The organism is Streptomyces manipurensis, from assembly GCF_049570255.1.
GTDB classification, from domain to species: Bacteria; Actinomycetota; Actinomycetes; order Streptomycetales; family Streptomycetaceae; genus Streptomyces; species Streptomyces manipurensis.
On the sequence record NZ_CP186950.1, the window covers coordinates 4,163,463 to 4,275,287 of the forward strand.

Annotated in this window: 106 protein-coding genes, 3 rRNA genes and 1 pseudogene (1 of these 110 cut by a window edge); 67 read left to right on the forward strand and 43 right to left on the reverse strand. The window is 71.7% G+C overall.

Translation table 11 applies throughout. The annotated features are described in order from the left end of the window. Positions 1-125, forward strand: the end of a protein-coding gene (locus ACPU2J_RS19295) for a M23 family metallopeptidase (RefSeq protein ID WP_420080003.1). 460 nt of this gene lie to the left of the window's left edge; the window shows 125 of its 585 coding nt (coding positions 461-585); its start codon lies off the left edge, out of view; the stop codon is at positions 123-125. 70 nt (positions 126-195) lie between these two features. Here ACPU2J_RS19295 and ACPU2J_RS19300 read toward each other — a convergent pair whose 3' ends face one another. The 7 genes from ACPU2J_RS19300 to ACPU2J_RS19330 form a co-directional block, all read right to left on the reverse strand. Further along, on the reverse strand, positions 196-1,398 hold the full coding sequence (locus tag ACPU2J_RS19300; RefSeq protein WP_420080002.1) for a LamG-like jellyroll fold domain-containing protein: 1,203 nt from the start codon (positions 1,396-1,398) through the stop codon (positions 196-198). A gap of 71 nt (positions 1,399-1,469) precedes the next feature. Beyond that, positions 1,470-2,807, reverse strand: coding sequence for a two-component system sensor histidine kinase CseC (cseC, locus tag ACPU2J_RS19305; protein ID WP_420080001.1), 1,338 nt, complete (start codon positions 2,805-2,807; stop codon positions 1,470-1,472). Beyond that, complete coding sequence (cseB, locus tag ACPU2J_RS19310) at positions 2,804-3,517, reverse strand: two-component system response regulator CseB (protein WP_361592404.1); 714 nt, start codon at positions 3,515-3,517, stop codon at positions 2,804-2,806. The genes cseC and cseB overlap by 4 nt, the downstream gene beginning before the upstream one ends. Before the next feature lie 29 nt (positions 3,518-3,546). Continuing rightward, positions 3,547-4,185: a hypothetical protein gene (locus ACPU2J_RS19315; RefSeq protein ID WP_361592402.1), complete on the reverse strand. Its 639-nt coding sequence runs from the start codon at positions 4,183-4,185 to the stop codon at positions 3,547-3,549. Between the two features lie 65 nt (positions 4,186-4,250). After that, a complete protein-coding gene (locus tag ACPU2J_RS19320) occupies positions 4,251-4,817 on the reverse strand; it encodes a SigE family RNA polymerase sigma factor (protein WP_361592400.1) in 567 nt (188 codons plus the stop codon). A gap of 263 nt (positions 4,818-5,080) precedes the next feature. Continuing rightward, positions 5,081-6,004 carry an A/G-specific adenine glycosylase gene (locus ACPU2J_RS19325; protein ID WP_420079999.1) on the reverse strand — a complete coding sequence of 308 codons (924 nt, stop codon included), beginning with the start codon at positions 6,002-6,004 and terminating at the stop codon, positions 5,081-5,083. Then, entirely contained in the window at positions 6,001-6,654 is a 654-nt protein-coding gene (locus tag ACPU2J_RS19330; protein ID WP_423833710.1) for a phosphatase PAP2 family protein, read from the reverse strand. The genes ACPU2J_RS19325 and ACPU2J_RS19330 overlap by 4 nt, the downstream gene beginning before the upstream one ends. Positions 6,655-6,825: 171 nt before the next feature. On the opposite strand from ACPU2J_RS19330, the gene ACPU2J_RS19335 reads away from it, so the two are divergent. After that, positions 6,826-7,629 (forward strand): hypothetical protein, encoded by an 804-nt coding sequence (locus ACPU2J_RS19335; protein ID WP_420079997.1) that lies wholly within the window; start codon positions 6,826-6,828, stop codon positions 7,627-7,629. A gap of 63 nt (positions 7,630-7,692) precedes the next feature. On the opposite strand, the gene disA is transcribed toward ACPU2J_RS19335, so the two are convergent. Together disA and radA are read right to left on the reverse strand one after the other, a co-directional pair. Then, positions 7,693-8,817 (reverse strand): DNA integrity scanning diadenylate cyclase DisA, encoded by a 1,125-nt coding sequence (gene disA, locus ACPU2J_RS19340; protein WP_030817598.1) that lies wholly within the window; start codon positions 8,815-8,817, stop codon positions 7,693-7,695. Between the two features lie 279 nt (positions 8,818-9,096). Then, complete coding sequence (gene radA / locus ACPU2J_RS19345; protein WP_361592392.1) at positions 9,097-10,509, reverse strand: DNA repair protein RadA; 1,413 nt, start codon at positions 10,507-10,509, stop codon at positions 9,097-9,099. A 155-nt stretch (positions 10,510-10,664) separates the two neighbouring features. Here radA and ACPU2J_RS19350 point away from each other — a divergent pair, with 155 nt between their 5' ends. Then, a complete protein-coding gene (locus tag ACPU2J_RS19350; protein WP_423833711.1) occupies positions 10,665-12,440 on the forward strand; it encodes a BACON domain-containing protein in 1,776 nt (591 codons plus the stop codon). Between the two features lie 50 nt (positions 12,441-12,490). On the opposite strand, the gene ACPU2J_RS19355 is transcribed toward ACPU2J_RS19350, so the two are convergent. Further along, the gene (locus tag ACPU2J_RS19355) at positions 12,491-13,240 is read right to left on the reverse strand and encodes a hypothetical protein (protein WP_389076966.1); all 750 of its coding nucleotides are present in this window, start codon (positions 13,238-13,240) and stop codon (positions 12,491-12,493) included. 180 nt (positions 13,241-13,420) lie between these two features. Here ACPU2J_RS19355 and ACPU2J_RS19360 point away from each other — a divergent pair, with 180 nt between their 5' ends. The 4 genes from ACPU2J_RS19360 to ilvD all read left to right on the forward strand — a co-directional run bounded on the left by ACPU2J_RS19360 (position 13,421) and on the right by ilvD (position 18,252). Beyond that, positions 13,421-14,368 carry a Ppx/GppA family phosphatase gene (locus ACPU2J_RS19360; RefSeq protein WP_423833712.1) on the forward strand — a complete coding sequence of 316 codons (948 nt, stop codon included), beginning with the start codon at positions 13,421-13,423 and terminating at the stop codon, positions 14,366-14,368. Positions 14,369-14,832: 464 nt separating this feature from the next. Next, complete coding sequence (locus ACPU2J_RS19365) at positions 14,833-15,666, forward strand: sugar phosphate isomerase/epimerase family protein (RefSeq protein ID WP_361592384.1); 834 nt, start codon at positions 14,833-14,835, stop codon at positions 15,664-15,666. After that, on the forward strand, positions 15,663-16,283 hold the full coding sequence (locus tag ACPU2J_RS19370; RefSeq protein ID WP_420079993.1) for a TetR/AcrR family transcriptional regulator: 621 nt from the start codon (positions 15,663-15,665) through the stop codon (positions 16,281-16,283). Before ACPU2J_RS19365 ends, ACPU2J_RS19370 begins: the two co-directional genes overlap by 4 nt. Before the next feature lie 118 nt (positions 16,284-16,401). Next, the gene (ilvD, locus tag ACPU2J_RS19375; RefSeq protein WP_420079992.1) at positions 16,402-18,252 is read left to right on the forward strand and encodes a dihydroxy-acid dehydratase; all 1,851 of its coding nucleotides are present in this window, start codon (positions 16,402-16,404) and stop codon (positions 18,250-18,252) included. A 93-nt stretch (positions 18,253-18,345) separates the two neighbouring features. Here ilvD and ACPU2J_RS19380 read toward each other — a convergent pair whose 3' ends face one another. After that, positions 18,346-20,487 carry a serine/threonine-protein kinase gene (locus tag ACPU2J_RS19380; protein WP_423833713.1) on the reverse strand — a complete coding sequence of 714 codons (2,142 nt, stop codon included), beginning with the start codon at positions 20,485-20,487 and terminating at the stop codon, positions 18,346-18,348. Positions 20,488-20,627: 140 nt separating this feature from the next. On the opposite strand from ACPU2J_RS19380, the gene ACPU2J_RS19385 reads away from it, so the two are divergent. The 5 genes from ACPU2J_RS19385 to proC all read left to right on the forward strand — a co-directional run bounded on the left by ACPU2J_RS19385 (position 20,628) and on the right by proC (position 24,084). Continuing rightward, a complete protein-coding gene (locus tag ACPU2J_RS19385) occupies positions 20,628-20,894 on the forward strand; it encodes an SH3 domain-containing protein (protein WP_365141848.1) in 267 nt (88 codons plus the stop codon). Between the two features lie 86 nt (positions 20,895-20,980). Beyond that, entirely contained in the window at positions 20,981-21,520 is a 540-nt protein-coding gene (locus ACPU2J_RS19390; RefSeq protein WP_423833714.1) for a hypothetical protein, read from the forward strand. Positions 21,521-21,625: 105 nt separating this feature from the next. Next, entirely contained in the window at positions 21,626-22,423 is a 798-nt protein-coding gene (locus tag ACPU2J_RS19395) for an ABC transporter ATP-binding protein (RefSeq protein ID WP_361592374.1), read from the forward strand. After that, a complete protein-coding gene (locus ACPU2J_RS19400) occupies positions 22,420-23,157 on the forward strand; it encodes an ABC transporter permease (RefSeq protein ID WP_420079988.1) in 738 nt (245 codons plus the stop codon). The genes ACPU2J_RS19395 and ACPU2J_RS19400 overlap by 4 nt, the downstream gene beginning before the upstream one ends. 117 nt (positions 23,158-23,274) lie before the next feature. Then, positions 23,275-24,084, forward strand: coding sequence for a pyrroline-5-carboxylate reductase (proC, locus tag ACPU2J_RS19405; protein WP_361592371.1), 810 nt, complete (start codon positions 23,275-23,277; stop codon positions 24,082-24,084). Between the two features lie 66 nt (positions 24,085-24,150). Here proC and trpS read toward each other — a convergent pair whose 3' ends face one another. Continuing rightward, positions 24,151-25,149: a tryptophan--tRNA ligase gene (trpS, locus tag ACPU2J_RS19410; protein ID WP_420079987.1), complete on the reverse strand. Its 999-nt coding sequence runs from the start codon at positions 25,147-25,149 to the stop codon at positions 24,151-24,153. A gap of 967 nt (positions 25,150-26,116) precedes the next feature. On the opposite strand from trpS, the gene ACPU2J_RS19415 reads away from it, so the two are divergent. The 11 genes from ACPU2J_RS19415 (at position 26,117) to ACPU2J_RS19465 (ending at position 38,087) form a co-directional block, all read left to right on the forward strand. Further along, positions 26,117-27,640: ribosomal RNA gene (locus ACPU2J_RS19415) — 16S ribosomal RNA — on the forward strand. Between the two features lie 283 nt (positions 27,641-27,923). Further along, a 23S ribosomal RNA gene (locus ACPU2J_RS19420) occupies positions 27,924-31,042 on the forward strand. Positions 31,043-31,118: 76 nt separating this feature from the next. Next, positions 31,119-31,235 (forward strand): 5S ribosomal RNA (gene rrf / locus ACPU2J_RS19425). Together the 16S, 23S and 5S rRNA genes form the textbook arrangement of a ribosomal RNA operon. A gap of 169 nt (positions 31,236-31,404) precedes the next feature. Then, a complete protein-coding gene (locus ACPU2J_RS19430; RefSeq protein WP_361605276.1) occupies positions 31,405-32,058 on the forward strand; it encodes an HAD family hydrolase in 654 nt (217 codons plus the stop codon). A 43-nt stretch (positions 32,059-32,101) separates the two neighbouring features. Then, positions 32,102-33,334 carry an MFS transporter gene (locus ACPU2J_RS19435; RefSeq protein ID WP_423833715.1) on the forward strand — a complete coding sequence of 411 codons (1,233 nt, stop codon included), beginning with the start codon at positions 32,102-32,104 and terminating at the stop codon, positions 33,332-33,334. Further along, on the forward strand, positions 33,306-34,454 hold the full coding sequence (locus ACPU2J_RS19440) for an acetoin utilization protein AcuC (RefSeq protein WP_423834984.1): 1,149 nt from the start codon (positions 33,306-33,308) through the stop codon (positions 34,452-34,454). Before ACPU2J_RS19435 ends, ACPU2J_RS19440 begins: the two co-directional genes overlap by 29 nt. A gap of 76 nt (positions 34,455-34,530) precedes the next feature. Continuing rightward, positions 34,531-35,361, forward strand: coding sequence for a phosphatase (locus tag ACPU2J_RS19445; RefSeq protein WP_423833716.1), 831 nt, complete (start codon positions 34,531-34,533; stop codon positions 35,359-35,361). 114 nt (positions 35,362-35,475) lie between these two features. Continuing rightward, on the forward strand, positions 35,476-35,685 hold the full coding sequence (locus ACPU2J_RS19450; protein WP_008738568.1) for a helix-turn-helix domain-containing protein: 210 nt from the start codon (positions 35,476-35,478) through the stop codon (positions 35,683-35,685). 142 nt (positions 35,686-35,827) lie between these two features. Next, entirely contained in the window at positions 35,828-35,926 is a 99-nt protein-coding gene (locus ACPU2J_RS19455; RefSeq protein ID WP_003948845.1) for a 30S ribosomal protein bS22, read from the forward strand. A gap of 95 nt (positions 35,927-36,021) precedes the next feature. After that, positions 36,022-37,098 carry an NAD-dependent epimerase/dehydratase family protein gene (locus ACPU2J_RS19460; protein WP_361605267.1) on the forward strand — a complete coding sequence of 359 codons (1,077 nt, stop codon included), beginning with the start codon at positions 36,022-36,024 and terminating at the stop codon, positions 37,096-37,098. Continuing rightward, positions 37,098-38,087, forward strand: coding sequence for a lysophospholipid acyltransferase family protein (locus tag ACPU2J_RS19465; RefSeq protein WP_423833717.1), 990 nt, complete (start codon positions 37,098-37,100; stop codon positions 38,085-38,087). The genes ACPU2J_RS19460 and ACPU2J_RS19465 overlap by 1 nt, the downstream gene beginning before the upstream one ends. A 79-nt stretch (positions 38,088-38,166) precedes the next feature. On the opposite strand, the gene ACPU2J_RS19470 is transcribed toward ACPU2J_RS19465, so the two are convergent. The 3 genes from ACPU2J_RS19470 to ACPU2J_RS19480 form a co-directional block, all read right to left on the reverse strand. Then, positions 38,167-39,372 (reverse strand): DUF5667 domain-containing protein, encoded by a 1,206-nt coding sequence (locus tag ACPU2J_RS19470; RefSeq protein WP_423833718.1) that lies wholly within the window; start codon positions 39,370-39,372, stop codon positions 38,167-38,169. Between the two features lie 228 nt (positions 39,373-39,600). After that, positions 39,601-40,404, reverse strand: coding sequence for an ECF subfamily RNA polymerase sigma factor, BldN family (locus ACPU2J_RS19475; RefSeq protein WP_361605258.1), 804 nt, complete (start codon positions 40,402-40,404; stop codon positions 39,601-39,603). A 370-nt stretch (positions 40,405-40,774) separates the two neighbouring features. Next, entirely contained in the window at positions 40,775-41,749 is a 975-nt protein-coding gene (locus ACPU2J_RS19480) for an HAD family hydrolase (protein ID WP_420079982.1), read from the reverse strand. 110 nt (positions 41,750-41,859) lie between these two features. Between ACPU2J_RS19480 and ACPU2J_RS19485 the strand changes: the two genes are divergently transcribed. The 5 genes from ACPU2J_RS19485 (at position 41,860) to ACPU2J_RS19505 (ending at position 47,539) form a co-directional block, all read left to right on the forward strand. Further along, entirely contained in the window at positions 41,860-42,147 is a 288-nt protein-coding gene (locus ACPU2J_RS19485; protein ID WP_423833719.1) for a glutaredoxin family protein, read from the forward strand. A gap of 271 nt (positions 42,148-42,418) precedes the next feature. Beyond that, entirely contained in the window at positions 42,419-43,228 is an 810-nt protein-coding gene (locus ACPU2J_RS19490; protein ID WP_420079981.1) for a redox-sensing transcriptional repressor Rex, read from the forward strand. After that, positions 43,225-44,910, forward strand: a complete 1,686-nt coding sequence (locus tag ACPU2J_RS19495; protein WP_420079980.1) for a glutamyl-tRNA reductase — start codon at positions 43,225-43,227, stop codon at positions 44,908-44,910. The genes ACPU2J_RS19490 and ACPU2J_RS19495 overlap by 4 nt, the downstream gene beginning before the upstream one ends. Beyond that, positions 44,907-45,875: a hydroxymethylbilane synthase gene (hemC, locus tag ACPU2J_RS19500; protein WP_420079979.1), complete on the forward strand. Its 969-nt coding sequence runs from the start codon at positions 44,907-44,909 to the stop codon at positions 45,873-45,875. The genes ACPU2J_RS19495 and hemC overlap by 4 nt, the downstream gene beginning before the upstream one ends. Then, a complete protein-coding gene (locus tag ACPU2J_RS19505; RefSeq protein WP_365495481.1) occupies positions 45,872-47,539 on the forward strand; it encodes a bifunctional uroporphyrinogen-III C-methyltransferase/uroporphyrinogen-III synthase in 1,668 nt (555 codons plus the stop codon). Before hemC ends, ACPU2J_RS19505 begins: the two co-directional genes overlap by 4 nt. Before the next feature lie 107 nt (positions 47,540-47,646). Here ACPU2J_RS19505 and ACPU2J_RS19510 read toward each other — a convergent pair whose 3' ends face one another. Both ACPU2J_RS19510 and ACPU2J_RS19515 read right to left on the reverse strand, forming a co-directional pair. Next, complete coding sequence (locus ACPU2J_RS19510) at positions 47,647-47,841, reverse strand: DUF397 domain-containing protein (RefSeq protein WP_423833720.1); 195 nt, start codon at positions 47,839-47,841, stop codon at positions 47,647-47,649. Beyond that, complete coding sequence (locus tag ACPU2J_RS19515; protein ID WP_420079978.1) at positions 47,838-48,662, reverse strand: helix-turn-helix domain-containing protein; 825 nt, start codon at positions 48,660-48,662, stop codon at positions 47,838-47,840. Before ACPU2J_RS19515 ends, ACPU2J_RS19510 begins: the two co-directional genes overlap by 4 nt. Positions 48,663-48,773: 111 nt before the next feature. Between ACPU2J_RS19515 and ACPU2J_RS19520 the strand changes: the two genes are divergently transcribed. Both ACPU2J_RS19520 and hemB read left to right on the forward strand, forming a co-directional pair. Then, positions 48,774-49,184, forward strand: coding sequence for an ATP-binding protein (locus tag ACPU2J_RS19520; protein ID WP_423833721.1), 411 nt, complete (start codon positions 48,774-48,776; stop codon positions 49,182-49,184). A gap of 66 nt (positions 49,185-49,250) precedes the next feature. Next, positions 49,251-50,252, forward strand: a complete 1,002-nt coding sequence (hemB, locus tag ACPU2J_RS19525; RefSeq protein WP_365495493.1) for a porphobilinogen synthase — start codon at positions 49,251-49,253, stop codon at positions 50,250-50,252. Positions 50,253-50,291: 39 nt separating this feature from the next. Here the strand turns inward: hemB and ACPU2J_RS19530 are convergent, their stop codons facing one another. Then, positions 50,292-50,654, reverse strand: coding sequence for a hypothetical protein (locus ACPU2J_RS19530; RefSeq protein ID WP_401399587.1), 363 nt, complete (start codon positions 50,652-50,654; stop codon positions 50,292-50,294). Between the two features lie 610 nt (positions 50,655-51,264). Between ACPU2J_RS19530 and ACPU2J_RS19535 the strand changes: the two genes are divergently transcribed. The 3 genes from ACPU2J_RS19535 to ACPU2J_RS19545 all read left to right on the forward strand — a co-directional run bounded on the left by ACPU2J_RS19535 (position 51,265) and on the right by ACPU2J_RS19545 (position 53,149). Further along, positions 51,265-52,014: a hypothetical protein gene (locus tag ACPU2J_RS19535; protein ID WP_389070738.1), complete on the forward strand. Its 750-nt coding sequence runs from the start codon at positions 51,265-51,267 to the stop codon at positions 52,012-52,014. 137 nt (positions 52,015-52,151) lie between these two features. Further along, positions 52,152-52,748, forward strand: coding sequence for a hypothetical protein (locus ACPU2J_RS19540; protein ID WP_423833722.1), 597 nt, complete (start codon positions 52,152-52,154; stop codon positions 52,746-52,748). 128 nt (positions 52,749-52,876) lie between these two features. Further along, complete coding sequence (locus ACPU2J_RS19545; RefSeq protein ID WP_361605216.1) at positions 52,877-53,149, forward strand: DUF1876 domain-containing protein; 273 nt, start codon at positions 52,877-52,879, stop codon at positions 53,147-53,149. 78 nt (positions 53,150-53,227) lie between these two features. Here ACPU2J_RS19545 and ACPU2J_RS19550 read toward each other — a convergent pair whose 3' ends face one another. After that, positions 53,228-54,025: a VOC family protein gene (locus tag ACPU2J_RS19550; protein WP_399315365.1), complete on the reverse strand. Its 798-nt coding sequence runs from the start codon at positions 54,023-54,025 to the stop codon at positions 53,228-53,230. A 214-nt stretch (positions 54,026-54,239) separates the two neighbouring features. After that, positions 54,240-56,000, reverse strand: coding sequence for an arginine--tRNA ligase (argS, locus tag ACPU2J_RS19555; protein WP_420079975.1), 1,761 nt, complete (start codon positions 55,998-56,000; stop codon positions 54,240-54,242). A gap of 144 nt (positions 56,001-56,144) precedes the next feature. Here argS and lysS point away from each other — a divergent pair, with 144 nt between their 5' ends. Further along, positions 56,145-57,920 carry a lysine--tRNA ligase gene (lysS, locus tag ACPU2J_RS19560; protein WP_391348958.1) on the forward strand — a complete coding sequence of 592 codons (1,776 nt, stop codon included), beginning with the start codon at positions 56,145-56,147 and terminating at the stop codon, positions 57,918-57,920. 90 nt (positions 57,921-58,010) lie between these two features. Here the strand turns inward: lysS and ACPU2J_RS19565 are convergent, their stop codons facing one another. The 3 genes from ACPU2J_RS19565 to ACPU2J_RS19575 form a co-directional block, all read right to left on the reverse strand. Further along, the gene (locus ACPU2J_RS19565; protein ID WP_423833723.1) at positions 58,011-59,408 is read right to left on the reverse strand and encodes a DUF2637 domain-containing protein; all 1,398 of its coding nucleotides are present in this window, start codon (positions 59,406-59,408) and stop codon (positions 58,011-58,013) included. A gap of 133 nt (positions 59,409-59,541) precedes the next feature. Then, positions 59,542-60,324, reverse strand: coding sequence for a DUF3558 domain-containing protein (locus tag ACPU2J_RS19570; protein WP_420079973.1), 783 nt, complete (start codon positions 60,322-60,324; stop codon positions 59,542-59,544). Between the two features lie 113 nt (positions 60,325-60,437). After that, the gene (locus ACPU2J_RS19575) at positions 60,438-61,349 is read right to left on the reverse strand and encodes a DUF3558 domain-containing protein (protein ID WP_423833724.1); all 912 of its coding nucleotides are present in this window, start codon (positions 61,347-61,349) and stop codon (positions 60,438-60,440) included. 190 nt (positions 61,350-61,539) lie between these two features. On the opposite strand from ACPU2J_RS19575, the gene ACPU2J_RS19580 reads away from it, so the two are divergent. Then, positions 61,540-62,733 carry an RtcB family protein gene (locus tag ACPU2J_RS19580; protein WP_389070760.1) on the forward strand — a complete coding sequence of 398 codons (1,194 nt, stop codon included), beginning with the start codon at positions 61,540-61,542 and terminating at the stop codon, positions 62,731-62,733. 63 nt (positions 62,734-62,796) lie between these two features. Here ACPU2J_RS19580 and ACPU2J_RS19585 read toward each other — a convergent pair whose 3' ends face one another. The 4 genes from ACPU2J_RS19585 to ACPU2J_RS19600 all read right to left on the reverse strand — a co-directional run bounded on the left by ACPU2J_RS19585 (position 62,797) and on the right by ACPU2J_RS19600 (position 65,786). Beyond that, the gene (locus tag ACPU2J_RS19585; RefSeq protein WP_423833725.1) at positions 62,797-63,630 is read right to left on the reverse strand and encodes an LAGLIDADG family homing endonuclease; all 834 of its coding nucleotides are present in this window, start codon (positions 63,628-63,630) and stop codon (positions 62,797-62,799) included. Between the two features lie 309 nt (positions 63,631-63,939). Further along, on the reverse strand, positions 63,940-64,524 hold the full coding sequence (locus ACPU2J_RS19590; protein ID WP_420079969.1) for a Uma2 family endonuclease: 585 nt from the start codon (positions 64,522-64,524) through the stop codon (positions 63,940-63,942). Positions 64,525-64,623: 99 nt separating this feature from the next. Next, positions 64,624-65,388, reverse strand: coding sequence for an SDR family oxidoreductase (locus ACPU2J_RS19595; protein WP_365495545.1), 765 nt, complete (start codon positions 65,386-65,388; stop codon positions 64,624-64,626). 62 nt (positions 65,389-65,450) lie between these two features. Beyond that, positions 65,451-65,786 (reverse strand): YnfA family protein, encoded by a 336-nt coding sequence (locus ACPU2J_RS19600; protein ID WP_420079968.1) that lies wholly within the window; start codon positions 65,784-65,786, stop codon positions 65,451-65,453. A gap of 148 nt (positions 65,787-65,934) precedes the next feature. Between ACPU2J_RS19600 and ACPU2J_RS19605 the strand changes: the two genes are divergently transcribed. Next, positions 65,935-66,390, forward strand: coding sequence for a hypothetical protein (locus ACPU2J_RS19605; RefSeq protein WP_423833726.1), 456 nt, complete (start codon positions 65,935-65,937; stop codon positions 66,388-66,390). A gap of 101 nt (positions 66,391-66,491) precedes the next feature. Here ACPU2J_RS19605 and ACPU2J_RS19610 read toward each other — a convergent pair whose 3' ends face one another. Together ACPU2J_RS19610 and ACPU2J_RS19615 are read right to left on the reverse strand one after the other, a co-directional pair. Then, on the reverse strand, positions 66,492-67,220 hold the full coding sequence (locus ACPU2J_RS19610) for a Mut7-C RNAse domain-containing protein (RefSeq protein ID WP_423833727.1): 729 nt from the start codon (positions 67,218-67,220) through the stop codon (positions 66,492-66,494). A 42-nt stretch (positions 67,221-67,262) separates the two neighbouring features. Beyond that, positions 67,263-67,679 carry a winged helix-turn-helix transcriptional regulator gene (locus tag ACPU2J_RS19615; RefSeq protein ID WP_361591306.1) on the reverse strand — a complete coding sequence of 139 codons (417 nt, stop codon included), beginning with the start codon at positions 67,677-67,679 and terminating at the stop codon, positions 67,263-67,265. A 149-nt stretch (positions 67,680-67,828) separates the two neighbouring features. On the opposite strand from ACPU2J_RS19615, the gene ACPU2J_RS19620 reads away from it, so the two are divergent. After that, a complete protein-coding gene (locus tag ACPU2J_RS19620) occupies positions 67,829-68,725 on the forward strand; it encodes an NADP-dependent oxidoreductase (protein WP_423834985.1) in 897 nt (298 codons plus the stop codon). Here the strand turns inward: ACPU2J_RS19620 and ACPU2J_RS19625 are convergent. Both ACPU2J_RS19625 and ACPU2J_RS19630 read right to left on the reverse strand, forming a co-directional pair. Next, positions 68,709-69,311 (reverse strand): GNAT family N-acetyltransferase, encoded by a 603-nt coding sequence (locus ACPU2J_RS19625; protein WP_423833728.1) that lies wholly within the window; start codon positions 69,309-69,311, stop codon positions 68,709-68,711. The two genes, ACPU2J_RS19620 and ACPU2J_RS19625, sit on opposite strands and share 17 nt — an antisense overlap. Positions 69,312-69,369: 58 nt before the next feature. Continuing rightward, complete coding sequence (locus ACPU2J_RS19630) at positions 69,370-69,969, reverse strand: hypothetical protein (protein WP_361591303.1); 600 nt, start codon at positions 69,967-69,969, stop codon at positions 69,370-69,372. Positions 69,970-70,102: 133 nt separating this feature from the next. Here ACPU2J_RS19630 and hemL point away from each other — a divergent pair, with 133 nt between their 5' ends. The 9 genes from hemL to ACPU2J_RS19675 all read left to right on the forward strand — a co-directional run bounded on the left by hemL (position 70,103) and on the right by ACPU2J_RS19675 (position 78,430). Next, positions 70,103-71,425, forward strand: a complete 1,323-nt coding sequence (hemL, locus tag ACPU2J_RS19635) for a glutamate-1-semialdehyde 2,1-aminomutase (RefSeq protein ID WP_361591301.1) — start codon at positions 70,103-70,105, stop codon at positions 71,423-71,425. Then, positions 71,422-72,120: a histidine phosphatase family protein gene (locus tag ACPU2J_RS19640; protein WP_420079965.1), complete on the forward strand. Its 699-nt coding sequence runs from the start codon at positions 71,422-71,424 to the stop codon at positions 72,118-72,120. Before hemL ends, ACPU2J_RS19640 begins: the two co-directional genes overlap by 4 nt. Positions 72,121-72,279: 159 nt before the next feature. Continuing rightward, positions 72,280-73,500, forward strand: coding sequence for a hypothetical protein (locus ACPU2J_RS19645; RefSeq protein WP_423834986.1), 1,221 nt, complete (start codon positions 72,280-72,282; stop codon positions 73,498-73,500). 86 nt (positions 73,501-73,586) lie between these two features. Continuing rightward, positions 73,587-74,213 (forward strand): TlpA family protein disulfide reductase, encoded by a 627-nt coding sequence (locus tag ACPU2J_RS19650; protein ID WP_423833729.1) that lies wholly within the window; start codon positions 73,587-73,589, stop codon positions 74,211-74,213. Positions 74,214-74,217: 4 nt separating this feature from the next. Further along, a complete protein-coding gene (locus ACPU2J_RS19655) occupies positions 74,218-74,991 on the forward strand; it encodes a cytochrome c biogenesis CcdA family protein (RefSeq protein WP_361591297.1) in 774 nt (257 codons plus the stop codon). A gap of 12 nt (positions 74,992-75,003) precedes the next feature. Next, positions 75,004-76,728, forward strand: a complete 1,725-nt coding sequence (gene resB / locus ACPU2J_RS19660) for a cytochrome c biogenesis protein ResB (RefSeq protein ID WP_361591295.1) — start codon at positions 75,004-75,006, stop codon at positions 76,726-76,728. Continuing rightward, a complete protein-coding gene (ccsB, locus tag ACPU2J_RS19665; protein WP_361591293.1) occupies positions 76,725-77,807 on the forward strand; it encodes a c-type cytochrome biogenesis protein CcsB in 1,083 nt (360 codons plus the stop codon). Before resB ends, ccsB begins: the two co-directional genes overlap by 4 nt. An 87-nt stretch (positions 77,808-77,894) precedes the next feature. Next, a complete protein-coding gene (locus ACPU2J_RS19670; RefSeq protein ID WP_423833730.1) occupies positions 77,895-78,068 on the forward strand; it encodes a hypothetical protein in 174 nt (57 codons plus the stop codon). Further along, positions 78,059-78,430, forward strand: a complete 372-nt coding sequence (locus tag ACPU2J_RS19675) for a cupin domain-containing protein (RefSeq protein WP_361591290.1) — start codon at positions 78,059-78,061, stop codon at positions 78,428-78,430. The genes ACPU2J_RS19670 and ACPU2J_RS19675 overlap by 10 nt, the downstream gene beginning before the upstream one ends. Before the next feature lie 13 nt (positions 78,431-78,443). Here the strand turns inward: ACPU2J_RS19675 and ACPU2J_RS19680 are convergent, their stop codons facing one another. Continuing rightward, positions 78,444-78,773 (reverse strand): PLD nuclease N-terminal domain-containing protein, encoded by a 330-nt coding sequence (locus ACPU2J_RS19680; protein ID WP_423833731.1) that lies wholly within the window; start codon positions 78,771-78,773, stop codon positions 78,444-78,446. An 89-nt stretch (positions 78,774-78,862) separates the two neighbouring features. Between ACPU2J_RS19680 and ACPU2J_RS19685 the strand changes: the two genes are divergently transcribed. From ACPU2J_RS19685 to mqnP, 3 genes are read left to right on the forward strand one after another with little or no spacing between them, the layout of a single operon-like run. Continuing rightward, on the forward strand, positions 78,863-80,320 hold the full coding sequence (locus ACPU2J_RS19685) for a menaquinone biosynthesis decarboxylase (protein ID WP_361591287.1): 1,458 nt from the start codon (positions 78,863-78,865) through the stop codon (positions 80,318-80,320). Continuing rightward, positions 80,317-80,802: a hypothetical protein gene (locus ACPU2J_RS19690; protein WP_365495574.1), complete on the forward strand. Its 486-nt coding sequence runs from the start codon at positions 80,317-80,319 to the stop codon at positions 80,800-80,802. Before ACPU2J_RS19685 ends, ACPU2J_RS19690 begins: the two co-directional genes overlap by 4 nt. Next, complete coding sequence (gene mqnP, locus ACPU2J_RS19695; protein WP_361591284.1) at positions 80,799-81,722, forward strand: menaquinone biosynthesis prenyltransferase MqnP; 924 nt, start codon at positions 80,799-80,801, stop codon at positions 81,720-81,722. The genes ACPU2J_RS19690 and mqnP overlap by 4 nt, the downstream gene beginning before the upstream one ends. 39 nt (positions 81,723-81,761) lie before the next feature. Here mqnP and ACPU2J_RS19700 read toward each other — a convergent pair whose 3' ends face one another. Next, positions 81,762-82,373 carry a rhomboid family intramembrane serine protease gene (locus ACPU2J_RS19700; protein WP_423833732.1) on the reverse strand — a complete coding sequence of 204 codons (612 nt, stop codon included), beginning with the start codon at positions 82,371-82,373 and terminating at the stop codon, positions 81,762-81,764. Between the two features lie 96 nt (positions 82,374-82,469). Here ACPU2J_RS19700 and ACPU2J_RS19705 point away from each other — a divergent pair, with 96 nt between their 5' ends. Further along, positions 82,470-83,162: a UbiX family flavin prenyltransferase gene (locus tag ACPU2J_RS19705; protein ID WP_423833733.1), complete on the forward strand. Its 693-nt coding sequence runs from the start codon at positions 82,470-82,472 to the stop codon at positions 83,160-83,162. On the opposite strand, the gene ACPU2J_RS19710 is transcribed toward ACPU2J_RS19705, so the two are convergent. Further along, entirely contained in the window at positions 83,159-83,293 is a 135-nt protein-coding gene (locus ACPU2J_RS19710; RefSeq protein ID WP_263973269.1) for a hypothetical protein, read from the reverse strand. The two genes, ACPU2J_RS19705 and ACPU2J_RS19710, sit on opposite strands and share 4 nt — an antisense overlap. A gap of 123 nt (positions 83,294-83,416) precedes the next feature. Between ACPU2J_RS19710 and ACPU2J_RS19715 the strand changes: the two genes are divergently transcribed. The 5 genes and pseudogenes from ACPU2J_RS19715 (at position 83,417) to ACPU2J_RS19735 (ending at position 87,862) form a co-directional block, all read left to right on the forward strand. Next, positions 83,417-83,872, forward strand: coding sequence for an Lrp/AsnC family transcriptional regulator (locus ACPU2J_RS19715; RefSeq protein WP_361591278.1), 456 nt, complete (start codon positions 83,417-83,419; stop codon positions 83,870-83,872). Between the two features lie 58 nt (positions 83,873-83,930). Next, positions 83,931-85,094, forward strand: coding sequence for an aminofutalosine synthase MqnE (gene mqnE / locus ACPU2J_RS19720; RefSeq protein WP_423833734.1), 1,164 nt, complete (start codon positions 83,931-83,933; stop codon positions 85,092-85,094). Between the two features lie 109 nt (positions 85,095-85,203). After that, positions 85,204-85,727 (forward strand): annotated as a pseudogene (locus ACPU2J_RS19725) (N-acetyltransferase family protein). A gap of 56 nt (positions 85,728-85,783) precedes the next feature. Beyond that, positions 85,784-86,170, forward strand: a complete 387-nt coding sequence (locus ACPU2J_RS19730) for a DUF4229 domain-containing protein (protein ID WP_420079957.1) — start codon at positions 85,784-85,786, stop codon at positions 86,168-86,170. Positions 86,171-86,548: 378 nt separating this feature from the next. Then, positions 86,549-87,862, forward strand: coding sequence for a dicarboxylate/amino acid:cation symporter (locus tag ACPU2J_RS19735; protein WP_389070792.1), 1,314 nt, complete (start codon positions 86,549-86,551; stop codon positions 87,860-87,862). A gap of 90 nt (positions 87,863-87,952) precedes the next feature. Here the strand turns inward: ACPU2J_RS19735 and ACPU2J_RS19740 are convergent, their stop codons facing one another. Genes ACPU2J_RS19740 through ACPU2J_RS19750 form a run of 3 tightly spaced genes read right to left on the reverse strand, consistent with a single transcriptional unit; the run spans position 87,953 to position 90,197 of the window. Then, on the reverse strand, positions 87,953-88,300 hold the full coding sequence (locus ACPU2J_RS19740) for a hypothetical protein (protein WP_423833735.1): 348 nt from the start codon (positions 88,298-88,300) through the stop codon (positions 87,953-87,955). After that, the gene (locus ACPU2J_RS19745) at positions 88,297-89,697 is read right to left on the reverse strand and encodes a hypothetical protein (protein WP_423833736.1); all 1,401 of its coding nucleotides are present in this window, start codon (positions 89,695-89,697) and stop codon (positions 88,297-88,299) included. The genes ACPU2J_RS19740 and ACPU2J_RS19745 overlap by 4 nt, the downstream gene beginning before the upstream one ends. Then, positions 89,694-90,197, reverse strand: a complete 504-nt coding sequence (locus ACPU2J_RS19750; RefSeq protein ID WP_423833737.1) for a hypothetical protein — start codon at positions 90,195-90,197, stop codon at positions 89,694-89,696. The genes ACPU2J_RS19745 and ACPU2J_RS19750 overlap by 4 nt, the downstream gene beginning before the upstream one ends. 403 nt (positions 90,198-90,600) lie before the next feature. Between ACPU2J_RS19750 and ACPU2J_RS19755 the strand changes: the two genes are divergently transcribed. The 5 genes from ACPU2J_RS19755 (at position 90,601) to ACPU2J_RS19775 (ending at position 99,208) form a co-directional block, all read left to right on the forward strand. After that, positions 90,601-91,620, forward strand: coding sequence for a helix-turn-helix domain-containing protein (locus ACPU2J_RS19755; protein WP_423833738.1), 1,020 nt, complete (start codon positions 90,601-90,603; stop codon positions 91,618-91,620). Between the two features lie 133 nt (positions 91,621-91,753). Then, complete coding sequence (locus ACPU2J_RS19760; protein WP_423833739.1) at positions 91,754-93,619, forward strand: AMP-dependent synthetase/ligase; 1,866 nt, start codon at positions 91,754-91,756, stop codon at positions 93,617-93,619. A 108-nt stretch (positions 93,620-93,727) separates the two neighbouring features. Then, positions 93,728-94,276 carry a hypothetical protein gene (locus ACPU2J_RS19765; protein WP_399821112.1) on the forward strand — a complete coding sequence of 183 codons (549 nt, stop codon included), beginning with the start codon at positions 93,728-93,730 and terminating at the stop codon, positions 94,274-94,276. Between the two features lie 213 nt (positions 94,277-94,489). Then, on the forward strand, positions 94,490-97,210 hold the full coding sequence (locus ACPU2J_RS19770; protein ID WP_423833740.1) for a PKD domain-containing protein: 2,721 nt from the start codon (positions 94,490-94,492) through the stop codon (positions 97,208-97,210). 303 nt (positions 97,211-97,513) lie between these two features. Further along, on the forward strand, positions 97,514-99,208 hold the full coding sequence (locus tag ACPU2J_RS19775; RefSeq protein ID WP_423833741.1) for a lytic transglycosylase domain-containing protein: 1,695 nt from the start codon (positions 97,514-97,516) through the stop codon (positions 99,206-99,208). Between the two features lie 181 nt (positions 99,209-99,389). Here the strand turns inward: ACPU2J_RS19775 and ACPU2J_RS19780 are convergent, their stop codons facing one another. After that, positions 99,390-99,593, reverse strand: coding sequence for a cold-shock protein (locus ACPU2J_RS19780; protein WP_030012116.1), 204 nt, complete (start codon positions 99,591-99,593; stop codon positions 99,390-99,392). Between the two features lie 237 nt (positions 99,594-99,830). Between ACPU2J_RS19780 and ACPU2J_RS19785 the strand changes: the two genes are divergently transcribed. The 4 genes from ACPU2J_RS19785 (at position 99,831) to ACPU2J_RS19800 (ending at position 104,589) form a co-directional block, all read left to right on the forward strand. Next, positions 99,831-100,694, forward strand: coding sequence for a menaquinone biosynthetic enzyme MqnA/MqnD family protein (locus ACPU2J_RS19785; protein ID WP_361591255.1), 864 nt, complete (start codon positions 99,831-99,833; stop codon positions 100,692-100,694). 203 nt (positions 100,695-100,897) lie between these two features. Next, positions 100,898-102,655 carry a serine/threonine-protein kinase gene (locus ACPU2J_RS19790; protein WP_423833742.1) on the forward strand — a complete coding sequence of 586 codons (1,758 nt, stop codon included), beginning with the start codon at positions 100,898-100,900 and terminating at the stop codon, positions 102,653-102,655. A gap of 77 nt (positions 102,656-102,732) precedes the next feature. Then, positions 102,733-103,932: a cyclic dehypoxanthinyl futalosine synthase gene (gene mqnC, locus ACPU2J_RS19795; RefSeq protein WP_361591251.1), complete on the forward strand. Its 1,200-nt coding sequence runs from the start codon at positions 102,733-102,735 to the stop codon at positions 103,930-103,932. A gap of 12 nt (positions 103,933-103,944) precedes the next feature. Next, positions 103,945-104,589, forward strand: a complete 645-nt coding sequence (locus ACPU2J_RS19800) for an imidazolonepropionase-like domain-containing protein (protein WP_420079948.1) — start codon at positions 103,945-103,947, stop codon at positions 104,587-104,589. On the opposite strand, the gene ACPU2J_RS19805 is transcribed toward ACPU2J_RS19800, so the two are convergent. Both ACPU2J_RS19805 and ACPU2J_RS19810 read right to left on the reverse strand, forming a co-directional pair. Then, positions 104,555-104,995 carry a response regulator transcription factor gene (locus ACPU2J_RS19805; RefSeq protein ID WP_420079947.1) on the reverse strand — a complete coding sequence of 147 codons (441 nt, stop codon included), beginning with the start codon at positions 104,993-104,995 and terminating at the stop codon, positions 104,555-104,557. The two genes, ACPU2J_RS19800 and ACPU2J_RS19805, sit on opposite strands and share 35 nt — an antisense overlap. A 53-nt stretch (positions 104,996-105,048) precedes the next feature. Beyond that, positions 105,049-105,954 carry a DUF3152 domain-containing protein gene (locus ACPU2J_RS19810; RefSeq protein ID WP_420079946.1) on the reverse strand — a complete coding sequence of 302 codons (906 nt, stop codon included), beginning with the start codon at positions 105,952-105,954 and terminating at the stop codon, positions 105,049-105,051. 263 nt (positions 105,955-106,217) lie between these two features. On the opposite strand from ACPU2J_RS19810, the gene ACPU2J_RS19815 reads away from it, so the two are divergent. Beyond that, positions 106,218-106,910 (forward strand): demethylmenaquinone methyltransferase, encoded by a 693-nt coding sequence (locus tag ACPU2J_RS19815; protein ID WP_361591245.1) that lies wholly within the window; start codon positions 106,218-106,220, stop codon positions 106,908-106,910. Between the two features lie 5 nt (positions 106,911-106,915). Further along, positions 106,916-107,845, forward strand: a complete 930-nt coding sequence (locus ACPU2J_RS19820) for a glutaminase (RefSeq protein ID WP_361591243.1) — start codon at positions 106,916-106,918, stop codon at positions 107,843-107,845. A gap of 74 nt (positions 107,846-107,919) precedes the next feature. Here the strand turns inward: ACPU2J_RS19820 and ACPU2J_RS19825 are convergent, their stop codons facing one another. After that, entirely contained in the window at positions 107,920-108,444 is a 525-nt protein-coding gene (locus tag ACPU2J_RS19825) for a GNAT family N-acetyltransferase (RefSeq protein WP_361591241.1), read from the reverse strand. Between the two features lie 97 nt (positions 108,445-108,541). Between ACPU2J_RS19825 and ACPU2J_RS19830 the strand changes: the two genes are divergently transcribed. Further along, a complete protein-coding gene (locus tag ACPU2J_RS19830; RefSeq protein ID WP_420079944.1) occupies positions 108,542-109,825 on the forward strand; it encodes a geranylgeranyl reductase family protein in 1,284 nt (427 codons plus the stop codon). A 46-nt stretch (positions 109,826-109,871) separates the two neighbouring features. Here ACPU2J_RS19830 and ACPU2J_RS19835 read toward each other — a convergent pair whose 3' ends face one another. Next, positions 109,872-110,120: a hypothetical protein gene (locus tag ACPU2J_RS19835; RefSeq protein WP_365140227.1), complete on the reverse strand. Its 249-nt coding sequence runs from the start codon at positions 110,118-110,120 to the stop codon at positions 109,872-109,874. A gap of 267 nt (positions 110,121-110,387) precedes the next feature. Beyond that, the gene (locus ACPU2J_RS19840) at positions 110,388-111,230 is read right to left on the reverse strand and encodes a C40 family peptidase (protein ID WP_399821087.1); all 843 of its coding nucleotides are present in this window, start codon (positions 111,228-111,230) and stop codon (positions 110,388-110,390) included. Positions 111,231-111,825: the final 595 nt, after the last annotated feature.

The window sequence follows — 111,825 nt, forward strand, 5'->3', positions numbered from 1 at the left end:
CCCTGTCCGGCAACACCGGCAACTCCAGCGGTCCGCACCTGCACTTCGAGATCCGCACCACCCCGAACTACGGTTCCGCCGTCAACCCGATGGCCTTCCTGCGCACCAACGGCGTCTCCCTCTGACCCGCAGCGCAACCCGCAGTACCCGTACCACCCGCAGTACCGGCGGCGCCCGCGGTTCCGGCGCCGCTCGTCAGGTGAGCAGCCAGGCGTGGGCCGGCTTCGGCGCCGGGTCGAGCTTGCCCTCCTTGTAGCCGGCCGCCTGCTCCTGCGTGAAGGCCATGTCGTAGATCTTGATGTTGTGCAGCGCGCCCTGCCACGGGCCGGTCCAGATGTTGTGGTGCTTGGACCGGCCGAGCTGGAGGGGACCGGGGGCCTGCCAGATGGGCGGCACCACGGTCTCGCCGGCCTTCTTGCCGTCGACGTAGAGGGCGATCGCCTTCTTCTCGGCGTCGTACGTGGCCATGAGCAGCGTCGGCGTCTTGAGGATGTTCATCCCCTCGGCCGTGACGGTCCGCGTGGTCGCGGCCGCGCCCTTGTCGCCCGTCTGCACGCGGAAGATCCAGGCCTGCTTGTCCTTGACCTCGTTCACACCGAGCTCGAAGGAGAAGGACTCCCCGTCCCCCTGGCTCATCACGATCCGCGAGCCCTTGGTCGCCGAGCTGTAGACGCGGGCCGTGACCGTGAAGCTCTTGGTGACGTCCACGACCGGCTCGGCGGACTGGGCCCAGGAGTTCCCGGTGCCCCTGCCGACGACCTGGAAGCGCTTGCCCAGCGGGCCCACCTTCAGGTCGGGGCCCAGCCGGATGCCGGTCTGCCCGTAGCTGTCGCGCAGCAGGGTGTCGTCACCCGCCACGGTGGCGGTGTAGGCCGCCGGGGACTTGGAGTCCTCCGGCTCGGGGGAGGCCGAGGTCGAGGGCTGGGCGTTCGGCCCGTCCGCACCGTCGTCGCCCAGCAGGAAGAACGTTCCCCCGCCGGCCAGCAGCGCCAGGACGGTCACCCCGCCGCCCAGCATCCACAGCTTCTTCTTGCGCCGTGCCGCCTCGGACCGGTCGGCCATCGCCTCCCAGTCGGGCTGCTCCGACGCGCCGAATATCCGGCCCTCGGGCTGACCGGGCCGGCCGGGAGGCCCGTACGGGTCGGTTCCGTGCTGGTCGGGTCCGTACTGCTCCGGTCCGTACTGGCCGGGCAGTCCCGACGGCGGCCACTGCTGACCGGGCGCGTCCTGCTGGTACGGGTTCGGCTGCTGCCCGGCCGGCGGGAAGCCGTAGCCACCGCTCGCGGACGGGTAGCCGTAGCCGCCCTGGGCGGGCGGTCCCGGCGGGAACCCGTATCCGCCGCTCCCGGGGGCGGGCTCGGGCTGCGGGCTGCTCGGAGGATTCGTGCCGTCGGTCATGCCACGGATGCTAAGTCACGCACCCGTGGGCGGGTACGGCCCGGTCCCCGTCCCGTCCTCCTGAAGCCCCGTCAGCCCGGCGGCAGCTGCAGCACCGGGAAGCTCCCCGTCGCCGTGGGCGCGTGCTCGGGAAGCCACAGCACCGCCACCGCGCCGGCCGCCGCCCCGGGCCCGCCCGCCGACGGGGCCGTGCGGTCCAGGCCGCCGGGCGCCGCCACGTTGCGGAAGGTCAGCCGGGCGCCCAGCACCCGGGCCTGGCCCTCGGCGATGGTCAGCCCCAGCCCGTGCCCGACGCCCGCGCGGTCCGTCGAACCGGTACGGAACCGGCTCGGCCCCTCGCGCAGCAGCGCCTCGGGGAAGCCCGGCCCGTGGTCGCGGACCCGTACGACCCGCCCCTCTACGTCGACCTGCACGGGCGGCTGCCCGTACCGCGCGGCGTTGGCCAGCAGATTGCCGAGGATCCGCTCCAGGCGCCGCGGGTCGGTGCTGACGATCTCGTCCGCGACGACCCGTACGGTCGCCTCCGGCATCAGCGACCGCACCCTCCGGCTGACGAACTCGCCCAGCGCCACGTCCTGGAGCTCCGCCCGCTCCGAGGCGCTGTCCAGCCGTGCCACCTCCAGCACGTCCTCGACCAGGGCCCGCAGCGCCTGCGCCCGGTCCCGGACCAGCTCGGTCGGGCGTCCCGGGGGCAGGAGTTCCGCGGCGGTCAGCAGACCGGTCACCGGCGTACGGAGCTCGTGCGCGATGTCCGCGGTCACCCGCCGCTCGGCCTCCAGGCGCTGCTGGAGGGCGTCGGCCATGGCGTCCACGGCCCGCGCGAGGTCGTCGGTCTCGTCCCGGACGACCCCGCCGACCGCGTCCCGGACCCGGACGTCGGGATCGCCGTGCGCCACCCGCTGGGCGGCCGCGGCGGCCTTGCGCAGCCTGCGGGAGATCTGCCCGCCGATCAGCACGCCGAGCGCCGAACCGGCGATCACGGCGGCCAGGCCGCCGATGACCAGCGCCCGGTCCAGGTCGGGGAGCAGGTTGTCGCTCTCCCGGAACTGCGTGTGCAGCGAGAGCACCTGCCCGTTCCCGAGCGGTACGGCCGCCCAGACCTCGGGCAGCCCGCCCGGCCGCTCCTGGATGTAGGTGCCGCGCCGCCCGGACTGCGCCTTCTGCCGCAGCTCGGAGGGGAGTTCGGGGTCGTTGAGCTTGGCGCCCATGGGCGGCTTGCGACCGGCGTCGGCGTTGCGGGAGATGAACTGCACGCGTTCCAGCTGGACTTCGCGGGCGCTCTCCAGCATCGACACGCGGGCAGCACTGTGCACCACGAGGCTCAGCGCGATCGTGACGAGGGCGCCCACCGCCGCGATGGCGAGTGCGATCTTCCAGCGGATCCCCGTACGGAGGGTGAACCGTCTCATGCTTTCAGCTTGTATCCGAAGCCCCGGACCGTCTCGATCCGGTCCTGGCCGATCTTCGTCCGCAGGCGCTGCACGTGGACGTCGACGACGCGGGTGTCGCCGCCCCAGTCGTAGTCCCAGACCCGCTCCAGCAGCCGGTCGCGCGAGAGCACGGTGCCGGGCGCGGAGGAGAACTCCAGCAGCAGCCGCATCTCGGTCGGCGTCAGCGCCACGGGGTTGCCCGCCCGGTGCACCTCCATGCCCTCGGTGTCCACCTCCAGGTCACCGAAGGAGAGCACCCCGCGCTCCCCGTCGGCGCCGTCGTCGGAGGCGCCGTTGCCGCCGTTCTGCGCCCCGCCCGAGTGGTCGAAGCGGCGCAGCACCGCGCGGATCCGGGCGACGAGCACGGAGCCGTCGAAGGGCTTGGTGACGTAGTCGTCGGCGCCGGCCTCCAGGCCCAGCACCACGTCGATGGAGTCGGCGCGCGCCGACAGCATGATCACCGGAACGGTGGACTCGTCACGGATGCGCCGGCACAGGCTCACGCCGTCCATGCCCGGGACCATCACGTCCAGCAGGGCGATGTCGGGGCGCCGGGCGCGGAAGGACTCCAGGCCGGACAGGCCGTCGGGCATGGCCGTGACCACGAACCCGTCGCGCTCCAGCGCCAGGGTGGTGGCCTCACGGATGACGTCGTCGTCCTCCACGAACAGGACATGGGTCTCGGCCATGCGCAAGCCTCGCCTCGGTTCCTTCTTGCTCAGTTCTTCTGACTCGTGGCCGGCGCGGGCTGGTCGGCGCCGTCCACCACGTTGCTGTACTCCGAGTGCACCCGGTCCTGCTCGGTGAACTTCTCCCCGTTCCACCGGTACGTGATCACGTCCTCGCCCGACGGATAGGCGAGCGCGTCGCTCTTCCCGTAGACCTGCTTGGTGACCACCAGGTCGCCCCGGTCGATCTCCGCGTAGACGGGCGGCTGCTCGTCGGCGAACACATTCTCGTACGAGCCCCCCTCGGCCCGGTACACGTACGAGCCGCGGCCCAGGGCGTCCGCGCAGGACAGGACGTTCACGACGATGTCCACGACCGTGTTGCCGGTGACCTTCCCGTAGCTCACGTCGATCGGGTACTCCTTGCCCGTGCAGGGCTTGAGCTCCCGCTTGATCTCCTTGCTGACCTTGGGGTCGTTGATCAGCAGGGCGACCGGGTCCACCTTCTTCAGGGGTCGTCCGGACGACGGGGCCGAGGCCAGGGCCGGGTCGGTGGACGAACCCGACGGCGCGGGCCGGGTCGCCGTCTCGGTGCGGGCGGGGCCCCCGTCGCGCAGGCCGGTGCCGCCCGTGGCGCACCCGACGGCGAACACGGCGATGCCGACGAGGACGACCGTCCCCGCCGACATCAGCACCAGATTGGTTCTCCCCGCCGAGGCGGGGGAAGAGCTCTTGCCGTTCAGATCTGGGCCTTTCAGGCCGCGCACCGCTCACGCCCCTCGTACCGCGTCGTGTGGTCGCCGCGCTCCAGCGCGCGCATGTCCAGGTCCCGGCTCTCCAGCTCCTGGCGGAGCCGGGCCAGTGCGCGGTGCAGGGTGCTCTTCACGGTTCCCGCCGACATCCCGAGCGCCGCGGCCGTCTCCTCGGTGCTCATCTGTTCCCAGTGTCGCAGCACGACCACACTGCGCTGCTTGGGCGCGAGCACCTTGAGGATGTCCATCAGCAGGGCGCGGTCGGCGCGCTGGTCGGAGCCGTCCTCGACGGAGGCGTCGGGGAGCTGCTCGGTGGGGACCTCTTCGAGCTTGCGGGCGCGCCACCACTCGGTACGGGTGTTGATCATCACCCGGCGGAGGTAGGCGTCGGCCAGCGACTTGTCGGCGATGCCGTCCCAGCGGCCGTACGTGCGCACGAGCGCGGTCTGCAGCAGGTCCTGGGCGTCCGTCGGGTCCGGGACCAGGCGCCGGGCACTGCGCAGGAGCGCGTCCTGCCGGGTGCGCACGTACTCCTCGAACCCGAGCACCTCGCCATGCGCCTGCGCCATCTCAGACCGCCTCCGTTCCGTCCAACCGCTCCACCGCCGTCTTACGGGTTTGAAGGTACGGAGGGGTTGTCACGGGCCTGTGCGGGCCAGCCTTCGGTGGGAGCACGGACACCCATAGGTTGTGTAACAGCGGTCGTGAGCTGGGGTTTACGGGCCGCAAGCGGAATCGGTGACTCAGTTTCAGCCACGGTCACCCGGCTGCCGACGGGCTGCCGGGCCGGTCGAGGACCGGCCGCGGGGATGGCCGCCGGGCCGGCCGCCGCTCAGGTCTGCGGAAGCCGGTACAGGCCGCCGTCGAGGGGCTCCACCAGCCCGTCCGACACCAGCCCGTCGAGCGCCCGGGCCCGCTGCACCGGCTCGTTCCACACCGTGTCCAGCACCGCCTGCGGCACGGGCCCCACCGCCTCCCGCAGCACCGCGAGCAGCTTCCCGCGCACCTGCCGGTCCGTGCCCGCGTACGTCTGGCCGCGCCGCGGCGGACCCTCGTACGGCGGCTTCCCGGCGAGCCGCCACGCGCACAGACCCGCCACCGGGCAGCGCACGCAGTCCGGGCTCTTGGCGGTGCACACCAGCGCACCCAGCTCCATGGAGGCCGCCGCCCACCGCGCCGCGGTGTCCTCGTCCTGCGGCAGCAGCTCGCGGGCCAGGCGCCGCTCGGCCGCCGTCGTCGCGTTCGGCGGGTACTCCACGCCCGTGGTCGTCCGGGCGAACACGCGCCGGACGTTCGTGTCGAGGACGGCGTGCCGCTGCCCGTACGCGAAGGAGGCCACCGCGGCGGCGGTGTACTCGCCCACTCCCGGCAGCGCGAGGAGCTGCGCGTGCTCCCGCGGTACGTCGCCCCCGTGCCGCTCCGTTATCGCGGCGGCCGCGCCGTGCAGCCGCAGCGCCCGCCGCGGGTAGCCGAGCCGCCCCCAGGCCCGGACGGCCTCGCCGGGGGCCTCGGCGGCCAGGTCGGCGGGGCGCGGCCAGCGGGCGATCCACTGCTCGTAGACCGGCCGGACCCGGCTGACGGGGGTCTGCTGGAGCATGAACTCGCTGATCATGACCCCCCAGGCGCCCGCCTCGGGGCGGCGCCAGGGGAGATCGCGGGCATGCTCCTCGAACCACGCGATGACGGGGGAGTGCAGCGGGTGGCAGGAGCCGGCGGGCACGTCGGCGGCGGCGGAGGGCGCGGAGGATGCAGTCATGGCAGACGGCATCCTGGCACGTTTCGGGCCGCCCCGGAGGCCGCGCCCGGCGCGCCGGGGCCGGTCAGGCGCAGCGCCGGACGGATCCCGCCGGCCCGCGCGGCCCGTACGGCCGCGGTCGCCGGCCGGGCGGCGGCGATGACGGCGAGCGCCGCGACCGAGCCGCCCAGCAGCAGCCCCAGCGCCACGTCGTGCGGGTAGTGCACCCCGGCGAACACCCGGGAGAAGGCCATCAGCAGCGCCGCCGGCACGACCACCGGGGCGAGCCGCGGCGCCGCCGCGACCAGCGCCACGGCGGCGGCGCCCGCGAGGGCGGAGTGGTTGCTCGGGAACGACCAGTCACCGGGCGGCGGGCACGCCACCAGCGGGACCGCCGCCCCGGCGACGCCCCGGCAGGGCCGCTCCTCGGACACGGCGTACTTCACCCCCGTGGAGACGACGTGGGCGAGGGCGGTGGCGGCCGGCGCGAGCAGGGCGAGCGCCACCGGACGGTCGGCGTCGCGCCGGCGGGCCCGCCACCAGACCACGGCGAAGAGCACTCCGAAGAGCCACAGCCCGTACACCGTCCAGACCTCGAACGCCGCCCGCACCCATGCGGGGGAGGACTGGGCGAGGCCGGTGACGTCGCGGTACAGGTCGGAGGTGTCCATGGTGTTCAAACGTACCGAAACCGGATCAATCGCCGATTCAGGGCTCCGGTCCCGTCCTGGCCGGTTCTCGCCGCCCCGCACTGCGCCCGCAGGATGATCATCGGCAAATCGATTCCACCGCGCGGCATGTGGGGCACGGATCGGGCTCCGAGTTCTCGTACAGTTCCCTCCGTGGGATCTCTGCGCAATCCGGTCGGGCCGCTCCCCTCCTCCATCTACTGGCGACGGAGGGCTGTGCTGGCGTCCGTCGTCGCGCTCCTCGCGCTCCTCGCCGTATGGACCGTCAGTTCCGGCGGAGGAAAGACGAGTACGAACGGAAAGGGCGAGAACGGCCCCGATCCCGTCACCTCGATCACCCCGGGCCCGGCCGGCACGGGCCCGGCCATCAGCGCGGCCCCCGGCGGCCGGCCCGAGTCGGGCGGCGGCGCCGCATCCGGCTCCGGCGGTGCCTCCGGAGGCGGCGGCAAGAACGGTGAACCGGGCAACGGCGCGGGCACGGGCGGCGGTTCGGCGTCCGGCGGCGCGGGCGGCGCGGGCGGCGCCGCGGTGCTCCCCGCCGACTCCCCGCTCCCCACCTGCGCGCCGACCGCCCTGCAGTGGGAGGTCAAGAGCGCGAAGAACGAGTACGAGGCGAACGAGAAGCCCCGCCTCGAACTGGTCGCGCGCAACACCTCCGGGACCACCTGCAAGGTCGACCTCGGCCCCAAGCAGGCCGTCCTGACCATCCTTCAGGCGAGCGTCAGCAAGGCCGTGTGGTCCTCGGCGGACTGCCCGACCGGCGCGGGCAACGCCTTCTACCGGGTCCCCGCACAGAGCGAGACCCGGCAAGCGCTGGAGTGGGACCGCAAGTTCAGCGCGGCCGGGCAGTGCCAGACACCCCCGGCCGGTGCGGCCGCCCCGGACACCTACGTGGTCGAGGTCAAGGCACCCGGCATGCCGGTGGCCCGCACCTCGTTCGTCCTCAAGCCCGAATAGCGGGCGCGTCCGGCCCGAGCGCTCCGGGCGGCCGGAGCGCTCGGCTCGGATGGAGCGCTCGGCTCAGACGTAGCGCTCCAGGATCGAGGACTCGGCCAGGCGCGACAGGCCCTCGCGGACGCTGCGCGCACGGGCCTCCCCGACGCCGTCCACCGTCTGCAGGTCGTCGACGCTCGCCGCCAGCAGCTTCTGCAGGCCGCCGAAGTGCTCCACGAGCCGCTCGATGATCGCCCCCGGCAGCCGCGGAACCTTCGCCAGCAGCCGGTAGCCGCGCGGCGACACCGCCGAGTCCAGGGTCTCCGGCGAACCCGTGTAGCCCAGCGCCCGCGCCACGATCGGCAGTTCCAGCAGCTCCGGGTGGGTCAGCGCGTCCAGCTCCGCCAGCGCCTCGTCCACCGTGCGGGAACGCTTCGCCGTCGGCTCCGGCACGTAGTCGCGGATGACCAGCTCCCGCTCCTGCTCGATGCCCACCGTCAGCTCGTCCAGCTGCAGCGACAGCAGTCGCCCGTCCGTGCCCAGTTCGACGACGTACTCGGCGATCTCCGTCGCGATGCGGCGCACCATTTCCAGCCGCTGCGCCACCGCCGTCACGTCGCGGACCGTCACCAGGTCCTCGATCTCCAGCGCGGACAGCGTGCCCGCCACCTCGTCGAGGCGCAGCTTGTACCGCTCCAGCGTGGCCAGCGCCTGGTTCGCCCGCGACAGGATCGCCCCGGACTCCTCCAGAACCCGGCGCTCCCCGTCCACGTACAGCGCGATCAGCCGCATCGACTGCGAAACCGACACCACCGGGAAGCCGCACTGCTTCGAGACGCGGTCGGCGGTGCGGTGGCGGGTGCCCGTCTCCTCCGTGGGGATCGACGCGTCCGGCACCAGCTGCACACCCGCACGGAGGATCTTGGTGAGGTCCTTGTCGAGGATGAGCGCGCCGTCGAGCTTGCACAGCTCGCGCAGCCGGGTCGCGGTGAACTCCACGTCCAGGACGAAACCGCCCGTGCACATCGCCTCGACGGCCTTGTCCATGCCGAGGACGATGAGGCCGCCGGTGTTGCCGCGGACGATCCGCTCCAGGCCGTCGCGCAGGGGCTGACCGGGTGCGACGGCGCTCAGCGAGGCCCGCATCAGTGCGTCGTGCTTGGAGCTCGCGCCGGACTTTCCGGGGGCGGATGCCCCGTCCTTGGCTGCCACTGCACTCCTCCGGTCGCGGGTTGCGCCGCCCCGCGCCGCGGGCACGTGGACGTGGCGGCGGCCGGGCGGACCAGCACAAAGTCTACCGGCGCGCGCTGCGGCCCCGCCGTGGCTTGGCCAGGTAGGGAGCGGCCGGGCCCCGTACCGACCCGCTGACCAGCGGCGCGACCGGCCGCCCCGACCCGGTCGATCATGGTCCGCGCGGTGCGGTCCGGCCGTGGAGGAGAGGAAGAAGAGGAGAAGGAGAGAGGGGGGAGAGAGGGGGACGGGCGCCGCCAGCTACTCCGCGGCCCGCTCCTTCGCCGGCGTACGGGACCGGCCGCGCGGCAGCACCCGCAGCGCGTCCCCCATGTCGGCGACCTCGGTGACCTTCATCCCCGGCGGCACCTTGCCCGGGTCCGCCGGCACCAGCGCGTGCGTGAAGCCCAGCCGGTGCGCCTCGGCCAGCCGCCGCTGGACACCCGTCACCCGCCGCACCTCCCCGGCCAGCCCGACCTCGCCGATGGCCACCAGGTTCTTCGGGAGCGGCACGTCGCTCGCGGCGGAGGCCAGCGCCAGCGCGATCGCCAGGTCCGCGGCCGGCTCGGTGAGCTTCACACCGCCCACCGTGGCGCTGTAGATGTCGCGCTTGCCGAGCGCGGTGATCCGGCCGCGCTGCTCCAGCACCGCCAGCATCATCGACACGCGCGAGGTCTCCAGACCGGAGGTGGTCCGGCGGGGGGAGGGGATCTGCGAGTCCACCGTCAGCGCCTGCACCTCGGCGACCAGCGGACGCTTCCCCTCCAGGGTCACCGTCAGACAGGTCCCCGGGACCGCCTCGGCCCGCCGGGTCAGGAAGAGCCCGCTCGGATCCGCGAGGCCGGTGATCCCCTCGTCGTGCAGCTCGAAACAGCCGACCTCGTCCGTCGCGCCGTAGCGGTTCTTCACACCGCGCACCAGCCGCAGCCGCGCGTGCCGGTCGCCCTCGAAGCTCAGCACCACGTCCACCAGGTGCTCCAGCAGACGCGGACCGGCGATCGCCCCATCCTTGGTCACGTGACCGACGAGCAGGGTCGACATCCCCCGCTCCTTCGAGGCCCGGATCAGCGCCCCGGCCACCTCGCGCACCTGGGCCATGCCGCCGGGCGCACCGTCGATCTCGGGGGAGGCGACGGTCTGTACGGAGTCCAGGATCAGCAGGGAGGGCTTCACGGCGTCGAGGTGCCCGAGCACGGCGGACAGGTCGGTCTCGGCGGCGAGGTAGAGGTGGTCGCTCAGGGCGTTGATGCGGTCGGCCCGCAGCCGGACCTGGCTCGCCGACTCCTCCCCCGTCACGTACAGCGTGCGGTGCTCGTCACTGGCCGCCTTCGCCGCGACGTCCAGCAGCAGCGTCGACTTGCCCACACCGGGCTCGCCGGCCAGCAGCACCACGGCGCCGGGCACCAGGCCGCCGCCGAGCACCCGGTCCAGCTCGTCCACGCCCGTGCTGCGCGCGGTCGCCGTGCGCCCGTCGACCTGGGCGATCGGCAGCGCGGCCGTCGACACCCGGCCGGCGGCCGTGGTCCGCACGGCGGGCGCGCCCATCTCCTCGACCGTGCCCCAGGCCTGGCACTCGGGGCAGCGGCCGAGCCACTTCGCGGTCGTCCAGCCGCATTCGGAGCAGCGGAAGGACGGTCGGTCCTTGGCGGATGAACGAGAGGTACGGGCAGCCATGCCGTTCACGGTATCCGGCCCCACCGACAACCCGGCACGTGAGTGGCGGCCCGCGTCAGGGCCCGCGTCAGGGTGCCACCGATCTGTTCACCCGTAAGGGCTAAAACCGGGGAAGGCTTCCAAGGCGGCCCCGGCGTGCCGCCTACGGTCACCAGGTGAACAGCAGCCACCAGGCGCATCCCTCACCGCGCACCGGCGCACACCGGGCGCACGGGCGAACCCCCCGTGACGAGGAACAGCCGCCCCCCTTCCGCCACGAGCCCTACCTGGACGGCCTGTTCACGTACTGCTTGTCGGTCCTGTGCGACCACGACAGCGCCACCGACGTGCTGGGAGAGGTCCTGGCCGTGGCCGAGCGGCACCCCGGCCGCTGCCCCGACGAGGGCGACCGGCGGGCCTGGCTGTACGCGCTCGCCCGCTGGGGCTGCCTGCGCAGGCTCGCGGACCGGCGGCGCACACGGCAGGGCGCGCATTCCGCCCGGCGCGCGCCGGAGCACGGTACGCACGAGGGTGCGCCGGGGGACAGAACGGACACCGCATCCGCTCCGCCCGCCCACCGGACCCTCGACGTCTACGCCTACCGCCGCACCGAACTCGCCCGGCTCGCCTGGCCGGAGGCCGCCGGTACCACTCCCGCCCAGCGCGAGGCCCTCGAACTCGCCGTCCGCCACCGCCTCGGCCTCCCCGAACTCGCCGCCGTGCTCGGCACCCCGCCCGCCGCCGCCCGCGAGCTCCTCACCGGAGCCGCCTGCGAGGTGGAACGCACCCGCGCCGCACTCGCCGTCGTCGAGACCGGCAACTGCCCCTCCGTGTCCCAGCTCACCGGCGGCGACGAGGACGGCAACGGCGACGGCAACGTCCTGCTGTCCAGCACCCTGCGCGCCGAACTCGTCCGCCACGTCGACGACTGCCCCCGCTGCCGGCGCGTCGCCGAACGCGTCGGCGCCGCGGCCCCCTGGCCCGGATCCGGCGGAGTCGACACCGCCGCCCTCCCGCTCGTCCCGGCCCCCCGCACCGCCGTCCACGCCGCCATGCTCCGCTCCGGCCGGGGCCGCGGCCGGGGACCCGGCCCGCGCTTCGACCGCACCGGCTTCCCCATGGACCCCAAGGACCGCGCCGCCCGCCGCGACCGGCTGCGGGCCCGCGCCGTCACCACCACCGTCGTCGCCACCGTCGTCGCGGCGCCCGTGCTCGCCCTGTGGGCCTCGTACCGCGGCGAGTCCGGCACCGGCGAACCGGCGGGCAACGGCTCCACCCGGATCTCCGCGAGCGGGACCGAACTGCCCGACCTCCGCGCCGACGGCCGCCCGCTGACCGCCTACGAGAACACCGGCAACACCGCCACCACCACCGGCGAACCGGGCTTCGGCGACAGCGCCGGCTCCTCCGACGTGTCCGTGGAGGTGATCAGCAGCGGGCCCCCGGCCACCCCCGACCACGCCGGCACCGGCCACCTCGCCGTGGCCGCCTCCTCCCGCGGCGCCCTCACCCTGCTCACCCTCACCGCCTCCGGCGGCGCCCCGGTCGACTGGCGGCTCTGGTCCGACGCGCCCTGGCTCCGCGCCAGCCGGACCGCCGGCACGCTCGCACCCGGAGAATCGGTCACCCTGCACATCGCGGTCGACCCCGACGCCCAGCCCGTGGGCGCCTGGAGCGCCCGGGTCGGCGTGGACCCGAGCGGCGCGGTGGTCTCCATCCGGGGCCGCGGCCGTACCGCGCCGACCCCGGCACCGTCCGCCCCGGACCCCACCCGGCCCCCGAGCCCCACGCCCAGCCCGGACCAGACCCACGGGCCCACCCCGACCCCCACCCCCACGGACCCGACGATCCCGCCCCCGGACCCGACCCCCGCACCGACCCAATCGGACGGTACGGGCGCCACGTCCACCCCGGCCCCCGACCCGGCCCCGACCGGGCCGGACGGCGGCTGACGGTACGGGCGGGCGCCGGCAGGGCCGCGCCCGCTGCGGGGCCGGACCTGCTACGGAGTCGGGTCGGCGGGATGCGGGGCCATCGGCAGCAGCGAGGCGAGCCGCGCCTCACAGAGCCGCACCAGCTCCTCGTACCCCTCCTTGCCCATCAGCTCCGTCAGCTCGGCGCGGTACGACACGTACACCGGGTCGCCGGCACCGTGCGCGGACGTCGCCGACGTGCACCACCAGTGCAGGTCGTGGCCGCCCGGGCCCCAGCCCCGCCGGTCGTACTCGCCGATGGACACCTGCAGCACCCGGGTGTCGTCGGGCCGGTCGATCCAGTCGTACGTCCTGCGGATCGGCAGCTGCCAGCACACGTCGGGCTTGGTCTCCAGCGGCTCGCGGCCCTCCTTCAGCGCGAGGATGTGCAGCGAACACCCCGACCCGGCGGGGAAACCCGGCCGGTTCAGGAAGATGCACGCGCCGTCCCAGCGGCGGGTCTGCTTCTCCCCGTCGTCGTCGTGCTGCGTCCACCCGCTCTCGCTGCCCACGTCGTGGAACTGCCACAGCTCCGGCGTCAGCCGGGCCACGTGCTCCGCCACGCGCTGCTCGTCGTCCTCGTCGGAGAAGTGCGCGCCGAGCGTGCAGCAGCCGTCCGACGCCCGGCCCGCCTGGATCCCCTGGCAGCCGCTGCCGAAGATGCAGGTCCAGCGGGAGGTCAGCCAGGTCAGGTCGCAGCGGAAGACCTGCTCGTCGTCCGCGGGGTCCGGGAACTCCACCCAGGCCCGGGGGAAGTCCAGACCCTTCTCGTCGGCCACCGCCGCCTTTCCCTTCCCGGCCTTTCCGGCCTTTCCGCCGCGGGCTCCGTCTTTCGCCGTGCTCTTGCCCGCGTCCTTCTGCGACCGGGTCTTGTTGGCCTTCTTCGTATTTGGCACAAACACAAGCGTAAGCGCCCCTTACACAACCCCCGAGCGTTCCTCGCAGTAGCGTTTCCCCCTATGAGACTCGGTGTCCTGGATGTGGGTTCGAATACCGTCCATCTGCTGGTGGTGGACGCGCACCCCGGTGCGCGCCCGCAGCCGGCGCACTCGCACAAGGTGGAGATAAGGCTGGCGGAGCTCCTCGACGACGCCGGCGCCGTCACCCCCCAGGGCGTCGAACGGCTCGTTTCGGTCATCGGCGACGCCGTCCAGGCAGCCGAGGACAAGGGCTGCGAGGACGTCCTCCCCTTCGCGACCAGCGCGGTCCGCGAAGCCACCAACGCCGACGAGGTCCTGGCCAGGGTCAGGGCCGAGACGGGCGTCGACCTGCCCGTGCTGAGCGGCGAGGACGAGGCCCGGCTCACGTTCCTGGCAGCGCGCCGCTGGTTCGGCTGGTCGGCCGGCAAACTGCTGGTGCTGGACATCGGCGGCGGCTCCCTGGAGATCGCCTACGGCATCGACGAGGACCCCGACGCCGCCGTCTCCCTGCCGCTGGGCGCGGGCCGGCTGACCTCGGGATGGCTGCCCGGGGACCCGCCGGACGCCCTCGACGTACGGGCGCTGCGCCGGCACGTGCGGGCGGAGATCGCCCGCACCGTCGGCGAGTTCCGCCGCTTCGGAGCACCGGACCACGTGGTGGCCACCTCCAAGACCTTCAAGCAGCTGGCCCGCATCGCGGGCGCGGCCCGCTCGGCCGACGGCCTCTACGTACAGCGCGACCTCAGCCGCAAGGCGCTGGAGGAGTGGGTCCCGCGGCTGGCCGCGATGACCACGGCCCAGCGCTCGGCGCTGCCGGGCGTGTCGGAGGGCCGCGCGAACCAGCTGCTGGCGGGCGCGCTCGTCGCGGAGGGCGCGATGGACCTCTTCGGGGTGGAGGAGCTGGAGATCTGCCCGTGGGCCCTGCGCGAAGGCGTGATCCTCCGCAGACTGGACCACCTCCCGACCCCGGGCCCGATGCCGGTGTAGGGCGTACGGGGCGCACGGGCTTCGTCTTCACCCTGCGGCTCCGCCGCCGCTCTGCGTCGGGGTGGTGGGGGTGAGCGCTGTCCGCGCAGCCGGTGGTCGGTGAGGTTCCGGGGTTTTCCCGTCCGTCCGATGGTCTTCCGGGGCGCTGCCCTGTCCGGGCCGAGTACGGAGCGCCCCATATCGCCACGCGCTCCTGTCCGGTGGCGTCAGCAGGCCTCGTGGGCGGGGCAGAGCCGTCATCGGGCGCTGGCGCTCCTCGGTCACGCGTCCGCGGACCGCCGGCGGCTGTTCACGGGGCGCAGACGGAGCTTGTCCGGGAACGTACCCGGGCCGTCGCGTGCGGAGCCCTCCAACTCCTCGCGCCGGAGCCCGCACGTCTTCTCCGGCCTCGTGCGACGGCCGGAACCCGGCCTGCGTGGTGCCCGTCACGTACCGGGCGGGCGCGGGCCCCGTACCCTGTCCCCGTGGCAGAACCCGTCCGTGTCCCGACCGCGAAAGTCGCCCTTTCCACCGCCTCCGTCTATCCGGAGTCCACGGCGACCGCCTTCGAGATCGCCGCGCGCCTCGGTTACGACGGCGTCGAGGTGATGGTCTGGACGGACCCGGTGAGCCAGGACATCGACGCGCTGCGCCGGCTGTCGGACCACCACCAGGTGCCCATCCTCGCCGTGCACGCCCCCTGTCTCCTGATCACCCAGCGGGTCTGGTCGACCGACCCGTGGGTCAAGCTCCAGCGGGCGCGTTCGGCGGCGGAGCGGCTCGGGGCGTCGACGGTCGTCGTGCACCCGCCGTTCCGGTGGCAGCGCCAGTACGCGCGGGAGTTCGTCAGCGGCATCTGGCGGATGGGCGAGGAGACCGACGTCCGCTTCGCCGTCGAGAACATGTACCCGTGGCGCTACCGCGACCGCGAGATGCTGGCGTACGCCCCCGAGTGGGACGTCACCAAGGACGACTACCGGCACTTCACCGTCGACCTCTCGCACACCGCGACCGCCCGCGCGGACGCGACCGCGATGATCGACCGGATGGGCGACCGGCTGGCGCACGTCCACCTCGCCGACGGCAACGGATCGGCGAAGGACGAGCATCTCGTCCCGGGGCGCGGTACGCAGCCCTGCGCCGAGCTGCTGGAACGGCTCGCCCGCAGCTCCTTCGACGGCCACGTGGTGATCGAGGTGAACACGCGCCGGGCGATGTCCTCGGCCGAGCGCGAGGCCGATCTCGCCGAGGCGCTGGCCTTCACCCGCCTGCACCTCGCCACCACGGGCCTCGGCGACGACCGGGTGCGGCGCCCGTGACCGGCGAGGGGAAGCCGCGCCGCAGGGGTCCCGGCCGTCCGCGCCAGGACGAGGCCGAGGACGGTCCGGGCACCCAGGAGCGGATCCGGCTCGCGGCCCGCGAGGTGTTCGCGGAGCGCGGGTACGACAAGACGTCCGTGCGCGGAATCGCGAAGGTCGCCGGTGTGGACCCGGCACTGGTGCACCACTACTTCGGCAGCAAGGACGACCTGTTCGCCGCGGCCATCGAGATCAGCATGGAGCCGGCCCTGGTGGTCCCCGCCGTCATCGGTGCGGGGCCGGACGGCATCGGGGAGCGGCTGGCGCGCTATTTCCTCGGCGTCTGGGAGAACCCGGTGACCCGGGCGCCGCTGCTGGCGGTGATCCGGTCGGCGCTGACGCACGAGGCGGCCGCGAAGGTGCTGCGCGGGTTGGTGCTGCGGCGGGTCCTGGAGAAGGTCGCCGCGGACCTGGACGTGCCCGATCCGACGTTCCGGGCCGAGCTGGCCGCCTCGCACATGGTCGGCATCGCGATCCTGCGCTACGTGCTCCAGGTGGAGCCGCTGGCGTCCGCGGACCCGGAGCGGATCGTGGAGCTGGTGGCCCCCACCCTGCAGCGGTACCTGACCGAGGGCTGAGCCGCCCGTCCCGACATACGGACATCCCGTCCGGATCGCGGTCAGTGGGCGTAGCCTCGTACTGAGCCATATCCGCAGTCGCGGCTGACCGTACAGCCGCACGCATGGGGAGTGAATGATGCCCGAGCTGAGGTCCCGCACCGTCACCCACGGCCGCAACATGGCGGGCGCCCGCGCCCTGATGCGCGCGTCGGGCGTAGCGAGCGAGGACATCGGCAAGCCGATCGTCGCGGTGGCCAACTCCTTCACCGAGTTCGTCCCCGGCCACACCCACCTGGCCCCCGTCGGCCGGATCGTCTCCGACGCCATCCGGGCCGCGGGCGCGATCCCGCGCGAGTTCAACACGATCGCCGTCGACGACGGCATCGCGATGGGCCACGCCGGCATGCTGTACTCCCTGCCCTCCCGCGACCTGATCGCGGACAGCGTCGAGTACATGGTCGAGGCGCACTGCGCCGACGCGCTGATCTGCATCTCCAACTGCGACAAGATCACCCCGGGCATGCTGATGGCCGCGATGCGCCTCAACATCCCCGTCGTGTTCGTGTCCGGCGGCCCGATGGAGGCCGGCCAGGCCACGCTGGTGGACGGCACGGTCCGGAAGCTGGACCTGATCGACGCCATGGTCGACGCCTCCAACGAGAACGTCTCCGACGAGGACGTCCTCCGCATCGAGGAGAACGCCTGTCCGACCTGTGGTTCCTGTTCCGGCATGTTCACCGCCAACTCCATGAACTGCCTCGCCGAGGCCATCGGCCTGGCCCTCCCCGGCAACGGCTCGGTCCTCGCCACCCACACCGCCCGCCGCGCCCTCTACGAGAACGCCGGCCGCACGGTCGTGGAGATCACCAAGCGGTACTACGAGGGCGGCGACGAGTCCGTCCTGCCGCGCAACATCGCCACCCGCGAGGCCTTCGAGAACGCCATGGCCCTCGACATCGCCATGGGCGGCTCGACCAACACGATCCTGCACCTGCTGGCGGCGGCGCAGGAGGCCGGCCTGGACTACGACCTCAAGGACATCGACGCGGTCTCGCGCCGCGTCCCCTGCCTGGCCAAGGTCGCGCCGAACGTCGCCCCCGGCGGTACGTACTACATGGAGGACGTCCACCGGGCCGGCGGCATCCCCGCGATCCTCGGCGAGCTGCACCGCGGCGGCCTCCTCAACAAGGACGTCACCACGGTCCACTCCGACGGCCTGGAGGACTGGCTCGCCGCCTGGGACGCCCGCTCCGGCACCGCCTCGGAGGAGGCCATGGAGCTGTGGCACGCGGCCCCCGGCTGCAAGCGCTCCGCGACGGCCTTCTCGCAGTCGGAGCGCTGGGAGACCCTCGACCTGGACGCCGAGGGCGGCTGCATCCGCTCCGTGCAGCACGCGTACTCCAAGGACGGCGGTCTCGCCGTGCTCCGCGGCAACATCGCCGTCGACGGCTGCGTGGTGAAGACCGCCGGCGTCGACGAGTCGATCTGGACCTTCGAGGGCCCGGCCGTCGTCTGCGAGTCCCAGGACGAGGCCGTCGACAAGATCCTCCGCAAGCAGGTCAAGGCCGGCGACGTGGTCGTGATCCGCTACGAGGGCCCCCGCGGCGGCCCCGGCATGCAGGAGATGCTCTACCCGACGTCCTTCCTCAAGGGCCGCGGCCTCGGCAAGGTCTGCGCCCTGGTGACGGACGGCCGCTTCTCCGGCGGCACCTCGGGCCTGTCCATCGGCCACGCCTCCCCCGAGGCGGCCTCCGGCGGCGACATCGCGGTGGTCGAGGACGGCGACCTGATCCGCATCGACATCCCGAACCGGTCCATCGAGCTCCTCGTCGACGGGGCCACGCTGGCTGCCCGCCACGAGGCCCTCGGCGGCGTCTACGCCCCCAAGGACCGCGAGCGCAAGGTCTCGGCGGCCCTGCGCGCCTACGCCGCGATGGCCACCAGTGCCGACAAGGGCGCGGTCCGCGACGTCTCGCGCCTGGGCTGACGGCCCGGCGGGCCGCCGCCCGGCCCGCTCCCGCTCCGGCCCCGTCACACGGGGAGGCGCCCCCGCACCGGACGGTGCGGGGGCGCCGTACGTTCACCACCCGGCCGGGGCCGCCGCGTCCACCGCGAACACCGATCCGTCGGGCGCTACCCCGAACACCCGCCCGTCGCCGACGGCCGGCGCGGGCAGGGTCGCGGCGTAGGTGTTCCTGCCGTCGGCCATCCGCGGCCCGGTCTGTCCGGCCTGGCGGCCGGTCGCCGCGTCGACGGCGAGGAGCCGTCCGTCCGCGGCCGTCAGCAGGACGCGGCCGTCGGCGAACACCGGCCGGGAGGCGACGCTGAGGCCCGTCTCCAGCCGCCATTCCTCCTTGGCGGCGCCCACCGCGGCCAGCGCCCCGGACGTGCCGAACAGGTACGTGACCCCGGCCGGGTCCACGGCCGCCTCCGCGTCGAAGAGCGGCGCCGTCAGCCGCACCCGGTGCACGGCACGGCCGACCGGTTCGGCGCGTACGACGGCGGTGGTCCGGCCGGAGGTGTCGACGTCCATCAGGTACAGGAAGCCCTGTGCCGTGCCGACGGGCCGCAGCCGGCCGGCCGCCTTGAACTGCGTGCGCTGCGTCCCGTCCGCCGGGTCCACCACGGCGAGCTGCGTGGACGCGCCGTCGCTCTCGGGCGTCACCGCGTACAGCTCGGCGGCGGCCCCGTCCGAGGCGGGCGCGCCCCACCACACGGTGCCGGTCCCGCCGATCTGCCGGGTCCAGCGCGGGGCGCCGCTCGACGCGTCCAGTGCCGTGACGCTGCCGCCGGTCCCCACCAGGAGGGCGTGCCCGCCGGCGACGACGGCCTGGGCGCCGCCGGGGAGCCTGCGCTGCCAGCGTTCGGCGCCGGTGGCGGGGTCGAGCGCCCGGAGGGTCTCGCTGCCCGGAGCGACGACGAGCACCACCCCGCCCGCGTGCAGCGGTGCGCCGACGCCCGTGGTGCCCTTCGCTGGCGCGGCCGTGTCCACCGACCACACGGTGGAGCCGTCCGCGGGGTCGAGCCGGGCCGCCGCGACGCCCGGCCCGGCGCAGTAGAGGGCCGGGGCCTGCCAGGAGCAGGCTCCGATCCGGCTGCCGCTGCCGGGCGCGCCCAGGGGGACGGCCCACGGGGCGAAGGTCTTGCGGGCGGCCGGGTCGGCGGTGGCGGCGATCCGCGCGGGTGCGCCGGATGCCTGCCCGAACTGCAGGTATCCGCCGACGGCCCCGCCGGCCAGCAGCAGTCCGGCCCCGGCCGCGACGGCCGTCCGCAGCCACCGGCCGCGCGGGGCCCGCTCCGCCGCGGGTTCGGACCCGGTCGCGATCCGGTCCCTGCGGTGGGTGATCTGCTCGGCCGGGGCGGGCTCCCGCGGCCGGGGGATGAAGGACTGGGTGTCCTCGGCGGTGGGGTAGGCCAGCGCCCGCATCTCGGCGATCAACGACTCGGCGGTGGGCCGCTCCTGCGGGTCCTTCGCCAGGCAGCGGGCGACGAGCGGGACGAGCTGCCGGGGCAGCCCGGTCAGGTCGGGCTCGCTGTGCACGACCTGGTACGCCACGAGGTAGTGGCTGTCGGAGTCGAAGGGGCCGCGTCCGGTCGCCGCGTGCACGAGCACCGCGCCGAGCGCGAAGACGTCGGCGGCCGTGCCGACCTCGCGCGGGCGCTGGAACTGCTCGGGAGCCATGAAGGGCGGTGTCCCGATGAGCTTCCCCGTCTCGGTCCGCAGGTCGCTGTCCGCGGGCCGGGAGATCCCGAAGTCGATGACGCGCACGCCGTCGGGGGCCATCAGCACGTTGCCGGGCTTGAGGTCGCGGTGCACCACTCCGGCGCGGTGGATGTCGCGCAGCGCCTCGGCGAGCCCGGCGGCGAGCCGGGTCAGCTCCGCCCGGTCCAGGACCCGCTCCTTGACCCGCGCCGCGAGCGTGGGCGCGTCGATGAACAGGGTGGCCATCCACGGCCGTTCGGCTTCGGGGTCGGCGTCGACGACGGGTGCGGTGAACGCTCCGCTGACCCGGCGGGCGGCGGCCACCTCCTGGCGGAACCGGGCCCGGAACTCCGGGTCCACCGCGTGCTCGGCGTGCACGATCTTCACGGCGAGTTTCAGCCCCGAGCCGGACGTGGCCAGATGGACGACGCCCATCCCTCCGGAGCCGAGCACCGATTCGAGCCGGTACTGCCCGGCGTACTCCGGAAAGCCCGCGTAGTCCGCGCGCAGCGAATGCACCGCTCACCACCCCCGCCGGAGCCTAGTCGATGACCCGGAGCAGTCTCCAAGGTCCTGCTACCCTGCGCGAGTTGCGCCCGGCAACGCCCATGGGGGGATTTCGCATGTCGGTGGAGAACGATTCGAGCCAAGTGCAGAGCATGGCCGCAGGCTCCGGCTACCCGTCGTATCCGGTCGCGCCCGGCTACCGGGTGAACGTCCGCAGCGGGCCCGGCACCAACTACTCCGTCGTCGACGTCCTGCCGTACGGCGCGACGGTCACGCTGCGCTGCCAGTGCGACGGCACCACGGTCTCGGGGCCCTACGGCACGACCGACATCTGGGACTGCATCGGGAACGGCCGCTTCGTCTCGGACGCGTACGTGCGGACCGGCAGCGACGGCTACGTGGTCACCCGCTGCGGCTGACGTCCCCCGGGGGTCTCCGCCCGCCGACCCATCTGCCACGTGAGACACACCCGGCCGGGCGGGTCCGGCGGGGGATAATCGCCGGTGTGAGCGACGACCAGCGAGACCAGACCCCCGCCGAGCACGCCGCCCGGACGGCCGGGGACGCGGTCCCCACCGGCCCGCAGCCCGAGCCGATCCGGTACTTCGGCACCACATGGGTGCACCACGAGAACGGCTACGGTCTGCGGCGCGCCGCGGTCGGCATCGGTTCGATGGTCACCGCGGTCTCCGCCGCCCTCCTGCTGCGCCTCTCCTACGAGGGCCTGCAGATCGGGGACGTCGGTCCCTTCCTCAGCATCTCGGTGGTCGTCCTCTTCGCGGTCGCCAGCGCGATCGCGTTCTTCAAGACGTGGGAGTCCTACGTCCGGCGCCCGGCGCCCTCCTCCGACGAGGCCGCGCTCAAGGGACTGAAGACCATCGGGTTCGTCGGTTCGCTGATCGCCTACTCCCTGCGCTGCCTGACCGAGGCCCCGGGGGAGCAGCTGCGCCGCGCCGAGTACGAGCGCGCGCAGGCCGAGTTCGCCCGCCGCCGCAGCGCCCGTACGGGGAACCCGGCGGCCCGCCGCCCCAAGCGCAAGAAGTAGCGGGCCCCCGCGGCGCCGTCCCACTGAGCGTTCCACGGGGCCGGAGCCCTGGTCCGAAAGCCCGGCGATTGACGTCCGGGCACAGCCGGGAGCATTATTCATCACATGATGAATAAGCAGCCCGGGGAAGCCCCGGCCGCCGTCCACGCCCGCGGACTCACCGTCCGCCGCGGCACCGGCCGCACCCCCCGCACCGTCATCGACGCCATCGCCTTCGACGTCCCCCGCGGCCGCATCACCGGCCTCCTCGGCCCCTCCGGCTGCGGCAAATCCACCCTCATGCGCGCCGTCGTCGGCACCCAGGCCCACGTCACCGGCACCCTCGACGTCCTCGGCCGCCCCGCCGGACACCCCGAGCTCCGCTCCCGCATCGGCTACGTCACCCAGGCCCCCTCCGTCTACGACGACCTCACCGTCCGGCAGAACCTCGACTACTTCGCCGCGATCCTCGACCCCGGCCGGGCCGCCGCCGACCGCCGCGCCGCCGCCGTGGACCGCGCCATCACCGACGTCGACCTCACCACCCGCGCCGGCGCCCTCGCCGGCAACCTCTCCGGAGGCCAGCGCAGCCGCGTCTCCCTCGCCGTAGCCCTCCTCGGCACCCCCGAGCTCCTCGTCCTGGACGAACCCACCGTCGGCCTCGACCCCGTCCTGCGCCGCGACCTGTGGAACCTCTTCCACGACCTCACCGCCACCCGCGGCACGACGATCCTCGTCTCCTCCCACGTCATGGACGAGGCCGAGCGCTGCCACGACCTCCTCCTCATGCGCGAAGGCCGCATCCTCGCCCAGGACACCCCCGACGCCCTGCGCACCCGCACCCACTCCACCACCGTCGAAGAGGGCTTCCTCCGCCTCGTCGACGAGGCCAACACCCTCGCCGCCCAGGAGCCGACCCGATGAACGCCGCCCGCACCGCCGCCACCGCCGCCCGCGTCCTGCGCCAGCTCCGCCACGACCCGCGCTCCATCGCCCTGATGGTCCTGGTCCCCGTCCTGATGCTCACCCTGCTGCGCTTCGTCTTCGACGGCAGCCCGCGCACCTTCGACACCATCGGCGCATCGCTCCTCGGGATCTTCCCCCTCATCACGATGTTCCTGGTGACCTCCATCGCGACCCTGCGCGAACGCACCTCCGGCACCCTCGAACGCCTCCTCGCCATGCCGCTCGGCAAGGGCGACCTCATCGCCGGCTACGCCCTCGCCTTCGGCGCCGTCGCCGTCGTCCAGTCCCTCCTCGCCACCGGCCTCGCGCTCTGGGCCCTCGGCCTCGACGCCGTCGGCTCCCCCTGGCTGCTCCTGCTCGTCGCCCTCCTCGACGCCCTCCTCGGCACGGCGCTCGGCCTGTTCGTCTCCGCCTTCGCCGCCTCCGAGTTCCAGGCCGTCCAGTTCATGCCGGCGGTGATCTTCCCCCAGCTGCTGCTCTGCGGCCTCTTCGCCGCCCGCGACACCATGCACCCGGTCCTCGAAGGCCTCTCCGACGTCCTGCCCATGTCCTACGCCGTCGACGGCATGACCCAGGTCCTCACCCACACCGACATGACCGCCGACTTCGTCCGCGACGCCGTCATCGTGGCCGCCTGCGCCCTCCTCGTCCTCGGCCTCGGCGCAGCCACCCTCCGCCGCCGCACCCCCTGACCGCACTCCGGACACCACGGTCCCGCCCGCCGCCCGGGTGCAAGGATGAAGGCGCACGCCCTGTGCAGACGCATGCGCAGCAACGGCGCAAGAACAGTTCGGCGAGGTGAATCGGGCATGACCCAGACAGTCGCAGTCCTCGGTACCGGAAAGATCGGCGAGGCCCTGCTCAGCGGAATGATCCGCGGCGGCCGGCCCGCCTCCAAGCTCCTCGTCACCGCCCGCCGCCCCGAGCGGGCCGAGGAGCTCCGCACCCGCTACGGCGTCGAGGCGGTCTCCAACGCCGAGGCCGCCAAGCGAGCCGACACCCTGATCCTCACCGTGAAGCCCCAGGACATGGCCAAGCTCCTCGACGAGCTCGCCCCCCACGTCCCGGCCGACCGCCTGGTCATCAGCGGAGCCGCCGGCGTCCCCACCGCCTTCTTCGAGGAACGCCTCGCCCCCGGCACCCCCGTCGTCCGCGTCATGACGAACACCCCGGCCCTCGTGGACGAGGCCATGTCCGTCATCTCCGCCGGCAGCCACGCCACCGCCGGGCACCTCGCCCACACCGAGGAGATCTTCGGCGGCGTCGGCAAGACCCTGCGCGTCCCGGAGTCCCAGCAGGACGCGGCCACCGCCCTCTCCGGCTCCGGCCCCGCCTACTTCTACTTCCTCGTCGAGGCCATGACCGACGCCGGCATCCTCCTCGGCCTGCCCCGCGCCCAGGCCCACGACCTGATCGTCCAGGCCGCCATCGGCGCGGCCGTCATGCTCCGCGACAGCGGCGAACACCCGGTCAAGCTCCGCGAGGCCGTCACCTCCCCGGCCGGCACGACGATCAACGCCATCGTCGAGCTGGAACGGCACGGCGTACGCGCCGCCCTGATCGCCGCTCTGGAAGCAGCCCGCGACCGCAGCCGCGAACTCGCCTCCGGCAACAGCTGACCCCCCGGTGCGGTGTGGGCCCCGCCGGGACGGGGCCCACACCGCACCTGCCCGTGCGCCGCCGCCCTACGGAGCCAGCAGCCCGATCGCCTCGTACGCCCGGTCCACCACCGGCCGCGCCAGCCCCCGGGCCCGCTCGGCACCCTCGCGCAGCGCCTTGTCCACCCCCGCCGGATCGGCCGCCAGCTCGGCGTGCCGCTCCTGCAACGGGCGCAGCAGCTCGACCACGGCATCGGCGACGTCCCGCTTCAGGGCCCCGTACCCGCTGTACCCCTCGGCGAGGACGGCCGGGTCGCCCCCGGTACAGGCCGCCAGGATGTCCAGCAGGTTCGCCACCCCCGGCCGGGTCTCCCGGTCGTGGACGACACCGCCGTCCCCGCTGTCGGTGACCGCCCGCATCACCTTCTTCCGCACCACGTGCGGCTCGTCCAGCAGATAGACGATCCCAGCCCCGTTCTCATGGGACTTCCCCATCTTCGACGTCGGGTCCTGGAGGTCCATGACCCGCGCCGCCACCACCGGGTGCGTGGCCTTCGGGACGGTGAAGGTGTGCCCGTACCGCTGGTTGAAGCGCACCGCCAGGTCCCGGGTCAGCTCCACGTGCTGGCGCTGGTCCTCCCCGACCGGCACCTCGTGGGTCCCGTACGCCAGGATGTCCGCGGCCATCAGCACCGGATAGGTGAGCAGCGACAACCGGACCCCCTCCCCGGAGGCCTGCGCCTTCGCCGCCTTCTCCCGGTACTGGATCATCCGCCGCAGCTCCCCGTCACTCGCCGTGCACTCCAGCAGGTAGGCCAGGCGCGTGTGCTCGTCGACATGGCTCTGGACGAAGAGGGTGCAGCGCGCCGGGTCCAGGCCGGCGGCGAGCAGCAGGGTCGCGGCCTGCCGGCTCAGCCGGCGGACGCGCGCGGGTTCGTGCTCGACGGTCAGCGCGTGCAGGTCGACGACGCAGAACAGCGCCGCGTCCGGTTCCTGCTCGGAGGCGACCCACTGCCGTACGGCGCCGAGGTAGTTCCCCAGCGTCATGTGGCCGCTGGGCTTGATCCCGCTGAAGATCCGCTTCATGTCTGCTCTCCCTGGAGGTGCGGTGAGTGGTGTCGGGGCCGCGGTGCCGGCGGCCGGGCCACTCCCGGGAGGGAGGGGAAACAGAAACGGCCGCCGAAGCGGCGGCCGTGAACGCGTGCGTGCTCGCGTGGGGGGGCGGCCGCCGTCAGGCGGCCCACCAGCGAAGGTCGGGTGTGAGCACGTGCGTGGTCATGGCCCCAGCGTAGAGGGCGGGGAGCCGGTGCGGAGGGGGTTTCCGGCAGCGACGCGGCCGGCCCGGTCGCATCGTCCGGATCACGGCCGGTGGGGGTTGACACGGGTGTGCCCGGTCCGTAAGGTTCTTCGAGTTGTCCGACGTGAGCGCCGACCCCGGTCGGTCCCCGGACAGCCATTCCGCACTACTCAAATCGAACGAACGACGCGCTGTGTCGTCTCGTTTTCATGCGTATTTGCGAATGAGGAATCCGCGTCCGAGGGCGCCGCCGCCGATTAGGTTCGGAGGCGAGGAATCCGCTACTGTCTCACTCGCCGAAGGGCCGAAAGCCCGGAAGCACCAAGCCGCTGACTGGCAGTCAGGACCGCGAGGACCTGATAGAGTCGGAATCGCCGGAAAGGGAAACGCGAAAGCGGAAACCTTGAAAGCATCGAGGAAGTCGGACACGAAAGAGTCTGATAGAGTCGGAAACGCAAGAACACAGCAGGACAACAGAACGAAAGCCCGGAGGAAAGCCCCAGCCAGTGTTGCTGAGGGTGAGTACGAAGGAAGCGTCCGTTCCTTGAGAACTCAACAGCGTGCCAAAAATCAACGCCAGAAGTTGATACCCCGTCCACTTCGGTGGATGAGGTTCCTTTGAAAAAGACCTGTGAGGTCGCCTTCGGGTGATGCTTGCAGGCAACCAAACACAGCGAGGACGCAGTGGTACGTCGGTCATATTCCGACATGACGTGCCCGCTCAACGTGATGTGTGGACCCGATTACGGGTAAACATTCATGGAGAGTTTGATCCTGGCTCAGGACGAACGCTGGCGGCGTGCTTAACACATGCAAGTCGAACGATGAAGCCCTTCGGGGTGGATTAGTGGCGAACGGGTGAGTAACACGTGGGCAATCTGCCCTTCACTCTGGGACAAGCCCTGGAAACGGGGTCTAATACCGGATACCACTCCTGTCCGCATGGGCAGGGGTTGAAAGCTCCGGCGGTGAAGGATGAGCCCGCGGCCTATCAGCTTGTTGGTGGGGTAACGGCCCACCAAGGCGACGACGGGTAGCCGGCCTGAGAGGGCGACCGGCCACACTGGGACTGAGACACGGCCCAGACTCCTACGGGAGGCAGCAGTGGGGAATATTGCACAATGGGCGAAAGCCTGATGCAGCGACGCCGCGTGAGGGATGACGGCCTTCGGGTTGTAAACCTCTTTCAGCAGGGAAGAAGCGAAAGTGACGGTACCTGCAGAAGAAGCGCCGGCTAACTACGTGCCAGCAGCCGCGGTAATACGTAGGGCGCAAGCGTTGTCCGGAATTATTGGGCGTAAAGAGCTCGTAGGCGGCTTGTCACGTCGGATGTGAAAGCCCGAGGCTTAACCTCGGGTCTGCATTCGATACGGGCTAGCTAGAGTGTGGTAGGGGAGATCGGAATTCCTGGTGTAGCGGTGAAATGCGCAGATATCAGGAGGAACACCGGTGGCGAAGGCGGATCTCTGGGCCATTACTGACGCTGAGGAGCGAAAGCGTGGGGAGCGAACAGGATTAGATACCCTGGTAGTCCACGCCGTAAACGTTGGGAACTAGGTGTTGGCGACATTCCACGTCGTCGGTGCCGCAGCTAACGCATTAAGTTCCCCGCCTGGGGAGTACGGCCGCAAGGCTAAAACTCAAAGGAATTGACGGGGGCCCGCACAAGCGGCGGAGCATGTGGCTTAATTCGACGCAACGCGAAGAACCTTACCAAGGCTTGACATATACCGGAAAGCATTAGAGATAGTGCCCCCCTTGTGGTCGGTATACAGGTGGTGCATGGCTGTCGTCAGCTCGTGTCGTGAGATGTTGGGTTAAGTCCCGCAACGAGCGCAACCCTTGTCCTGTGTTGCCAGCATGCCCTTCGGGGTGATGGGGACTCACAGGAGACCGCCGGGGTCAACTCGGAGGAAGGTGGGGACGACGTCAAGTCATCATGCCCCTTATGTCTTGGGCTGCACACGTGCTACAATGGCCGGTACAATGAGCTGCGATACCGTGAGGTGGAGCGAATCTCAAAAAGCCGGTCTCAGTTCGGATTGGGGTCTGCAACTCGACCCCATGAAGTCGGAGTCGCTAGTAATCGCAGATCAGCATTGCTGCGGTGAATACGTTCCCGGGCCTTGTACACACCGCCCGTCACGTCACGAAAGTCGGTAACACCCGAAGCCGGTGGCCCAACCCTTGTGGAGGGAGCTGTCGAAGGTGGGACTGGCGATTGGGACGAAGTCGTAACAAGGTAGCCGTACCGGAAGGTGCGGCTGGATCACCTCCTTTCTAAGGAGCACAGTACCGATTGCAGACAAACGTTCTGCACGGTCAGCTCATGGGTGGAACGTTGATTAGTTGGCACGGTTTCTGACACTTCCTGCAAGTACTGCTTCGGCGTGGAACGCAGCGAAAGTCGACGGAATCGTGCTTGGCACGTTGTTGGGTCCTGAAGGTACGGCCGTATGGCTGTTCTTCAGTGCCGGCCCCAGTGAACTTGGGCTCTTCGGAGCGCAGGGTGATGGGTGGTTGGTCGTTGTTTGAGAACTACACAGTGGACGCGAGCATCTGTGGCCAAGTTTTTAAGGGCGCACGGTGGATGCCTTGGCACCAGGAACCGATGAAGGACGTGAGAGGCCGCGATAGGCCCCGGGGAGCTGCCAACTGAGCTTTGATCCGGGGGTGTCCGAATGGGGAAACCCGGCAGTCGTCATGGGCTGTCACCCACTGCTGAACACATAGGCAGTGTGGAGGGAACGAGGGGAAGTGAAACATCTCAGTACCCTCAGGAAGAGAAAACAACCGTGATTCCGGGAGTAGTGGCGAGCGAAACCGGATGAGGCCAAACCGTATGCGTGTGATACCCGGCAGGGGTTGCGCATGCGGGGTTGTGGGAATGAGCTTCAGTCGTCTGCCGGCGGCTGGGCGAGTCAGAAACCGTTGATGTAGTCGAAGGACATGCGAAAGGTCCGGCGTAGAGGGTAAGACCCCCGTAGACGAAACATCAGCGGCTTGCTTGCTCATCTCCCAAGTAGCACGGGGCCCGAGAAATCCCGTGTGAATCTGGCGGGACCACCCGCTAAGCCTAAATATTCCCTGGTGACCGATAGCGGATAGTACCGTGAGGGAATGGTGAAAAGTACCGCGGGAGCGGAGTGAAATAGTACCTGAAACCGTGTGCCTACAAGCCGTGGGAGCGTCGGATACAGCTTGCTGTATCTCGTGACTGCGTGCCTTTTGAAGAATGAGCCTGCGAGTTAGCGGTGTGTAGCGAGGTTAACCCGTGTGGGGAAGCCGTAGCGAAAGCGAGTCCGAACAGGGCGATTGAGTTGCACGCTCTAGACCCGAAGCGGAGTGATCTAGCCATGGGCAGGTTGAAGCGGAGGTAAGACTTCGTGGAGGACCGAACCCACCAGGGTTGAAAACCTGGGGGATGACCTGTGGTTAGGGGTGAAAGGCCAATCAAACTCCGTGATAGCTGGTTCTCCCCGAAATGCATTTAGGTGCAGCGTCGTGTGTTTCTTGCCGGAGGTAGAGCACTGGATAGGCGATGGGCCCTACCGGGTTACTGACCTTAGCCAAACTCCGAATGCCGGTAAGTGAGAGCACGGCAGTGAGACTGTGGGGGATAAGCTCCATGGTCGAGAGGGAAACAGCCCAGAGCATCGACTAAGGCCCCTAAGCGTACGCTAAGTGGGAAAGGATGTGGAGTCGCAGAGACAACCAGGAGGTTGGCTTAGAAGCAGCCACCCTTGAAAGAGTGCGTAATAGCTCACTGGTCAAGTGATTCCGCGCCGACAATGTAGCGGGGCTCAAGCGTACCGCCGAAGTCGTGTCATTGCAGCAATACTCCCAACGGAGGCTGTGATGGGTAGGGGAGCGTCGTGTGCCGGGTGAAGCAGCAGCGGAAGCTAGTTGTGGACGGTTCACGAGTGAGAATGCAGGCATGAGTAGCGATACACACGTGAGAAACGTGTGCGCCGATTGACTAAGGGTTCCTGGGTCAAGCTGATCTGCCCAGGGTAAGTCGGGACCTAAGGCGAGGCCGACAGGCGTAGTCGATGGACAACCGGTTGATATTCCGGTACCCGCTTTGAAACGCCCAATATCGAATCAGGCGATGCTAAGTCCGTGAAGCCGTTCCGGACCCTTCGGGGAAAGGAAAGTGGTGGAGCCGACGAACCAGACTTGTAGTAGGTAAGCGATGGGGTGACGCAGGAAGGTAGTCCAGCCCGGGCGGTGGTTGTCCCGGGGTAAGGGTGTAGGCCGAGGGGTAGGCAAATCCGTCCCTCATTAAGGCTGAGACCTGATGCCGAGCCGATTGTGGTGAAGTGGATGATCCTATGCTGTCGAGAAAAGCCTCTAGCGAGTTTCATGGCGGCCCGTACCCTAAACCGACTCAGGTGGTCAGGTAGAGAATACCGAGGCGTTCGGGTGAACTATGGTTAAGGAACTCGGCAAAATGCCCCCGTAACTTCGGGAGAAGGGGGGCCATCACTGGTGATCGGACTTGCTCCGTGAGCTGGGGGTGGCCGCAGAGACCAGCGAGAAGCGACTGTTTACTAAAAACACAGGTCCGTGCGAAGCCGTAAGGCGATGTATACGGACTGACGCCTGCCCGGTGCTGGAACGTTAAGGGGACCGGTTAGTGACCTTTCGGGGTTGCGAAGCTGAGAACTTAAGCGCCAGTAAACGGCGGTGGTAACTATAACCATCCTAAGGTAGCGAAATTCCTTGTCGGGTAAGTTCCGACCTGCACGAATGGCGTAACGACTTCTCGACTGTCTCAACCATAGGCCCGGTGAAATTGCACTACGAGTAAAGATGCTCGTTTCGCGCAGCAGGACGGAAAGACCCCGGGACCTTTACTACAGTTTGATATTGGTGTTCGGTTCGGCTTGTGTAGGATAGGTGGGAGACTTTGAAGCAGCCACGCCAGTGGTTGTGGAGTCGCCGTTGAAATACCACTCTGGTCGTGCTGGATGTCTAACCTCGGTCCGTGATCCGGATCAGGGACAGTGTCTGATGGGTAGTTTAACTGGGGCGGTTGCCTCCCAAAGGGTAACGGAGGCGCCCAAAGGTTCCCTCAGCCTGGTTGGCAATCAGGTGTTGAGTGTAAGTGCACAAGGGAGCTTGACTGTGAGACCGACGGGTCGAGCAGGGACGAAAGTCGGGACTAGTGATCCGGCGGTGGCTTGTGGAAGCGCCGTCGCTCAACGGATAAAAGGTACCCCGGGGATAACAGGCTGATCTTCCCCAAGAGTCCATATCGACGGGATGGTTTGGCACCTCGATGTCGGCTCGTCGCATCCTGGGGCTGGAGTCGGTCCCAAGGGTTGGGCTGTTCGCCCATTAAAGCGGTACGCGAGCTGGGTTTAGAACGTCGTGAGACAGTTCGGTCCCTATCCGCTGTGCGCGTAGGAATATTGAGAAGGGCTGTCCCTAGTACGAGAGGACCGGGACGGACGAACCTCTGGTGTGCCAGTTGTCCTGCCAAGGGCATGGCTGGTTGGCTACGTTCGGGAGGGATAACCGCTGAAAGCATCTAAGCGGGAAGCCTGCTTCAAGATGAGTATTCCCACCTCCTTGAGAGGGTAAGGCTCCCAGTAGACGACTGGGTTGATAGGCCAGATGTGGAAGCCCGGTAACGGGTGAAGCTGACTGGTACTAATAGGCCGAGGGCTTGTCCTCAGTTGCTCGCGTCCACTGTGTTAGTTCTGAAATAACGAACGGCTGTGAAAACACCAGCGTTCAAATTTCATAGTGTTTCGGTGGTCATAGCGTTAGGGAAACGCCCGGTTACATTCCGAACCCGGAAGCTAAGCCTTTCAGCGCCGATGGTACTGCAGGGGGGACCCTGTGGGAGAGTAGGACGCCGCCGAACAATCATTGTGGGAAAGCCCCGCACCAACCCTTTCAAGGGTTCGGTGCGGGGCTTTTCTGCGTTCCGGGGGCGTTTCCGTGTTCCGCGTTCACGGGCCGGTCGGGTGACCCGGCACCGGGGCGGGCACGGCGGAACCGTCGGGCCTCCCTTTGCTCCGTAATGTGGGGGTATGGGCTACGACCTCGTCATCTTCGACAACGACGGCGTGCTGGTGGACAGCGAGCCGATCGCCAACAGCGTCCTCGCCGGCTACCTGACCGAGCTGGGGCACCCGACCACCTACGAGGAATCGGTCCGCGACTACATGGGAGCCGCCGTCCACCACGTGCACGACCTCGTCCGGGAGCGGACGGGGCAGCAGCTCCCCGCGGACTTCGACGAGACGCTCCACACCCGGACCGTCGCCGCCTTCGAGCAGGAGCTGAAGCCCGTCCCCGGCGTCGAGGACGTCCTCGGTGCACTGACCGCCCACGGGATGGGCTACTGCCTGGCCTCCTCCGGCAGTCACGAGCGCATCCGGGTCGGGCACCGGGTGGCCGGCCTCGACGGATGGTTCGAGGAGGAGTGGATCTTCAGCGCGGACGACGTCGGCCAGGGCAAGCCCGCCCCCGACCTCTACCTGCACGCGGCACGGCAGATGGGCGTCGAGCCCTCCCGCTGCGTCGTCATCGAGGACAGCCCCCGGGGGGTCGAGGCGGCCGTCGCCGCGGGCATGGACGTCTACGGGTTCACCGCCGTGATGCCGGCCGAACAGCTCCCCAGGGCCACCGGGTACTTCGGGGACATGCTGCAGCTCCCGCTGCTCCTCCAACTGCCCGTGTGATCTCTCTACCCACGGGTAGCCCGTGGGCCTACGCTGACCCGCCATGACCGATGATGTGCGGCTGCGGCGCGGCCGTGGCGCGCTGGGGTTCAGCTTCTTCGTGCAGGGCGTCACGTTCGCCCTGCTCGTCACCCGGATCCCGGCGATCCAGGACCGCTACGGGATATCCGACGGGCTGCTGCCCGTCTTCCTCGCCGCCGTCCCGGTCCTCGCCGGTGTGGCGAGCGTCGCCACCGAGCACCTCGTGAAGCGGGTCGCGCCCAGCGCCGTACTGCGGTGGGCGCAGCCCCTGGTGCTCCTGTCCCTGCTGGGCGTCGGGGCCGGTGACCGGCTCTGGCAGGTCGCCCTGGCCCTGGGGGCTTTCGGGCTGTCGGTGGGCGCGCTGGACGCCTCGATGAACATGCTCGGCGTCAGCCTCCAGCAGGCGTACGGGCGCAGCATCATGCTCGGCTTCCACGCCGCCTACAGCCTGGGCGGGATCCTCGGCGCGTCGGCCGCGTGGGCCGGCGCCCACTGGCGCCTGGACCTCTTCGTCGGCTATCTGCCGGCCGTCGCCGTGCTGCTGCCGCTCGCGCTGCTGGGCAGCCGGCACTACGTCGACCGGCGCGGCCGGGCGGCCGGGCCCGGCGGGGAAGGCGGGGGGCTGGGCAGCGGCGGGTTCGGGCTGCTGCTCCCGCTGTGCCTGGTGATGGCGTGCGCGTACATCGGGGACTCGACCGTCGCGAACTGGAGTGCCAAGTACCTCCAGGACGTGCTGGGGAGCTCCGAGCAGACGGCGACCGTCCCCTACAACGTGTACATGGTGACGACGCTCGCCGGGCGGGCCGTCGGGGACCTGGGCGTGCGCCGCTTCGGGGCCGTCGCCGTGGTGCGCTGCGGGGCGCTGGTCGCCGCCGGCGGGTTCGCCGTCGTCGCGGCCGCTCCCGGGCCCGGAGCGGGGATGCTCGGCTTCACGCTGCTCGGGATCGGGCTGTGCGTGATCGTGCCGCAGACCTTCGCGGCGGCCGGGCGGCTGTTCCCCGGGGCGTCGGACACGGCCGTCGCGCGGCTGAACATCTTCAACTACGTGGGATTCCTGGTCGGGTCGCCGCTCGTCGGGGCGCTGGGGGACGCGTGGAGCTACCGGGGCGCGATGCTGGTGCCGATGCTGCTGGTCCTGGTGACGCTGTTCCACGCCCGTTCGTTCGGCCCGGAAGGCGCCCGATACGGTGTCGGGCATGAGCGGCGAGTCGGTGACCGGGTTGTTGATGTGGGACGAGGCGGTCACGAGGTATGACTTCGGGCCGGGCCATCCGATGGACCCGGTGCGCCTGGCGCTGACCATGGGGCTGGTGCGCGCCTTCGGGCTGGACCGGGCCGTGGAGGTACGGGCGGCCCGTACAGCCGGGGACTCGACGCTGAGGCTCGTGCACCGGGAGGAGTACGTCGCCGCGGTGCGCGAGGTGTCCGCCGACCCGGGGTCCGCGGACGGCTCGTACGGGCTGGGCACCGTCGACGACCCGGCCTTCCACGGGATGCACGAGGCGTCCGCGCTGATCGCCGGCCAGTCCGTGGCGGGTGCCGAGGCGGTGTGGCGCGGGGAGGCCGAGCACGCGGTGAACTTCGCCGGCGGGCTGCACCACGCCATGCCGGGCGGGGCCGCGGGCTTCTGCGTGTACAACGACGCGGCGCTGGCGATCGCCAGGCTGCTGGAGCTAGGGGCCGAGCGGGTGGCGTACGTGGACGTGGACGTCCACCACGGGGACGGTGTGCAGGCGGCCTTCTGGGACGACCCGCGGGTGCTCACGGTCTCCCTGCACGAGCATCCGAGGACGCTGTTCCCGCAGACGGGCTGGCCCGAGGAGACCGGGGGGCCGGCGGCCGAGGGATCGGCGGTGAACGTGGCACTGCCCGCGGGCACCGGGGACGAGGGGTGGCTGAGGGCCTTCCACGCGACCGTGCCGGAGCTGTTGGCGGACTTCCGGCCACAGGTGCTGGTGACCCAGCACGGGGCCGACACGCACTTCGAGGACCCCCTCGCGCACCTGGCGGTGTCCCTGGACGCCCAGCGGGCCGTCCAGGAGGCCTGCCACGAGCTGGCGCACGAGTTCGCGGACGGGCGCTGGCTGGCGCTCGGCGGGGGCGGCTACGCGATCGTGGACGTCGTCCCCCGGTCGTGGACGCACCTCGTGGGGATCGCGGCACACCGGCCGGTGGACCCGGAGGCGGCCGTCCCGGCCTCCTGGCGGGACGAGGTGTACGCGCGGACCCGGCAGTGGGCGCCGGGGCGGATGACGGACGGCCGGACGCCGTCGTGGCGGGGCTGGGACGAGGGGTACGACCCGGCGGACCGGACGGATCAGGCCGTACTCGCCACCCGGCGGGCGGTGTTCCCGCTGCGCGGGATGCTGACCTGAAGCATCGTTACGCCAACTGTGGTGCTGTTCGCCGGAATTGATGCCCCGGCAGATGTGTTGGGGCAGCATCGGACAGGTGTTGAGCACCGGCGCGTTGCGTGCGCATCTGCTGGCCGCCCGGTTGGCCGGGCCCGTCGCGACCTCCCGGGAGGAGAGCCTGCGCAGCTACCGGCTGTTCGCGGCGCGCGATCCGCGGGTGATGCTGGGGCTGGATCCGGAACGGGGCTGGGGCGAGCGGGACCTGCTGGGGCTGATGGCGCGGAAGTGCGGTGTCTCCTCGGATCCGGCGCACGTCACAGGGCCGGACGTGATCGATCCGGAGCGGACGGTGGCCGCGCTGGACGCCTTCGCCGGGAGGCTGGGGGAGGCGGTGCGGGCGGGGTCGCCGGTGCTGTTCGGGACGGGGCACCCGCATCGGCTCCTGGGTTTCTACGCCGGTTTGGCCGAGGCGGTGTCGGCGGCGGGATGTGTTGTCCTCACCCCGGCGCAGGGGGCGCGTGTCGACATGGCGACCCGGTTCGGCGTACGTACGCACAGCATCGAATACGTACGGGGGGTCGCACTGGTGCGGGAACCCGGCGTGCGGGTGCCGGGAAGTGCGACCGGCGTGCACAGCCATTCACCCCTGCCGGTTCGGACGGTCCTGGGGGCCCTCGCGGAGGCCGGCGGGCCGCTTCCGGACCTGGTGGTCGGGGACCACGGGTGGGTCTGCGGCGCAGGTCAGCTGGGTGTGGAGGCGATCGGGCTGGCGGACACGGACGATCCCGCGCTGTTCGTCGGCGAGGCGGAGGGGCGGGTCTCGGTGGCCGTTCCGCTTGATGACGCGGTGCGATCGGACTACTACCATCCGCTTGCCCGGTACGTGTTGGGCCGGGCGAGTCTGACGGGGCGACAGGAGTGGCCGTAGCTCCTCTTCCCCACTCGTATCACGCGCCCCTACTCTGGGGAGTGAGCGTGCGACGACGAGGAGTAACCGGAGGGGAAGCCGGTGCCCGTCATGCGCGGAAGGTCAAGGTGTGTCATGGCTGCTGGCGAGAGGCCTCTCAGTGAGGTTCAGTTCCTGACCGTGGCGGAGGTCGCCTCGGTGATGCGAGTGTCGAAGATGACCGTGTACCGCCTGGTGCACAACGGTCATCTGCCCGCGATCCGGGTGGGCCGGTCCTTCCGGGTCCCCGAGAACGCGGTCCACGAGTACCTCCGAGAGTCCTATGTGGGGGTGGAGTCGGCCTGAGAATGACGGTTCCCGGCCCCCTCGTGACCCCCGGGAAGCACTCGGATTACGGGCTCGGAGCTCGGGCGGGTAGGCTAGGCCGACGTAGGTCGTGTGGGCCCAGACGCCCCGCACCAGTGAAGAGAAGTGAGCGAGGGTAGTCGTGGGCTCTGTTATCAAGAAGCGGCGCAAGCGGATGGCCAAGAAGAAGCACCGCAAGCTGCTCAAGCGCACCCGCGTCCAGCGCCGTAACAAGAAGTAAACGGCAGCTGTACGTGTTCTCCGCAGCCCCTCCACCATCCTTGGTGGAGGGGCTGCGGTGCAGCCGGGGACTTTTTCTAGGGAGGCGCTGAACTCGTGGGGAAGGTCGTACTCGTCACCGGGGCGGCCCGGCAGCTGGGCGGCCGCTTCGTGCGCCGGATCCAGCGTGACCCGGACGTCGAGCGGGTGATCGCGGTGGACGCCGTGCCGCCACCGCACCGGCTGGGATCGGCGCAGTTCGTCCGTACGGACATCAGGCAGTCGTCCATCGTCCGCGTCCTGGCCGAGCACGCCGTGGACACGGTGGTCCATCTGGCGGTCACCGGGGGCCGGGCGGGGCCGGGCGGCGCGCACAGCGCCGTCAAGGAGACGAACGTGATCGGGACGATGCAGCTCCTCGGGGCCTGTCAGAAGTCCCCGACGGTCCGGCGGCTCGTGGTGAAGTCCAGTACGAGCGTGTACGGGGGCACCCCGCGGGATCCGGCCGTCTTCACCGAGACCACGCCGCCCAAGTCGCTGCCGGCGGGCGGTTTCGCCAAGGACGCCGCCGAGGTCGAGGGGTACGTACGGGGCTTCGCGCGCCGGCGGCCGGACGTGGCGGTGTGCGTCCTGCGCTTCGCGAACATCCTGGGACCCTTCGCGGACTCGGCGCTGGCCGAGTACTTCTCGATGCCGGTGATGCCGACCGTGCTCGGCTACGACCCGCGCCTGCAGTTCGTCCACGAGGACGACGTGCTCGAAGTGCTCAGACTGGCGTCCCTGGAGCCGCGGCGCGGCACCCTGAACAGCGGGACCTTCAACATCGCGGGGGACGGGGTGCTGCTGCTGTCGCAGTGCTCGCGGCGGCTGGGGCGGCCCACGCTGCCGCTGCTGCTGCCCGCGCTCACCTGGGTGGGGTCCGCGCTGCGGGCGGTGGGGGTCACCGACTTCTCGCCGGAGCAGATGAGGCTGCTCACCCACGGGCGGGTCGTGGAGACCACGCAGATGCGCGAGGTCCTCGGCTTCGACCCGCTGTACACGACCGCCGAGACCTTCGCGGACTTCGCCCGGAGCCGCGGGAACGGCCTGCTGCCTCCCGAGCGGGTCGGGCGGGCCGTGGACCGGGTGGCGGCCATGCTGGACGCTGACGGCACACGGGACGACGCCGACACGGCTGAAGGAGCGAAGCGATAGTGGCGGACGCCAAGGTCATTCCGTTCGACGAGGACCGGCCGCGCCGGCGGGCCCCCCGCCGGGTACGGGCCGTTCCCGCGCCCGCGGAGGCGCCCGAGCCGTCGCAGGCCCCCGAGGCCGCGCCCGGGCCCGAGAAGGCGGGGCAGGCAGGCGGCTGGGACCGCAGGATCGCGGGCGGGCTGGCGTTCCTGCGCCGGCGGATCACGGGTGAGTACGAGGTCGACGAGTTCGGCTACGACAAGGAGCTGACGGACCAGGTCCTGATGTCCCTGCTGCGGCCGGTGTACGACACGTACTTCCGGGTCGAGGTGAAGGGCATCGAGAACATCCCGGCGGAGGGCGGCGCGCTGATCGTCGCGAACCACTCCGGGACGCTCCCGCTGGACGGGCTGATGCTGCAGGTGGCCGTCCACGACCGGCACCCCGCGGAGCGGCACGTGCGGCTGCTGGCGGCGGACCTGGTGTTCATGTTGCCGGTGGTGAACGAGATCGCCCGGAAGGCGGGGCACACCCTGGCGTGTGCGGAGGACGCCCAGCGGCTCCTGGAGGCCGGGGAGCTGGTCGGGGTCATGCCGGAGGGCTTCAAGGGGATAGGGAAGCCGTTCGGGGACCGGTACCGGCTCCAGCGGTTCGGGCGCGGCGGGTTCGTGTCGACTGCGCTCCGGGCGGGCACGCCGATCGTGCCCTGCTCGATCGTGGGGGCCGAGGAGATCTACCCCATGGTCGGCAACGCGAAGACCCTGGCACGCCTGCTGGGGGTGCCGTACTTCCCGATCACGCCCACCTTCCCGTGGCTGGGGCCGCTCGGGGCGGTGCCGCTGCCGACGAAGTGGACGATCCAGTTCGGCGAGCCGATTCCGACGGACGGGTACGCGCCGGAGGCGGCGGAGGACCCGATGCTGATGTTCAACCTGACGGACCAGGTGCGGGAGCAGATCCAGCACACGCTCTACAAGCTGCTGGTGCAGCGCAGGTCGGTCTTCTTCTGACGTTGACGGTCCCGGGGGCGGGCCGGGTGATGGGCCGGGCCCACCGGCCCGGCCCACCACCCTCGGTCCGTCCGTGCTCCTACTCCGCGTCCTCCGCGCCGAGGCCGAGGCCGGGCAGGAGCCCCGGGAGCAGGGGCGGGATGGTGATGTCCGGCTTGGCGTCCTCGGTGGTGCCCGAGGAGGGCGGCGCGGACTGCCCCGCGGGCGGGTTGAGCAGGTCGCCCGTACCGCCCAGGAGGCCGCCGGCCGGCGGCCGGGCGCTGCCCGAGGGCGTCGGCGCCGGGCTGCTGCCCGAGGGCGTGCCCGCGGCGGGCGCGGACTGCTTCGCACCACCGGTGGGTGCGTCCGGCTTGGCGGGCGAACCGGACGCTCCGGAACCGCGGGTCTGCTCCGGGGGCTTGGGGAGCAGGCTCTGCAGCGGCGCCACGTCATCGTCTATGGCCTGGAAGACCGACTCCACCTCGCCGCCGACGTCCGTGAGCTGCACGGGGAGCTTCTCGCGCAGCTTGCCCCAGGCGTCGCGGTGGGAGCGGGAGAACGAGGACAGCGTCTGGATCGGGCCGAGCGAGCCGTCCCGGTCGAACGCGGCCTGGAGCAGCCGGTGACCCTCCTCGGCGTCGTGCTTCACCCCGGAGAGGGCGCGGCGGATCGCACCGAGGGACTCGTGGTCCAGGGTGCCGGTGCGGCCCCGTTCCATCAGCCGGCGGGCCTCCGACAGACGGTTGGAGGCGCGGTCGAGATAGAGCTCTCCGCGCTCCGCGTCGTCGTCGGCCATGCCCAGCTTCAGGTCCTCCATGCCCCGCTTGACGGGGTAGAGGTGGTCACCGGGCAGGGCGTCGGAACTGGCAGCGGCCACTCCGCTGAAGGCCCCCGCGGCCACACCCACGGTGAGGCCGCCCGCCGCGATGCCCTTGGACCAGCGGGAGCGGGGCCGCAATTTCCGGAGCGGGGTCGCCCGGTGGGCGCCGCGGCCGGTCCGCTGCTCGGGCACCTGAGGGTCCGAGGCGGCACCGCCCCCGGCCCTCTCCTCCAGCACCATGGCCTCCATGGCGGCAACGAGCCGGGCTCGTTGCACCACTTTGACCTCGGGGTCCAGCACTGGGCGCGGCATTCGTTCGCCGAGCACGCTCGCCAGGGCCAGCAACCGGTCGTGGTCGGCAGGTTCGGCAGGTGCCTCGGACTGCTCGGCCGCCGGGTCCGGTTCCGAAAGGTCGGATGGGTTCCGATCCTCCAGGGCCTGGGCGAAGGCGTTCGCCCGCCGGTGCGGGGTCACGTTCGCGATCACTGGCGGCACCTCCTCTCGTCATGACGATCGACTCCCCAAGGTGTCCGGAAGGTTGCCTGCCTTGAGCGCATCCACACTTTCGAGTGAGCGGCTTCGGGCAGGGCGTGTCCACAGGGAGCCTGCATTCCGCACAACGAGCGTCGCGGCACTTGGGTTACGGACGAAGGATGATCGGACCACAGCGTCATCGAGGGGTCACCGAATGTGTTGTGTCGTCGGGTCGGACCGTCAGCGGGCGTCTTCGGGGAGGAGGCGGGCCAGGGTGCGGACCGCCCGGTACTGGAGCGTCTTGATGGCGCCCTCGTTCTTCCCCATGACCCGGGCCGTCTCGGCGACCGAGAGGCCCTGCAGGAAGCGCAGAGTCACGCACTCCTGCTGCTGCGGGTTGAGTTTGCGCACGGCCTCCAGCAGGGCCGCGTTGGAGAGGGACTCCAGGACGGAGTCCTCGGGGCTGCGCTCGACCTCGTTCGCGTCGAGCATCTCGCCGGTGGTGACCTCCAGCCGGAAGCGGCTGGACTTGAAGTGGTCCGCCACCAGGTTCCGGGCGATCGTCACGAGCCAGGCGCCGAAGTCGCGGCCCTGCCAGGTGAAGGTGGAGATGCGGCGCAGGGCGCGCAGGAAGGTCTCGCTGGTGAGGTCCTCCGCCGTCGCCTTGCCGCCCACGCGGTAGTAGATGTACCGGTACACCGTGTCGCTGTACTGGTCGTACAGGCGGCCGAAGGCCTCGGCCTCGCCGGCCTGGGCGCGCTCGACCAGGTCCATCATGCGGGCCTGGTCGCTGTCCGCCAGGGGGCGGCGGGGGGTGGTTTGGGTGCTCGTGCCCCCGGAGCCGGTCGCGCGGCCTCGTCTGCCCACCGTCGCGCCGCCGTCGGTCAGGGCATAGCAGGGACCGGCCGGGCCGAGGCCGGCAGGAACCGCGGTGGCGAAGGCGGGGGCGGTGTACGCGGTGGGGACGAAGCCGCGCAGGTGGTCGAGGACCGTTGCGCGCAGCTGAGCCAGGCCCGAGGCGTCAACCCCGACAGGTGGGTACACGGGACTCCCAGAGGCAGAGCTTCCATCACGTGCAGTGCGGGACCGTTCACCCGTCGTGGCGACAGATGACCGGTGGCATGCGTCTGAGGAGAATAACGCTTCGTACAGGCAGCGCTACACCCAGTTGCTCAAATCACCGGTTCCGACACTTCTGTTGCCTGACGAGGGCATATTCAGTCGCAGTTGGTGATCGATTCTTGATCGCTTCGAGGCGCGGAATGGAAGCTTCCACGGAGCCCGCGACCGAGTGCGGACGTGCCGGAGTGCCGCGCCCCGGGCGCGGGTAGAGGTGAGCGAATGTCCGTGGCCGGCCTCGGGGTCGGTGCTGGTGGGCGCGGGTGCCCGTGGCCTGGGACGGGACCCGGGAGGGCTACTTGCGGCGCCGGTGCAGGGCGATCGCCGCGGCGGCGCCGCCCGCGATCGCGCCGACCCCGGCCGCCGCCGGGACGCCGACCTTCACGGCCTTCCGGCCGGTCCGATAGTCGCGCAGCCGCCAGTCGTTGATCCGGGCATGCTTGCGCAGTTTTGTGTCCGGATTGATCGCGTACGGATGTCCGACCAGTGACAGCATCGGGATGTCGTTGTGCGAATCGCTGTACGCGGCGCAGCGTTCGAGGTCGAGGCCCTCGGCGGCGGCCAGGGCGCGGACCGCCTCGGCCTTGGCGGGGCCGTGCAGGGGCTCGCCGACCAGGCGGCCGGTGTAGATCCCGTCGACCGATTCCGCGACGGTGCCCAGGGCGCCGGTGAGGCCGAGCCGGCGGGCGATGATCGTGGCCGTCTCCACCGGGGCGGCGGTGACCAGCCAGACCTTCTGGCCCGCGTCGAGGTGGGCCTGGGCCAGGGCGCGGGTGCCCGGCCAGATCCGCTCGGCCATGTACTCGTCGTAGATCTCCTCGCCGATGGTCATCAGCTCGGAGACCTTGTGGCCCTTGACGATGGACAGGGCGCTGTCGCGGGCGTCCTGCATGTGCTCGGGGTCCTCGACGCCGGCGAGCCGGAACCAGGCCTGCTGCCAGGCGAAGCGGGCGAGTTCGCGGCGGCGGAAGAATTCGCGCTTGTAGAGGCCGCGGCCGAAGTGGAAGATCGCGGCGCCCTGCATGACGGTGTTGTCGAGGTCGAAGAACGCGGCGGCGAGGTCGTCGCCGGCGACCGGGAAGGCGGGCTCCGCGGGCTCTTCGGCCCGCTCCTGCACCGCGAGGATCTCGTCCTCGTCCTCGGGTTCGGTGGCTACGGGAGCCCCGGCCAGCGCGGTCTTGCGGGCTGCTTCGGCCGAGGCCTCTCCCGCCAGCACGCTGCGTGCTGTGGCGGAGCGCCTGCGAGGGGTGAGCCATCCGGGAGCGGCCATGACGCGAGCATAGCCACTGTGTTCGGGAGTTCCCGAACCGGAGGGAAACGGAGGCGTTAACTCTTCGCTACGTGGCCGGGGCGGCCGTGGCCCGGGGCGGGCGCGGGAGAATGGGGCGCATGAGCCCTTTGTTGCGCCGTAAAGAGAAGAAGAGCCCCGGTGAGCGGATGGTGACGCTCATCGGCAAGCCCGGCTGCCACCTGTGCGACGCGGCCGAGGAGGTCGTGGCGGCGGTGTGCGCGGAGACCGGCGCGCGGTGGGAGAAGAAGGACATCTCCCAGGACGAGGAGCTCTACCGGCGGCACTGGGAGCAGATCCCGGTGGTCCTGGTCGACGGCGAGCAGCACACCTTCTGGAGGGTGAACCCCGACCGGCTGCGGCGGGCGTTGGGCGGCTGAGTGCCTTCCCGGTAGCATCATGGGCGATTTGTGGGGTCTGGGGGTGTATCTGTGAGGAGTGTGCACGGTTTTGCCCCCTTTGGTATTTGAACGGGTTCGGCGTGTCACCGGTTCCGGGTTTGTCTGCCGAAGTTGCGTGACCCCGGTCACTTTGGTCGGACAAACCGGACACAATCTTTGTGCACGCGTTCACAAAGGCATAGCCTGCTGTCGACGGGGCGGTCCTGGGACACGAGGCCGCCTGCAGCCCCGCTCATCCCGCAGGAGCATCGTGGCAACTGGCCGAACTCACCGACCGGCGACCCGCAGCCGAGGTATTCCCGAGGCCACTGTCGCCCGGCTTCCGCTGTACTTGCGCGCCCTGACCGCGCTCTCCGAGCGATCGGTCCCCACGGTGTCCTCCGAGGAACTCGCGGCCGCCGCCGGAGTCAATTCCGCCAAGCTGCGCAAGGACTTCTCCTACCTCGGCTCCTACGGCACCCGCGGTGTGGGCTACGACGTCGAGTACCTCGTCTACCAGATCTCCCGCGAGCTCGGCCTGACCCAGGACTGGCCGGTCGTCATCGTCGGCATCGGCAACCTCGGCGCCGCCCTCGCGAACTACGGCGGCTTCTCCGCGCGAGGCTTCCGCGTCGCGGCCCTCATCGACGCCGACCCGGCGATGGCCGGCAAGCCCGTCGCCGGCATGGCCGTCCAGCACACCGACGACCTCGAGAAGATCATCGAGGAGAACGGTGTCTCGATCGGCGTCATCGCGACGCCCGCCGGCGCCGCCCAGCAGGTCAGCGAGAGGCTGATCGCCGCCGGGGTCACCTCCATTCTGAACTTCGCGCCGACCGTGCTGTCCGTCCCCGACGGCGTCGACGTGCGCAAGGTCGACCTCTCCATCGAGCTGCAGATCCTCGCCTTCCACGAGCAGCGCAAGGCCGGCGAGGAGGCCGCCGCGGCCTCCGTCGAGCCCGGCTCCGCCGTGGGCGGCGCCGCCCCCGCGGCCGCCGTCGTGCCGCCCGCCGGACGCACGGCCGCCGAAGCGCGCAAGAACGGCCCCGACGGAGACGTCCCGGCGGTGATGCCGGCATGAGTCTGCTCGTCGTAGGCCTGAGTCACCGCAGCGCCCCCGTGAGCGTGCTGGAGCGCGCCTCGCTGTCCACCGACGCCAAGGCCAAGCTGCTGCACGACACCCTCGCCGCCGAGCCGGCGGCGGAGGCCGCCGTCCTGGCCACGTGCAACCGCATCGAGCTGTACGCCGACGTGGACAAGTTCCACGCCGGTGTCGCCGAGCTGTCCACGCTGCTCGCCCAGCACAGCGGCGTCGCCCTGGAGGAGCTCACCCCCTACCTGTACGTCCACTACGAGGACCGGGCGGTGCACCACCTGTTCTCCGTGGCGTGCGGCCTGGACTCGATGGTCGTCGGCGAGGGCCAGATCCTCGGCCAGATCAAGGACGCGCTCGCGCTCGGGCAGGACCTGCACACCGCGGGACGGCTGATCAACGACCTGTTCCAGCAGGCCCTGCGCGTCGGCAAGCGGGCCCACTCGGAGACCGGGATCGACCGCGCCGGCCAGTCCCTGGTCACCTTCGGCCTGGAGCAGCTCGCCGTCCGCACGACCGTCACCGAATGGGCCGCCGGCAAGCGCGCCCTCGTGATCGGCGCCGGCTCGATGTCCTCCCTGGCCGCCGCCACCCTGGCGCGCGTCGGCGTCGCCGAGATCGTCGTGGCCAACCGGACCGCGGAGCGCGCCGAACGCCTCGCGGAGATTCTGGTTGCCTCGGGCACCGGGGTGCGGGCCTCGGCCCTGCCCATGGCCGAGGTCGCGGACGAGCTGGCCCGGGTCGACGTCGTGGTGTCCTGTACCGGGGCCACCGGGCTGGTCCTGACCGCGGACGACGTGCTCGCCGCCGTGGCCGGCGGCGAACTCGAAGCCCTCCCGGTGCCGCGCCCGAAGATCCCCGCCCCCCACACCCCGGCGCGGTCCGCCGCGGCCGCACCCGACGCCGAAGTGGTGGCCCGCCTCGCCGCCGCCGCGCAGACGCACGGCCGGCTGGCCGACGCCGGCGCCGCCCGGACCATCACCTCCCCCGCGGAGGCCGACGGCTGCCCCGTCGGACCCGACGGCCGCTCCGCCCTCACCGGGGTCGACGCCAACTCCCTCGAACTGCACGGGACCTGGGCCGACCAGGGCGAGGCCGCCGCACAGCGCCAGCCCCGCCGGACCGCCCGTATGCAGGCCCAGGCGACCGCCGTACGGCTCGCGCTGCTCGACCTCGCCATGCCCCGCGACATCGACGGGGCCGTCCACCGGATCCCCGGTGTACGCCTCGTGGACATCGAGTCCCTCGCCGAAGCCTCCGCCGACGCCCCCATGGCGGCCGACGTGGACGCCGTACGCACGATCGTCGCCCAGGAGGTCGCCGCCTTCGGCGCGGCCCAGCGGGCCGCGCACATCACGCCCACCGTCGTCGCCCTGCGCGCCATGGCGGCCGAGGTCGTGGCCATGGAAGTGGCACGCCTCGACGGACGGGTCCCCGACCTCGACGAGCGTCAGCGCGCCGAGGTCACCCAGACCGTGCGCCGCGTCGTGGACAAGCTCCTCCACGCGCCGACCGTGCGCGTCAAGCAGCTCGCCAGCGAGCCCGGCGGCGCCGGGTACGCGGAAGCGCTGCGCGAACTCTTCGACCTCGACCCTCAGACGGTTGCCTCCGTCAGCCGGGCGGACGCGGCCGATCCGATGAACGACGACGACCCAGGACGGGCATCATGAACACACGTCCCGACCAGCCGCTGCGGCTCGGTACGCGGCGGAGCAAGCTGGCCATGTCCCAGTCGGGGCACGTCGCCGACGCCGTCCGGGAGCTCACCGGCCGGCCCGTCGAGCTCGTGGAGATCACGACCTACGGCGACGTCTCGCGCGAGCACCTCTCGCAGATCGGCGGGACCGGCGTGTTCGTCACCGCCCTGCGCGACGCGCTGCTGCGCGGCGAGGTCGACTTCGCCGTGCACTCGCTCAAGGACCTGCCGACCGCCCAGCCCGACGACCTCGTGATCGCGGCCATGCCGCGCCGCGAGGACGCCCGCGACGCGCTCGTCGCCCGCGACGGCCTGACCTTCGAGCAGCTGCCCGACGGCGCCCGCATCGGCACCGGATCCCCCCGGCGCACCGCCCAGCTCAACCACCTGGCGCGCTCGCTCGGCAAGCGGATCGAGACCGTCCCGATCCGCGGCAACGTCGACACCCGCATCGGCTTCGTCCGCGACGGCGAACTCGACGCCGTCGTCCTCGCCGCCGCCGGACTCAACCGGATCGGCCGCGGCGGCGAAGCCACCGACCTGCTGGCCGTCGACAGCGTCCTGCCCGCTCCCGGCCAGGGAGCCCTGGCCGTGGAGTGCCCTGCGTCCTCCACGGACCTCATCGCCGCGCTCGGCCGGCTCGACGACCCGCACACCCGGGCCGCCGTGACCGCGGAGCGTTCCCTGCTCGCCGCACTGGAAGCCGGCTGCAGCGCTCCCGTGGGCGCGTTCGCCGACCTTCTGGGCGACGGACGGATTGTCAATGAAATGCGCCTGCGCGGCGTCGTCGGCACCCTCGACGGCTCGACGCTGGTGCAGCTGTCCACCACCGGTCCCGTGCCCCAGTCGTACGACGAGGCCATGGCGCTCGGCCGCGAACTCGCGGACGAGATGCTGGCCAAGGGCGCGGCCGGTCTGATGGGGGAGCGATCGCTTTGAACCCCTCAAGTCCGACCACCTCCGCTTTTCCGGCCGTCGCCGCCCACGGACGCGTCACCTTCCTCGGTGCCGGCCCCGGCGACCCGGGTCTGCTGACGCTGCGCGCCGTCGAGGCGCTCGCCGCCGCGGACGTACTGATCGCGGAGCCCGAGGTGCTCGAGGTCGTACGGACGCATGCGCGCGCGGGTGTCGACACGCCGCAGCTGACGGTGGCTGACGAAGCGTCAGCAGCCGCCGGTGTCCCGGTGATCCGGGACGCGGCCAATCTTGTCATGGAGGCCGCACGCTCCGGCAGGCGGGTCGTGCGTGCCGTCACCGGTGACCCCGGACTCGACGGCAACGCCGCCGAGGAGATGCTCGCATGCGCCAACGAGGGCATCCCCTTCGAGGTGGTGCCCGGCGTCGCGACCGCCGTCGGCGTGCCCGCGTACGCCGGTGTCCCGCTCCGCGACAAGCAGGGCGCGGACGTCCGCTTCGTCGACGCCCGGACCGCCTCCGCCCGCTGCTGGAGCGAGGTCGGCACCAGCGACGGCACCCTCGTCGTCTCCGCCACCCTGGAGACCGTCTCGGCGGCCGCCGCCGAACTGGTCGGCGCCGGGCGCAAGCCCGACACCCCGCTGACCGTCACGGTCTCCGGCACGACGACCCGGCAGCGGACCTGGAGCGCGACCCTGGGCACGATCGCCCAGGTCTTCAAGCAGGGCAAGGTGCTGCCCTCGCCCGAGGGCGGCCGGCCGGTCATATGCGTGGTCGGCGAGCACGGTGCCACCGCGCGCCGCGAGGACCTGTCCTGGTTCGAGTCCAAGCCGCTGTTCGGCTGGCGGGTCCTCGTACCCCGCACCAAGGAGCAGGCCGCATCGCTCTCCGACCAGCTGCGCTCCTACGGCGCGGTGCCCCACGAGGTGCCCACCATCGCCGTCGAGCCGCCGCGCACCCCGCAGCAGATGGAGCGCGCGGTCAAGGGCCTGGTGACGGGCCGCTACGAGTGGATCGCCTTCACCTCCGTCAACGCCGTCAAGGCGGTGCGGGAGAAGTTCGAGGAGTACGGACTCGACGCGCGCGCCTTCGCCGGCATCAAGGTCGCCGCGGTGGGCGAGCAGACCGCCGCCTCCCTGGTGGAGTTCGGCGTGAAGCCGGACCTGGTGCCGAGCGGCGAGCAGTCCGCGGCGGGCCTCCTGGAGGACTGGCCGCCGTACGACCCGGTCTTCGACCCGATCGACCGCGTCTTCCTGCCGCGGGCCGACATCGCCACGGAGACGCTGGTCGCCGGGCTGATCGAGCTCGGGTGGGAGGTCGACGACGTCACCGCCTACCGCACCGTGCGCGCGTCGCCGCCGCCGGCGGACACGCGTGAGGCGATCAAGGGCGGCGGCTTCGACGCCGTTCTCTTCACGTCCTCCTCCACCGTGCGCAACCTCGTCGGCATCGCCGGCAAGCCGCACAACGTCACCGTCATCGCCTGCATCGGCCCGGCGACGGCCAAGACCGCGGAGGAACACGGCCTGCGCGTCGACGTCCTCTCCCCGGAGCCGTCGGTGTCCAAGCTGGCCGAGGCCCTCGCCGAGTACGGCGCGGCCCGCCGCGAGGCGGCCAAGGAGGCCGGCGAGACGGTCTTCCGCCCGAGCGAGCGCCGGCCGGGCGCGCGTCGTCGCCGTACGACGTGAGTGGCTTAGGCGGCCGGACACGGCCCGACGGAACCGGCGAGGGGCCCGGGTGCACACGCACCCGGGCCCCTCGCGCTCGCGCGGGCCCGCCCCGTGACGCCGGAAGCTCAGGAACGCACCCAGCGGGTGAGCGCGTCCCAGGCGGCGGGAGCGAGGGTGAGGACGGGTCCGTCGGCGACCTTGGAGTCCCGGACGTGCACCTGCGCGGTGGCGCGGGGGGCGATCTCGACGCAGGCTTCCAGGCAGTTGCCGCCGTCGCTCCCGCTGTAGCTGGACTTGAACCACGCGAGTTCGGTGCTCATGGGTCTCCTAGCAGCTGCTTCAACAGGTCCCTGGTTTCATCGGGGTTGAGGGCCTGGGTCCGCAGCATCGCATACCTCTGGGCGAGGATGCTGACCTCGTCGAGGTGGGAGACGACCAGGCTGCCGCGTTGACTCTCGACGTACGCGATGTGCTGGTGGTCCGGGGTTTCCAGCAGGACGAACGGCCCGTCCAGGGCCGGGTGGGCCCGGCGGCCCAGGGGGAGTACCTGGATGGAGACGCCAGGAAGCCGGGTACAGGTCAGCAGGTGCCGCAGCTGTTCGTCGAGAACCTCCGGTCCGCCGATCGGGCAGCGGAGCACGGGCTCCCAGACGACGAAGCTGGCCAGCATGGGCTGCTCACGCCGCAGGGCGGGTTGTCGGTCGATACGTGCTCCGGTCTGGGCCGCTACCTCGGAGTCCGTGTACAGCGGTATCCGGCTGCGGAACACTGCTTCCGCGTACGCCGGAGTCTGGAGCAGGCCGGGCACGACCTGGTTCTCGTAGGACGACAGGGCCTGCGCGTGCTGTTCCAGGTTGATCAGTGGTTCCGCCCACTGCGGGATCACGTCGACCTGCGGCATCCTCTGCGCCGCGACCGCGAGGACGCCCGGGAGTTCCAGCACCCGGTCCATCGCCTCCGCGACGTCCGGCATCAGGGGGCGTCGCCCCTGCTCTATGGAGGCGATGCTCTCCTCCGTGAGACCGACCAGCCTGCCGAGTTCCCTCTGGGTCAATCCCTTGGCGATCCGGCAGACGGCTACCTGCTCGCCGACCATCCGCATCGCCGTCGCGTTGGGCCGAGCCCTCTTCCTTGGTGGCATGAACGTGAACTCCCCGGCCTCGTACACGAACTACCCGTACCAACCCGTACTGAAAGCGTGTACGGGTTCGCGCACTGCACCACGCTAGTGACGGACCGCGACGATCGACGGGTGAGCGTCGACATTCAACCCGCCCTGGTGCGGGACCGGTTCTTTCTCAGGTCACGGCAGACCGTGCGGGCCGCACGTGCGTTCGCCGCAGAAACACTGCACGCGTGGGGTGTCACCTGCCGCCAGGACGACGTGTCGCTCTGCGTGAGCGAGCTGGCGACCAACGCCCTGCTGCACGGCGTACCGCCCGGCCGCCACTACCGCCTGCGGATGCTGCTCTTCGACGGCACGGTCCGCGTCGAGGTGGCCGACAGCGGCGGCGGCTGGCCCCGCGTCGCGGACCGGGACCCCGGGGCGGACGGCGGGCGCGGACTGCTGCTGGTGGCGGCGGTCGCCGACCGGTGGGGAACCGCGGAGCGCCGGCCCGGCAAGGCGGTGTGGTGCGAGTTCGCGCTCGGACCGGGCGCGTAGGGCGGGCCCCGGCACGGGCTCTACGCTTGTTGCGACTGCTGTCGAAGCTCGAAGAGGCGACTGAAGATGAGCGCGTACGGATCCTTCCCCGGTTCGCGGCCCCGCCGGCTGCGCACCACCCCGGCGATGCGGCGGATGGTCGCGGAGAACCGGCTGCACCCCTCGGACCTGATCCTCCCGGCCTTCGTGCGCGAGGGCATCAGCGCCCCGCTCCCCATCTCGGCCATGCCCGGCGTGGTCCAGCACACCCGGGACACCCTGCGGAAGGCCGCGGTCGAGGCGGTCGAGGCCGGGGTCGCGGGCATCATGCTCTTCGGCGTCCCCGCGGACGAGAACAAGGACGCGCTCGGCACCGCCGGCACCGAGCCCGACGGCATCCTCCAGGTCGCGATCCGCGACGTGAAGGCCGAGGTCGGGGACGACCTGGTGATCATGTCGGACCTCTGTCTGGACGAGTACACCGACCACGGCCACTGCGGCGTCCTCGACGAGCACGGCCGGGTCGACAACGACGCGACGCTGGAGCGCTACGCCGAGATGGCGCAGGTCCAGGCCGACGCGGGCGTCCACGTCGTCGGCCCCAGCGGCATGATGGACGGCCAGGTCGGCGTCATCCGTGACGCCCTCGACGAGACCGGGCACGAGGACGTGTCGATCCTCGCCTACACGGCGAAGTACACCTCCGCCTTCTACGGCCCCTTCCGCGAGGCCGTCGCCTCCTCCCTCCAGGGCGACCGCAAGACGTACCAGCAGGACCCGGCGAACGCCCGCGAGTCCCTGCGCGAGCTGGCCCTCGACCTGGAGGAGGGCGCGGACATGGTGATGGTCAAGCCCGCCGGGCCCTACCTCGACATCCTCCACCGGGTCGCGCAGGCAGTGGACGTACCGGTCGCGGCGTACCAGATCAGCGGCGAGTTCGCGATGGTCGAGGCGGCCGCCGAGAAGGGCTGGATCGAGCGGGACCGGGCCATCATGGAGACCCTGCTCGGCATCAAGCGGGCGGGCGCGGACACGATCCTCACCTACTGGGCGACCGAGGTCGCCGGCTGGATCCGCGAGACCCGCTGACCCGGCCTCCGGCCCGGTCCTCGTCCGCCGGCCACGGCCCTACGGCCAGTCGACGAGCCCGTGGAAGACCACGGAGGCGAGGACCACGACGGCCGGGGCGGCCACGGCCAGCCACACCCTGGCAGCGGCGTTGCGCCGCTGCCAGGGGAGCGCCCAGGAGGCGAGCAGCAACACCAGCACCACCAGCAGACCGAACCCGAACACGGGGAAGGCGACCTCGTACGAGGCGTCGAACCGGTCGCTCGCGGCACCGTTGCAGGAGTCGCACGCCATCGGCGACAGCCCGACGAAGAAGAACGCGACGGCCGCCATGGGCAGCGTCAGCAACGTCGAGACGAGCGGGGCGACGAAAGCACGCGCGTGCCGGGCGGGTTCGGGGGCGACGGGCTGAGACGTGTTCATGGGACCCAGTCAACGGGCCTGCGGAAGCCGGGACATGAGTGCGCGTACTCAGTTGCGCGGGGGCTGGTGCGGGAGTAGCGGGGCTTCGGCGGGGCGGTGTCGGAGGGGGCTTGGGGGTTTCCCGTCAGTCCCCTCGTCTCTCCGGGGCGGGACAATCCATCAAGAGACGAGGGAGCGTCCTGTCCGGGCGGAGCCCGGCCCAGGGAACGCCCCAGAGCGCTACGCGCTGCCCTCGTTGCGCGGCTGCGAGCCCCGGTGGCCGGGCATAAGCCGCCCACAATCGCTACGCGCTCCTCAGGGACGGCGACTGCGGGCTGTTAATTGCTGGACATAGGCCGCCCACGAGGGCGATGCGCCTTTCCCCCGATGCACTGTCCGCTTGTGCGGCTGTGAGCTCCGATGGGCGGGGGTGAAATGCCATGACGTGCTCTGAGCTGGGGAAATGTGCTTTTCTCCGGGCTTTTACCCGATGTCGGAAGCCCTGACAAGTCCCGAGCTTTCGGAACCTGTCAGGGGGTGGCTCGTGGGGCCTACTGGAAGTGCGGCAAGGCCCGCACCACTCGGCCGGAGAACCGGACGGGAAAGAGATTTCCAGCATAGGAGAAACATCATGAGCAGCATCGTTCCGACCAACGACAACGCCCGTTCGAAGCGCCGGGGCTACCGTCTCGCGACGGTCGTCGCCGCAGCCGCCGTGATAGCCGGCGGTGTCGCTCTCCCGGCCTCCGCCGCGACGGCGACCACCGGCTCCGTCTCGCACGTGGAGCTTGTCAACAAGCACAAGCACAAGTTCTGCAAGAAGCACCCGAACCACCCCAAGTGCCAGAAGCACGGCCACAACACCGGCGGCAACGGTACGGGCGGCAACGCCTCCGGCAGCGGTACGAACACCGGCGGCAACGGTACGGGCGGTAACGCATCCGGCTCTGGCACCAACACGGGTGGTAACGGCACGGGCGGCGACGCCACCGGTACCGGCACCAACACGGGCGGCAATGGCACGGGTGGTGACGCGACCGGTCCCGGTAACAACACCGGCGGTGACGGCACGGGTGGAAACGCGTCCGGTGGCGGTAACAACACCGGCGGTGACGGCCAGGGCGGTAACGCCTCCGGTGGCGGTAACAACACCGGCGGTAACGGCACCGGCGGCGACGCCACGGGTCCCGGCAACAACACCGGCGGTAACGGCACGGGTGGTGACGCGACCGGTCCCGGCAACAACACGGGCGGCGATGGCCAGGGCGGTAACGCGTCCGGTGGCGGTAACAACACCGGCGGCAATGGCACCGGCGGCAACGCGTCCGGTGGCGGTAACAACACCGGCGGTAACGGCACCGGCGGCAACGCCGGCGACTGACAGCTGACGCAATCCGTCACCACGCAATACGGCCGGGCGGCCACCAGGCCGCCCGGCCGGGCGAAACCACCCCCTCACACATCAAGACCTTTCGTTCTCGCAGGCCGGGAGCGGGCAGAAAAGGAATGGGAATTGTCATGGCGAGCAGTCCGCGGAAGAGCCGTCTCTTCGTAGCCGCAGCCTCTGTACTCCTCAGCGCAGGCGTGCTGATCCCGGCAGGGACGGCGATGGCGGCCCCGACGCTCCAGGTGGTCGGCGGAGACCACCGGAAGCACGACGGCGACCGTGGCCACAAGAAGCACGACGGTCACAAGAAGCGTGACAGCCACAAGAAGCACGGTGGTCACAAGAAGCACCACGACGACTACTGCGCTCCCGGCAACGGCGGCAACGGCACCGGTGGCAACGGCACGGGCGGAGACGCCCCCGTCTGTACGGCCCCGGGTGGCACGGGCACCGGCGGCACCGGCCGCGGCGGCAACGGCCGCTGTGGTGGCCGCAACGGCAACGGCACGAACGGCACCGGCACCAACGGCAACGACGGTCCCCCCTGCCCCGACAAGCCGAGCACCCCGGAAACCCCCAAGGACGACGGCGGCTACCCGACCACCCCGGAGACCCCCGCCCCCAAGGACGACGTCCCCTCCGTTCCCGAGCAGCCGCCCGCCCCCGAGCAGCCGGCCCCGCCCGCTCCCGAATCCCCGGCCCCGCCGCCGGACATCGTCGTCCGCTGACCGCGGACCCTCAGTGCCCCACCGCATGCGGTGGGGCACCGCTCGTTCCCGCCCCCGCCCCCCGCTCGCGCCTCGCTCCCCGTAGGCGCACCCTGGAGGGAAAGGTGACCCCCTGGAGGTGATGCACCGTGTCCACGCTCGTCGGGTGGCATGTGGAGCTCGAATTCACCGAGGACGGCCACCGCACCAGTGCGGCGGCCCTGGTCAGGCTCGGGGACGGCTCCGAGATGAAGGCGCGAGGGTATGCCTTGCGTCACCCCTCCGACCCCGAGCAGTTGAGGGTCGGGGAAGAGATCGCGGGCGCTCGCGCGCTCATGGATCTGGCGTCACAGATGTTGCAGAAGGCCCACTCGGAGATCGACGAGGCGACGGGCCGCCATTCCTACCCGCTCCACCAGTGAGCAGGCGCTGAGCAGGAGCAGCTGGTTTCGCCGATCCGCCGAGAGGGCCCCGGCCCCCTCGGCGGGTCCGGTGTGGGGTCAGGCCGGCTGTTCCGGGGTGGTTGCGGTGATCACCGAGAAGGCGCCGCCCTGCGGGTCGGCGAGTACGGCCATGCGGCCGGCGACCATGTCGAAGGCGGGCGCCAGGACCGTGCCGCCGGCGCGGACGACCGCCGCCTGGATCTCGTCGACGTCGTCCACCTGGAAGTACGCCTGCCAGTGCGGGGGCACCCCCGGCGGCATCTTGCTCATGTCCATCATTCCGCCCACGGCCCGGTCGCCGACCTTGAACTCGATGTACTCCTCGGCCCCCGGCATCTCCGAGCGGGCCGTGGTGACGGGCAGGACGGCCGAGTAGAACGCGGCCGCGGCCGGCAGGTCGGGGGTGGTCAGCTCGCTCCAGATGAGCGCGCCGTGCTCGTTGACGATGCCCGCGCCGTCGAAGGTGCCCGGCTGCCACAGGCCGACGACCGCACCCGTGGGGTCGGAGATCACCGCCATCCGGCCGAGGTCCATGACGTCCGACGCCCCCACGATCACCGAGCCGCCGGCGTCGGTCACCGACTTGACGGCGGAGTCGATGGAGTCGGTGGACAGGTACGTCGTCCAAGCGGTCGGCGGCAGCGGGTCCGGGACGGTGCCGTCCGGGTTCATCGCCTTCATGATGCCGGCGACCGGCCGGCCCTTGAGCGTGCAGACGGAGTAGCCGCCCTGCTCGGCCGGGCCGACCTCGCCCTGCCAGCCGAAGAGGTCACAGTAGAAGTCGAGGGCGGCCTGCTGGTCGGGAACCATCAGGTCGATCCAGCACGGGGTGCCGGGCTTGTAGGGGCCGTTCATGTCGGGCACGGATGCCTCCGGTTGGCGTCGCTCGTTGCGGGGGAAGGACGCGCCGTCCCCTACCCGGCCCACCCGCCCGGAATCGGGCCGTACGGGTGAACGAACGCCCGCGCACCACCGTCCGCCGGCACCCCCGGGAACGCCGTACGGCCCCGGCGGTCACCGCCGGGGCCGTACGTGTCGTGCCGGTCGCGTGCCGTGCCGTGTCGCGGCGTCAGAGCTTCTCGGGGGTGCGGATCCCGAGGAGGGACATGCCCTTGCTCAGGGTCCGGGCCGTCAGCTCGGACAGGAACAGGCGGTTCTCCACCTGCTCCGCCGTGTCCGCCTTGAGGACCGGGCACTCCGAGTAGAACGACGTGAACAGCGACGCCAGCTGGTACAGGTACGCCGCCAGCTTGTGCGGGGCGTGCTCCGCGGCGGCCTCCGCGATCAGCTCGCCGAAGCCGTCCAGGTGCAGGCCCAGCGCGCGCTCGGTCGGGGCCAGCGCCACCTCCGGGTGCGCGACCGGCCTGGCGTCGCCCGCCTTGCGCAGGATCGACTGGATACGGGCGTACGCGTACTGCAGGTACACGGACGTGTCGCCGTTCAGCGAGACCATCTGGTCCAGGTCGAACTTGTAGTCCCGGGCGGCGGACGTCGACAGGTCGGCGTACTTCACCGCGCCGATGCCGACCTGGGCACCGCGCTCGGCGATCTCGGCCTCCGTCAGGTCCTGGGCCTTCTCCCGCACCACGGCCGAGGCACGGTCGATCGCCTCGTCCAGCAGGTCCACCAGCCGGACCGTCTCGCCCTCACGGGTCTTGAACGGCTTGCCGTCCTTGCCCAGCACCGTGCCGAAGGCCAGCTGCACGGCCTTGACCTCGTCGTTCAGCCAGCCCGCCCGGCGCGCCGTCTCGAAGACCATCTTGAAGTGCAGCGACTGCCGCGCGTCGACCACGTAGATCAGCTCGGTCGCGCCGAGGTTGGTCACGCGGTCGCGGATCGCCGACAGGTCGGTGGCCGCGTAGCCGAAGCCGCCGTCCGACTTCTGCACGATCAGCGGGGTCGGGTTGCCGTCCGGACCCTTGACGTCCTCGAAGAACACGCACAGCGCACCGTTGGAGCGGACGGCGACGCCCGACTCCTCCAGCAGCTTGCACGTCTCCACGAGCATGTCGTTGTAGCCGGACTCGCCGACCACGTCCGGGTCCTGGATGTCCATGTCCAGCTTGTTGAAGACGGAGTAGAAGTAGATCTTCGACTCGTCCACGAACCGCTGCCACAGGGCCAGCGTCTCCGGCTCGCCCGCCTGGAGGTCCACCACCCGCGCCCGGGCCCGCGTCTTGAACTCCTCGTCCGAGTCGAACAGCGCGCGCGAGGCCTTGTAGAGGCGGTTGAGGTTGGACATGGCCTCCTCGCCGGAGACCTCCGAGTCCGACTTGTGGTCCAGCTCGTGCGGGTGCTCCAGCAGGTACTGGATGAGCATGCCGAACTGGGTGCCCCAGTCGCCGATGTGGTGGCGACGGACCACCTTCTCGCCCGTGAACTCCAGGATCTCCACCATGGCCGCACCGATCACGGCGGACCGCAGGTGGCCGACGTGCATCTCCTTGGCGACGTTCGGCTGCGCGTAGTCGATCACCGTCGTGCCGGCGGACGCGTTCAGCGGCACGCCGAGCCGGTCGTCCGCGGCACGCGCCGCCAGCGTCGAGACGATCGCCGCGTCGCTGACGGTGATGTTCAGGAAGCCCGGGCCCGAGACCTCGATCTCCTCGATCAGGTCACCGGTCGGGATGCCCTCGACCACGGTCGCCGCCAGCTCGCGCGGATTGGCCTTGGCCTTCTTCGCGAGCGCCAGGATGCCGTTGGCCTGGAAGTCGGCCCGGTCGCTTCGTCGCAGCAGCGGGTCGGCGCCACCGGCCTCCGGCAGCGCGGAGGCGAGGGCGTCGGCGACGCGCTGGTTGACGGACGAAGCGAGCGAAGGGACCGAGGCCATGAGCTGCCGTTCCTGTGAGGTTCTGTTCTTGGGTCTTCCGACAAGTGCCGAGTATCCCACGCGACGGGCACCCGGTTCCCGGGATATCCACCGCGAGATCCACCGCCCCGAGCAACCGCGGACCGGCCTGTTCCGTCTGGGAGAATGGCCGAAGCCAGCATTCGAGTAGAAGGACGTGTCGTGGCTCAGAGCGCGCAGAGCAGCACCGAGACCGACTGGGTCTCCCGTTTCGCGGACGAGGTCATCGCCGAGGCGGAGCGCCGAGCCCCGGGCAAAACCGTCGTCGTCGCGTCCGGACTCTCCCCCTCGGGCCCGGTCCACCTGGGCAACCTCCGCGAGGTCATGACCCCGCACCTGGTCGCCGACGAGATCCGCCGCCGCGGCCACGAGGTCCGCCACCTGATCTCCTGGGACGACTTCGACCGCTTCCGCAAGGTCCCCAAGGGCATCCCCGGCGTCACCGAGGAGTCGCACGCCCAGCACATCGGGCGCCCGCTGACCGCCGTCCCCGCCCCCGAGGGCTCCGCGTACCCGAACTGGGCCGAGCACTTCAAGGCCGCGATGGCCGAGTCGCTGGCCGAGCTCGGCGTCGAGTACGACCCGATCAGCCAGACCGAGCAGTACACCACCGGTGTCTACCGCGAGCAGATCCTGCACGCGATGAAGCACCGCGGCGACATCGACGCCGTCCTCGCCCAGTACCGCACCAAGGCCAAGCCGGGCGGCAAGAAGCCCCAGCAGAAGCCCGTCGACGAGGCCGAGCTGGAAGCCGCCGAGGGCTCCGGCGCGGCCGCCGAGGACGACGGCAGCGCCGGCGAGGCGGGCTACTTCCCGTACAAGCCGTACTGCGGCCGGTGCGGCAAGGACTTCACCAAGGTCACCTCGTACGACGACACGACCACCGAGATGACCTACGTCTGCACCGAGGACGAGTTCACCGAGACGGTCAAGCTCAGCGAGTTCAACCGCGGCAAGCTCGTCTGGAAGGTCGACTGGCCGATGCGCTGGGCCTTCGAGGGCGTCATCTTCGAGCCCTCCGGCGTCGACCACTCCTCGCCCGGCTCCTCCTTCCAGGTCGGCGGCCAGATCGTCCACATCTTCGGCGGCGAACAGCCGATCGGCCCGATGTACGCCTTCGTCGGCATCAGCGGCATGGCCAAGATGTCCTCCAGCAAGGGCGGCGTCTTCACCCCCGGCGACGCCCTGAAGATCATGGAGCCGCAGCTCCTGCGCTGGCTCTACGCCCGCCGCCGCCCGAACCAGTCCTTCAAGATCGCCTTCGACCAGGAGATCCAGCGGCTCTACGACGAGTGGGACAAGCTGGAGGGCAAGGTCGCCGACGGCACCGTGCTGCCCGCCGACGCCGCCGCCCACGCCCGCGCCGTCCGCGTCGCCTCCCACGAGCTGCCGCGCACCCCGCGCCCGCTCCCGTACCGCACCCTCGCCTCCGTCGTCGACATCACCGCCGGCCACGACGAGCAGACCCTGCGCATCCTGGCCGACCTCGACCCGTCGCAGCCGCTCACCTCCCTCGACGAGGTACGGCCGCGCCTGGACCGCGCCGAGAACTGGATCACCACCCAGGTCCCGGCCGACCAGCGCACCCTCGTACGCGAGGACGCCGACACCGAGCTGCTGTCCTCCCTCGACGACGAAGGCCGCGAGTCCCTGCGCCTCCTCCTCGAAGGCCTCGACTCGCACTGGTCGCTCGACGGACTGACCACCCTCGTCTACGGCGTCCCCAAGGTCATGGCCGGCCTGGAGCCCGACGCCAAGCCCACCCCCGAGCTCAAGGTCGCGCAGCGCACCTTCTTCGCCCTGCTCTACCGCCTCCTCGTGACCCGCGAGACCGGGCCGCGCCTGCCCACGCTGCTCCTCGCCGTGGGCGCCGACCGGGTGCGCAAGCTCCTGGCCGCCTGAGGCACCGCACCACCGGCACGGGCCCGCACACCCCCGGGGTGTGCGGGCCCTTCACGTCGCGCGCGGCTCTGATCCGCCGGACGACGGGCACTAGGCGATGTGCTCGTTCTCCAGCTCGCTGTGGTAGCGCTGCTTGAGCTGCGGGTAGATCTTGCGGATCAGCGAGGCACTGCGCGGATGCACCACCCCGTAGCGGTCCGCCAGCAGTATGTCGAGCTGCTCCGCGGTCAGGAGCTCGCCGCTCTCCGCCAGGTGGGTGCGGAACACCTCGTACGCCGCCTCGGCGAACTTCTCCGCGTCCCCGTCGGCCTCGGCCTCCACCGCCGGCGCCGCCTCCTGGCGGGGCTGCGGTACGGGCGCCTGCTGCGAGTGCTCCTCCTCCGGGCCCATCGGCGGCAGCACCGGGGTCGGCTCCAGGCCCTCCACGTACTGCGGGTTGTAGCCGCCCTCGTACGCGGCCTGCGGCGCCTTCGGCGCGGCGAACCAGGCGCTGTTGTGGGCCGCGGGCATGGCCGTCGGGTCCACGGCGAACGCCGGCGGGACGTGCCCCGCACCGGCCTGCATCTGCTGCATCGCCTGCAGCTGCTGCAACTGCAGCTCCTGCTGCGCCCGCAGCTCCTGCTGCATCCGCGGATCGTGCTGCGCCTGCTGCGCGGGCCCGGCCTGTTCCCCGGCCTGTTCCCCGGCCTGCGCCGCCACGGTGACCTGCTGCGGGGACGACGCCTCCCGCACCGGCCCGCCCGCCTCCAGCGCCGGGGCGGCCGCCGCGAGCGAGTCCTCCAACGGCGGCAGCACCGCCGGGTCGATGCCCGTCATCGCCAGCGCCTCCGGCGCCGTCTCCGACAGCGGCACACCGATCCGCGCCAGCTTCAACGGCATCAGCGCCTCCACCGGCGCCTTCCGCCGCCAGAACCGCCCGTACCGCGCCTGCAGCCGCGCCTGGTAGATCAACCGGTCCTGCTCCATCGTCACGGCCTGCTCGTAGGAGCGCAGCTCCCACAGCTTCATCCGCCGCCACAGCTTGAAGGTGGGGATCGGTGAAAGCAGCCAGCGCGTGATCCGCACGCCCTCCATGTGCCGGTCCGCGGTGATGTCCGCGATCCGGCCCACCGCGTGCCGGGCCGCCTCCACCGTCACCACGAACAGGATCGGGATCACCGCGTGCATGCCCACACCGAGCGGATCCGGCCACGACGCCGCACCGTTGAAGGCGATCGTCGCCGCGGTGAGCAGCCACGCCGTCTGCCGCAGCAGCGGGAACGGGATCCGCATCCAGGTCAGCAGCAGGTCCAGCGCCAGCAGCACGCAGATACCCGCGTCGATGCCGATGGGGAACACCAGGGAGAAGCTGCCGAAGCCCTTCTTCTCCGCGAGCTCGCGCACCGCGGCGTACGAGCCCGCGAAGCCGATGCCCGCGATAACGACGGCTCCGGCGACGACGACACCGATGAGTATTCGGTGCGTACGAGTCAGCTGCATCGCGGCCACCCGCGATCCCCTCCCCTTGTCGAGCACAAACCGAGCGCTGTGTCCTTACCGAGCCTTTACCGAGCTGCGGCAGGCACAGCGTACGGGTGACCGGATGTCAGCGCCCCAGGAGGCCCCGCCCGGCCCCCGCCGCCTACTGGGGCTGGGGCGACTGCGACTGCGGCTGCTGCTCCGGCTGCTGGGCCGGCTGCTTGTTCGCGGTCTCCACCGACGCGACGGCCTCCTTGGCGGCCGCGATCGCGTCCTGGAGCAGCTTCGCCTGGTCCGGGGCGCCCGCACCCTCGTAGGCCGCACCGTTGTAGTCGAGCGTGACCACCACGTTCTGCGTGCGCGCCACGATCGTCGTGTTGAAGAAGTCGACGTCCTTCTTCACCGTGTAGACGACCGAGGTGCCCTGGTCGCCGATGCCGCCGACCTCCTCCGCCTTGACGTTCTGCGCGCCCTCGGAGGTCTTCGCCGTCTCGACCTGCTTCTTGTACTGCTCCTCGGCCCGCTTGTTGGCGCTGCCGAGCGAGGCGTGCGAGTCGTTGCGGAAGTAGGAGAGGGACAGCCAGCGGTACTGCGATCCCTTCAGACCGTCCTCGTCCAGGCCGTTCCAGGAGCAGCTGGCACGGCTGGCCAGGTCGTTCGACTTCGTCGCCGTGCCGTTCTTGTCCTTCGCCTCCGGGACGAGGGTGCCTATCGTCGCCGTCTGGATCGCCTTGCAGGGATCCGGCAGGGTGGCGAAGGCGGCCTTCTCCAGCTCCGGCTTGGACTTCTCGCCGGGCTTCGAAGACGCGGACGAACCGGACTTCTTGTCGCCGTCCTTCCCGGCCGAGTCCTTGCCCGAGTCGGAGGAACACCCGGCCACGGTGAGGATCACCGGGACGGCTGCGCAGGCGAGAACGCGGGTGAGGCGCGAGGCTGATCGGTGCATGTTTCCTTCAGTGCGTTGGGGGTCTTCTTCGGACACGGGACCCGTGCAACCGTAGCCCGACCGGGTGCCCGCCTGCTGTGCGCGCCGTCACGCCGGGGTGCGGCACGCACCGCTCATTCGTTGAAGCGCTCGACGAGCGCCTGGGCCAACTGCCTTGTCCTGTCCTGGGTTTCGGCGCTCGGCGGGATCGTGCCGGGCGCCGCCGGCTGCACGCTGTACTCGACGGTGACGAGGACGTTCGAGGTACGGAACACAATCCGCACGGTCCGCGACTGCGCCGCCGTGGCCCCCGCGGGGCTCAGCTTGTCCTCCAGGAACGCCTCGGTGCCCAGGCCCTCCAGCACGCGCGAGCCGAGCTCGGGCTGCGGGGACGGGCTGGTGCCGGGAGCCGGGGTGCCGGTGGCCGGGGTGCCCGCGGAGGGCGCCCCGGAGGAGGGCGTGCCCGAGGAGGGCGCCCCGGCGGGGGGAGGGGTCGCGGCCGACTGCCCGGCGGGCGGCGGCGTGGAGGCCGTGGCGCCGGGAGCCCCCGGGCTCGGGGTGGTGGCGGGGCCGGGGAAGGGCAGGCGCGCGTCGGTGAGCCGGCGCACGTACACCTGCTTGGCCTTGTCGTCGTCGCTGGCCACGGCCCGGTCGTAGGAGACCACGCGCTCGAAGCCGACCGACAGCAGCCGCGTCTCCTCGGGCGTCTGCGAGGTCCAGCGGCAGCCGACGTGCCGGTCGCCGTCGTAGGAGGAGTCGGCGACGCCCGCGTAGAGCTGGTCGCGCTGCTCGGGGGTGAAGGACTCCGGCACCGGGAGCATCGCCTTGAGCTTCTTGCTGTCGAGACCGGCCTTGCAGGGCGCCGGCAGGCTGCGGTACTTGCCGGGCTGGGCGGGCGCGGCGGAGCTGCCGCCGGCCTTGGAGTCGCTGGGGCCCCCCTCGTCGCCGCCGTCGGTGCACCCGGTCAGGCCGACCGCACCGGCCGCGAGCGCGGTGAGCATCGCGATGCCGGGCAGGACTCGCCGTACCGCTGCCTTGCGCTGCACGTCCACTGGCTCCCTTCGACCCGCGGCCCTCCGCCGGTCCGGAAATTGCGTTGCCGCGACTTGGGCGCGGATGGACACAATGTCTATCGCACACGCTGGTGCTGGCGCCGGTCCCCTGTCGTATTTGGGATCAAGAGCGAGGCTTTTGCGCATTCTGACTTTTCTGATGTTTTCGGGGGATTGATTCCTTATGTCGTATGTAGAGGTACCGGGGGCGCAGGTCCCGATCCGGATGTGGACCGACCCGGCGTCGGTCGAGGACAGCGCGATGCGGCAGCTGCACAACACCGCCGCGCTTCCGTGGATCAAGGGGCTGGCCGTGATGCCGGACGTCCACTACGGCAAGGGGGCCACCGTCGGCTCGGTGATCGCGATGAAGGACGCGGTCTGCCCGGCGGCGGTGGGCGTGGACATCGGCTGCGGAATGTCGGCGGTGAAGACCTCCCTGACGGCGAACGACCTGCCGGGGGACCTGTCCGGACTCCGCTCGAAGATCGAGCGGGCGATCCCGGTGGGCGCGGGGATGCATCGGGAGGCGGTGGACCCGGAGCGGCTGTACGGGTTCTCGGTCGAGGGGTACGCGGACCTGTGGAAGCGGTTCGACTACATCACCGATGCGGTCAAGTTCCGTCAGGAACGTGCCACGAAGCAGATCGGAACGCTCGGATCCGGGAATCACTTCATCGAGTTCTGTCTCGATGAGTCAGGTTCGGTCTGGCTGATGCTGCACTCCGGCTCCCGGGGCATCGGCAACGAGCTCGCCGCGCACCACATCGACGTGGCCCGGGGCCTCGCGCACAACCAGAACCTGGTCGACCGGGACCTGGCGGTCTTCCTCGCGGCGACGCCCGAGATGGAGGCGTACCGCAACGACCTCTTCTGGGCCCAGGAGTACGCGAAGTACAACCGCGCGGCGATGATGAGCCTCTTCAAGGAGGTCGTCCGTAGGGAGTTCCGCAAGGCCAAGGTGTCCTTCGACCGCGAGATCAGCTGCCACCACAACTACGTGGCGGAGGAGCGGTACGACGGCATGGACCTGCTGGTCACGCGTAAGGGCGCGATCCGGGCCGGCAGCGGCGACTACGGGATCATCCCCGGCTCGATGGGGACGGGTTCGTACATCGTGAAGGGCCTCGGCAACGAGAAGTCCTTCAACTCGGCCTCGCACGGCGCGGGCCGGAAGATGAGCCGGACCGCCGCGAAGAAGCGCTTCTCGGCCCGGGACCTGGCGGAGCAGACCAAGGGCGTCGAGTGCCGCAAGGACTCGGGCGTCGTGGACGAGATCCCGGGTGCGTACAAGTCCATCGAGCAGGTCATCGACCAGCAGACCGACCTGGTGCAGGTCGTGGCCAAGCTCAAGCAGATCATCTGCGTCAAGGGCTGACCTGTCTCCGGGCGGGCAGCGAAAGGCCCGGAACCCTGAGGGTCCCGGGCCTTCGTGTGTCGCTCAGTGCTGGAGCCAGGGGCCGCGGCCGGTGCGAAGGCGTGTGAGGCGCTGCCTGCATGCGGACTCCGTGCGGCCCAAGGGGGCGGCCGCGGCGACGGGGTCGCCGAGCTCGAGGAGTCTGAGGTCCTCCGCCGTGGTCCAGCGCCGGCGGGGCGCCGCCCTGGGCATGTCCGCAGGCCGGACCCACGTGCTCAGGGACGCCGCCGAGAACATCTTGCGCTCCAGGGCCAGACAGCCGTCGTAGTACAGGTGTGAGGCCAGCTGGACGGCGGTTTCGTTGGTGTAGAGGATGTTGTAGACGCCGTCTCGGGCGTTGCGCTTGATGGTGCGTTCCGCTCCGGTGACCTTCCTGGCGAAGTCGCACAGGTAGGCCCCGATCGCGGTGCTCGCGGTGGTCAGGGAGACGAAGGGATGGCCCTTCCCGGTGTACCCGACCGATCCGTCCGCATCGATCAGGCCGCGTACATAGTCCCGGCGTGAGAATTCGGTGCGGGGCGGCGCGATGATTCTGGACTTGCGTCCGTAGGGAACGCCGAGCTCGTTGATGACGGTGCGGGCTTCGTGCGCGGAGACCGCCCAGACGGCAGTGCGTGACGAGGAGCTGAAGTTCGTACTCCGGGCGCGTTCGACGACGGAGCTGTTGTACGGAGTGAGGCGCCGGAACTCGTGCAGCAGGGCGACGTCCCGGACGTTGAGTTCCACGGTGAGGCGTCCGCGCTGTCGGCTCTGTTCCGAGAGGTGCCCGTCGGCCTGGAGGAAGCCGAACATGTAGGCGTAGCGGGGGGCCTGGAGGTCCATGAAGCGCGCGGGGGCGTTAGGGTCCTGGTCGGCCATGAGGAAGCTCTTTCTTCCTGGTGGGTGAGGCCCCCGGCCGGGACTGCCATTCCGTCCGGGGGCCGTTTCGCGTCGACGCTGAACCTAGGTGTGGGCCCTGCGTGTGCCGGGACGAACGGATGCCGTTCACTCGAACGCATGGCGGAATGCCGGGGTCCGGTGCTGAGCGTCGCCCGAGGGTGAACTTCCGTTTCTCGTGACCAACCTCAAGCAGGTCATCTGCGTCAAGGGCTGAGGCCCCACGCGGACGTCGGGGGACGCGAAGGGCCCGCACCGGTCACGGCGACCGGTGCGGGCCCTTCGCGCGCTTCAGTCGGTGGCGCCGTCGAGGAGGAGGTCGACGGACAGTTCGAGGGACACGCCGATGTCCTCCGGGATGCTGACGGAGGTGCCCCGCTTGTGCGAGGTGCGGAGCCTGTACGTGCCTCCGCGTGGGTCCCGGCAGACGACGACCTCGTCGTGGTGCCGATCGGCGATGACGTAGACGGGGACGCCGGCCGCGGCGTAGCTCTCCGCCTTGGTGCCGAGGTCGTCCGACCAGTTCGACGAGGTCACCTCGACGACCAGGCGGAACACGTCCGGCGCGTAGCAGTTGTTCCTTCCCTTCGCCCCCAGGAAGTCCGCTTCGACCAGGGAGAAGTCCGGGATGGCGTAGTCGTCCGGGCCGGTCGGCAGCCAGATGCCGATGCCCTGCAGGAAGTCGAGCCCGGCCTGCGCCGCCCCGGCCTCGTGGAAGGCCACGACCAGCCGGGTCAGCGTGCGTGCGTGGCGCCCGTCGGCCGGTGGTGTCACGGTGAGCCTCCCGTGGAGAATCTCCACTCGGTGCCTGGGAAGCTCCTTGGACAGTCGATGGGCGGCCGCCGCGATCGTGATCTCGTGCTGTATCACGGCCATAGCTTCCTCCCCTTCGTGACCCACGCTTTCGGAGCGTAGCCGGGCCCGTTGGCGATTCGCGCGGATTCACCCGTACGGACCGGATCCGCCGGGGTTCCCCTAGAGCTCGCGGTGGACCTTCGTGTTCGAGGCCTGGGCGCGGGGGCGGACCACCAGGAGGTCGATGTTGACGTGGCTGGGGCGGGTCACCGCCCAGGTGACGGTGTCGGCGACGTCGTCGGCGGACAGGGGCTGCGCGACGCCCGCGTAGACCTTCTCGGCCTTCTCGGCGTCGCCGCGGAAGCGGGTCTTCGCGAACTCCTCGGTCTTGACCATGCCGGGGGCGATCTCGATGACGCGCACGGGCTGGCCGACGATCTCCAGGCGGAGGGTCTCGGCGAGGACGCGGGCGCCGTTCTTGGCGGCGACGTAGCCTGCGCCGCCCTCGTAGGTGGCGTGGCCGGCCGTGGAGGAGAGGATCACGACGGTGCCGTCGCCGGAGGCGGTGAGGGCGGGCAGCAGGGCCTGGGTGACGTTGAGCGTGCCGATGACGTTGACCTCGTACATGGTTCGCCAGTCGGCGGCGTCGCCGGTCGCGACGGGCTCGGCGCCGATGGCCCCGCCCGCGTTGTTGACCAGGACGTCACAGCGGTCGAGGGAGGCGGCGAGGGCGTCCACGGCGGCGCGGTCGGTGACGTCGAGGGGGTGCGCGGCGGCGGAGTGGCCGGCCGCGGTGAGCTCGGCGGCGAGGGCCTCGATGCGGTCCTTGCGGCGGGCGGTGAGGACGACGTGGTAGCCGGCGGCGGCGAGCTGCCGGGCGGTGGCCGCGCCGATGCCGCTGCTCGCGCCGGTGACTACGGCGGTTCGGGTGGCGGCCGTGCTCATGTGCGGGCTCCTCGGTCGTTCGTACGGACGATTACCCGCCAGCATAGGCACGGCCGGCCGGGTCAGCGGCTGCGCGGGGCGTACATGATCAGGGCCATTCCGGCGAGGCAGACGAGGGCGCCGACGATGTCCCAGCGGTCGGGCCGGTAGCCGTCGGCGACGGCGCCCCAGGCCAGGGAGCCGGCCACGAAGACCCCGCCGTAGGCGGCGAGGACGCGGGCGAAGTCCCCCTGGGGCTGGAGGGTGGCGACGAAGCCGTAGAGGCCGAGGGCGATCACGCCGGCGCCGATCCAGGCCCAGCCCTTGTGTTCGCGCACGCCCTGCCAGACGAGCCAGGCGCCGCCGATCTCCAGGAGGGCGGCAAGGGCGAAGAGGGCGACGGAGCGGGCGATCGGCATGGCTCAAAGGTACGCAGTCCGGATGGGCGTGGGCGCGCCCTCGTTCGTGTGATGGTCCGACTGGCGGGGGCCGGCCGGGGCTAGCCTCCGCGCGAGAGCCGAGCAGGAGGTGGTGGCGGTGCGCCGTGGCGCCGTACGGAGTGTGGTGGTGGCCGGGTTGCTGGCGCTCGGCGCGGTGGCGCCGGGGTCGGTCCAGGCGGTGGGGTCCGGATGGGCCGGGCCGGAGGCCGATGTGGCGTACCACGGCCGGGTCGCCCTGGCCGGGACGCAGCTGAGGGTCTGGCTCGTCCCCGAGAACGACGGGCCGGCGGCGCTGCCGAACGCGACGCTGCGGGTGCGGCTCTCGGGGGACCTCGCGGACCGGCAGCGGCTCGCGGAGGGCTGCGCGCGGGCGGGGCTGCGCGAGGTGGTGTGCGAGACGGGGCCGCTGCCGCTGCACGGGCGGGGCCGGCACGTGGGGCTGGTGCTGGAGATGCGGGAGCGTGCCCCGGAGGTGCTGGTGCGCGTGGACACCTGGTGGAACGGGGGAGCCACGGACCGGAACCGGGCCAACAACGAGCACGTGGTGCTCGCCCTGGACACGGGCGACACCTACGCCTTCTAGGCCCGGGGAGTCGGGGGCCGGGGCCCTGAGGGCCGTCACCTGTCGGGTCCGCGGCCGGGCGGAGCGTCCGCCCGGCCGCGGACCTCGGGCGGCCGAAGCCCTCAGGCGGTGCCGAATTCGACGAGGGCCTCGTCGACGATCTGTTCCAGCCGGGCGTGGTGGGCGCCGCGCCAGTAGACGCGCTCGCAGGCGCCGCACTGCGCGAACACGTCGTAGGTGCGCTGCGTGCCGTGTTCGAGGCGGTCGCCGACGCTGTCCTTGTCGGCCTCGTGCAGCTGCCCGTTGCAGGCGGTGCAGCGGGTCCACGGGGCGAGGGCGGGCGCGAACCGGCCTAGTACGTCGCGCAGTTGCTCGTCGGGGTTGTCGCTGTAGACGTAGGCGCCGGCGAAGATCTCGCGGCGGCGGAGCAGGCCGCGGTCCCGGGAGAGCAGGACGCGCCGTTCGGCGGCGGAGCGGGTGGCGAGTGCGGGGTCGCCGATGTCCTCGTTCTCGTACGCGGCGTCGACGCCGAGCAGGCGCAGGCGGCGGGCGAGGGTGCCGAGGTGGACGTCGAGGAGGAAGCGCAGGGGTGCGCCCTCGATGCGCTGGGGCCGTGCGACGCCGAGGACTTCCACGTCCTGGCCGTCCTGGGGCACGTACGAGGTGGGGACCTCGTGGCCGTCGACGAGGAGTCGGCCGACCTCGGTGAGCGGGACTCCGGCGGACTCGACGACGTGGCCGAGGCTGGAGGCGCCGTCGGTGGGGGTCGGTACGCGGTCGGCGCGCCGGCTGGGCGGGGCGAAGAGGCGCAGTTCGGGGGCGAGGGTGAGCTGAATGCCGGGTCCGTTCACCCTGTCAGCATGCCATTGCCGGGGGGTGGTCGCGGCTGATTTTCAGGAGGCGGCCGCGGCCCGGTCGTAGGCCTCGCGATGGGTGCTGACCTCGTCGAAGTGGTTCTCGGCCCAGAGCTTCACGGAGGAGAGGAGGGCGGCGAGGCTGCTGCCGAGGTCGGTGAGGCGGTAGTCGACGCGGACGGGGACGGTGGGGGTGACGTGGCGGGTGACGAGTCCGTCGCGTTCGAGGGAGCGCAGGGTCTGGGTGAGCATCTTCTGGCTGACGCCGGGGATCTTGCGGCCGAGGTCGCTGTAGCGCAGGGAGCGGTCGTCGGCCTGGGCGAGGGCGCTGACGACGAGTCCGACCCACTTGTCGCTGATGCGGGCGAGGAGTTGGCCGGTGGGGCATTCCCTGAGGAAGGCGTCGTAGGCGGCGCGGGCTTCCTCGCGGCGGGCTGCGGCGGTGGTGGTGGCCATGGGTGCCCACTTCCGGGTCGGGTACGCACCTTGGGGTGCCTACTTACGGATGGAGAGTACCTCTCCCTAGGTTAGTGCTCATCGGGAACGGGTGAACGAGCGCCCGGCGGAACGGACTTGGGACGGGGAGAGCGATGGGCGAGCGGACGATGGCGGCGGCCGTGGTGACGGAGTTCGGCGGGCCGGAGCGGGTCGGGATCGCCGAGGTGGCGGTGCCGCGGCCGGCGGCCGGGCAGGTCAGGGTCCGGGTCGGGGCGGCCGGCCTCAACCCGGTGGACGGCGCGGTCCGGGCCGGGGTCTTCGGCGGGGCCGGGCAGCGGATCGGGCTGGGCTGGGACGTCGCCGGGGTGGTCGACGGGACCGGCCCGGGGGTGGCGGGCTGGAGTCCGGGCGACCGGGTGGTGGGCCTGCACCACGGGACGGTGAAGCCGCTGGGGACGCACGCCGAGTACGTGGTGCTCGACGCCGGCGCGGTGGCGGCCGCGCCGGCCGCCGTGGGCACCGTGGAGGCGGCGGCGCTGCCGCTGCCGGGTCTGACCGCGGCCCGGGCCCTGGACCAGCTGGGGCTGGCTCCCGGGTCCTCGGTGCTGATCACGGGCGCCGCGGGGATCGTCGGCGGTCTCGCGGTCCAGCTCGCGGCGCGGGCCGGGCTGGTGGTGACGGCCCTGGCGGGCCCGGGCGACGAGGAGCTCGTACGGTCGCTGGGCGCGGCCGTGTTCGTCCCGCGCGGCGGGGCGCCGGCTGCGCCGGTGGACGGGGTGCTGGACGCGGCGGTGCTGGGCGGGCAGGCCCTGGCGTTCGTCCGCGACGGCGGGGTCTACGTGGGCCTGATCCCGCACCACGCGCCGGCGGCGGAGCGCGGCATCCGGGTCGAGGAGCAGCAGGTCGCCGCGGACGGGGAGCTGCTGGGCCGGCTGGTGTCCCTGGTGGACGAGGGCGTGCTCACCCTGCGGGTCGCGGAGACCTTCCCGCTCGCCGAGGCGGCCGCGGCGCACGCCAGGCTGGGTGTGCCCGGGGTGCGGGGCCGGATCATCCTGACGGTGTGATCCCGGTGCGCGGTGTCACGCGGTGGCGCCAGTCGCAGGACGGGTGGGGGACGCCGGGCGGGTATTCGAAGTCGACGTCGCCCAGGTAGGTGAAGCCGGCGCGCCGGCAGACGGCGTTGGAGGCCGGGTGGTCGGTTCCGGGGAAGGCGTGGACGCTGTCGCGGGTGCCGTGGGCGCCGATGTGGGCGAGGAGTTCGGTGAGGGCGGCCGCGGCCAGGCCGCGGCCCCGGAACTCGGGCAGGACGGCCCAGCCGGTCTCGTAGACGGCCTCGCCCCGCCACTCGCGTTCCCAGAACCCGATCGAGCCGACGGGCACGGCCGGTGCGGGGGAGGGGCCGGCGGGGCGGGCGGGGGCGTCGGGGCCGGGGTGGCCGGACCCGTGGTCCGGGGTGAGCCATTCGATGCGGAACATCCGTCCTGCGGCGGGCTCCCGGGCGCCGAGGGCTTCGTAGCGGCGCTGTCGGTCGAGGAGTTTCGCGGGGGACTCGGGGCCGCCGAGGTGCTCGGTCATCGCCGGTTCGTTCGCGCGCTCCAGCAGCCAGAAGTCGCTCTCGGACCACGGCAGCAGGCGTACCCGTCCTTCCATGGGCCCACCCTACGGAAGGGGCGCGGGCGGGGTGGTCCGCCGTGGAAACGGGAGCCGGTCAGGGCCACACCAGACAGTAGGGCTGGTGGCCCGCCTCGTGGAGGCGGTGGCTGAAGTCCTGCCATTCGTGGAGGAGCTGGTAGACGTTGAAGGCGTCGCTGGGGCCGCCGCGGTCGGGGACCGTGGACCAGATGAAGGCGGCGGCGCCGACCGATTCCTCGCCGATGCCGCGCAGCGGGTCGACCACGGTCGTGGGCAGCTTGACCACCGCGTAGTCGGGGTGGAGGACGACCAGCTCCAGCGGGGGCACCTTGTGGAGGGGTATGCCTTCGATGCCGGTGAGGACCATGGCGGCCATCGTCTCCGGCTTGATCTTGGTGAAGAGGCCGCCCATGCCGAGCTCGTCGCCGCCGAGCTCCTCGGGCCGCATGGTCACCGGGACCCGCGCCGCGGTGGCGCCGTCCGGGGCTCCGAAGTACTTGTACGTCACTCCCATGCCGCGGCCCCGGGGCAGGTCCTCCGGTGGCGTCGTGGGCTCGGGGACGGCGTCGGCCGCCTCCGTGGCGCGGCGGCGGTGCTTGCCCCTGCGGCGGGCCTCGCGGGCGCGCTGCGGATCGAGGCCGTCCTTACCCTCGCCCGGTCCACCACCGCGTTGCATATCTCCACCCGACTGGTCTTGCTGGCCCCGGCCCCGCGGACCCCGCCACGCAGCCTGATCATCATGGCAGTGACCTCCCCCGCGGCGACGCGGTGAAACGCCCGCCCGCAAGTCTGTCGCGGCCTCTGAGACCATGGCTGGTGTGAGCTACCCGTACCCGTATGAAGCCCCAGTTTCGCAGACGCTCTTCGAGCGCGCCTCCCTCGTGACCCCCGGCGGCGTGAACTCTCCTGTGCGCGCCTTCCGCGCCGTGGGCGGTACGCCCCGGTTCATGGTGTCCGGCACCGGTCCGTACCTCACCGATGCCGACGGCCGGGAGTACGTGGACCTCGTGTGCTCGTGGGGACCGATGATCCTCGGCCATTCCCACCCCGAGGTGATCGAGGCGGTCCAGGCGGCGGTCGCCCGCGGCACGTCCTTCGGTACGCCCGGTGAGGGCGAGGTGGCGCTCGCCGAGGAGATCGTGGCGCGCATCGAGCCCGTGGAGCAGGTGCGGCTCGTGTCCTCCGGGACGGAGGCGACCATGTCGGCGATCCGGCTGGCGCGCGGCTTCACCGGTCGCGCCAAGGTCGTGAAGTTCGCCGGCTGCTACCACGGTCACGTGGACGCGCTGCTGGCCGCTGCCGGTTCCGGACTGGCCACCTTCGCCCTGCCGGACACCCCGGGCGTGACGGGGGCGCAGGCCGGCGACACGATCGTGTTGCCGTACAACGACCTGGAAGCGGTGCGGGCGGCCTTCGCCGCGCACCCGGGCGAGATCGCGTGCGTGATCACGGAGGCGGCGCCCGGCAACATGGGCGTGGTCACTCCGGCGGAGGGCTTCAACCAGGGGCTCGCGGACCTGTGCCGGGAGAACGGCGCGCTGTACGTCTCGGACGAGGTGATGACCGGTTTCCGCACCTCGCGGGCGGGCTGGTACGGGGTCGACGGTGTGAAGCCCGACCTGATGACCTTCGGCAAGGTCATGGGCGGCGGCTTCCCGGCGGCGGCCTTCGGCGGCCGTGCCGACGTGATGGGCCACCTGGCTCCGGCCGGTCCGGTCTACCAGGCGGGCACGCTGTCCGGGAACCCGATCGCGACCGCGGCGGGCCTGGCGCAGCTGCGTCTGCTGGACGCGGCGGCGTACGAGAAGGTCGACGCGGTGTCGGCGGAGATCCAGGGTCTGGTCACCGCGGCGCTCGCGAAGGAGGGCGTGGCGCACCGGCTGCAGACCGCGTCCAACATGTTCTCCGTCTTCTTCACCGCGGACGCGGTGCGGAACTACGACGACGCGAAGCGGCAGGAGAGCTTCCGCTTCAATGCGTTCTTCCACTCGATGCTGGCGCAGGGCGTCTACCTGCCGCCGTCGGCCTTCGAGTCCTGGTTCGTTTCCACCGCCCACGACGAGAAGGCGATCGAGCGTGTCGCGGCGGCGCTGCCGGCCGCCGCCCGGGCCGCCGCGGAGGCCACCGCATGAGCAACGACGTCCGTGGCACGGCGTCCGACCTGACCGTCGTGCACCTGGTGCGCCACGGCGAGGTGCACAACCCGGACGGGGTCCTGTACGGGCGCCGCCAGGGCTACCACCTCTCGGAGCTGGGCCGGCAGATGGCGGACCGGGTCGCCGAGCACCTGAAGAGCCGGGACATCGCCTACGTGGTGTCCTCGCCCCTGGAGCGGGCGCAGGAGACGGCGGAGCCGATCGCGAAGGTCCACGGCCTGGACCTGGCGACGGACTCGCGCCTGCTGGAGGCGGAGAACGTCTTCGAGGGCAAGACCTTCGGTGTGGGGGACGGCGCGCTGCGCAAGCCGGGCAACTGGAAGCACCTGACGAACCCGTTCAAGCCGTCGTGGGGCGAGCCCTACGTGGAGCAGGTGGTCCGGATGATGAGCGCGCTGGAGGCGGCGCGCGACGCGGCCCGGGGCCGGGAGGCGGTCGCGGTCAGCCACCAGCTGCCGATCTGGATCGTGCGGAGTTTCGCGGAGAAGCGCCGGCTGTGGCACGACCCGCGCCGCCGCCAGTGCACGCTCGCCTCGGTGACGTCCTTCACGTTCCAGGGGGACGCCCTGGTGTCGGTGGGGTACGGCGAGCCGGCCCGGGATCTGGTCCCGGCCCATCTGCTGGCCGGTGCCAAGCCGGTGAAGGGGAAGTCGAAGGCGTTCGGCGCCTGAGGCCTTCGAGGGTCTGTTACGAAGCGTTACAGATCATCCCAACTGAAGACGAGATGCGCGGGAATCAGCCTTCCAGCACACGCGTCCGGCCGCATCCTCCGCCGAAGCGGACCTCGTGCCGGGGTGCGGTGGTGACGCCGGGAGGGTGATGTGCGCGACATCAGGGGAGTGGGCCGGAGGGGCCTGTTGGGGCTGGGGCTCGGGGCCGCGGCCGGGGCGGGGCTGGCGGGCTGCGGCCTGGTCGGCGGCTCGGGGGCGCCGGGCGCGATGAGGAATCCGAAGCCGGGTGCGACCCCGCAGGCCCGGCCGATCGGTGACGGGTCCACCGCGGACACCGGGCCGCAGCCGCACCAGCCGCCCGCGCCCGTGCCGCTCCAGCCGGGCGAGACGCCGCCGCAGTTCGTGGTCTTCAGCTGGGACGGCGCGGGGGAGGTCGGGAACGGCCTCTTCCCGCGTTTCCTCCGGCTCGCCCGGGACCACGGCGCGGCCATGACCTTCTTCCTCTCCGGCATCTACCTGCTGCCCGAGGCGAAGAAGAGCCTGTACCGGCCGCCGAACAACCCGGTCGGCGCCTCGGACATCGGCTACCTCAAGGACGAGAACGTCCGCGCCACCCTCGTCCACCTGCGTGAGGCCTGGCTCGACGGCCATGAGATAGGCACCCACTTCAACGGCCATTTCTGCGGGGGCGCCGGCTCCGTGGGCCGCTGGAGCCCGGCCGACTGGCAGAGCGAGGCGGACCAGGCCGTGTCCTTCGTCACCGGCTGGCGGACGAACACCGGCTTCACCGATCTCCCGCCGCTGCCCTTCGACTACCGCAAGGAGCTGACCGGCTCCCGCACCCCGTGCCTGCTCGGCCGGGACCGTCTGTTGCCGACCGCGCGGAAGCTGGGCTGGCGCTACGACGCCGGCTCGCCCGGCGGCCGGCAGGTCTGGCCGGAGCGCACCGAGGGGCTCTGGGACCTGCCGTTGCAGTCCCTGCCCTTTCCCGGGCACTCCTTCGAGGTGCTCTCGATGGACTACAACATCCTCGCGAACCAGTCGAAGAACACCACGAAGGGCGTGCCCGCCCACTACCCGGCCTGGCGCACCCAGGCCACGGAGACCTACCTGGGGGGCTTCCGGCGGGCGTACGAGACGAACCGGGCGCCGCTGTTCATCGGCAACCACTTCGAGGAGTGGAACGGCGGCATCTACATGGACGCCGCCGAGGAGGCCCTGAAGAGCATGTCGGACAAAAAGGATGTACGGCTCGTATCCTTCCGGCAGTTCGCCGACTGGCTGGACGTCCAGGACCCGGCGGTGCTCGCCCGGCTCCGCCGACTGGGCCCCGGAGAGGCACCCGTTGGCGGCTGGATGTCGTACCTCACCGCGGCCTGACGGAGCTGCCCATCCCCTGACCAGGGCATTGACAGGTGGGCGGGGGGCGCGGTAGATCGCGGAACCGGTCATGCGAAACTTTTCACATGAGCCTTAGCCGCGCCCCCCGACGCCGCTCGACCGGCGGACGTGCCCTCCTGCTGACCGCGGTGACCGTCACCGGCGCCCTCGTCCTCACGGCGTGCGGCGGTGCGGACAGCGGCAAGCCGACCGGCACCGGCGGCAACTACGTGACGGGCGCGAGCGGCGTCTCGACCTCCGCCAAGGGCGAGCGCACCGAGGCCCCCAAGCTCGACGGCGAGACGGTCGACGGCAAGACCCTCGACACCACGGCCCTCAAGGGCAAGGTCGTCGTCCTCAACGTGTGGGGCTCCTGGTGTCCCCCGTGCCGAGCCGAGGCCCCCTCCTTCGCGAAGGTCTCCAAGGAGTTCGCCGACGCCGGCAAGGACGTCGTCTTCGTCGGGATCAACGTCCGCGACAACAGCAAGCAGAACGCCGCCTCCTTCGAGGAGACCTTCGGGATCACCTACCCGAGCCTCTACGACCCGGACGGCAAGCTCCTGCTCCGCTTCCCCAAGGGCAGCCTCAACCCGAACGCCATCCCCTCCACGCTCGTCCTGGACAAGGAGGGCAGGATCGCCGCGCGCACCCTGGCCCCCCTCGGCGAGGAGCAGCTGCGCTCGATGATCGACCCCGTCCTCGCGGAGCAGTGACCTCGTGGTCGAGTACGTCCTGGCCGCCGAGGCCACCGGTGTGAACCAGACGGTCCTGAACGGGGCGCTGCTGCTGGCGCTGCCGATCGCGCTCCTCGCGGGACTGGTCTCCTTCTTCTCGCCCTGCGTCCTGCCGCTGGTCCCCGGCTACCTCTCCTACGTGACCGGCGTCAGCGGCGCCGACCTCGCCGAGGCCCGCCGCGGGCGGATGCTGGCCGGGGCCGGGCTGTTCGTGGCCGGGTTCACCGCGGTCTTCGTCTCCACCGGCGCCCTCTTCGGCTACTTCGGCTCCGAGCTCCAGGAGAACAAGGCGATCATCTCCCGGGTGCTGGGCGCCCTGGTGATCGTCCTCGGCCTGTTCTTTATGGGGGCGATCCCGGGCCTGACGATGCGGGAGTTCCGCTTCCACAAGAAGCCGACGGCGGGCCTGCTGGGTGCGCCCCTGCTCGGGGTGCTCTTCGGTGTGGGCTGGACCCCCTGCATGGGCCCGACCCTCGCGGCCGTGAACACCCTCTCCATCGATCAGGCGAGCGCCGGCCGCGGCGCGCTGCTCACGGTCGTCTACTGCCTGGGTCTCGGCGTGCCCTTCATCCTCGCCGCGATCGCCTTCCGCAAGGCGCTCGGTGCATTCGGCTGGGTGAAGCAGCACTATGCATGGGTGATGCGGATCGGCGGAGGCATGCTGATCCTCACGGGCCTGCTGCTCGTCACAGGTTTGTGGGACAGCATCGTCACCGACATGCAGAGCTGGACCCAAAGCTTCACGGTGGGGATCTGAGGAACTGACGGAATGAGTACGACAGACAAGGCGTCCACCGGGACGCCGCACGAGCCCGTCGAGCAGGCCGGGCCCCCCGCGTCCGGCGAGTCGGCGCTCGGCGACGCCGGAGCCCAGCTCTCCACCGCCCCCGTCGAGGACAGCGGTCCCGTCGGCATCGGCGTGACCGGCTGGGCCCGCTGGTTCTGGCGGCAGCTCACCTCCATGCGGGTGGCGCTGATCCTGCTGTTCCTGCTGTCCCTGGGCGCCATCCCCGGTTCCCTCGTCCCGCAGACCAACGTGGACGCGCTGAAGGTCGCCCAGTGGAAGAAGGACAACCCCTCCTTCGTCGGCGCCGCCGAGGCGCTCCAGCTCTTCGACGTCTACAGCTCGGTGTGGTTCTCCGCGATCTACCTGCTGCTGTTCGTCTCGCTGATCGGCTGCATCGTCCCGCGCGCCTGGCAGTTCGTCGGCCAGCTCCGCGGCCGCCCGCCGGCCGCCCCCCGGCGGCTCGACCGGCTCCCCGCCCACACCACCTGGCGCACCGCGAAGACCCCCGACGAGGTCCTCTCGTACGCGAACGCGCTGCTCTCCTCGAAGCGCTTCCGCACCGAGCCGGGTACCGGCCACGTCGCCGCGGAGAAGGGCTACCTCCGCGAGGCGGGGAACCTGCTCTTCCACGTCGCGCTGATCGTGATGCTGGTGGCCTTCGCCTGGGGGCAGTACTTCAAGTCCGAGGGCGGCAAGCTGGTCCTGCGCGGCAGCGGCTTCTCGAACACGCTCACCCAGTACGACGACTTCAAGCCCGGCACGCTCTTCCACCCGGACGACCTGCCGCCCTTCAGCTTCACGCTGGACCGCTTCGACGCCACCTACGAGATGGGCGGCCCGCAGCGGGGCACCCCGCGCGACTTCAAGGCGTACGTCACCCTCACCGAGGGCGCCCACGGCACGCCGGAGAAGCGTGAGATCCAGGTCAACGAGCCCCTGGAGATCGAGGGGTCCAAGGTCTACCTGCTCGGGCACGGCTACGCGCCGGTCATCTCGGTGACCGACCCCACCGGGAAGGTGATCTACAAGGACGCCGTCCCGGTCCTCCCGCAGGACGGCAACCTCACCTCCACCGGAGCCATCAAGGTCACCGACGGCTACAAGGACAAGGACGGCAAGCAGGAGCAGCTCGGCTTCAACGCCGTCTTCGTGCCGACCTTCGCCGGCGAGGGCAAGGGGACGATGTTCTCGCAGTTCCCCGCCCTGCTGAACCCGCAGCTCATGCTCAACGCCTGGCACGGCAGCCTCGGCGTGGACTCGGGCCTGCCGCAGAACGTCTACCGGCTCGACACCTCCAAGATGGAGATGTTCAAGGACGAGTCGGGCCAGCAGTTCAAGCAGAAGATGGCGCCGGGCGACACGATGACCCTGCCCAACGGCGCGGGCACCGTGAAGTTCGAGGGCATCGAACGGTGGGCCACCTTCTCCGTCACCCAGCAGCCCGGCAGCGGCCTCGCCCTCGCGGGTGCGATCGCCGCCATCGCGGGCCTGGCCGGATCGCTGTTCATCCAGCGCCGCCGGATCTGGGTGCGCGCGGTGGAGGGCAAGGACGGCGTGACCGTCGTGGAGATGGCGGGCCTCGGGCGCAGCGAGTCCGCCCGGCTCCCCCAGGAACTGGCGGACCTCGCCGCCACGCTGCACCAACAGGCGCCGACCGCGACGCCCGCCGAACCCGTCGAAGAAACCCCTGAAGGAGAGCGCGGATGACGCCGCTCGCAGCCGCAGCCAACGAGAACCTGGCCGAGATCAGCAACTATCTGATCTATTCGTCGATGGCGGTCTACACGCTCGCCTTCTTCGCGCACATCGCCGAGTGGACCTTCGGCAGCCGCAGCAAGGTGGGCCGCACGGCCGCCGCGCTGACGGGCGGCGCGCAGGCCGCGGCCCCGGCCGTGCAGGTCCGCGGGAAGGGCGGGGCCACCGCCGTACTGGACCGGCCCAAGGTCACCACCCGCTCCGGGGCCGGCACCCGTGACGTGCCCGACGGCCCCGGTGCGGCCGGCGGCACCGTGCAGGGCGACCTGTACGGGCGGATCGCGGTCTCGCTGACGGCGCTCGCCTTCCTCGTCGAGGCGGCGGGCGTGGTCACCCGCGCGATGTCGGTGGAGCGCGCCCCCTGGGGCAACATGTACGAGTTCTCGATCACCTTCTCCACGGTGGCCGTCGGCGCGTACCTGGTCCTCCTGGCCCTGAAGAAGAACGTCCGCTGGCTCGGCCTGATCCTGGTCACGACCGTCCTGCTGGACCTCGGCATCGCGGTCACCTGGCTCTACACCGAGAGCGACCAGCTCGTCCCGGCGCTGCACTCGTACTGGCTGTGGATCCACGTCTCCACGGCGATCTTCTGCGGTGCGGTCTTCTACCTCGGCGCGGCCGGCACGGTCCTCTACCTCTTCCGCGACTCCTACGAGGCCAAGATCGCGGGCGGCGGCACGCCGGGCCGGTTCGCCTCGTCCGTCCTGGAGCGGCTGCCCTCGGCGGGCTCCCTCGACAAGTTCGCCTACCGCATCAACGCGGCCGTCTTCCCCCTGTGGACGTTCACGATCATCGCGGGCGCGATCTGGGCGGGCGACGCCTGGGGCCGCTACTGGGGCTGGGACCCCAAGGAGGTCTGGTCCTTCGTGACCTGGGTGGCGTACGCCTGCTACCTGCACGCCCGGGCCACCGCCGGCTGGAAGGGCCGCAAGGCCGCCTACCTGGCGCTGTTCGCGTTCGCCTGCTGGATCTGGAACTACTACGGCGTCAACATCCTGCTCAGCGGCAAGCACTCCTACGCGGGCGTCTGACCGGACGCCGCGGGCCGGTGCCGGCGCGTCCCCGGGGGACGCGCCGGCTCACCACACCGGGCGCAGCGGTGGCAGCCCGTCCTCGCCGTGGAGGGTGCGCACGACGGAGCCCAGCTCCCGGCGCAGGGCGGCGAGGTCGGTACCGTGGCCGAGTTCCGCCTCCAGCTCGTGCAGGATCCGGCCGGCGACGGCGAGGTGTTCGCGGGCGGCGGCGGTCAGGACGACGAGTTTGCGGCGGCCGCGAACCCGTCGTGCACGTGATCGACCCCGCCCCCGAGAACATCACCGCCACCCCCAACGCGACCATGACCGGCCTCGCCGCCCCCAGTCGCGGCAGCGCCGAACTGAGCACCTGGGACGTCGCGATGTCCGCCGGCGCCACCGGCCCCGAGCACTCCGCCGACCGCGAACAGGTCTGGCTGCTCCTCGCCGGATCCCTGGAGGTCACCTCCGGCGGCCGCACCGAACGGGTCGCCGCGGGCCGGACCCTCGTCCTGCCCGCCGGCGCGCTCCGCCGGATCGCCGCCCCCGAGGACTTCCGGGCGTACGTGGCCATGCGCGCGGACGGCGTGGTGTCCGTGCCGGGGGAGGAGCACCCCCGGGAACTGCCGTGGACCCGCTAGGGGCGTCGTCCGGTCAGTCCTTGTCCGGGTCGGCGTCCTTGTCCTTGTCCTTCTTCTCCTGCTCGTCGCGCAGGGACTTCAGGAACTCCGGATTGTCGTCGGGCGCCACCCACTGCGCCCGGCGGCCCCGGCGGCCGGGGCCCGCAGCGCCGCCGCCCACGACCGACCGCTTCTTGCCCGCGAACAGCCACACCACCGGGCCCACGACGGAGAACAGCAGGATGATCAGCACCCACACCGTCTTCGGCAGGTGCTTGACCTCCTCCTCGGGCGTGTTCAGGCAGTCGATGAAGGCGTAGATGGTCAGCGCGATGATCAGCAGGAACGGCAGATAGCGCAGCACGGTGTGGGACCGACTCCCGGGCAGTGACGGCGGGCCCGCGGGGGCCCCGGTGACGCCTCCAGGGTAGTTGGTGACGGATACTGACCCCTATGGCTTACGACGATCTCCGCTCGCTGCTCCGGGCTCTGGAGCGGGAGGGCGACCTCAAGCGCATCAAGGCCGAAGTCGACCCGTACCTGGAGGTCGGGGAGATCGTCGACCGAGTGAACAAAGCCGGGGGACCGGCCCTGCTCTTCGAGAACGTCAAGGGCTCGGCGATGCCGCTGGCCATGAACGTCTTCGGCACCGACCGCCGCCTCCTCAAGGCCCTCGGCCTGAAGTCCTACGCCGAGATCAGCGAGAAGATCGGCGGTCTGCTCAAGCCGGAACTCCCGCAGGGCTTCATCGGCGTCCGCGAGGCCTTCGGCAAGCTCGGCTCGATGGTCCACGTCCCGCCGAAGAAGGTGAAGGGCGACTCCGCGCCCGTCCAGGAGGTCGTCCTCACCGGTGACGACGTCGACCTGGACCTGCTGCCGGCCCTCTTCACCTGGCCGAAGGACGGCGGCTCCTTCTTCAACCTCGGGCTGACCCACACCAAGCACCCCGAGACCGGCGTGCGCAACCTCGGCCTCTACCGCCTCCAGCGCCACGACAAGCGCACCATCGGCATGCACTGGCAGATCCACAAGGACAGCCGCAACCACTACGCCGTCGCCGCCGCCAAGGGCGAGCGGCTGCCGGTCGCGATCGCCTTCGGCTGCCCGCCCGCCGTCACCTACGCGTCGACCGCGCCGCTGCCCGGCGACATCGACGAGTACCTCTTCGCCGGCTTCGTCGCGGGCAAGCGGATCGAGATGGTCGACTGCAAGACCGTCCCGCTCCAGGTCCCCGCCAACGCCGAGGTCGTGATCGAGGGCTGGCTGGAGCCCGGCGAGATGCTCCCCGAGGGCCCCTTCGGCGACCACACCGGCTTCTACACCCCGCAGGAGCCCTTCCCGGCCCTGAAGATCGACTGCATCACGATGCGCAGGCGTCCGCTGCTCCAGTCGATCGTGGTGGGCCGTCCGCCGACCGAGGACGGCCCGCTGGGCCGCGCCACCGAGCGCTTCTTCCTGCCGCTGCTGAAGATCATCGTGCCGGACATCGTGGACTACCACCTGCCGGAGTCCGGCGGCTTCCACAACTGCGCCATCGTCTCGATCGACAAGAAGTACCCCAAGCACGCGCAGAAGGTCATGCACGCCATCTGGGGCGCGCACATGATGTCGCTGACCAAGCTGATCATCGTGGTGGACAAGGACTGCGACGTCCACGACCTGCACGAGGTCTCCTGGCGGGCGCTCGGCAACACCGACTACTCCCGCGACCTCACCGTGGTCGAGGGCCCCGTCGACCACCTCGACCACGCCTCTTACCAGCAGTTCTGGGGAGGCAAGGCCGGCATCGACGCCACGAAGAAGCTGCCGGAGGAGGGTTACACGCGCGACGGCGGCTGGCCCGACATGGTGGAGTCCGACCCCGCGACGGCGGCCCTCGTGGACCGCCGCTGGAAGGAGTACGGACTGTGAGCCCCATCGCCGTGGGCGGCCCCGCCCTGTTCATCGGTACCGACACCCCCTGCGTGGCGCTGGTGCGCCCCTCGATCGACCCGGCGCAGCCCGAGGTGCGCGAGGCCGCCGAGCGCGCCGGCGTGACCCCGGAGGAGTTCGCCGGCCCGTCCGACCTGTGGCAGCTGATCGCCGACCGCACGGACGGCGAGGGCCGGGAGATCGCCCTCGACGACCTGACCGACGCCGCCGCCGCGGACTTCGCGGAGCGGCTCGCGGCCGCGCTCGCCGACCCCGACGCCGAGTCCACCGTGCTGCTCACCGTCGGCGCGCACGACGTCCTGCGCCTCGACAGCCGGCCGGCGGGCGAGGGCTTCGCCTTCCTGGCCACGGTGGTCCCGCCGCCCGCCGAGGGCACGCTCCCGCTGGAGGTCGAGATCGGACCGTCGTCCGCGAGCGACCTGCGCGTCGAACTCGAACAGTTCCGGAGGTCCCTCGGATGACATCGGCCGCCGAGGGAGTCCTCGGGCCCGGACCGGCTCCGCAGGTCGGCGGGAAGGTGAAGGCCTTCCTGCGGCTCGTGATGATCGAGCACTCGGTCTTCGCGCTGCCCTTCGCCTACATCGCCGCGCTCACCGCCATGTTCCGTCTCGACGGGACCGTGCACTGGGGCACGCTGCTGCTCGTCACGCTGTGCATGGTGGGGCTGCGGACCTTCGCGATGGCCGCGAACCGGATCATCGACCGCGAGATCGACGCGCGCAATCCGCGCACCGCCGGGCGCGAACTGGTCACCGGAGCCGTCTCGGTGCGGTCCGCCTGGACCGGCGCCGGCATCGCGCTCGTCGTCTTCCTCGGCTCGGCCGCCCTGCTCAACCCGCTCTGCCTGGCCCTCGCCCCCGTCGCGGTGATCCCGATGGTGGTCTACCCGTACGGCAAGCGGTTCACGAACTACCCGCACGCCATCCTCGGACTGGCCCAGGCGATCGGCCCGGTCGGCGCCTGGCTGGCCGTCACCGGCACCTGGTCCTGGGACGCGGTGATCCTCGGCCTCGCGGTCGGCGTGTGGATCGGCGGCTTCGACCTGATCTTCGCCTGCCAGGACGTCGCGGCCGACCGCGCGGAGGGCGTGAAGTCCGTCCCGGCCCGCTTCGGGGTCCCCGCCGCGCTGTGGGGGGCGCGCGGTGCGCACGTCGTGACCACCGCGCTGCTGGTCTGGTACGCCCTCGCCACGGACGCGGGCGCGCCGTTCTGGGTCGGTCTGGCGGTCGTCGCCGGTGCCTTCCTCTACGAGCACACCATCGTCACGCCGCACGACCTGTCCCGCCTGAACCGTGCCTTCTTCACCGTCAACGGCTTCATCGGCATCGCGCTGTTCGTGTGCGCGCTGACGGACCTGCTGCTGCGGGGCCTGTCCCTCTGAGTCCGTCGCGGGTCCTGCCGCCGCGGGCGTCCGCGCCGGTCAGGCCGGCAGGGCCTGCTGCGGCCCGGCGGCCGGGCGGGGCAGGCGCAGGGCGGTCACGACGCCCGCGACCAGTCCGATGAGGTGGGCGTACCAGCCGACCCCGGAGTCCGTGGGCAGCACGCCGAAGAAGATGGTGGAGCCCCAGACCGCGGCGACCGCGACACCGGTCAGCGCGTTCAGCGGCTTGCGTTCGACGAAGCCGCGGACCACCACGTAGCCGAAGAGGCCGAAGACGAGTCCGGAGGCACCGTCGCCGAGGGTGCCGGACGGGGCGACCAGCCAGGCGCCGGCGCCGACGGCCAGGGTGATCAGGGTGCTGACGGCCAGGAGCCGGCGGATGCCGCTGAGCGCGGCGATGAAGCCGAACACCAGCAGGGGCCAGGTGTTGGAGGCCACGTGGCCGAAGCCGAAGTGCAGGAACGGGTGGGCCACCACGCCGATCAGGTGGTCCGGGTCGCGGGGCGTGATGCCGTACCCGTCCAGTGCGTTACCGGTCAGCTGGTCCACCAGTTCGAGCAGCCACAGCAGGGCCACCCAGCCCACCATCAGCTGGGCTGCGGCCTTGGCCCGGTCGGTCCGTGTCCAGCGCTGCTCCGCCGTCGTGCTCATCTTCGCTCCCCCTGAAGCACCTTGAAGCGCCCCTCCCCGGAACGTCCGGACACCTTACCGAGTGCCCGCCCGGGGTGGCCGGATAGTCTCGGAGGTATGACAGAGCGCAAGCGCACCCCGTGGGTGGTCGGGGTTTCCGGGGCGTCCGGGACGCCGTACGCGGCGGCGGTGGTCCGCGGGCTGATCGCGGCGGGGGAGAGCGTCGACCTGGTGGTCAGCCGGGCCTCGCGGCTCACCCTCCTGGACGAGACCGGGATCGCCTTCCGGGACGCGCACTGGCGCGAGGACCTCGCGGAGTGGCTGGCGCGCGGCGCCGACGGCAAGCCGGGGACCTTCGAGGCGCCGACGGCCGAGGCCGACCTGCGGTACTGGGGTGCCGGGGACCTGGCCGCCGGCCCGAGTTCGGGCTCGTACCCGGTGAAGGGGATGCTGATCGTCCCGGCGTCCACGGCGTGCGTGGCGGGGGTGGCGCTCGGACTGTCGAAGGACCTGCTCCAGCGCGTGGCGAGCGTGACGCTCAAGGAGCGCCGCCGGCTGGTGGTCGCGGTGCGGGAGACCCCGCTGAACGGACAGACGCTGAAGCATCTGGTGGCGCTGGACGAGGCGGGCGCGGTCGTGCTGCCCGCCTCTCCGGCGTTCTACGCGGGCGCGACGCACATCCAGGACCTCGTGGACTTCGTCGCGGGGCGGGTGCTGGACGCGGCAGGGGTGCCGCACCGGCTGTACCGCCGCTGGGAGGGGGAGCTGGGAGGCTCCCGCGCTCCCCGGGGGGAGAACCGCGGTGGCTAGGCCTTCTTGCGGCCCAGCGGCTTGCGGGCCCGGTCGACGCGGACGGCCGCGGCGGGCTGGTGGGCTCGGGATCGGTTGGCCAGCTCCTGGAGCTGTCGCATGTGTGCGTGCGCCATCTCGATCGTGAACACGGTGTATCACTCCTGAAGATCGTCAGTGATCTGATGAAAGAAATCGCAGGGTGTTGACCCCTGTGTGCCTTAGATTCTATACCTAGACTTGCAGGATCGCCGAATAATGGAAGGCTCCACGTAATGGACACGGTGGACAGGCAGCTCATCCAGGCACTCCGCGAAAACGGTCGCGCCTCGTACGCGGAGCTGGGCCGTCTCGTGGGCCTCTCCGGCCCCAGCGTCACCGACCGCATCAACCGGCTGGAGACGGCCGGCGTCATCACCGGCTACCGCGCGACGGTCGACTCCGCCTCGCTCGGCCTCGGCGTGACCGCGCTGATCGGCATCTCCCTCTCCGACGCCGCCGACCACGAGGACGTGGCACGACGGCTGCGCGACCTCGCGGAGATCGAGGACTGCTGGTTCATCGCGGGCGACGACTCCTACATGCTCAAGGTGCGTGCCAGCGACGTCGACGGCCTGGAGAGGATCATCCGCAAGCTCTCCGGGACCAAGGGCGTCTCGCGCACCCGCACCACGATCGTGCTCTCCACGAAGTGGGAGAACCGGGTCGGCGAGCTGCCCGAGGAAGCCTGAGAGTACGGTTGGTCAGGGTTCACAAGGACAGGCAAGGCACAGAGGAGGCGACCGGCACATGGACGCTGGGCTCAAGCGTGAGCTGGAGGAGAAGGTCCGCTCCGGCGAGCGGCTGACCCGGGAGGACGGCATCGCCCTCTACGAGTCGGACGACCTGGCCTGGCTCGGTGGCCTCGCCCACGAGGTGCGCACGCGCAAGAACGGTGACGTCGTCCACTTCAACGTCAACCGGCACCTCAACATGACGAACGTGTGCACCGCGTCGTGCGCGTACTGCTCGTTCCAGCGCAAGCCGGGCGAGAAGGACGCGTACACGATGCGCATCGAGGAGGCCGTGCGCCTGGCCAAGGCCATGGAGACGGACAACCTCACCGAGCTGCACATCGTCAACGGCCTGCACCCGAACCTGCCGTGGCGCTACTACCCGCGCTCGCTCTCCGAGCTGAAGAAGGCGCTGCCGAACGTCTCGCTGAAGGCGTTCACCGCGACGGAGATCCACCACTTCGAGACGATCTCCGGCATGTCGGCCTCCGACATCCTGGACGAGCTGATCGACGCCGGTCTGGAGTCCCTCACGGGCGGCGGTGCGGAGATCTTCGACTGGGAGGTCCGTCAGCACATCGTCGACCACCGCACCCACTGGGAGGACTGGTCGCGCATCCACCGGCTGGCGCACGCGAAGGGCCTCAAGACCCCGTCGACGATGCTCTACGGGCACATCGAGGAGCCGCGCCACCGCGTGGACCACGTGCTGCGGCTGCGCGAGCTCCAGGACGAGACCGGCGGCTTCCAGGTCTTCATCCCGCTGCGCTACCAGCACGACTTCGTGGACATGCAGGACGGCAAGGTGCGCAACAAGCTCCAGGCGCGCACCACGATGGCGACCGGCGCCGAGGCGCTGAAGACCTTCGCCGTCTCCCGGCTGCTCTTCGACAACGTGCCGCACGTCAAGGTGTTCTGGGTGATGCACGGCGTGCAGACGGCCCAGCTCGCCCTGCAGCACGGCGCGGACGACATGGACGGCTCGGTCGTCGAGTACAAGATCACGCACGACGCGGACAACTACGGCACCCCGAACAAGCTGGGGCGCGAGGACCTGCTGGAGCTGATCCGCGAGGCGGGCTTCCGCCCGGTCGAGCGCAACACCCGCTACGAGATCATCCGCGAGTACCCGGGCCCGGACGCGGGCCTGCGCGAGACGCCGCAGGCGATGCGCGTCTGACGCGGCGCCGGCTCCGGCCGGCCCCGTACGCGGTTTCGGACCCCGGCCCCGATGGGCCGGGGTCCGTTTTTTCTGGACCCGCAGATCGGGTAATGGTTAGTCTTGCTCTATGGCCCTTACCTTCACCGTGGACCCGGTCCTCGCCCCCTCCCTGCGCGAGGAACTCCTGCAGCTCTGGACCGACGTCACCAACGCGGCGGCGCGGTGGGCTTCGTGGCGCCTGTCACCCCCGACGACGTCCGCCCCGCGCTCGACGCGCAGCTCGCCGCCGTCGCCGGCGGGGGCACCCGGCTCGTCGTCGGACGCGACCGGGACGGCGCGGTCGCCGCGACCGCCTTCCTCGCCCGCAACACCCACCGGCTCCAGCTGCACTGGCTGTGGGCCTCCACGGTGATGGTCCACCCGCGCCTCCAGGGCGAGGGCCACGGGCGCGAGCTGATGGCCGCGACCGAGGCCGCCGCCCGCTCCCTCGACGGCATCGACGCGATCCGGCTCGGCTGCCGCGGCGGCCTCGGCCTGGAACGCTTCTACGCCTCCTGCGGCTACAAGGAGGTCGGCCGGGTCCCCGGCGCCATCCGGGTGGCCCCCGGCGACGACCGGGACGACGTCACGATGCTCCTGCCTCTGCACTGACGGCCCCGCCGCGCCGCCCGCCCCCGCACCCCGGCGGGGCGAGCAGGGTGACCGGCGTGCTTCACTGGACGGGCACCGCCCGACGGCGGGCGCCCCCGACGAACGACCACGACGAGAGAGAAGGGGTCACCGTGTCCCTCAAGCCGAGCGCAACGATCCGCTACACCGCGATGCGCCTGGGCATCTTCGTCGCATGCCTCGTCGTCGTCGCCGTCCTCGTCCGGATCGGCTGGGTGCCCTCCGGGCTCGGCGACGCCAACGCCGCCTGGGTCGTGCTGCTCGCGCTCGTCATCTCCGCCCCGCTCTCCTTCGTCCTGCTGCGCAAGGAGCGCGACCGGATGTCCGAGCAGATCTCCGGGCGCGTCGCGGGTGCGAAGGAGCGGCTCGCTGCGAACCGCAGCCAGGAGGACCGGGCGGACGACGCGGCCCGCTCCGCCTCGTAACGCACCAGTTGGGTTCATCACACATCGAACCGCCCCAGCACCGGGTAAACCGCCCGTAGCGCTGGGGCGGTCGCGTTTTCCGGGCGTGCGCAAGGGGGCGTGGTGCGCCGCTGTCTCAAAGCGCCCCTTTGAGATTCCCAAAGCAGAAGTGTTAGCGTGCTCAACATGTTGACCACAGCTGCGCACCCGATGATCACGAGCGTCCCGCTCGTGACGCGCCTGCACGTCGACCTCTGCCGCCGCGCGTCCGCGGCCTGTTGCTGTTGAGCTGAATCGATACAGCAGCGGTCCCGGCCGGGCCTCCCTGGCTGCCACCGCACCGCAACACCCCGCAGAACCACCCCCACTGTCTTCGTGCGCCACCTCCGGAGAGTGTCCGTGTCCGCGTCCCCCCAGGCCCCCGCCAAGGCCTCCTTCACCTTCCCGTTCTGGGCCCAGATCGTCGCCGGTCTCGCCCTCGGTGTCCTCTTCGGCTGGATAGCGCGCAGCCAGGACATCAGCTGGCTCGCCACCACCCTGGAGAAGACCGGCGACCTCTTCGTCCAGCTGCTCAAGCTGGCGATCGCCCCGCTCGTCTTCTTCGCGATCCTGGTGTCGATCACCAACCTGCGGAAGGTGAACAACGCCGCCCGCCTCGCCTCCCGCACCCTCCTCTGGTTCATGATCACCTCGCTGATCGCGGTCGGCATCGGCATCGCCATCGGCCTGCTGACCGACCCCGGCGCGGGCACCGGCCTCACCGCGGCCGACGGCAAGGAGCCCAAGAAGACCGGCTCCTGGATCGACTTCCTCACCGGCATCGTCCCGACGGACATCGTCACGCCGTTCACCGAGCTGAAGGTCCTCCAGATCGTCTTCCTCGCCGTCGTCGCCGGCATCGCCGCCCTCCAGCTCGGCGCCAAGGCCAAGCCGGTCCTCGACCTCGCCGAGTCCGCCCTGGAGCTCCTCCAGAAGGCCCTGTGGTGGGTCATCCGCCTCGCCCCGATCGGCACCATCGGCCTGATCGGCACCGCGATCGCCACCTACGGCTGGGACCTGATCGGCAAGTACGCCACCTTCACCGCCGACGTCTACATCGGCTGCGCCCTGGTGATGTTCGTCGTCTACCCGCTGCTGCTCGCGACGGTCGCCAAGGTCAGCCCGGTCCAGTTCTTCAAGGGCGCCTGGCCCGCCATCCAGCTGGCCTTCGTCTCCCGCTCCTCCGTCGGCACCATGCCGGTCACCCAGAAGGTCACCGAGCGCCTCGGCGTCCCGAAGGAGTACGCCTCCTTCGCCGTCCCGTTCGGCGCCACCACCAAGATGGACGGCTGCGCCGCGATCTACCCGGCACTCGCCGCGATCTTCATCGCGCAGATCTTCGACGTGCAGCTGGGCATCAAGGAGTACCTGCTCATCGTCTTCGTCTCGGTCATCGGCTCCGCCGCGACGGCCGGCCTCACGGGTGCCACCGTCATGCTGACGCTGACCCTCTCCACCCTGGGCCTCCCGCTCGCGGGCGTCGGCCTGCTGCTGGCGATCGACCCGATCCTGGACATGATGCGCACGGCCACCAACGTCGCGGGCCAGGCCCTCGTGCCGGTCATCGTCTCGGCCCGCGAGGGGATCCTGGACAAGGAGGCCTACGCGAACGCCTCGGCCTCCCCGCTCGACGAGGACGCCCGCACGCCCGAGCCGGTCGCCGTCGCCGCCTGACCCGGGCCGCCCCACCGCACGCGCCGCAGCCCCCGCCCCCGTCCGGGCGGGGGCTGCGGCGCGTACGCGGTCCGAAGGCCCGCCGGGACGTCAGACCGTCTGCCCGCGGAAGTGGGCGACCGTCGCCAGGAGCAGGGGCAGGGCGAACCACCAGCGGCTCAGGACGCGGCGGAACAGCGGGGTGATGGTGACGAGCAGCCCCAGCAGGCACAGGACCACCGAGCTCCCGGCCAGGAACCGGACGTCCTCCCGGATCCCGTCGTACGGGGCCTCCGGCTCCAGCGCCAGCGCCGCCCAGCAGAGCAGGACCGCCGGGGTGTAGAGGAGGAGCAGCGGGAGGACGAGGACCGCGCGGAGGCAGCCGCCGTCCCCGCCCGGACCGGCCGGCCGTACGGGTGGCCCTCCGGCCGGGTCGGTGTGTGCGCGGAGTCCGGTCATCGCATGGCGTCCCTTGCCCGGTCGAGGTCGTGTGCGAAGCGGTCGCCGTACCCCTGGGCCTTCGGCAGGTCCCAGTAGGGTCCGCCGTTGTAGCGCGCGGCGACCTCGCGCATCTGGGCCGGCGTCATCAGGTCGGCCGGCACGTCGGCGAGACCGCACTCCGCCTTGATCCGGGCCAGGAAACCGGCCGCGACGAAGGCGTTCTGCCGGGGGTCCTGGAGCGCCTCCTCCACCACGGCCCGCTGGCGGTCGGTGAGGTGGGCCGGATCGTAGCCGAGCACCTCGGCGCCGCGCCGCAGCTGCACCGCGAGGGGCCCGTACGAGGTCTCCTCGGGGCGGCCGCCGAGCCGCCAGGGGAGGTTCTCGGGGGCGACCGGGCTCAGCCCCCAGGGCGCCGCGGCCTGTTCGCGCAGGGCCCCGGTCACGTCGTCGAGGAAGCCGGGCTGGTATCCGCCGATCTCCTGCCAGGCCACGCCCGCGAGGAGGTCCTCGGGGAGGCCCGCGTGCAGGGCGGCCGCCCGCAGGAGCTCCTTGTTCCGCGCTATCCAGTCCGCCTGCATGGCGTCGGTGACCACGGGGGTCCAGTAGGTGTCGGCGGCGTCCGGCAGCGCCGCCACCCGCATCCGGACGTCGCGCAACTGCGGCGAGACCAGCACGTCGGGGCCGGCCGCGCCGTACGTCCCGGGTCCGGGGGCGGAGCCCGGCAGGCGGGTCAGCGGGCCGCCGCGTGCCTCCGCCCCCTCGGCGCGCAGCGCGGCCATCGCCGCGTACAGGTCCGGACGGCGCCCGGCGGCCCCGGTCCGGTAGTCCGGCAGCAGGGCGCGCGCCCGCCGCAGCGCGTGCACGCACACGGCGCGGGCCTCCTCCTCGACGGTCCTCGCCCGGTGGAAGTCGTCGCCCGCGCAGTCGTGGAGCCGGTCCGCCTCCTCCCGGATGTCGTCCACGTCCAGGGTGAGTTCGGCCAGGCCGTCGAGGAGGCCGGTGGTGGCCCGCATGTCCTCCCACCGGCGCATCGGCTCGGCGGCCTGCGCCGTACGGGTGACGGCGGTGCCCTTCGCGGCGATCAGCGCGGCGAGCGCCCGCTCCGAGCGCCTGCCGTTGTCGTAGTGGGACCGCGCGGTGGTGAGGGCCATGGCGTAGGCGTACAGGGCGGCGGCCGCCCGGTCGAAGCCCTCGGCCAGGTGGGTCACCAGCTGCCGGGCCTCGGCGAGCCGGCCGGTGTAGGTGCGGCTGCCCTCGCTCTGCCACTGCGTACGGGTCTCCGCGCGGCGGGCGGGCTCCGCGACCTCGACGAGCAGGTCGCGCAGCCTGCGGAACTCGTCCGCGTTGCGCTCGACCAGCGCGGGGCTGCACTCCGCCAGGAACGCGACGTCCTCGTGGTGGGCTTGGCCGTTCATCCGGCCTCGGGTCTCACGTAGGTCCCCTCGTCGACGACGCGGGCGAGGAAGGCCGCGGCGGTGTCGTCGTCGACCCGTGCGAAGTCGGTGCCGGTGGTCCGCAGGCGGGTGGCGAGACCGGCGAAGAGGGCGGCCGTGTCCTTCAGCCGCTCGTCGGCGGAGGCGGCGAAGCGCAGCACCTGGGCGGAGACCTCGGCGTGGGCGCGCGGGGCGCGTGCCATGGTGCTCGCGTCGCCGTCGGGGCGGCCCTCGTGGAGGAGGGCGGCGATCTCGACGAGGAGGTTGGCGTTGCCGTTGAGGGAGGGGGCGCCGACCAGCAGGCTCCCGGCGGGGCCGCCCTGGCCGCCGTGGGCCGCGGGTGCCTCGTGCTCCAGCCGGGCGACGGGCGACGGGCGGGCGAGGACGGCCCGTTTGTGTGCTGCCCATTCCGCGTCGAACGACATGTGCCCCCCGGTGGTCGCGCGCCCGGTCCACCGGACGACCGGACGGCCGGTGGTCATGTACAGGGCGATCTGGAACGGAGACGTCCGCGGGCGCCGGGACGGTTCCGCCGTGCCCGTGCTCGTGCCCGTGCCCGGGCCCGCCGGGTCCCGTGGAACCGCGACGCGGCGGGGGAGCGGCAAGGCGGTCCCGCAGGGGGGATCCGGGACGCCGGCCGGGTCGCGGCGCGCGGCGACCCGGCCCGCCCGGACATCAGAAGACCCCCGGAACCATCAGGAAGGACCGACCCACCCCACCCCACCGGAGGCCGCGTCGCTCGGTCGGGTGAATGGCGGCAACTCGGCTGGATTCGTGCCGGGTTGACGGGCATATGCTCGCCCCGACAGCCGCAGGAACCAAAGCGGCCCCCGACGGGACGGCAATCCCGGCGAGGGCCTGACCAACAAGGAACTAACCTTCCCCATGGCTTCTCAGAACCCTAGCGCGGCCACGCGCGAAACGCCCCGGCTTCGCTCCGGGACCGCCCGATCCGGTGTCATCCACGTCAACACGTGGCACACCCGCCGGTTCACGGTGGTCGGCAACCACCTGCTCCAGCACCCCGGCCTGTCGGCGATGGCGATCGGTCTCGCCGCCCACATCCAGTCGCTCCCGGAGGGCGCCCCGGTCGGCGTCAAGGTCCTCGCGGGCCGCTTCCCGGAGGGGGAGATCCGGATCGCCGCCGCCCTGCGCGAGCTGGAGCGGCACGGCTATCTGGAGCGGCGCCGCGAACGGCTGGCGTCCGGGCGGGTGGTGACCCGCACCTACTTCCACAACAAGCCGGGGGCCGCGACCCCGGACGAGGGCCCGGGACGCCCGCCCCGGGGCGGGCCCGAGGCCGGTGTCCCGGACCACCGCGCGGTCGGCCGGCCCGATGGCCCGGCGCCCGACGGCGCGGTGCTCGTGGGCGCGGTGGGCGATGCCGCGGCGTCCGGTGTGCCGGTGCTCGACGGCCCGGGCACCCCCGGTGTCGCCGGTGCCCCGCGTGTCCACCGCCCGCCGCCGGAGCCGCAGTTCGCCCCGGGTCCCGTTCCGCCGGCGCCCGCGTTCCCGCTCGCCGCGCCGGAAGCGGCGCCGCCGCACCCCGCCGCCGAGCTCCTCGCCGGGCTGCGCCGCCGCGACCCGCGGCTGCTGCTGGCCGAACGGGACGTGGCGCGGCTCGCCCGGGGCGTCGCGGCCTGGCTGGAGCGCGGGCTGGACGCTGAGGCGGTCGCCCGGGCCCTGTCCCGGGACCTGCCCGAACCGCTGCGGAATCCCGCGGGCGTGCTCGCGTACCGGCTCGGCGCGCTGCTCCCGCCGCGCCTGCCCCCGCTCCCCGGGCCGGCCGCCCGGCCCCACCCCGACCGGATCACGTACCCGATGCAGAACTGCGACGGCTGCGACCGCGGATTCCGCGCACCCGAGCCGGGCCGCTGCGGCGACTGTCCGCAGGTCGCGGCCTGAGGAGCCCCCGGGGCGGGGCTGCGGCGGCGGCGTGGAGCGTCCGTGAAGAAGGGGTCCGAGGGCTGGTCGGAAGGGGTTACCCCTCCGTAAATTACCGGCGGTAACAACTCGTGCCGAGCCGAGGAGCGCCGCCGTGGAAACCGTACCGAAGCTGGTGGAGCCCGTCAGGACCGTCGTCGACGGGGTGGTGCGCGAGGTGCGGGTCCCCGCGCTGGCGGCCGTCCCCGCGCACGGTTCCCTCGGGGACATCCCCTTCGAGAACGCGGCACAGGCCCCGGCCGAGGCGGTGCTCGCGCGCAAGGAGTCCGACGGGACCTGGCGTGACGTCACCGCCGCCGAGTTCGCCGCGGAGGTGCTCGCCGTCGCCAAGGGGCTGATCGCCGAAGGGCTGCGCGAGGGCGACCGGCTCGCCATCATGGCCCGCACGACCTACGAGTGGACCCTCCTGGACTTCGCCGGATGGGCCGCGGGCCTGGTCACCGTACCGATCTACCCCACCTCCTCCGCCCTCCAGGCCCGCTGGATCATCCAGGACTCCGGAGCCGTCGCCTGCGCCGTCGAGGACACCGCCCAGGCCCGCATCATCAGTGCCGAACGGGGCAACCTGCCCTGGCTGGCCCACCTCTGGGAGTTCGACACCGGGGCGATCGGGCGGCTGGTCCATGCGGGCCGGCACATCCCGGACGCGCTGGTGCACGCCCGGCGCGGCGCCCGCACCCCCGACTCCGTCGCCACCCTCATCTACACCTCGGGCACCACCGGACGGCCCAAGGGCTGCGTCATCACGCACGCCAACTTCTTCGCCGAGGTGGACAACGCGGTGGAGCTCCTGCACCCCGTCTTCAGATCCGTCAGCAGAGATCCCGCCTCCACCCTCCTCTTCCTGCCGCTCAGTCACGTCTTCGGCCGGATGGTCGCCATCGGCTGCCTGCGGGCCCGCGTCAAGCTCGGACACGCGCCCAGCATCGACACCGAGGACCTCCTCGCCGACCTCGCGGGCTTCCGTCCGACCTTCCTCCTCGCCATCCCCTACGTCCTGGAGAAGGTCTTCAACACCGCCCGCGCCACCGCCGAGAAGATGGGCCGGGCCGCCTCCTTCGACCGGGCCGCGCGCATCGCGCGCAGCATCGGCGAGAGCGTCGAGGGCAAGACGCCCGGCATCGGACTGCGCGCCGCGCGGGCCCTCTACGAGCCCCTCGTCTACCGGCGCATCCGGGCCGCGCTCGGCGGCCGCGTCCGCTACATCCTGAGCGGCGGTTCCCCCCTCGGGCGCCGCCTCGCCGCCTTCTACACCGGTGCCGGTGTCGAGGTCTTCGAGGGGTACGGGCTCACGGAGACGACCGGGGCCAGCACCGTGACCCCGCCGCTGCGGCCGCGGCTCGGGACGGTCGGCTGGCCGCTGCCGGGCACGGCGGTACGGATCGCTCCGGACGGCGAGGTGCTGCTGGGCGGGCGGCACGTCTTCGCCGGGTACTGGAACAGCGGGCAGGCCGTCCCGTACGGGAGCTGGCTGCCGACCGGGGACCTCGGGGAGCTCGACGCCGACGGGTACCTCACCATCACCGGCCGCAAGAAGGACGTGATCATCACCTCCGGCGGCAAGAACGTCGCGCCGGCCCCGCTGGAGGACTGGCTGCGGGCCCATCCCCTGGTCGGGCAGTGCATGGTGGTCGGCGACAACCGGCCCTACGTCGCCGCGCTGATCACCCTGGAGCCGGACGGCCTGATGCACTGGCGCCAGATGCACAAGAAGCAGGGCGTGCCGATCCGCGAGCTGATCCGGGACGAGGAGCTGCGGGCCGACCTCCAGCGGGCGGTGGACGAGGCGAACCGGCTGGTGTCGCGGGCCGAGTCGATCCGCCGGTTCGCCGTCCTGCCGGGGGACTTCACGCAGGCCCGGGGTCATCTGACGCCCTCGTTGAAGCTGCGGCGGGGAGCGATCGCCCGCGACTACGCCGACCGCATCGACGAGCTGTACCGCGGCCCCCGCGAGGGCTGACCGCCCGCCCCGGCCACCGGCTCCCGGCCGCCCGCCGCGGCCCGAGGCGCCCCCCGGTGGGGTTGCCCGGGGGGCGAGGGGGGACCCTGCAAGGGGAGAGGGGGTGCGATGAGCGGTGTCGTACGCACGGCGGTGCGGGGCGCGGCCGGAGCCGGGGCGCTGGTCACCCTGGCCGTGGCGGGCTGGCTCGTCTGGGCGGTCGCCGGGCCGCAGACGGCCGCGATGCTCGGCGTGGGGCCCGTCGACGGGGTCATCCGGGTCGGCCGGTGCTACGAGGCCGTCGACGTCGAGGGCTACACGACCGGCACCGACTGCGAGGGCTCCTACCTCCCGAGAACGGGCGGCGGGCCGTCGCGCGACATCGTGCTGGACACCGCCGCCGACACCTACCGTCCCGGTACGGAGGTGGAGGTCAGGACGGCGCGCGGCAGGGCCTACGAACTGTCCGGCACCGCGGTGTTCGACTCCGGCACCGGCATCGGCCTGCTGCTGGTGCCGTTCCTGACGCTGGCGGCCTGGCTCTCCGCCTGCGTCCGCCGCGGCCGGGCCGTGAGCGGAGACGGGTACTTCCTGGCGGCCCTCGCCGGACTGGTGGCCGTCATGGTGCTGGCCGCACTGGCCGGACTCCTGGTGGGCGCCGCCCTCATGGTCTTCTGACCCGGTCCTCCGACCGGCCCTCTGGTGGAGGTTCGCCCTCCGCTTCTCGCCCTCAAAGGCGGATGACATCGGCCGGAAGTCGATGGATGATGACCGTGTCCGCGCGGTGCGCGTGCGCCCGACTGACGCTGGGGGAACAGAACGTCTACCAGTCGTGCGGCGCCGCGGCCTTCGCGGCTTCACCTCACCTCTGGCTTGAAGGAAACCCTTCTGGTGCGTCCCACCCGTGCGACGGCCCTGCTGACCGCAGGTCTCGTCACCCTTCTCGGCGCCCCGGCGGCTGCGGCCGCCGGCAGTGCCGACACCCTGTTCGTGAACAACCGGACCGGCTGCTCCGACGCCGGACCCGGCACGCAGGCCGTTCCCTACTGCACGATCGCGGCCGCCGCCGCGGTCGTCGCGCCCGGTCAGACCGTACGGGTCGTGTCGGGCATCCCGTACAAGGAGGGGCTGACGGTCAACCGCTCCGGCGAGCCGGGCAAGCCCATCACCTTCATGGCCGACGGGCCCGCGAACGCCACGTGGCGGTTGGGCCCGGACAAGGACCTCGTCGTCGACGGCGCCTCGCACGTGGTGATCCGCGGCCTGAGCACCGACGGCGCGGCCCGCGTCACCCGCTCCTCCCACGTGGAACTCGACCGCATTTCCGTGGCCCGTGACAGCGATTCCCTCGTCGTCGGCGCGGGGGCCGAGGACGTGCGCGTCAGCCGCAGCACGCTCTACGGCGTACGCGTCGAGGGAGGCGCCGCCCGCACGGTGGTCAGCCACAACGTGATCTACGGGGACCAGGACGCGGCCGTCGCCGCCGTGGACGCCCCCGGCACGGTCGTCACCAACAACTCGGTCTACCTCAACTGCGTCGCGGCGGTCTCGCTCGCCGGCGGCTCGGCCGGTTCAGCGCTGTTCAACAACGTGATCAGCGACCTGGCGCCCACCAAGTGCACCACGCCCGGACGGCGCGTCGGCCTGTCCGTGGCGTCGAGCGCCACCCCCGGCACCCGCGCCGACCACAACCTGATCGCCGGCACCGGCCGCGCCGACCACGTCGCCTACGACTGGGCCGGCACCGCCCACGCGGACCGGGACGCCTTCCACGCCGCGACCGGGCAGGGTGCCCGGGACATCGTCCTCGCCTCCACCGCCACGGTCGCCGCGCAGTCCGTCGACTCGGCCGACGCGACCGCGCCGGGCGTGCTCCCCACCGACTCGCGGGGCTACCCGGTCGTCGACGACCTGCGCGTGCCCAACACCGGCAAGGACGGCGGGTACCTCGACCGGGGCGCCCGCGAGGGCCAGAACTGGCTGGAGAGCATCACGGCCGAACTGGATCAGCCCTGGGCGCCGGTCGGCACCCCGGTGAAGGCGACCGCCACGGCGGTCAGCGCCTGGGCCGGCCCCCTCACCTACACCTACGACTTCGGTGACGGGTCCGCCCCGGTCGTCACCAAGGAGCGCACCGCGACGCACGCCTACCGCTCGCCGTGCGAGTGCACGGTCAAGGTGTCCGCGCAGAACGAGGCCGGCCAGACGCTCACCACCCAGCAGACGGCCCGGGCGGCCGCGGCCGGCCCGCTCGCCGCCGCCTTCACCTCCCGGCCGTTCCTGCCGAGCGCCCAGGACCCGAAGGCGCTCGTGCTCCCGCTGACGGTCGAGGTCGACCCGCGCACCACCGCCGCCCCGTGGCCGGTCCGGCAGCTGGACGTGGACTTCGGCGACGGCACCAAGGAGACCTTCTCCGCGCTGGAGCCCGTCCGGCACACCTACCGGCAGCCGGGCGACCACAAGGTGACGGTGACCCTCAAGGACGTCAAGGGAGCCACCTCCACCACCACCGGGACGGTGCGGGCGGCCTACACCCCGGCGGGCTACCTGCCCGTCGCGCCGCAGCGCGTCCTCGACACCCGCACCGGCAACGCCCCCGTGCAGGCCGGCACCCCCGCCCTGCTGAACCTGCCGGTCCACTACTACAGCTCGGGCGTCAGCCACACCGCCGGGGCGAGCGCGGTCGTGCTGAACGTGACCGTCACCGGCACCACCGAGGACACCCACCTCAACGTCTGGCCCACCGGCCAGCAGCGTCCGGCGACCTCGAACGTGAACGTCCGCGCGGGCGCCACCTCCTCCAACACCGTCACCGTCCCCGTCGGGGCCGACGGCAAGGTCTCCGCCCAGCTCAACTCCGGCCGCGGGCACCTCGTCGTCGACTTCGTCGGCTACTACCAGCCCAACGCCGGCGAGCGGTTCAGCCCGACCCCGCCGAGGCGGGCCGTCGACACCCGCACCACGGGCGGCGCGCTGGGCGCCGGCCAGACCCGGACCGTGAAGGTCGCGGGCGTGGGCCTGGTCCCCCCGGACGCCACCGCGGTCGCGCTCAACCTGACCTCCACCGGCGCCACGACCGACACGCACGTCATCGCCTACCCCCAGGCGGACCGCCGGCCCGGCAGCTCCCACCTCAACCCGGAGCCCGGCAAGGACAAGTCCAACCAGGTCATCGTGCCGGTCGGCCCGGACGGCACCATCACCCTCTACAACAACGCCGGATCCACCCACCTCGTCGTGGACACCGTCGGCTACTACCGGAGCCTGGCCGACGGCCGCTTCGTCCCCTCGGTGCCCCAGCGGCTCGCCGACACCCGCACCACGGGCAAGCTGGACCCCGGCGCCACGGCCACCGTCACCGGCCTGCCCGCGGACGCCATCGGCGCGGCGCTGAACGTCACCGCGACCGACACCACCGCGCCGGGATTCCTGACGGTGTACGGATCCGGCGCGCTGCGCCCGGAGGCGAGCAGCCTCAACACCCGTCCCGGTGAAACCGTCCCGAACCACGTCATCACCCCCGTCGGCGACGGCAAGGTGAGCATCTGGAACAGCTGGGGCGGCAGCAACCACGTGATCACCGACCTGTCGGGCTACTTCGTCAACGGCTAGCACCCGCCGCGGAACCCGCACCCGTACCGGAGCCCCGGACGCCGCACACGACGGCGGCCGGGGCTCCGGCCGTTCGACGATCGGGCTCCGGTACGGACGAAAGAGGGCGGCAGCGGGGCAAACGGGGCGCACCGCAGGGCCCGTTGTGCGTTCGGTCGTGGGGACGCGGTGAAGCCGAGACGAATGGTGCGTCACAACTGCCGGGGGGACGGCGAGTCGGGTCCGAATACCTGATAGACAGTGGATATTCACGGCCGGACCGGCCGTACGACCTGAACGGCTCCTTGGGGGGATCGCCGCACTGTGAAGCCGCTTCACCGCCACATCGTCAACACCTCGCGCAAGGTCCTGTGCACGGCCGCGCTCGCGGCCAGCCTGACCACTGCCGCGGTCGTGTCCACTCCGGGGACCGCCGACGCGGGGGAGTCCGAACCGACCCCGGACAGCCCGCAGGCCACCGACCGCGGTGACGCCCGGCTGGACCTGCCCGACATCGTGGCGGACCCGCCGCCGGCCGCCGGCGCGGGCGCCCCGGAGGGGGCCAGCGGCATACCCGCGACCGCCCTCGACGCCTACAACCGGGCCGAGGTGTCGGTGGCCGCGGCCCTCCCCGGCTGCAAGCTGCCCTGGCAGCTCCTCGCGGGCATCGGCCGCGTGGAGTCCGTCCACGCGTCCGGCTACGGGCTCAAGGCCGACGGGTACACCGAGAAGCCGATCCGCGGCCCCCGCCTCGACGGCAACGGCTTCGCGGAGATCCGCGACACCGACCGCGGCGAGTTCGACGCGGACGTCGTCTACGACCGCGCCGTGGGCCCGATGCAGTTCATCCCCTCCACGTGGGCCACGTGGGGCGCCGACGGCAACGGCGACTCCAAGCGCGACCCGAACAACATCTACGACGCGGCCCTGGGCGCCGGCCTCTACCTGTGCGCGGGCGACCGGGACCTGTCGAACCCCGCCAAGCTGGACGCGGCGATCCTCAGCTACAACAACTCCCGCGAGTACGTGAACACCGTGCTCGGCTACATGCGCCAGTACCAGCACGGCGGCGCCGTCGAGGTGGCGAACCCGCCCGTCGGGAACTACCCGCCGCAGCAGACGGGCACCCTGCCCAGCCCGTCGCCCACCCCGGTGGGCGGGCAGGCGGGCACGCCGACCCACACGCCGAAGCCGAAGCCGAAGCCGACGCCCACGCCGACGCCCACGCCGACTCCGACCCCCACGCCGACGCCCACCCCGTCCAAGCCGGCGACGCCGCACCTGGCCGAGCTCACCGTGCTCGGCGGCCCGGGTCTCACGGCCGAGGCCGGGGCGGCCTTCACCGAGGTCCCGCGGGTCAAGGTGGTCCTCAGCGACGGCAAGCCCGCGGTCGGCCAGGAGGTCGTCTTCGCGGTCGAGGAGGACACCACCGGAACCCTCTTCGGCACGGAGAAGTCCCTGGTCGTCAAGACGGCCGCCGACGGCACCGCCGCCGCCCCCGGGCTGAAGGCGGGCAGCCGGGCGGGCACGTTCACGCTGCGCGCCGCCGCCTACGACACCACCAGCCGGCTCTCCGTGAACTTCACGGGCAAGGTCACCGCGCCGGTCGCCGACCTGCTGTCCCGGCCCGAGGGCTCCAAGCCGCTCACCGTCGTCGCCGGCGGCAGCCTGAAGGACGTCGAGGTCCGTGCCACGGCCAAGGGCAAGCCGGTCGCGGTGACCGGTGCCTCCATCGGCCTCGGCGAGGAGCGGGGCAGCATCTGGGTGCCGGCCGACCCCGCGACCGCGAAGGGCCCGTACTTCAAGGACGCGGCCGGGAAGAAGGTCTTCGGCCTGAAGCTGGCCGAGACCGCGGCCGACGGCCGGATCATCCTGCCGGAGCTGTTCACGGACACCGGCCTCGCCCCCGGCCCGTACACCTTCCGTCTCGTCACCCCGGACGGCGTGACCCTGATCCTGAAGGTCGAGGTGACCGCTCCGGCCGCCACCCCGGCCCCGGAGACGGACACCCCGAAGTAGCCCGACACGCATACGCCCGGGGCCCGCACCGTGTGACGGTGCGGGCCCCGGGCGTATGCGCCCCCCCCGCCGGGAGCCGGCCCGGGAGGGGAAAGGCAGGAGCCCCGCCGCTCTGCTCGCGCAGAGGGGACGGGGCTCCTTGGGTACTGCTATCCAACCGCGATGAGGTTGGCCCAGGCGATTAGGCCGGGGTGACGTTCTCCGCCTGCGGGCCCTTCGGACCCTGCGTGACGTCGAAGTTCACCGTCTGGTTCTCCTCCAGGGAGCGGAAGCCAGAGGCGTTGATCGCGGAGTAGTGGACGAAGACATCCGGGCCGCCGCCGTCCTGGGCGATGAAGCCGAAGCCCTTTTCAGCGTTGAACCACTTCACGGTTCCGGTAGCCATGAGCCCTCCTATGGGCCAAAGGGTCGCCCTGCTCCAGAACCTGCTAAGAAGTCTGAAAACTACAAAAGCCTGCGGGTCACATTCTCCGCAGGCCTCGTACTGCAAGGGAAACCAAACTGCAACTTGCGTCGAGCCTAGCACGCACCCCGCGGCGGAGACCAGAGGGAAAGATCACGTCACCCGGACGTTTGAGACCCGCCGCAAGGCTGACGCCGACCCGGGGACTAGTCTCGCGATGTGGACGTCTACCGCAGCCGGCCCCGCGTCGGCCACATTCAGTTCCTGAACTGCCTGCCCCTCTACTGGGGGCTCGCCAGAACCGGCACGCTGCTGGACCTGGAGCTGACCAAGGACACCCCGGAGAAGCTCAGCCGGAGACTGGTCGACGGCGAGCTCGACATCGCCCCGATCACGCTCGTGGAATTCCTCCGCAACGCCGACCGGCTCGTCGCCTTCCCCGATCTCGCGGTCGGCTGCGACGGCCCCGTCATGTCCTGCGTGATCGTCTCGCAGGTCCCGCTGGACCGGCTCGACGGAGCCCGCGTCGCCCTCGGCTCGACCTCCCGCACGTCCGTGCGCCTGGCCCAGCTGCTGCTCGCCGAGCAGTACGGCGTCCGGCCCGACTACTACACCTGCCCGCCCGACCTGGGCGTGATGATGCAGGAGGCCGACGCGGCCGTGCTCATCGGCGACGCCGCGCTGCGCGCCTCGCTGCACGACGCGCCCCGGCTCGGGCTCACCGTGTACGACCTCGGGCAGATGTGGAAGGAGTGGACCGGGCTGCCGTTCGTCTTCGCCGTCTGGGCCGCCCGCAAGGACTACCTCGCCCGTGAGCCGGCCGTCGTGCAGAAGGTCCACGAGGCCTTCCTCGCCTCCCGCGACCTCTCTCTGGAGGAGGTCACCAAGGTCGCCGAACAGGCGGCCCGCTGGGAGGCCTTCGACGCCGCGCTGCTGGAGCGGTACTTCACGACGCTCGACTTCCGCTTCGGACCCGATCAGCTGGCCGGCGTACGGGAATTCGCGCGCCGTACCGGACCGACGACGGGCTATCCCGCGGATGTGGCCGTGGAGCTGCTGGGGGCCGCGGTGCTGGAGGGGTGATCGGTTTACCGGGAGGTGGATCCAAAGGGCCCGCACGGTGAATGACCGGTTTCCCGGGAATTCCCGATGATTCCGCATTCCTCCGCCCTGGAACGGAAAATGTAAAAGGGGTACGGAGCGCCTCCCGTCACCCTCCTGCCCCTAGGGTGCTGTTCGGACGGGTGTCACAAGGTGCCCGGGAGCACGGGGAATTGGGGGACACCATGCATCCGCTGGAAGCCGGTGAGCCGCGGACGATCGGCGCGTACCGGCTGCTCGGCCGGCTCGGCGCGGGTGGCATGGGGCGGGTCTACCTCGGGCGCAGCGCGGGCGGCCGGACCGTCGCCGTCAAGATCGTCCACCCGCACTTCGCCTCCGACGAGGAATTCCGGGCCCGTTTCCGCCGCGAGGTGGCGGCGGCCCGCCGGGTCGGCGGGGAGTGGACCGCGCCGGTGCTGGACGCCGACCCCGACGCCCCGGTGCCGTGGGTGGCCACCGGGTATGTGGCCGGGCCCTCCCTGGACCGCGCGGTCGCCTCGTACGGGCCGCTGCCCGAGGTCTCGGTGCGGGCCGTCGGCGCGGGCCTGGCGCGCGCCCTGGTGGCCGTGCACGGCCTCGGCCTCGTGCACCGGGACGTGAAGCCGTCCAACGTGATGCTCACCCTCGACGGGCCGCGGCTGATCGACTTCGGGATCGCCCGGGCCTCGGACAGCACCGCCTCGCTCACCTCCACCGGTGTCTCCGTCGGCTCCCCCGGCTACATGGCGCCCGAGCAGATCCTCGGCAAGGGCGTCACCGAGGCGGCCGACGTGTTCTCGCTGGGCGCGGTACTGGCCTTCGCGGCCACCGGGCAGCCCCCCTTCACCGGGGACAACTCGGCCACCCTCCTCTACAAGGTGGTGCACGAACCCCCCGAGCTCGGGGCGCTCCCCGCCGGGGAGCTGCGCGGGCTCATCGAGTCCTGCCTGGCCAAGACCGCCGCCGACCGGCCGGCCCCCGGGGAGGTCGCGGCAGCCCTCGGCCGGGCGCTCGGCGCCCCCGGCTGGCTTCCCGCGCCCCTGGTCGAGGAGGCCAGCCGGGCCGCGGTCGCCCTGCTGGACCTGGACGCCGACGCCCCCGCGGCCGGACCGGCCCCCGCCGCGGCCCCGGCCCCCGCCGCGGCCGCTCCGGAGGCGGCCTCGGGCCCGGTCCCGTTCACCGCCGGGTCGTACGCCCCCGCCGCGGGCGGCTTCGGCGCACCGGACCCCTCGTACGGGCAGCCGGGCACCGGCGGCCCCTACGGCCCGCCGACGCACGACGAGGGCGGCCCCGGCCCCGCCGGCGGCGGCGGGGTGCCGCAGCCCCGGACCGCCCCCGGAGGACGGCAGGTGAGCCTGCGGGCCGCGGGCCGCCGGTTCAGCTGCACCCTCGTCCTGGCCGCGGCCGCCGTGCTCGCCGTGGTGTCCGGCGGGATCTACTGGCTGGACCTGCTGCCCGGGCAGCGCGGCGGGCAACGAGACCTGGCCGACTCCGGGGGACGGCCCTCCGCCTCGGCGCCCGCCGCGGCCGGATCGGCCTCGTCGGCCCCGGCCGCCACCCCCGGCGGTAACGCCTCCGGTTCCGCGGCGCCCCAGGGCACCCGCGGCGAGGTGCCCAAGGAGCTCATCGGCACGTGGAAGGGCACGGTCACCACCGCCCGGTTCGGGCTCTCCATGGAGTTCGAGATCACCATCAAGGCCGGCCGGGTCGGTGAGGTCGTCGGCCGCGACGCGCCCGTGGCGGCCGTCCTCGGCGCCGACTGCAGCGGCGACTGGAAGCTGGCCTCGGCCACCGACCGTTCCGTGGTTCTGGACACCGCGGGCGGCACCAACCCGGCTCCCGGGATCTGCTCGAACGGCTCCGCCGACGAGCGCTTCACCCTCAACGCCGACGGGACGCTGCACTACAAGTCGGGTGACGGCCCGGCCGGGAACCCCGAGGGAGACCTCACCCGCAGCCCCTGAAACCCGCCGCCGGCCCCTGGCGTAGGCTGGCTCGGTCCGGACCTTGACACAGACACACCGCCGAAAGGTGACTCCCGGTGACCGACCAGGCCGTTCTCCAGTCTGTCCTCGACCGCGCCGCAGCGGGGGGCCGGATCACCCAGGAAGAGGCGCTCGACCTCTACCGCCACGCGCCGCTGCACGCGCTCGGCCAGGCGGCCGACGCGGTGCGCCGCCGCCGCTACGCCGGCACCGAGCACATCGCGACGTACATCATCGAGCGCAACATCAACTACACCAACGTCTGTGTCACGGCGTGCAAGTTCTGCGCCTTCTACGCGGCCCCCAAGGACGCCAAGAAGGGCTGGTCCCGCGACCTCGACGACATCCTGCGCCGCTGCGCGGAGACCGTCGAGCTCGGCGGCACGCAGATCATGTTCCAGGGCGGGCACCACCCGGACTACGGCGTCGAGTACTACGAGCACCACTTCTCCGCCATCAAGAAGGCCTTCCCGCAGCTGGTCATCCACTCCCTCGGCGCGTCCGAGGTCGAGCACATGGCCCGCATCTCCGGAGTGAGCGCGGAGGAGGCCATCCAGCGCATCCACGCCGCCGGCCTCGACTCCTTCGCGGGCGCCGGCGCCGAGCTGCTGCCGGCCCGGCCGCGCAAGGCCATCGCCCCGCTGAAGGAGTCCGGCGAGCGCTGGCTGGAGATCATGGAGATCGCCCACGAGCTGGGCGTGGAGTCCACCTCCACCATGCTGATGGGCACCGGCGAGACCAACGCCGAGCGCATCGAGCACATCGCGATGATCCGGGACACGCAGGACCGCACGGGCGGCTTCCGCGCGTTCATCCCGTACACCTACCAGCCCGAGAACAACCACCTCAAGGGCCGCACCCAGGCGACGATCTTCGAGTACCTGCGCATGATCGCCATCGCGCGCCTGTTCCTCGACAACATCGCCCACATCCAGGGCTCCTGGCTGACCGTGGGCAAGGAGGCGGGCCAGCTCTCGCTGCACTACGGCGCGGACGACCTCGGCTCGATCATGCTGGAGGAGAACGTCGTCTCCTCGGCCGGTGCCAAGCACCGCTCCAACCGCCAGGAGATCATCGACCTGATCCGCAAGGCGGGCCGCACCCCGGCGCAGCGCGCCACGACGTACGAGCACCTGCTGGTGCACGACGACCCGGCGAACGACCCGGTCGACGAGCGCGTGGTCTCGCACATCTCCTCCACCGCGCTCGAAGGCGGCACGGCGCACCCCGAGCTGAAGCTCATCTCCGCCAACTGACCGCGCCCCGCGATGCTCACGCTGCACACGGCCGAACTCCTCGTCCCCGGGCCGGGAGCCGCCGCGCTGCCCGGCGGCGCCGTCCTCGTCGAGGGGGACCGGATCGCCCGCACCGGCCCGTACGAGGAGGTCTTCTCGGCGTACCCGCACGCCCGGGTCCGGCGCTGGCCCGGCGTGCTCACGCCGGGGCTGCTGGTGCGCGGCGCGGACGAGCTGCTGGAGCGGACGTACTACCCGGACGACCCGTACGAGACCACCGAGCTCGGCGCGGACCCGATCAGCGGGCCGGAGGCGCTGGAGGCGCTGAAGATGACCGAGCCGCGCTGGGGGCACAGCGCCCGGCGCGGTACGCAGCGGCTGCTGGCGCGCGGGGTGGTGGCCGTGTGCGGGCGCTTCACGGTCGGGGCGGTGCGCACGGCCGTCTCCCGTTCGGGCCTGACCATCCTGCCGCCCGCTCCCTACGAGGGGCGGCCGGACCTGGATCCCCTCGCCGGGCGGAAGACGGCCGCGGAGGCCTTCCACGGGATCCTGGAGCCGGGCGCGCTCGCCCGCTTCGCGGTGTTCGCGGCGGCCGACGAGGCCGAGCTGCTGGAGCGGGGATCGGCCACCTGCGTGGCCACGGTCATCGGGGGACGGCTGCTGCACCGCCGTCGCTGAGGTCCGGCGCCGTCGGATCCCCGCAGGTCCGGTCGTCCGGTGCCGGGGCGGCGTCCGGGGTCCCGTCGCCCGGGGTCCGGGGGCCGGGGATCCAGGCCCCGGTGGCGCCTCCGCCCGGCCGGGCGCTCTCGCGGGCCAGGGCGGCCAGCAGGCAGGCCTGGAGGCGGCTGATCCCGCCCAGCTTGGCGCGTATGTTCACGACGTGGAACTTGACCGTGCTGACGGACAGCTGGAGCTCCAGGGCGAGTTCCCGGTTGGAGGCCCCGGTGGCCAGACACAGGAACACCGCGGACTCCTGCTCGGTCAGCAGGGCCTCGGCCGGGTGCTCCCCGCCCGGTCCCGGCGGGCCGTCCTCGTCGTCGTAGGCGGGGAACCACGCAGGGACGCTGAAGCTGACGACGCGCACGGTTTCCACTCCTCGATGCCCCCCGGTCGGCCCCTGCGGGGGCCGGCCTTTCCCTAGAGGACGGGTGGACCCGACAGATAGGTTCCGTTCTCGTCGAACGGCCAGGCGTTGGACTTGCAGCCGAGCAGACCCTTGATCTGCTGCATCATCGCAGGAGCCGGCTTTCCGGGGCCCGGGCAGCTCTCGTGGTTGCGGCCCAGTTCGTGCCCGACCTCGTGGTTGACGATCAGTGCCCGGTACTCCTCCGGGGTGCCGTTGAACTGGGGCGACCCCTCTTTCCAGCGCTTGAGGTTCACCACGACGGTGTGGCCGGCCCGGCAGTTGGTCTCGCCGATCAGCTCGGGGGTGACGACCTCGCACAGCCGGTCCGTCGTCGCGGGCGTCGCGATCTTCACGGTGAAGTCCACGGGCTGGCCCGCCCCCACCAGCTGGAAGCCGTACGCAGGGTCCCTGGTCCAGCCGCGCGGGTCCCCGAGGATCGCCTCGACCGAGCGGGCGGCCGACTCGGGATCGACGCCGCTGCCCTCCTCGACCTCGATCCGCCACCGCCGCGCGGGCCCCTTGCCCTGCGGGCCGCCGGCGACGGTCGACGCCGTGAACACCCCGGGCCGGGCGGGCGTCGCCGGCGCCGCGGGGGAGGAGCTGGGGGAGCCGGAGGGCTGCGGGGAGGGGGCGGCCGCGGACTTCTGGGCCTCGGGGGACTTCGCGCCGCCCTGCGGGACCGGGTTCCCCGCGGCGTCGGTGTCGCCGTCGCCGGGCTCGGGCGAGGCCGTCTTCCGGGCCTTGGCCGTCGTGGTCGTGCCGTCCTCGGGCAGCAGGGCGTAGGCGGTCGCCGAGGCCGCGACCAGCGCGGCCGAGCCCAGGAGGATGGTGCGCCGCAGCCGTCTGCGCCGCTCGGCCCTGCGTCTGGCGCGCGGGCCGGTGCTGCGGGAACGACCGGTGGAATGGCCTGCCGGCATCAAGAAGCCCTCTGTTCGCGGCGGCCACTGCCGGAACCGCCACGACTCGGGTGCTGATCCGGAGGGTGACCCTCACCGGGCCGCACCCTGGCAGTCAACGCGTCGGCGGGCACGGGCCGTAACTGGCCTTCGGAACAGTTCTACGCTCCGGTACGGCTCCGCCACGGCGCGGCACCGCGGAGCCCGCGACGGGACGGGCCGGACGGCCTGAGAGGATGGGGACCCATCCGCCGGAACGCACGCACACCGAGGGGCGAACGCCAGTGACAAGGGCCTCCCTGGACAAGCAGCCGCACGAAGTCGCCTCCATGTTCGACAGGGTCGCGGCCAACTACGACCTCACCAACGACGTGCTCTCCCTCGGCCAGGACCGGGTCTGGCGCAAGGCAGCGGCCAGGGCGGTCGACGCCCGTCCCGGGCAGAAGGTCCTCGACCTGGCCGCGGGCACCGCGACCTCCTCGCTGCCCTACGCCGCGACCGGTGCGTACGTGGTCCCCTGCGACTTCTCCCTCGGCATGCTCGCGGAGGGCAAGAAGAAGCACTCCTGGCTGCCGCTGACCGCCGGCGACGCGACCCGGCTGCCGTTCCGCGACGACGTCTTCGACACCGTCACGATCTCCTTCGGGCTGCGCAACGTCCAGGACACCGAAGCGGCACTGCGCGAGATGTACCGGGTGACCAAGCCGGGCGGCCAGGTCGTCATCTCCGAGTTCTCCCAGCCCACCTGGGCGCCCTTCCGGACCGTCTACACCGAGTACCTGATGCGCGCCCTGCCGCCCGTGGCCCGCGCCGTCTCCTCGAACCCCGACGCGTACGTGTACCTCGCCGAGTCCATCCGCGCCTGGCCCGACCAGCCCGCCCTGGCCGCGCTGCTGCAGAAGGCCGGCTGGTCCCGGGTCGCGTGGCGCAACCTGAGCGGCGGCATCGTCGCCCTGCACCGGGGCATCAAGGACTGACCACCGTGCCTGACGTCGCTCCCACGGACTACGGGCCCCTGCTGAAGCAGATCGCGGCCGACATCGCCCCGCTGATCGGCAGCGGCACCCCGGCCGAGTACATCCCGGCACTCGCCGCCGTGGACCGGCGCCGGTTCGGCATGGCCGTCGCCGACCTCGAAGGCAACGTCTTCGGGGTGGGCGACTGGCAGGTGCCCTTCTCCGCCCAGTCGATCACCAAGGTGTTCGCGCTCGCCCTGGCGCTGGCCGAGGGCGGCGACAGCCTGTGGGAGCGGGTCGGCCGGGAGCCCTCCGGCAACCCGTTCAACTCGCTCGTGCAGCTGGAGTACGAAAACGGCATCCCGCGCAATCCGTTCATCAACGCGGGCGCCCTGGTCGTCACCGACCGGCTGCAGACCCTGACCGGCGACGCGAGCAGCGAACTGCTGGAGTTCCTGCGGCAGGAGAGCCAGAACCCGGACATAGGCTTCGACGCCGAGGTCGCCGCGTCCGAGCAGGAGCACGGCGACCGCAACGCGGCCGTCGCCCACTTCATGGCCTCGTACGGGAACATCGACAACCCGGTGCCCGCGCTGCTGGAGCACTACTTCTGGCAGTGCTCGATCGAGATGACCTGCGCGGACCTGGCCCGTGCCGGGCGCTTCCTCGCCCGCCACGGGCTGCGGGCCGACGGCTCGCGGCTGCTGACCCGCAGCGAGGCGAAGCAGATCAACGCCGTGATGCTGACCTGCGGGACGTACGACGCGGCGGGCGAGTTCGCCTACCGCGTCGGGCTGCCCGGCAAGAGCGGGGTGGGCGGCGGCATCGTCGCCGTCGTGCCCGGCCAGTGCACCCTGGCCGTGTGGAGTCCCGGCCTGGACGCCCGGGGCAACTCGGTGGCGGGCGTGGCCGCCCTCGACCGCTTCACCACCCTGACGGGCCTGTCCGTCTTCTGACGCGCCGTACGGGGCGTGCGGGCCGGGGAGTTCCCGGCCCGGACCCCGGACCCCGCACGGCGCGCCCGCGGCCGTCAGCGGGTGCGCAGGTCCAGGGCGTAGCGCAGCCCCGGGTTGCCGCGCGGCGAGGTGAACTCCTCGGCCAGGGTCATTCCCAGGCGCTCGGCCACCGCCACCGAACGCGCGTTCCGGGCGTCGATCATCGCCACCACGTGCGGGACCCCGGCCTCCCTGACCCGCTCCAGCGTGGCCAGGGCGGCGGCGTGGGCGTACCCGCGGCCCCAGGCGGGGCGGGCCAGCCGCCAGCCGATCTCGATCTCCCCGACCGGACCCCAGTCCTCCCGCGGCCACGGCTGGGCGCCGGTGAAGCCGATCACGGCGCCCTCCTCGTCCAGCACGGTCCACAGGCAGTAGCCGAGCCGGGCGTCGTGCAGGCGCTGGCGCGCGGTGAACTCCTCGTACAGGGACAGTTCGGCCGGGCCGCCCAGGAACTCCATGACGTCCGGGTCGTCGAAGGCCCGGTGCCAGGCGTGGGCGTCCTCGTCCGTCGGTACGCGCAGCTGCGCGGCGGGGAGCGGCCGGGTCGGCGAGGTGGTCATCGGAGGCACCCTTCGGATCGCGATCTCTCTCGCTGCATAGACTGCACATGTCCGGTGCCGCCTGGCACCCTATATCGAGCCTTCGGGAGACCCCGCAGTGACCGAGCTCCTTTCCGAACACTCCGCGGACGTGATCGTCGTCGGGGCAGGGCCTGCCGGCTCGACCACCGCCTACTACCTCGCCAAGGCCGGATTGGACGTCCTGCTCCTGGAGAAGACGGCGTTCCCCCGCGAGAAGGTCTGCGGCGACGGACTGACCCCGCGCGCCACCAAGCAGCTGGTCGCGATGGGCATCGACATCTCCGAAGAGGCCGGCTGGCTGCGCAACAAGGGCCTGCGGATCATCGGCGGCGGACAGCGCCTGCAGCTGGACTGGCCGGAACTCGCCTCCTACCCGGAGTACGGACTCGTCCGCAAGCGTGACGACTTCGACGAGATCCTGGCCCGCCAGGCGCAGAAGGCCGGCGCCCGCCTGTACGAGCGCTGCAACGTCGGCGAGCCCGTCCGCGACGCCCGTACCGGCCGCATCACCGGCGTGCAGGCGAAGCTGGGCGAGGAGAAGACCCCGGTCACCTTCCACGCCCCGCTGGTCGTCGCCGCCGACGGCAACTCCTCCCGGCTGTCGCTGGCGATGGGCCTGCACCGCCGCGAGGACCGCCCGATGGGCGTCGCCGTGCGCACGTACTTCACCTCCCCGCGCCACGACGACGACTACCTGGAGTCCTGGCTGGAGCTGTGGGACCGGCGAGGCCAGGAGGACCGGCTGCTGCCCGGCTACGGCTGGATCTTCGGCATGGGCGACGGCACCTCCAACGTCGGCCTCGGCATCCTCAACTCCTCGTCCGCCTTCAAGGAGCTGGACTGGCGCGAGGTCCTCAAGGCCTGGTGCGCCTCGATGCCGGAGGACTGGGGCTACACCCCGGAGAACATGACGCAGCCGATCCGCGGCGCGGCCCTGCCGATGGCCTTCAACCGGCAGCCGCACTACACCAAGGGCCTGCTGCTGGTCGGCGACGCGGGCGGTCTCGTCAACCCGTTCAACGGCGAGGGCATCGCGTACGCGATGGAGTCGGGCCAGATCGCGGCCGACGTCATCGTGCAGGCGCAGGCCCGATCCACCCCGGCGCAGCGCGAGCTGGCCCTGCACAACTACCCGAAGGTGCTCAAGGAGACCTACGGCGGCTACTACACGCTGGGCCGCGCCTTCGTGAAGCTGATCGGCAACCCGAAGGTCATGAAGGTGGCGACGCAGCGCGGCCTGACGCACCCGCTACTGATGAAGTTCACGCTGAAGATGCTGGCGAACCTGACCGACCCGACGGGCGGCGACGCGATGGACCGCATCATCAACGGCCTCTCCAAGGTGGCCCCGAAGGCCTGACGGGCCTCCACCACCCGGTCCGCGGACGGCGGCCCCGGCCCCGTGCTCAGTCCCGCGGGCCGGGGCCGTCGCCGTGCACCGTGCGCACGCAGCGGGCGAGCAGCGCCAGCCCGCCCAGCAGGAGCACGGCCGAGACGGTCCAGCCGGCCCCCAGCACCAGGGCGCTGCCCGGCTTCTGCCAGGGCCGGACGGTGGTCAGCACCCAGCCGCCGACGGCGAGCAGCGCGAGCCCGAGGGCGCCCCGGACCGCGGTCGGGTCGCCGGCGCCGCGGTGTTCGTACGGCGGTGTGCCCACGAGACCACTACCTCCAGGGTCGGACGCTCGACGGACTGCGGCGCCATCCTCTCAGGGCGCCGGGCCCGCTCGCGAACGGCAGGGGGCCGCTGAGGGCCGCGCCGGCGGCCGGGGGCGGGGGAAGGGCGCCGGCGGGCGGCGCGGGCCTCCGGAGGACGGGCAGGGCCCGGGAAACGGGTCCAGGGCCGGTACTCCACCCCCGAGCGGGGGAGTACCGGCCCTCGGCCGTGTGTGCTGCCGCGGCCTGAGCGGGGCTCAGGGGAGCAGTCAGAGGACGCGGACGGCGCCCGTCGGCTTGTCGTAGCTCAGGGAGCGCTCGACGATGCCGGTGCTGGGGTTCTGCGCGCCGACGAACTTGCCGCCGCCGACGTAGACGGCGACGTGGTACGCGCTGCCCTTGGAGCCCCAGTAGAGGATGTCGCCCGGCTGCAGGGCGCTCAGGGAAACGGACTTGCCGGCGGAGGACTGCGCCTGGGACATGCGCGGCAGGGAGATGCCGGCCTGGCGGTAGGCGGCCTGGACGAGACCGGAGCAGTCGAACGAGGACGGGCCGGTGCCGCCCATGACGTACGCCTTGCCGACCTGCGCGCGGGCGAAGTTGACGATGGCGGCGGCGGAGCCGGTCGCCGGGGCGGTGACCGTGCCCGTGCCCTGCGGCGCCGTGGCGGAACCGGAGCCGGAGCCCGAGGTGGTCTTCAGCGAGGTGCGCTCGGAGTCGCGGGTGGCGCGCTCGGCCTCGGCCTTGCGGTCCGCCTCCTCCTTCGCCTTCTTCTCGGCGGCCTTCTGGGCCTCTTCCTTGGCCTGCTTGGCCTCGGCGGCGGCGCCCGTGCGGGCGCTCTCCTCCTGGGCGGTCAGTTCGCCCTCGACGGCCGCCAGTCGGGTGTTCTCGGCGGCCGTGGTGACGGCGGAGGACACCTCGGCGGCCAGGTCCATGTCGAGGACCGGCATTTCGAGGGTCGACTCGGTCTTGGGCTCGGCGGGGGACGCGCTCGCCGTGCCGGCCATGGCCAGGGTGCTGAGGACGCCACCGGCAACTCCGGCGCGGACCGCGAGCTTCGAGGCGCTGCGGCGGGGCTTCCGGTGGCTGGGTATGTGAGCGGTGTGGGACATGAGGACAACCGGTATCAGGGCGCCAGGGTTCCCTTCAAGAAACGTGGGGTGCGCCACAGTTGCGTCCGAACGGCGCGAACCGGGCGCTCCGCGCTTCTTATTGACGCCGTAACGGGCTAAACGGACACGCCCTCACAGGGCTGTGATCATGGGGTTTCAGAATTAAGTCCGAAATGATCCACGGACTACCACCCCTCCGCACAGATGGCCAAGCCCTCTTTCGGAAGGCCGGATTCAGAGTGGCGCAGGTCACAGGAACATCACGTGTCGTGGACGCTGTGGCCCGCCCGTGACCTTCCTGTGAAGGTGCCGAGAGGGTTCGTGAACGGATGCACGTGCTCGCCGGCCGCTCCGTCGGCGTCTGCCCCGCGTCCACCTCCGTACGCACGGGCTCCCCCGACCGGGCGACCCGGATCCCCTTATCACCTGACGGCCTCCCGTGCCAATTTGCCTGCACCCGCCATCGTTTGATAGAGCAACCCGCCTTCGACCTGCGAAGACGGGCTCGAATGTCACCTTTGGTGATCATGCGGATGCTTCGCGTACGAAGATCACCACTCATCGGACTTCATGATCGTTCGTCAGGTGGTGGAGA

What these genes read in the sequence shown, in the direction of transcription:
- ACPU2J_RS19650 (WP_423833729.1), top strand. Translation starts at nt 73,587, where the DNA reads ATGAGCCTTAGCCGCGCCCCCCGACGCCGCTCGACCGGCGGACGTGCC.
- ACPU2J_RS19440 (WP_423834984.1), top strand. Translation starts at nt 33,306, where the DNA reads ATGTGGGACGAGGCGGTCACGAGGTATGACTTCGGGCCGGGCCATCCG.
- radA (WP_361592392.1), bottom strand. Translation starts at nt 10,509, where the DNA reads ATGGCTGCCCGTACCTCTCGTTCATCCGCCAAGGACCGACCGTCCTTC.
- ACPU2J_RS19765 (WP_399821112.1), top strand. Translation starts at nt 93,728, where the DNA reads ATGAGCGGTGTCGTACGCACGGCGGTGCGGGGCGCGGCCGGAGCCGGG.
- ACPU2J_RS19640 (WP_420079965.1), top strand. Translation starts at nt 71,422, where the DNA reads ATGAGCAACGACGTCCGTGGCACGGCGTCCGACCTGACCGTCGTGCAC.
- hemC (WP_420079979.1), top strand. Translation starts at nt 44,907, where the DNA reads ATGAACACACGTCCCGACCAGCCGCTGCGGCTCGGTACGCGGCGGAGC.
- lysS (WP_391348958.1), top strand. Translation starts at nt 56,145, where the DNA reads ATGGCCGAAGCCAGCATTCGAGTAGAAGGACGTGTCGTGGCTCAGAGC.
- ilvD (WP_420079992.1), top strand. Translation starts at nt 16,402, where the DNA reads ATGCCCGAGCTGAGGTCCCGCACCGTCACCCACGGCCGCAACATGGCG.
- ACPU2J_RS19485 (WP_423833719.1), top strand. Translation starts at nt 41,860, where the DNA reads ATGGGGCGCATGAGCCCTTTGTTGCGCCGTAAAGAGAAGAAGAGCCCC.
- ACPU2J_RS19685 (WP_361591287.1), top strand. Translation starts at nt 78,863, where the DNA reads ATGGCTTACGACGATCTCCGCTCGCTGCTCCGGGCTCTGGAGCGGGAG.
- cseB (WP_361592404.1), bottom strand. Translation starts at nt 3,517, where the DNA reads ATGGCCGAGACCCATGTCCTGTTCGTGGAGGACGACGACGTCATCCGT.
- hemB (WP_365495493.1), top strand. Translation starts at nt 49,251, where the DNA reads ATGAGCGCGTACGGATCCTTCCCCGGTTCGCGGCCCCGCCGGCTGCGC.
- ACPU2J_RS19530 (WP_401399587.1), bottom strand. Translation starts at nt 50,654, where the DNA reads ATGAACACGTCTCAGCCCGTCGCCCCCGAACCCGCCCGGCACGCGCGT.
- ACPU2J_RS19705 (WP_423833733.1), top strand. Translation starts at nt 82,470, where the DNA reads ATGACAGAGCGCAAGCGCACCCCGTGGGTGGTCGGGGTTTCCGGGGCG.
- ACPU2J_RS19615 (WP_361591306.1), bottom strand. Translation starts at nt 67,679, where the DNA reads ATGGCCACCACCACCGCCGCAGCCCGCCGCGAGGAAGCCCGCGCCGCC.
- ACPU2J_RS19595 (WP_365495545.1), bottom strand. Translation starts at nt 65,388, where the DNA reads ATGAGCACGGCCGCCACCCGAACCGCCGTAGTCACCGGCGCGAGCAGC.
- mqnP (WP_361591284.1), top strand. Translation starts at nt 80,799, where the DNA reads ATGACATCGGCCGCCGAGGGAGTCCTCGGGCCCGGACCGGCTCCGCAG.
- ACPU2J_RS19325 (WP_420079999.1), bottom strand. Translation starts at nt 6,004, where the DNA reads ATGACTGCATCCTCCGCGCCCTCCGCCGCCGCCGACGTGCCCGCCGGC.
- ACPU2J_RS19550 (WP_399315365.1), bottom strand. Translation starts at nt 54,025, where the DNA reads ATGAACGGCCCCTACAAGCCCGGCACCCCGTGCTGGATCGACCTGATG.
- ACPU2J_RS19600 (WP_420079968.1), bottom strand. Translation starts at nt 65,786, where the DNA reads ATGCCGATCGCCCGCTCCGTCGCCCTCTTCGCCCTTGCCGCCCTCCTG.
- ACPU2J_RS19570 (WP_420079973.1), bottom strand. Translation starts at nt 60,324, where the DNA reads ATGCACCGATCAGCCTCGCGCCTCACCCGCGTTCTCGCCTGCGCAGCC.
- ACPU2J_RS19360 (WP_423833712.1), top strand. Translation starts at nt 13,421, where the DNA reads ATGAGACTCGGTGTCCTGGATGTGGGTTCGAATACCGTCCATCTGCTG.
- ACPU2J_RS19755 (WP_423833738.1), top strand. Translation starts at nt 90,601, where the DNA reads ATGGCTTCTCAGAACCCTAGCGCGGCCACGCGCGAAACGCCCCGGCTT.
- mqnE (WP_423833734.1), top strand. Translation starts at nt 83,931, where the DNA reads ATGGACGCTGGGCTCAAGCGTGAGCTGGAGGAGAAGGTCCGCTCCGGC.
- ACPU2J_RS19535 (WP_389070738.1), top strand. Translation starts at nt 51,265, where the DNA reads ATGAGCAGCATCGTTCCGACCAACGACAACGCCCGTTCGAAGCGCCGG.
- ACPU2J_RS19745 (WP_423833736.1), bottom strand. Translation starts at nt 89,697, where the DNA reads ATGAACGGCCAAGCCCACCACGAGGACGTCGCGTTCCTGGCGGAGTGC.
- ACPU2J_RS19515 (WP_420079978.1), bottom strand. Translation starts at nt 48,662, where the DNA reads ATGCCACCAAGGAAGAGGGCTCGGCCCAACGCGACGGCGATGCGGATG.
- ACPU2J_RS19300 (WP_420080002.1), bottom strand. Translation starts at nt 1,398, where the DNA reads ATGACCGACGGCACGAATCCTCCGAGCAGCCCGCAGCCCGAGCCCGCC.
- ACPU2J_RS19540 (WP_423833722.1), top strand. Translation starts at nt 52,152, where the DNA reads ATGGCGAGCAGTCCGCGGAAGAGCCGTCTCTTCGTAGCCGCAGCCTCT.
- proC (WP_361592371.1), top strand. Translation starts at nt 23,275, where the DNA reads ATGACCCAGACAGTCGCAGTCCTCGGTACCGGAAAGATCGGCGAGGCC.
- ACPU2J_RS19395 (WP_361592374.1), top strand. Translation starts at nt 21,626, where the DNA reads ATGATGAATAAGCAGCCCGGGGAAGCCCCGGCCGCCGTCCACGCCCGC.
- ACPU2J_RS19715 (WP_361591278.1), top strand. Translation starts at nt 83,417, where the DNA reads ATGGACACGGTGGACAGGCAGCTCATCCAGGCACTCCGCGAAAACGGT.
- ACPU2J_RS19330 (WP_423833710.1), bottom strand. Translation starts at nt 6,654, where the DNA reads ATGGACACCTCCGACCTGTACCGCGACGTCACCGGCCTCGCCCAGTCC.
- ACPU2J_RS19385 (WP_365141848.1), top strand. Translation starts at nt 20,628, where the DNA reads ATGGCCGCAGGCTCCGGCTACCCGTCGTATCCGGTCGCGCCCGGCTAC.
- ACPU2J_RS19495 (WP_420079980.1), top strand. Translation starts at nt 43,225, where the DNA reads ATGAGTCTGCTCGTCGTAGGCCTGAGTCACCGCAGCGCCCCCGTGAGC.
- resB (WP_361591295.1), top strand. Translation starts at nt 75,004, where the DNA reads ATGAGTACGACAGACAAGGCGTCCACCGGGACGCCGCACGAGCCCGTC.
- ACPU2J_RS19590 (WP_420079969.1), bottom strand. Translation starts at nt 64,524, where the DNA reads ATGGCCGTGATACAGCACGAGATCACGATCGCGGCGGCCGCCCATCGA.
- ACPU2J_RS19450 (WP_008738568.1), top strand. Translation starts at nt 35,476, where the DNA reads ATGGCTGCTGGCGAGAGGCCTCTCAGTGAGGTTCAGTTCCTGACCGTG.
- ACPU2J_RS19840 (WP_399821087.1), bottom strand. Translation starts at nt 111,230, where the DNA reads ATGTCCCACACCGCTCACATACCCAGCCACCGGAAGCCCCGCCGCAGC.
- ACPU2J_RS19585 (WP_423833725.1), bottom strand. Translation starts at nt 63,630, where the DNA reads ATGGCCGACCAGGACCCTAACGCCCCCGCGCGCTTCATGGACCTCCAG.
- ACPU2J_RS19315 (WP_361592402.1), bottom strand. Translation starts at nt 4,185, where the DNA reads ATGTCGGCGGGGACGGTCGTCCTCGTCGGCATCGCCGTGTTCGCCGTC.
- ACPU2J_RS19400 (WP_420079988.1), top strand. Translation starts at nt 22,420, where the DNA reads ATGAACGCCGCCCGCACCGCCGCCACCGCCGCCCGCGTCCTGCGCCAG.
- ACPU2J_RS19620 (WP_423834985.1), top strand. Translation starts at nt 67,829, where the DNA reads ATGGCGGCGGCCGTGGTGACGGAGTTCGGCGGGCCGGAGCGGGTCGGG.
- ACPU2J_RS19430 (WP_361605276.1), top strand. Translation starts at nt 31,405, where the DNA reads ATGGGCTACGACCTCGTCATCTTCGACAACGACGGCGTGCTGGTGGAC.
- ACPU2J_RS19780 (WP_030012116.1), bottom strand. Translation starts at nt 99,593, where the DNA reads ATGGCTACCGGAACCGTGAAGTGGTTCAACGCTGAAAAGGGCTTCGGC.
- ACPU2J_RS19510 (WP_423833720.1), bottom strand. Translation starts at nt 47,841, where the DNA reads ATGAGCACCGAACTCGCGTGGTTCAAGTCCAGCTACAGCGGGAGCGAC.
- ACPU2J_RS19630 (WP_361591303.1), bottom strand. Translation starts at nt 69,969, where the DNA reads ATGCAACGCGGTGGTGGACCGGGCGAGGGTAAGGACGGCCTCGATCCG.
- ACPU2J_RS19740 (WP_423833735.1), bottom strand. Translation starts at nt 88,300, where the DNA reads ATGACCGGACTCCGCGCACACACCGACCCGGCCGGAGGGCCACCCGTA.
- ccsB (WP_361591293.1), top strand. Translation starts at nt 76,725, where the DNA reads ATGACGCCGCTCGCAGCCGCAGCCAACGAGAACCTGGCCGAGATCAGC.
- cseC (WP_420080001.1), bottom strand. Translation starts at nt 2,807, where the DNA reads ATGAGACGGTTCACCCTCCGTACGGGGATCCGCTGGAAGATCGCACTC.
- ACPU2J_RS19825 (WP_361591241.1), bottom strand. Translation starts at nt 108,444, where the DNA reads ATGACCACCTCGCCGACCCGGCCGCTCCCCGCCGCGCAGCTGCGCGTA.
- argS (WP_420079975.1), bottom strand. Translation starts at nt 56,000, where the DNA reads ATGGCCTCGGTCCCTTCGCTCGCTTCGTCCGTCAACCAGCGCGTCGCC.
- trpS (WP_420079987.1), bottom strand. Translation starts at nt 25,149, where the DNA reads ATGAAGCGGATCTTCAGCGGGATCAAGCCCAGCGGCCACATGACGCTG.
- ACPU2J_RS19480 (WP_420079982.1), bottom strand. Translation starts at nt 41,749, where the DNA reads ATGGCCGCTCCCGGATGGCTCACCCCTCGCAGGCGCTCCGCCACAGCA.
- ACPU2J_RS19810 (WP_420079946.1), bottom strand. Translation starts at nt 105,954, where the DNA reads ATGCCGGCAGGCCATTCCACCGGTCGTTCCCGCAGCACCGGCCCGCGC.
- ACPU2J_RS19750 (WP_423833737.1), bottom strand. Translation starts at nt 90,197, where the DNA reads ATGACCACCGGCCGTCCGGTCGTCCGGTGGACCGGGCGCGCGACCACC.
- ACPU2J_RS19790 (WP_423833742.1), top strand. Translation starts at nt 100,898, where the DNA reads ATGCATCCGCTGGAAGCCGGTGAGCCGCGGACGATCGGCGCGTACCGG.
- ACPU2J_RS19435 (WP_423833715.1), top strand. Translation starts at nt 32,102, where the DNA reads ATGACCGATGATGTGCGGCTGCGGCGCGGCCGTGGCGCGCTGGGGTTC.
- ACPU2J_RS19625 (WP_423833728.1), bottom strand. Translation starts at nt 69,311, where the DNA reads ATGGAAGGACGGGTACGCCTGCTGCCGTGGTCCGAGAGCGACTTCTGG.
- ACPU2J_RS19700 (WP_423833732.1), bottom strand. Translation starts at nt 82,373, where the DNA reads ATGAGCACGACGGCGGAGCAGCGCTGGACACGGACCGACCGGGCCAAG.
- ACPU2J_RS19580 (WP_389070760.1), top strand. Translation starts at nt 61,540, where the DNA reads ATGTCGTATGTAGAGGTACCGGGGGCGCAGGTCCCGATCCGGATGTGG.
- hemL (WP_361591301.1), top strand. Translation starts at nt 70,103, where the DNA reads ATGGCTGGTGTGAGCTACCCGTACCCGTATGAAGCCCCAGTTTCGCAG.
- ACPU2J_RS19800 (WP_420079948.1), top strand. Translation starts at nt 103,945, where the DNA reads ATGCTCACGCTGCACACGGCCGAACTCCTCGTCCCCGGGCCGGGAGCC.
- ACPU2J_RS19320 (WP_361592400.1), bottom strand. Translation starts at nt 4,817, where the DNA reads ATGGCGCAGGCGCATGGCGAGGTGCTCGGGTTCGAGGAGTACGTGCGC.